At 62.4% G+C, this 90,293-nt stretch carries 87 protein-coding genes and 1 tRNA gene; 61 read left to right on the forward strand and 27 right to left on the reverse strand.

What is annotated here, in order from left to right; genetic code table 11:
- Positions 1-922, reverse strand: a 922-nt coding sequence (locus tag ACOJSJ_RS01490; RefSeq protein ID WP_420143215.1) for a P1 family peptidase, incomplete at its 3' end; no start/stop codon positions are given.
- A gap of 95 nt (positions 923-1,017) precedes the next feature.
- Here ACOJSJ_RS01490 and thiE point away from each other — a divergent pair.
- The 26 genes from thiE (at position 1,018) to ACOJSJ_RS01620 (ending at position 23,939) form a co-directional block, all read left to right on the forward strand.
- On the forward strand, positions 1,018-1,740 hold the full coding sequence (gene thiE / locus ACOJSJ_RS01495; RefSeq protein ID WP_420143216.1) for a thiamine phosphate synthase: 723 nt from the start codon (positions 1,018-1,020) through the stop codon (positions 1,738-1,740).
- An 82-nt stretch (positions 1,741-1,822) separates the two neighbouring features.
- Positions 1,823-2,890, forward strand: a complete 1,068-nt coding sequence (locus ACOJSJ_RS01500) for a L,D-transpeptidase family protein (protein WP_420143291.1) — start codon at positions 1,823-1,825, stop codon at positions 2,888-2,890.
- On the forward strand, positions 2,887-3,456 hold the full coding sequence (locus tag ACOJSJ_RS01505) for a M23 family metallopeptidase (RefSeq protein WP_420143217.1): 570 nt from the start codon (positions 2,887-2,889) through the stop codon (positions 3,454-3,456). Before ACOJSJ_RS01500 ends, ACOJSJ_RS01505 begins: the two co-directional genes overlap by 4 nt.
- Before the next feature lie 216 nt (positions 3,457-3,672).
- Positions 3,673-4,236, forward strand: a complete 564-nt coding sequence (gene efp, locus ACOJSJ_RS01510) for an elongation factor P (RefSeq protein WP_420143218.1) — start codon at positions 3,673-3,675, stop codon at positions 4,234-4,236.
- Entirely contained in the window at positions 4,236-4,616 is a 381-nt protein-coding gene (locus ACOJSJ_RS01515; RefSeq protein WP_420143219.1) for a hypothetical protein, read from the forward strand. The genes efp and ACOJSJ_RS01515 overlap by 1 nt, the downstream gene beginning before the upstream one ends.
- Positions 4,617-4,655: 39 nt before the next feature.
- The gene (locus tag ACOJSJ_RS01520) at positions 4,656-5,471 is read left to right on the forward strand and encodes an inositol monophosphatase family protein (protein ID WP_420143220.1); all 816 of its coding nucleotides are present in this window, start codon (positions 4,656-4,658) and stop codon (positions 5,469-5,471) included.
- 132 nt (positions 5,472-5,603) lie between these two features.
- Positions 5,604-5,978, forward strand: a complete 375-nt coding sequence (locus tag ACOJSJ_RS01525; protein WP_420143221.1) for an NADH-quinone oxidoreductase subunit A — start codon at positions 5,604-5,606, stop codon at positions 5,976-5,978.
- Positions 5,969-6,523: a NuoB/complex I 20 kDa subunit family protein gene (locus ACOJSJ_RS01530; RefSeq protein WP_420143222.1), complete on the forward strand. Its 555-nt coding sequence runs from the start codon at positions 5,969-5,971 to the stop codon at positions 6,521-6,523. Before ACOJSJ_RS01525 ends, ACOJSJ_RS01530 begins: the two co-directional genes overlap by 10 nt.
- A gap of 1 nt (position 6,524) precedes the next feature.
- Positions 6,525-7,310, forward strand: coding sequence for an NADH-quinone oxidoreductase subunit C (locus ACOJSJ_RS01535; protein ID WP_420143223.1), 786 nt, complete (start codon positions 6,525-6,527; stop codon positions 7,308-7,310).
- On the forward strand, positions 7,310-8,545 hold the full coding sequence (locus ACOJSJ_RS01540; protein ID WP_420143224.1) for an NADH-quinone oxidoreductase subunit D: 1,236 nt from the start codon (positions 7,310-7,312) through the stop codon (positions 8,543-8,545). The genes ACOJSJ_RS01535 and ACOJSJ_RS01540 overlap by 1 nt, the downstream gene beginning before the upstream one ends.
- Positions 8,545-9,213 carry a complex I 24 kDa subunit family protein gene (locus tag ACOJSJ_RS01545; protein ID WP_420143225.1) on the forward strand — a complete coding sequence of 223 codons (669 nt, stop codon included), beginning with the start codon at positions 8,545-8,547 and terminating at the stop codon, positions 9,211-9,213. The genes ACOJSJ_RS01540 and ACOJSJ_RS01545 overlap by 1 nt, the downstream gene beginning before the upstream one ends.
- The gene (gene nuoF / locus ACOJSJ_RS01550; RefSeq protein ID WP_420143226.1) at positions 9,210-10,544 is read left to right on the forward strand and encodes an NADH-quinone oxidoreductase subunit NuoF; all 1,335 of its coding nucleotides are present in this window, start codon (positions 9,210-9,212) and stop codon (positions 10,542-10,544) included. Before ACOJSJ_RS01545 ends, nuoF begins: the two co-directional genes overlap by 4 nt.
- 2 nt (positions 10,545-10,546) lie before the next feature.
- Positions 10,547-12,553, forward strand: coding sequence for an NADH-quinone oxidoreductase subunit NuoG (gene nuoG / locus ACOJSJ_RS01555; RefSeq protein ID WP_420143227.1), 2,007 nt, complete (start codon positions 10,547-10,549; stop codon positions 12,551-12,553).
- Positions 12,550-13,590 carry an NADH-quinone oxidoreductase subunit NuoH gene (gene nuoH / locus ACOJSJ_RS01560; protein WP_420143228.1) on the forward strand — a complete coding sequence of 347 codons (1,041 nt, stop codon included), beginning with the start codon at positions 12,550-12,552 and terminating at the stop codon, positions 13,588-13,590. The genes nuoG and nuoH overlap by 4 nt, the downstream gene beginning before the upstream one ends.
- Before the next feature lies 1 nt (position 13,591).
- Positions 13,592-14,077, forward strand: coding sequence for an NADH-quinone oxidoreductase subunit NuoI (gene nuoI / locus ACOJSJ_RS01565; protein WP_056689625.1), 486 nt, complete (start codon positions 13,592-13,594; stop codon positions 14,075-14,077).
- Positions 14,078-14,106: 29 nt separating this feature from the next.
- A complete protein-coding gene (locus ACOJSJ_RS01570; protein ID WP_420143229.1) occupies positions 14,107-14,718 on the forward strand; it encodes an NADH-quinone oxidoreductase subunit J in 612 nt (203 codons plus the stop codon).
- A complete protein-coding gene (gene nuoK, locus ACOJSJ_RS01575) occupies positions 14,715-15,020 on the forward strand; it encodes an NADH-quinone oxidoreductase subunit NuoK (RefSeq protein WP_037463269.1) in 306 nt (101 codons plus the stop codon). The genes ACOJSJ_RS01570 and nuoK overlap by 4 nt, the downstream gene beginning before the upstream one ends.
- Before the next feature lie 10 nt (positions 15,021-15,030).
- Positions 15,031-17,106: an NADH-quinone oxidoreductase subunit L gene (gene nuoL, locus ACOJSJ_RS01580; protein ID WP_420143230.1), complete on the forward strand. Its 2,076-nt coding sequence runs from the start codon at positions 15,031-15,033 to the stop codon at positions 17,104-17,106.
- Positions 17,106-18,653: an NADH-quinone oxidoreductase subunit M gene (locus tag ACOJSJ_RS01585; RefSeq protein ID WP_420143231.1), complete on the forward strand. Its 1,548-nt coding sequence runs from the start codon at positions 17,106-17,108 to the stop codon at positions 18,651-18,653. The genes nuoL and ACOJSJ_RS01585 overlap by 1 nt, the downstream gene beginning before the upstream one ends.
- Positions 18,653-20,089 carry an NADH-quinone oxidoreductase subunit NuoN gene (gene nuoN, locus ACOJSJ_RS01590; protein ID WP_420143232.1) on the forward strand — a complete coding sequence of 479 codons (1,437 nt, stop codon included), beginning with the start codon at positions 18,653-18,655 and terminating at the stop codon, positions 20,087-20,089. The genes ACOJSJ_RS01585 and nuoN overlap by 1 nt, the downstream gene beginning before the upstream one ends.
- Positions 20,086-20,793, forward strand: coding sequence for a biotin--[acetyl-CoA-carboxylase] ligase (locus ACOJSJ_RS01595; protein WP_420143292.1), 708 nt, complete (start codon positions 20,086-20,088; stop codon positions 20,791-20,793). Before nuoN ends, ACOJSJ_RS01595 begins: the two co-directional genes overlap by 4 nt.
- 10 nt (positions 20,794-20,803) lie before the next feature.
- Positions 20,804-21,583 (forward strand): type III pantothenate kinase, encoded by a 780-nt coding sequence (locus ACOJSJ_RS01600; protein WP_420143233.1) that lies wholly within the window; start codon positions 20,804-20,806, stop codon positions 21,581-21,583.
- Positions 21,583-23,220 (forward strand): ribonuclease J, encoded by a 1,638-nt coding sequence (locus tag ACOJSJ_RS01605; protein WP_420143234.1) that lies wholly within the window; start codon positions 21,583-21,585, stop codon positions 23,218-23,220. Before ACOJSJ_RS01600 ends, ACOJSJ_RS01605 begins: the two co-directional genes overlap by 1 nt.
- Positions 23,221-23,229: 9 nt before the next feature.
- The gene (locus ACOJSJ_RS01610; protein WP_420143235.1) at positions 23,230-23,499 is read left to right on the forward strand and encodes a DUF1467 family protein; all 270 of its coding nucleotides are present in this window, start codon (positions 23,230-23,232) and stop codon (positions 23,497-23,499) included.
- Between the two features lie 90 nt (positions 23,500-23,589).
- Positions 23,590-23,793, forward strand: a complete 204-nt coding sequence (locus tag ACOJSJ_RS01615) for a hypothetical protein (protein WP_420143236.1) — start codon at positions 23,590-23,592, stop codon at positions 23,791-23,793.
- Entirely contained in the window at positions 23,793-23,939 is a 147-nt protein-coding gene (locus ACOJSJ_RS01620; RefSeq protein ID WP_420143293.1) for a hypothetical protein, read from the forward strand. Before ACOJSJ_RS01615 ends, ACOJSJ_RS01620 begins: the two co-directional genes overlap by 1 nt.
- Positions 23,940-23,952: 13 nt before the next feature.
- On the opposite strand, the gene ACOJSJ_RS01625 is transcribed toward ACOJSJ_RS01620, so the two are convergent.
- Positions 23,953-26,625 (reverse strand): hypothetical protein, encoded by a 2,673-nt coding sequence (locus ACOJSJ_RS01625; protein ID WP_420143237.1) that lies wholly within the window; start codon positions 26,623-26,625, stop codon positions 23,953-23,955.
- A 79-nt stretch (positions 26,626-26,704) separates the two neighbouring features.
- Here ACOJSJ_RS01625 and ACOJSJ_RS01630 point away from each other — a divergent pair, with 79 nt between their 5' ends.
- From ACOJSJ_RS01630 to ACOJSJ_RS01645, 4 genes are all read left to right on the forward strand, one after another.
- Entirely contained in the window at positions 26,705-27,007 is a 303-nt protein-coding gene (locus ACOJSJ_RS01630; RefSeq protein WP_420143238.1) for an Hpt domain-containing protein, read from the forward strand.
- An 88-nt stretch (positions 27,008-27,095) separates the two neighbouring features.
- A complete protein-coding gene (locus ACOJSJ_RS01635; protein ID WP_420143239.1) occupies positions 27,096-28,262 on the forward strand; it encodes a hypothetical protein in 1,167 nt (388 codons plus the stop codon).
- A 48-nt stretch (positions 28,263-28,310) separates the two neighbouring features.
- The gene (locus tag ACOJSJ_RS01640) at positions 28,311-29,405 is read left to right on the forward strand and encodes a hypothetical protein (RefSeq protein WP_420143240.1); all 1,095 of its coding nucleotides are present in this window, start codon (positions 28,311-28,313) and stop codon (positions 29,403-29,405) included.
- Positions 29,402-30,781: a sensor histidine kinase gene (locus ACOJSJ_RS01645; protein ID WP_420143241.1), complete on the forward strand. Its 1,380-nt coding sequence runs from the start codon at positions 29,402-29,404 to the stop codon at positions 30,779-30,781. Before ACOJSJ_RS01640 ends, ACOJSJ_RS01645 begins: the two co-directional genes overlap by 4 nt.
- Positions 30,782-30,835: 54 nt before the next feature.
- Here ACOJSJ_RS01645 and gltA read toward each other — a convergent pair whose 3' ends face one another.
- Both gltA and gltX read right to left on the reverse strand, forming a co-directional pair.
- Positions 30,836-32,122 carry a citrate synthase gene (gene gltA / locus ACOJSJ_RS01650; RefSeq protein WP_420143242.1) on the reverse strand — a complete coding sequence of 429 codons (1,287 nt, stop codon included), beginning with the start codon at positions 32,120-32,122 and terminating at the stop codon, positions 30,836-30,838.
- Positions 32,123-32,142: 20 nt separating this feature from the next.
- A complete protein-coding gene (gltX, locus tag ACOJSJ_RS01655) occupies positions 32,143-33,579 on the reverse strand; it encodes a glutamate--tRNA ligase (protein ID WP_420143243.1) in 1,437 nt (478 codons plus the stop codon).
- A 69-nt stretch (positions 33,580-33,648) separates the two neighbouring features.
- On the opposite strand from gltX, the gene ACOJSJ_RS01660 reads away from it, so the two are divergent.
- Positions 33,649-35,820 (forward strand): ComEC/Rec2 family competence protein, encoded by a 2,172-nt coding sequence (locus ACOJSJ_RS01660; RefSeq protein WP_420143244.1) that lies wholly within the window; start codon positions 33,649-33,651, stop codon positions 35,818-35,820.
- Here the strand turns inward: ACOJSJ_RS01660 and lexA are convergent.
- From lexA to murI, 8 genes are all read right to left on the reverse strand, one after another.
- A complete protein-coding gene (gene lexA, locus ACOJSJ_RS01665) occupies positions 35,781-36,461 on the reverse strand; it encodes a transcriptional repressor LexA (RefSeq protein ID WP_420143245.1) in 681 nt (226 codons plus the stop codon). The genes ACOJSJ_RS01660 and lexA overlap by 40 nt on opposite strands.
- Positions 36,462-36,526: 65 nt before the next feature.
- Positions 36,527-37,705: a gephyrin-like molybdotransferase Glp gene (gene glp, locus ACOJSJ_RS01670; RefSeq protein WP_420143246.1), complete on the reverse strand. Its 1,179-nt coding sequence runs from the start codon at positions 37,703-37,705 to the stop codon at positions 36,527-36,529.
- The gene (gene moaC, locus ACOJSJ_RS01675) at positions 37,702-38,175 is read right to left on the reverse strand and encodes a cyclic pyranopterin monophosphate synthase MoaC (RefSeq protein WP_420143247.1); all 474 of its coding nucleotides are present in this window, start codon (positions 38,173-38,175) and stop codon (positions 37,702-37,704) included. The genes glp and moaC overlap by 4 nt, the downstream gene beginning before the upstream one ends.
- Positions 38,172-38,963 (reverse strand): indole-3-glycerol phosphate synthase TrpC, encoded by a 792-nt coding sequence (gene trpC, locus ACOJSJ_RS01680; RefSeq protein ID WP_420143248.1) that lies wholly within the window; start codon positions 38,961-38,963, stop codon positions 38,172-38,174. The genes moaC and trpC overlap by 4 nt, the downstream gene beginning before the upstream one ends.
- Positions 38,960-39,952, reverse strand: coding sequence for an anthranilate phosphoribosyltransferase (gene trpD, locus ACOJSJ_RS01685; RefSeq protein WP_420143249.1), 993 nt, complete (start codon positions 39,950-39,952; stop codon positions 38,960-38,962). Before trpD ends, trpC begins: the two co-directional genes overlap by 4 nt.
- 157 nt (positions 39,953-40,109) lie before the next feature.
- Positions 40,110-40,700: an anthranilate synthase component II gene (locus tag ACOJSJ_RS01690; RefSeq protein WP_420143250.1), complete on the reverse strand. Its 591-nt coding sequence runs from the start codon at positions 40,698-40,700 to the stop codon at positions 40,110-40,112.
- 133 nt (positions 40,701-40,833) lie between these two features.
- The gene (hemA, locus tag ACOJSJ_RS01695; RefSeq protein WP_420143294.1) at positions 40,834-42,060 is read right to left on the reverse strand and encodes a 5-aminolevulinate synthase; all 1,227 of its coding nucleotides are present in this window, start codon (positions 42,058-42,060) and stop codon (positions 40,834-40,836) included.
- Positions 42,061-42,247: 187 nt separating this feature from the next.
- On the reverse strand, positions 42,248-43,051 hold the full coding sequence (gene murI / locus ACOJSJ_RS01700) for a glutamate racemase (RefSeq protein ID WP_420143251.1): 804 nt from the start codon (positions 43,049-43,051) through the stop codon (positions 42,248-42,250).
- 97 nt (positions 43,052-43,148) lie between these two features.
- On the opposite strand from murI, the gene ACOJSJ_RS01705 reads away from it, so the two are divergent.
- The 5 genes from ACOJSJ_RS01705 (at position 43,149) to topA (ending at position 48,845) form a co-directional block, all read left to right on the forward strand.
- The gene (locus ACOJSJ_RS01705) at positions 43,149-43,691 is read left to right on the forward strand and encodes a sugar O-acetyltransferase (RefSeq protein ID WP_420143252.1); all 543 of its coding nucleotides are present in this window, start codon (positions 43,149-43,151) and stop codon (positions 43,689-43,691) included.
- 112 nt (positions 43,692-43,803) lie between these two features.
- Entirely contained in the window at positions 43,804-44,376 is a 573-nt protein-coding gene (plsY, locus tag ACOJSJ_RS01710) for a glycerol-3-phosphate 1-O-acyltransferase PlsY (RefSeq protein ID WP_420143253.1), read from the forward strand.
- Entirely contained in the window at positions 44,373-45,455 is a 1,083-nt protein-coding gene (gene dprA, locus ACOJSJ_RS01715) for a DNA-processing protein DprA (RefSeq protein WP_420143254.1), read from the forward strand. Before plsY ends, dprA begins: the two co-directional genes overlap by 4 nt.
- 47 nt (positions 45,456-45,502) lie before the next feature.
- Positions 45,503-46,126: a glycerophosphoryl diester phosphodiesterase membrane domain-containing protein gene (locus ACOJSJ_RS01720; protein ID WP_420143255.1), complete on the forward strand. Its 624-nt coding sequence runs from the start codon at positions 45,503-45,505 to the stop codon at positions 46,124-46,126.
- Between the two features lie 100 nt (positions 46,127-46,226).
- On the forward strand, positions 46,227-48,845 hold the full coding sequence (gene topA, locus ACOJSJ_RS01725) for a type I DNA topoisomerase (protein WP_420143256.1): 2,619 nt from the start codon (positions 46,227-46,229) through the stop codon (positions 48,843-48,845).
- Between the two features lie 9 nt (positions 48,846-48,854).
- On the opposite strand, the gene ACOJSJ_RS01730 is transcribed toward topA, so the two are convergent.
- The 5 genes from ACOJSJ_RS01730 to lepB form a co-directional block, all read right to left on the reverse strand.
- Entirely contained in the window at positions 48,855-49,571 is a 717-nt protein-coding gene (locus ACOJSJ_RS01730; RefSeq protein WP_420143257.1) for a GGDEF domain-containing protein, read from the reverse strand.
- A gap of 48 nt (positions 49,572-49,619) precedes the next feature.
- Positions 49,620-50,516 (reverse strand): GTPase Era, encoded by an 897-nt coding sequence (era, locus tag ACOJSJ_RS01735; protein WP_420143258.1) that lies wholly within the window; start codon positions 50,514-50,516, stop codon positions 49,620-49,622.
- Positions 50,517-50,528: 12 nt separating this feature from the next.
- Entirely contained in the window at positions 50,529-50,852 is a 324-nt protein-coding gene (locus tag ACOJSJ_RS01740) for a GIY-YIG nuclease family protein (RefSeq protein WP_420143259.1), read from the reverse strand.
- Positions 50,853-50,914: 62 nt separating this feature from the next.
- On the reverse strand, positions 50,915-51,640 hold the full coding sequence (gene rnc, locus ACOJSJ_RS01745; protein WP_420143260.1) for a ribonuclease III: 726 nt from the start codon (positions 51,638-51,640) through the stop codon (positions 50,915-50,917).
- Positions 51,595-52,419: a signal peptidase I gene (gene lepB / locus ACOJSJ_RS01750; RefSeq protein WP_420143261.1), complete on the reverse strand. Its 825-nt coding sequence runs from the start codon at positions 52,417-52,419 to the stop codon at positions 51,595-51,597. Before lepB ends, rnc begins: the two co-directional genes overlap by 46 nt.
- A 176-nt stretch (positions 52,420-52,595) precedes the next feature.
- On the opposite strand from lepB, the gene pgi reads away from it, so the two are divergent.
- Complete coding sequence (pgi, locus tag ACOJSJ_RS01755) at positions 52,596-54,113, forward strand: glucose-6-phosphate isomerase (RefSeq protein ID WP_420143262.1); 1,518 nt, start codon at positions 52,596-52,598, stop codon at positions 54,111-54,113.
- A 209-nt stretch (positions 54,114-54,322) separates the two neighbouring features.
- Positions 54,323-55,669, forward strand: coding sequence for a glutathione-disulfide reductase (gene gor / locus ACOJSJ_RS01760; protein ID WP_420143263.1), 1,347 nt, complete (start codon positions 54,323-54,325; stop codon positions 55,667-55,669).
- Between the two features lie 88 nt (positions 55,670-55,757).
- Here gor and ACOJSJ_RS01765 read toward each other — a convergent pair whose 3' ends face one another.
- On the reverse strand, positions 55,758-56,468 hold the full coding sequence (locus tag ACOJSJ_RS01765; RefSeq protein WP_420143264.1) for a 2OG-Fe dioxygenase family protein: 711 nt from the start codon (positions 56,466-56,468) through the stop codon (positions 55,758-55,760).
- Between the two features lie 151 nt (positions 56,469-56,619).
- Positions 56,620-57,399: an SDR family NAD(P)-dependent oxidoreductase gene (locus tag ACOJSJ_RS01770; protein ID WP_420143265.1), complete on the reverse strand. Its 780-nt coding sequence runs from the start codon at positions 57,397-57,399 to the stop codon at positions 56,620-56,622.
- Between the two features lie 102 nt (positions 57,400-57,501).
- Here ACOJSJ_RS01770 and ACOJSJ_RS01775 point away from each other — a divergent pair, with 102 nt between their 5' ends.
- Together ACOJSJ_RS01775 and ACOJSJ_RS01780 are read left to right on the forward strand one after the other, a co-directional pair.
- The gene (locus tag ACOJSJ_RS01775) at positions 57,502-58,398 is read left to right on the forward strand and encodes a LysR family transcriptional regulator (protein ID WP_420143266.1); all 897 of its coding nucleotides are present in this window, start codon (positions 57,502-57,504) and stop codon (positions 58,396-58,398) included.
- Positions 58,399-58,486: 88 nt separating this feature from the next.
- Positions 58,487-58,636: a hypothetical protein gene (locus ACOJSJ_RS01780; RefSeq protein ID WP_420143267.1), complete on the forward strand. Its 150-nt coding sequence runs from the start codon at positions 58,487-58,489 to the stop codon at positions 58,634-58,636.
- Here the strand turns inward: ACOJSJ_RS01780 and ACOJSJ_RS01785 are convergent.
- A complete protein-coding gene (locus ACOJSJ_RS01785) occupies positions 58,621-60,036 on the reverse strand; it encodes a helix-turn-helix domain-containing protein (protein WP_420143268.1) in 1,416 nt (471 codons plus the stop codon). The genes ACOJSJ_RS01780 and ACOJSJ_RS01785 overlap by 16 nt on opposite strands.
- A gap of 209 nt (positions 60,037-60,245) precedes the next feature.
- On the opposite strand from ACOJSJ_RS01785, the gene bioB reads away from it, so the two are divergent.
- The 3 genes from bioB to ACOJSJ_RS01800 all read left to right on the forward strand — a co-directional run bounded on the left by bioB (position 60,246) and on the right by ACOJSJ_RS01800 (position 62,661).
- Positions 60,246-61,259, forward strand: coding sequence for a biotin synthase BioB (gene bioB, locus ACOJSJ_RS01790; protein ID WP_420143295.1), 1,014 nt, complete (start codon positions 60,246-60,248; stop codon positions 61,257-61,259).
- Between the two features lie 121 nt (positions 61,260-61,380).
- On the forward strand, positions 61,381-62,121 hold the full coding sequence (locus ACOJSJ_RS01795) for a class I SAM-dependent methyltransferase (RefSeq protein WP_420143269.1): 741 nt from the start codon (positions 61,381-61,383) through the stop codon (positions 62,119-62,121).
- Positions 62,122-62,289: 168 nt separating this feature from the next.
- Positions 62,290-62,661: a tRNA-binding protein gene (locus ACOJSJ_RS01800; protein ID WP_420143270.1), complete on the forward strand. Its 372-nt coding sequence runs from the start codon at positions 62,290-62,292 to the stop codon at positions 62,659-62,661.
- A 115-nt stretch (positions 62,662-62,776) separates the two neighbouring features.
- Here ACOJSJ_RS01800 and ACOJSJ_RS01805 read toward each other — a convergent pair whose 3' ends face one another.
- Together ACOJSJ_RS01805 and ACOJSJ_RS01810 are read right to left on the reverse strand one after the other, a co-directional pair.
- Entirely contained in the window at positions 62,777-63,949 is a 1,173-nt protein-coding gene (locus ACOJSJ_RS01805; protein ID WP_420143271.1) for an acetyl-CoA C-acetyltransferase, read from the reverse strand.
- A 46-nt stretch (positions 63,950-63,995) separates the two neighbouring features.
- Entirely contained in the window at positions 63,996-65,084 is a 1,089-nt protein-coding gene (locus ACOJSJ_RS01810; RefSeq protein WP_420143272.1) for an alpha/beta hydrolase, read from the reverse strand.
- Here ACOJSJ_RS01810 and phaR point away from each other — a divergent pair.
- The 3 genes from phaR to proS all read left to right on the forward strand — a co-directional run bounded on the left by phaR (position 65,083) and on the right by proS (position 67,711).
- Positions 65,083-65,661, forward strand: a complete 579-nt coding sequence (phaR, locus tag ACOJSJ_RS01815; RefSeq protein ID WP_420143273.1) for a polyhydroxyalkanoate synthesis repressor PhaR — start codon at positions 65,083-65,085, stop codon at positions 65,659-65,661. The genes ACOJSJ_RS01810 and phaR overlap by 2 nt on opposite strands.
- A 4-nt stretch (positions 65,662-65,665) precedes the next feature.
- Positions 65,666-66,010 carry a hypothetical protein gene (locus tag ACOJSJ_RS01820; protein WP_420143274.1) on the forward strand — a complete coding sequence of 115 codons (345 nt, stop codon included), beginning with the start codon at positions 65,666-65,668 and terminating at the stop codon, positions 66,008-66,010.
- 174 nt (positions 66,011-66,184) lie between these two features.
- The gene (gene proS / locus ACOJSJ_RS01825; protein WP_420143296.1) at positions 66,185-67,711 is read left to right on the forward strand and encodes a proline--tRNA ligase; all 1,527 of its coding nucleotides are present in this window, start codon (positions 66,185-66,187) and stop codon (positions 67,709-67,711) included.
- A 144-nt stretch (positions 67,712-67,855) separates the two neighbouring features.
- On the opposite strand, the gene hslU is transcribed toward proS, so the two are convergent.
- Together hslU and hslV are read right to left on the reverse strand one after the other, a co-directional pair.
- Entirely contained in the window at positions 67,856-69,157 is a 1,302-nt protein-coding gene (gene hslU, locus ACOJSJ_RS01830; protein ID WP_420143275.1) for an ATP-dependent protease ATPase subunit HslU, read from the reverse strand.
- Positions 69,158-69,174: 17 nt separating this feature from the next.
- Positions 69,175-69,741, reverse strand: coding sequence for an ATP-dependent protease subunit HslV (gene hslV, locus ACOJSJ_RS01835; protein ID WP_093084260.1), 567 nt, complete (start codon positions 69,739-69,741; stop codon positions 69,175-69,177).
- 177 nt (positions 69,742-69,918) lie between these two features.
- Here hslV and ACOJSJ_RS01840 point away from each other — a divergent pair, with 177 nt between their 5' ends.
- Positions 69,919-70,107 (forward strand): hypothetical protein, encoded by a 189-nt coding sequence (locus tag ACOJSJ_RS01840; protein ID WP_420143276.1) that lies wholly within the window; start codon positions 69,919-69,921, stop codon positions 70,105-70,107.
- A gap of 6 nt (positions 70,108-70,113) precedes the next feature.
- Here the strand turns inward: ACOJSJ_RS01840 and ACOJSJ_RS01845 are convergent, their stop codons facing one another.
- A complete protein-coding gene (locus ACOJSJ_RS01845; RefSeq protein WP_420143277.1) occupies positions 70,114-70,242 on the reverse strand; it encodes an entericidin A/B family lipoprotein in 129 nt (42 codons plus the stop codon).
- A 136-nt stretch (positions 70,243-70,378) separates the two neighbouring features.
- Here ACOJSJ_RS01845 and ACOJSJ_RS01850 point away from each other — a divergent pair.
- From ACOJSJ_RS01850 to ACOJSJ_RS01880, 7 genes are all read left to right on the forward strand, one after another.
- Positions 70,379-70,453, forward strand: a tRNA-Val gene (locus ACOJSJ_RS01850).
- A gap of 117 nt (positions 70,454-70,570) precedes the next feature.
- A complete protein-coding gene (locus ACOJSJ_RS01855) occupies positions 70,571-72,808 on the forward strand; it encodes an alpha/beta fold hydrolase (RefSeq protein ID WP_420143278.1) in 2,238 nt (745 codons plus the stop codon).
- A gap of 112 nt (positions 72,809-72,920) precedes the next feature.
- A complete protein-coding gene (locus ACOJSJ_RS01860) occupies positions 72,921-73,946 on the forward strand; it encodes an aspartate-semialdehyde dehydrogenase (RefSeq protein ID WP_420143279.1) in 1,026 nt (341 codons plus the stop codon).
- Between the two features lie 9 nt (positions 73,947-73,955).
- Positions 73,956-74,594, forward strand: a complete 639-nt coding sequence (locus ACOJSJ_RS01865) for a DUF2238 domain-containing protein (protein WP_420143280.1) — start codon at positions 73,956-73,958, stop codon at positions 74,592-74,594.
- Between the two features lie 43 nt (positions 74,595-74,637).
- Entirely contained in the window at positions 74,638-75,411 is a 774-nt protein-coding gene (locus ACOJSJ_RS01870) for an alpha/beta fold hydrolase (protein ID WP_420143281.1), read from the forward strand.
- 52 nt (positions 75,412-75,463) lie between these two features.
- On the forward strand, positions 75,464-77,284 hold the full coding sequence (locus ACOJSJ_RS01875) for a M2 family metallopeptidase (RefSeq protein ID WP_420143282.1): 1,821 nt from the start codon (positions 75,464-75,466) through the stop codon (positions 77,282-77,284).
- 82 nt (positions 77,285-77,366) lie between these two features.
- Positions 77,367-78,464: a diguanylate cyclase gene (locus ACOJSJ_RS01880; RefSeq protein WP_420143283.1), complete on the forward strand. Its 1,098-nt coding sequence runs from the start codon at positions 77,367-77,369 to the stop codon at positions 78,462-78,464.
- Between the two features lie 43 nt (positions 78,465-78,507).
- Here the strand turns inward: ACOJSJ_RS01880 and ACOJSJ_RS01885 are convergent, their stop codons facing one another.
- Together ACOJSJ_RS01885 and ACOJSJ_RS01890 are read right to left on the reverse strand one after the other, a co-directional pair.
- Complete coding sequence (locus tag ACOJSJ_RS01885) at positions 78,508-79,962, reverse strand: AMP nucleosidase (protein WP_420143284.1); 1,455 nt, start codon at positions 79,960-79,962, stop codon at positions 78,508-78,510.
- Between the two features lie 84 nt (positions 79,963-80,046).
- Positions 80,047-80,529 carry a peroxiredoxin gene (locus ACOJSJ_RS01890; protein ID WP_420143285.1) on the reverse strand — a complete coding sequence of 161 codons (483 nt, stop codon included), beginning with the start codon at positions 80,527-80,529 and terminating at the stop codon, positions 80,047-80,049.
- Positions 80,530-80,678: 149 nt separating this feature from the next.
- On the opposite strand from ACOJSJ_RS01890, the gene ACOJSJ_RS01895 reads away from it, so the two are divergent.
- From ACOJSJ_RS01895 to addB, 7 genes are all read left to right on the forward strand, one after another.
- Positions 80,679-81,254, forward strand: a complete 576-nt coding sequence (locus tag ACOJSJ_RS01895) for a YqgE/AlgH family protein (RefSeq protein WP_420143286.1) — start codon at positions 80,679-80,681, stop codon at positions 81,252-81,254.
- A gap of 129 nt (positions 81,255-81,383) precedes the next feature.
- The gene (ahcY, locus tag ACOJSJ_RS01900) at positions 81,384-82,808 is read left to right on the forward strand and encodes an adenosylhomocysteinase (RefSeq protein WP_420143287.1); all 1,425 of its coding nucleotides are present in this window, start codon (positions 81,384-81,386) and stop codon (positions 82,806-82,808) included.
- 152 nt (positions 82,809-82,960) lie between these two features.
- Positions 82,961-85,309, forward strand: coding sequence for a PAS-domain containing protein (locus ACOJSJ_RS01905; RefSeq protein WP_420143288.1), 2,349 nt, complete (start codon positions 82,961-82,963; stop codon positions 85,307-85,309).
- Positions 85,310-85,316: 7 nt separating this feature from the next.
- The gene (tsaE, locus tag ACOJSJ_RS01910) at positions 85,317-85,760 is read left to right on the forward strand and encodes a tRNA (adenosine(37)-N6)-threonylcarbamoyltransferase complex ATPase subunit type 1 TsaE (RefSeq protein WP_420143297.1); all 444 of its coding nucleotides are present in this window, start codon (positions 85,317-85,319) and stop codon (positions 85,758-85,760) included.
- Complete coding sequence (locus ACOJSJ_RS01915; RefSeq protein WP_420143289.1) at positions 85,757-86,743, forward strand: aminoglycoside phosphotransferase family protein; 987 nt, start codon at positions 85,757-85,759, stop codon at positions 86,741-86,743. Before tsaE ends, ACOJSJ_RS01915 begins: the two co-directional genes overlap by 4 nt.
- Positions 86,740-87,450, forward strand: coding sequence for a nucleotidyltransferase family protein (locus ACOJSJ_RS01920; protein ID WP_420143290.1), 711 nt, complete (start codon positions 86,740-86,742; stop codon positions 87,448-87,450). Before ACOJSJ_RS01915 ends, ACOJSJ_RS01920 begins: the two co-directional genes overlap by 4 nt.
- An 8-nt stretch (positions 87,451-87,458) precedes the next feature.
- On the forward strand, positions 87,459-90,293 hold a 2,835-nt coding region (gene addB, locus ACOJSJ_RS01925), incomplete at its 3' end, for a double-strand break repair protein AddB (RefSeq protein ID WP_420143298.1).

The following is a 90,293-nucleotide window of genomic DNA, read 5'->3' on the forward strand; positions in this document are numbered from 1 at the left end:
GCCGCACCGCCATGCTGGTGGAAAAGGCGATCGCATAATCGCCCGATCCGTTGGAGAAGCTGGACCCCGTGCGCGCGATCCCGCCAAAGGCGCGCTCTGCCACCCGGCGCAGGTTGCGGTCGGACAAAGGCGCATCGGTCGCAATCACGATGACGACGGAACCGTCCGCCTTCTTTTCCTCCACCTGTTGGCGATAGTCATATTGGCCCAGCTTCACACCCACCGGCACGCCCGCAATGGTCAGCACGCCGCCATAATTGGCCTGCACCAGCACGCCGACGGTCCACCCGCCCAGTGATGCCGGCAGTCTGCGCGACGATGTACCGATCCCGGCCTTGTAGCCAAAGGCGATGGTTCCGGCGCCCGCCCCGACTACGCCTTCCTCCACCGCGCCGCCCTTTGCGCCCTCGATCGCGCGGCGCGCATCGGCCGTGGTGACATGGCGCCCGCGAATATCGTTCAGCGTGCCGTCGTTGGTTTCCCCGACGACGGCGTTCACCGACCGGACCTCTTCATTGCCGGGCTTTTCCAGCGTCCATTCGACGCTGGCGGCGGCGGCTTCGGCGACGTTCAGCGTATTGGTCAGCAGGATCGGCGTCTCCACCTCTCCCAGTTCGGCGACCTGTGTCGATCCCATGAACTTTCCGAACGCATTATAGGCGACGAAGCCCGCAGGCACCTTGTCCTGAAACAGGTTGCCGCCATGGGGCAGGATGGCGGTGACGCCGGTGTTGACGTCATGACTGCTCGGCAGCGTGACCTGTCCCACCATCACGCCCGCCACGTCGGTAATCGCGTTGAGCGCGCCGGGCTGAAGAATCCCGACTTTCACGCCCACCTCCCGCGCGCGCGGCCGTGCCTCCTCCTTCGCCATCAGCGGCGCGCCTGAAACCAGCAATAATGCGGCGATGGAATAACGCATGATGGATATTTTCCCTGACAGATGATGCCGCCCTATCAGCGCGACAGGGGCATCGCCACACTTGGCGTGCGCGACGGAGCGGCTATAAGGCGCGCATGACCGACTTTACCGAAGAAGAGCTGGCGCTCGACCCGCATTTCGCCGATCAGTTCGAGGCTGGCTTTCGACCCGCCTGCCAGCTTTACCTCATTTCTCCCCCGACCATCGACGATGATTTCGTGGACAGGCTGGCGCAGGCCCTCGACGGTGGCGACGTCGCCGCCTTCCAGCTTCGTCTGAAGGGGCTGGACGACGACGCGATTGCCGCCGCCGCCGCGCCCCTGCAGAAACTCTGCGCGGAACGGGAAGTCGCGTTCATCATCAATGACAGCGTGGCGCTGGCGCAGCGGATCGGCGCCGACGGCGTCCATCTGGGGCAGGATGACGGCGATGCCAAGGACGCGCGCAAGATTTTGGGGCCAAAGGTTCAGATCGGCGTCACCTGTCACGACAGCCGCCATCTGGCGATGGAAGCGGGGGAGGCCGGGGCCGACTATGTTGCGTTCGGGGCCTTTTTCCCGACCACGACCAAGGAAACCATGTACCGCGCGGAGCCATCGATCCTGGGCTGGTGGACGACATTGTTCGAACTGCCCTGCGTTGCGATCGGCGGCGTCACGGCGGACAATGCCGGTCCGCTGGTCGCGGCGGGCGCCGATTTTCTCGCCGTCAGCGGGGCCGTATGGAACCATCCCGACGGGCCGCAGGCCGGCGTTGCCGCCTTCGCCGATGTGCTGGCCAGCAAGGCGCCACCGCCGCGAAAGGGCGAAGCGGAATAGGAGCGCAGCCTTCCTGCGTCTCGTGCGTTGTCTCTCCATCTGATTGGAGAGGAATGTGGTGCGAAATCATCTGCTTGTGGCCATGCTTTTGTGCAGCGCCTGCAATGTCAACGTGACCGGCGCGAATGAAAGCCAGCCGGCTGCCAATGCTACCCGTCCCGCCGATGATGCGGCGGCGCAGGCGGCGGCCAGAAATGCGGCCTATGATTTTGAAATCGTGCCAGAACGCAATGCGCAACAGCCCAATCGCGTACTGATGGCGCAGGTGGCGCTCGACAGGCGCGGCTTTTCGCCCGGCGTGCTCGATGGCAAGGACGGCATGAGTTACAAGGCCGCGCTGCGTGGCTTTCAGGAGGCGCATAATCTGCCTGTAACCGGCGCGTTCGACCAGAAAACCGGCATCGCATTGCTGGAGGGGGAGGCGCGACCGACCACATGGCTGGTCAAAATCCCGCAGGATTTCGCGCGCGGTCCTTTTTTCGACGTTCCAAAGGGCCTGAATGAACAGGCCAGCCTGCCCGCGCTCACCTATCGCAACCTGCTGGAAAAGTTGGCGGAACGGTTTCATACGACGCCTGAAGTGCTGGTCGCGCTGAACCCGCCGGGCACCAGGGCGGCTGCGGGCGCGACCATTCGCGTGCCCGCCATCGACAGCCAGCCCGTCGCGCGGATCGACGGGGACGAACGGAGCTGGGGCGAAACGCTGGCCAGTCTGGGCGTGGCGAAGGATCAGCCGCAGGCCGACCATATCGTGGTCGACAAATCCGAAGGCTTGCTGAAGGTCTATGATGCGGACAACCGCATGATCGCGCAGTTTCCGGTGACTACGGGATCGCAGCATGATCCGCTGCCACTGGGCGAATGGACGATCCGGGGCATCAGCCGCAATCCCGACTTCCACTATAATCCCGACCTTTTCTGGGACGCGTCGTCCAAAGACCAGAAAGCGGTGCTGAAGCCCGGTCCCAATGGCCCGGTCGGCGTCGTATGGATCGACCTGTCAAAGGATCATTACGGCATCCACGGCACGCCGGAGCCGCAGACCATCGGCCGCACCGAAAGCCATGGCTGCATCCGCCTGACCAACTGGGACGCCGCCCGTCTGGCGCAGATGGTGAAGAGCGGGGTCAAGGCGAAGTTTCAGGCATGAATGCGCGGCGCTGGGGCGGGGCCGTGCTGGCGATCCTGTCCTGCGTCGCATTCGCCCATTATTGCGTCCGGATCGTGCCTGCCGACACGCCATCATCGCCGCCGATGCATGGGGCGGAGCGGCCCGTGGATGACGGTTTCCTGCTGATCCCGGTGGAAGGCATAGCTGGCAGCGCCCTGACCGACAGTTTCGCGCAGGCGCGGGCATCGGGCGCACGGCCCCATGACGCCATCGACATCATGGCGGCGCGGGGCAGGGCGGTGCTGGCCGCCGCCGATGGCCGCGTCGAAAAACTGTTCTGGAGCGCGGATGGCGGCCGGACGATCTATCAGCGCTCATCTGACGGGCGATGGATCTATTATTATGCCCATCTTGATGGCTATGCGCCCGGCCTGCATGAAGGTCAGTCGGTCCGCCGTGGCCAAAGGATCGGGATCGTCGGCAGCACCGGTAATGCCGACCCGGCCGCGCCGCATCTCCACTTCGCCGTGCATGGGATGCAGCCGGGCGAACCCTGGCATGGCGGCCGTGCGATCAATCCCTATCCTTTGCTGATCGGGCGCTGAGCTGTCCTACGTCGCGTCGACGGGATAAAATGGCGGGGTCACTTTCCAGATATGTCCCAAACGGGTAATGCAATTTCACGTTTAGCGGGAAAAGTGCGAAGTTAAGGGCAGGCGGTCCCTCTTGCCCTTCGCTCCGTCCCACTGTAAAGGCGCGCCCAGCCTCCACGATAGAGGCCGGCTCTTTTCCACATTCAGACATATAGGCAGGCTCTTCCCATGAAGATCAGCGGCGTCGAGATTCGTCCCGGCAACAACATCGAATATGACGGCGGCCTGTGGCGCGCCGTGAAGATCCAGCACACCCAGCCCGGCAAGGGCGGCGCCTATATGCAGGTGGAACTGAAAAACCTGATCGACGGTCGCAAGAACAACGTGCGTTTCCGCTCGGCCGAAACCGTCGAACGCATCCGCCTCGACACCAAGGATTTCCAGTATCTCTACGCCGAAGGCGACATGCTGGTGTTCATGGACACCGAAACCTACGAACAGATCAATCTGGCGCAGGATCTGATCGGCGACGCAGCGGCCTTCCTTCAGGATGGCATGATGGTCGTCCTCGAAATGTATGAAGAACGCCCGATCAGCGTCCAGCTACCCGAAACCATCGAAGCCACCGTCGTCGAAGCCGACGCCGTGGTAAAGGGCCAGACGGCTTCGGCCAGCTACAAGCCCGCCATCCTCGACAATGGCGTGCGCGTCATGGTCCCCCCGCACATCGTCACCGGCACGCGCATCGTGGTCGACGTGTACGAACGCGAATATGTGAAGCGGGCCGACTGATGCGGTCCGGGCGCATATCGGCACTGGCCGCCATCTTCACGATCGGCGTCCTGCCGGTTGCGCTCCCCGCTGCCGGACTGGCGCAGGCGACTGCGCCGTCCAGGGCGCAGCTTGACAATGCGGCTCATGTGCTGCGCGTCGTCATGACGGCGATGCAATCGAACGAAGTCGAACAGCCGGTCAAGAATGCGCTGTTCGACTGCGTCTATTCCAATTCGATCGGCAAGATCAGCGAGGCGACCGAAAAGGTCATCGCCGCCAATCCCGGCAAGGTCGATCGCAAGGACGCGTCGCAGATGCTGGCGGTGATAGCCGGTACATGCGGCTATCGCCCGCCTGCCGGCGCGGCGCCTGCGAAAAAGCCCGCCCCATCGAGATAACCCAACAGGCCGCTTTCCCAACAGCGGCGGAGACAGAATATGGTATCGCACTCCGGCCTCCTCACCATCATGGAACGCGCCGCGCGCAAGGCCGGGGCAAAGCTCCGCCGCGACTTCGGCGAAGTCGAACATCTTCAGGTCAGCCGCAAGGGGCCTGCGGACTTCGTGTCCAAGGCCGACCAGCAGGCTGAAAAGACGCTGGTCGAAGAATTGCAGAAGGCGCGCCCCGACTGGGGTTTTCTGCTGGAAGAAGGCGGCGTGATCGAAGGTGATCCGAACAAGCCCCGCTGGATCATCGATCCGCTGGATGGCACCACCAACTTCCTGCACGGCATTCCGCACTTCGCCATTTCGATCGCGGTCGAAGAGCCGCTCTATGGCGGCAACAAGCGTGAAATCACAACTGGCCTCATCTATCAGCCGGTGACCGACGAAAGCTATTGGGCGGAAAAGAGCCGTGGCGCCTGGCGTCATGACCAGCGCCTGCGCGTCTCCGCGCGCCGCGATCTGGCCGATTGCGTGATCGCGACCGGCATTCCGTTCATGGGACATGGCAATATGGCCGAATGGACCCGCATATTTGGTGCGGTTGCCCCGTCGGTTGCAGGCATCCGCCGTTTCGGCGCTGCCTCGCTCGATCTCGCCCATGTCGCGTCGGGCCGCTATGACGGTTATTGGGAAAGCGGATTGCAGCCCTGGGACGTTGCCGCGGGTCTGTTGCTGGTCCGTGAAGCGGGTGGTTTCGTCAGCGATTATCGCGGCGGCGATCAGGTCATGGATCGCAAGGAAGTGATCGCTGGAAACGACGCGATCCATTCCAAATTGCACAAGCTTGTTGCTGGCGCATTGCGCTAAAATCCCAAGAGGCCAAGCGGTTCAAGCGCTTGGCCTTTTTGCGATTCATTCTCACCGCGTTGGCCCCTTGCTTCGCATATGCAGCAGGCCTAAAGCGCCCCCCAAGATACAATTTTCGCCCAGGGGATTCCATTGGTCGATCTCGCCCAATATCTGCCGATCCTGATTTTTCTCGGGATTGCCTTGCTGCTTTCCGGCACTTTCGTCTTCCTGCCCATGCTGGTGGGCCGCCTGACCGGTTCGCATAAGCCCGACCCGGCCAAGCTCTCTGAATATGAATGCGGTTTCCCGGCATTTGAAGAGCCGCGCAGCCAGTTCGACGTGCGTTTCTATCTGGTCGCCATTCTCTTCATCATTTTCGATCTTGAAGCGGCGTTCCTGTTCCCCTGGGCTGTTAGCCTCGACCAGATCGGCTGGGCCGGCTGGGCAACGATGATGATCTTTATAGCGGAGCTGGTGCTCGGCCTCGTCTATGCGTGGAAGAAGGGAGCACTCGATTGGGAGTAGAACTGACCAGCCCCATGCCCGGCACGATGCCGCCCGTGGGGACGCAGCCCGACCAGGCCTTCTTTGACTCGCTGAACAGCGAAGTGAATGACAAGGGCTTCCTGATCACCTCGACCGAGGAACTGTTCCAGTGGGCGCGCACCGGATCGCTCTGGTGGATGACCTTTGGTCTGGCCTGCTGCGCGGTGGAAATGATCCACGTCAACATGCCGCGCTATGACATGGAACGTTTCGGCGCCGCGCCGCGCGCTTCCCCGCGTCAGTCGGACGTGATGATCGTTGCGGGCACGCTGTGCAACAAGATGGCTCCTGCGCTCCGCAAGGTCTACGACCAGATGTCCAACCCGAAATATGTGATTTCGATGGGCAGCTGCGCCAATGGCGGTGGTTACTACCACTACAGCTATTCGGTCGTTCGTGGCTGCGACCGCATCGTGCCGGTCGACATCTACGTCCCCGGTTGTCCGCCCACCGCAGAAGCGCTGCTCTATGGCATCATGCAGCTTCAGCGGAAGATCCGCCGTATCGGGACGATTGAGCGTTAATATGGCCCATTCCGCACCCAGGATCGCAAATCCGGAAGGCATTGCCGAAGAAATCGGCGCGCTGCTCGGCTCCATGCTGATCGAAACCATCGACCATGCCGATGAACTGACCTTCATCGTCGTGCGTGAGGATCTGGCGGATGCCATGGTCGCGCTGCGCGATAGGGCGCATTATCAGCAGCTGATGGAAATTGCAGGCGTCGACTATCCGGACCGTCCGTATCGTTTCGAAGTCGCCTATCATCTGCTCAGCGTCACGCGGAACCACCGCGTTCGCGTGAAGGTGTCGACCGACGAAGATACGCCGGTGCCGACCGTCACGCATCTCTGGCCGGTCGCTGGCTGGCTGGAACGTGAAGTGTTCGACATGTATGGCGTCGTGTTCGACGGCAATACCGACCTGCGCCGCATCCTGACCGACTATGGGTTCAAGGGGCATCCGCAGCGCAAGGACTTCCCGCTGACCGGCTATGTCGAACTGCGCTATTCCGAAGAAGACAAGCGCGTCGTCTATGAACCGGTAAAGCTGGCTCAGGACTTCCGCAGCTTCGACTTCATGTCTCCATGGGAAGGCGCGCAATATGTGCTGCCGGGCGATGAGAAGGCGCCTGCGCCTGCTGCGCCCGCCGCCGCTCCCACGCCCAAAGCCACGGAAAGCAAGGCTGACACCGGTGCTGGCGATGCCGCCAACAAGAAGGCTGAGGAAAAGTCGGGCGATGCCCCGGTGAAGCCCGCTGCCGCCACCGATGAAGGCAAGGGGGCTGCCAAGCCCGAAGGTAAGGCCTGATGTCCGACTATCTGGAAAAGCTGGACCATGTCACCGATGCGGCCGACCCGGCCTATGGCGACACGGAAATCCAGAATTACACGATCAACTTTGGCCCTCAGCATCCCGCGGCCCATGGCGTTTTGCGTCTGGTCATGGAACTGGAAGGCGAAATCGTCGAACGTTGCGACCCGCATGTCGGGCTGCTGCATCGCGGCACTGAAAAGCTGATCGAGCACAAGACCTATTTGCAGGCTCTGCCCTATTTCGACCGGCTGGACTATTGTTCGCCGCTCGGCATGGAGCATAGCTATGTTCTGGCGGTCGAAAAGCTGCTCAATCTGGAAGTGCCCTTGCGTGCGCAGTATCTGCGCGTTTTCTTCGCGGAACTGACCCGCATCTGCAATCACATGCTGAACTTGGGTTCGCATGTGATGGACGTCGGCGCGATGACGCCGAACCTGTGGCTGTTCGAAATCCGCGAAGACTGCCTCAACTTCTTCGAACGCGCATCCGGCGCCCGCATGCATTCGGCCTATTTCCGGCCGGGCGGTGTGCATCAGGACGTGCCTCTCAAGTTGCTGACGGATATCGCCGACTGGCTCGACACCCGCCTGCCGCGCCTGTTCGAAGACGCGATGAGCCTGGTGGTCGACAACCGCATCTTCAAGCAGCGGAACGTTGACATCGCCATTGTCTCCAAGGAAGATGCGCTGAAATGGGGCTTTTCCGGTCCCATGCTGCGTGGGTCCGGCATCGCCTGGGACATTCGCAAGGCGCAGCCTTACGACGTCTATGATCGCATGGACTTCGAAATTCCGGTCGGAACCGCCTATGACTGCTACGACCGGTTCATGGTCCGCGTTGAGGAAGTCCGTCAGTCCGCGCGCATCATGAAGCAGTGCCTGAACGAAATGCCTGAAGGGCCGATTGCCAGCTTCGACCGCAAGGTTTCGCCGCCCAAGCGCGGTGAGATGAAGCGGTCGATGGAAGCGCTGATCCACCACTTCAAGCTCTATACAGAGGGCTTCCACGTGCCCGCGGGCGAAGTCTATGTGGCGACCGAAAGCCCGAAGGGCGAATTTGGCGTTTATCTGGTCAGCGACGGCAGCAACAAGCCCTATCGCTGCAAGATCCGCCCGACCGCTTTCTCTCACCTGCAAGCCATGGACTTCATGATGAAGGGCCACATGCTTGCGGATACCACCGCTGTACTGGGCGCGATGGACATCGTGTTCGGAGAATGTGACCGATAATGGCTGACGCAGTTCATATCCCCGATGAGGCCGAAACCCGTGCGCGCTGGGGCGCGTTCGAGTGGACCGCCGAAAATGCCGAACAGGCCAAGAAGGTCATCGCGCGCTACCCCGCCGGTCGCCAGCAGTCGGCGGTGATGCCGCTGCTCGATCTGGCCCAGCGTCAGGTCGGTGCGGAAACGCAGACCAATGGCTGGTTGCCCGTGCCGGTGATGGAATATATCGGGCGTCAGCTCGATATGCCGTATATGCGCGTCTATGAAGTCGCAACCTTCTACACCATGTACAATCTGGCGCCGGTCGGCCGTTATCATGTGCAGGTGTGCGGCACGACGCCGTGCATGCTGCGCGGTTCGGACGATGTCTTCGCCGCGTGCAAGAACAAGGGTCTGGTCAAGGGCGGGACGACCCCCGACGGCCTGTTCACCCTGACCGAAGTCGAATGCCTTGGCGCCTGCGCCAACGCGCCGATGGTTCAGATCAACGACGATAATTTCGAAGATCTGACCTACGACAGCACCATCGCCATTCTGGAAACGCTGGCCGCTGGCGGCCAGCCCAAGATCGGCCCGCAGATCGACCGTCAGACGAGCGCACCCGAAGGTGGTCCGACCACGCTGAAGGACATGGTCACGGAAAATCACGACTATCGGGGGGATTGGGCATGACCGACGCACCCGCACCGGCTGCCTTCGTTGGCCCGCTGGCCGACAAGGACCGCATCTTCACCAACGTCCACGGCTTCCAGGATTGGGGCATCGACGCCGCCATGAAGCGCGGCGATTGGGACAATACCAAGAAGCTGATGGAGTTGGGGCAGGACGCCATCATCGACATCATCAAGGCGTCGAACCTGCGCGGCCGTGGCGGCGCCGGCTTCCCGACCGGCATGAAGTGGAGCTTCATGCCCAAGGAAAGCAAAGATGGCCGTCCCAGCTTCCTGGTCATCAACGCCGATGAATCCGAACCGGGTTCGTGCAAGGACCGCGAGATCATCCGCCACGATCCGCACAAGCTGATCGAAGGCGCGCTGATCGCCGGTTTCGCAATGCGCGCGCGCGCTGCCTATATCTACATCCGTGGCGAATTCATCTACGAAGCGAAGGTGCTCTTCGCCGCTGTCGAGCAGGCCTATGAAAAGGGCTTCATCGGCAAAAATGCCTGCGGTTCGGGCTATGACTTCGACGTCTTCGTCCATCGTGGCGCTGGCGCGTACATCTGCGGCGAAGAAACCGCGCAGATCGAAAGCATCGAAGGCAAGAAGGGCCAGCCCCGCCTGAAGCCGCCTTTCCCGGCGGGCGCAGGCCTTTATGGCTGCCCGACCACCGTGAACAATGTGGAATCGATCGCGGTTAGTCCGACGATCCTGCGGCGCGGCGCGGCATGGTTCAACGGCTTTGGTCGTGAGAACAACCGCGGCACCAAGCTGTTCCAGATCAGCGGCCATGTGAACAAGCCCTGCGTGGTCGAAGAAAGCATGTCGATCCCGTTCCGCGAACTGATCGACCGCCATTGCGGCGGCATTCGGGGCGGCTGGGACAAGCTGCTTGCGGTTATTCCGGGCGGTTCGTCGGTGCCTCTGGTTCCTGCCAAGGAAATCATGGACGCACCGATGGATTTCGACGGCCTGCGTGCGCTCGGCTCCGGCCTTGGCACTGCCGCCGTCATCGTCATGGACAAGTCGACCGACATCGTCCGGGCTATCTCGCGTCTCTCCTACTTCTACAAGCACGAGAGCTGCGGCCAGTGCACGCCGTGCCGCGAAGGTACGGGCTGGATGTGGCGTGTCATGGAGCGCCTGCGCACCGGCGACGCCGACCAGAGCGAAATCGACATGCTGTTCAATGTGACCAAGCAGGTTGAAGGCCATACCATCTGCGCGCTTGGCGACGCGGCGGCATGGCCGATCCAGGGGCTGATCCGGCACTTCCGTCCGGAAATCGAGCGCCGGATCAACGAGAACAAGGGTAGTGCCCCCGTCATGGAGGCAGCGGAGTAACCATGCCGAAGGTCAAAGTAGACGGCGTAGAACTGGAAGTCCCGGCCGGGGCGACCGTTCTCCAGGCTTGCGAGCAGGCGGGGAAGGAAATCCCCCGTTTCTGCTATCATGAGCGCCTTTCCATTGCGGGCAATTGCCGGATGTGCCTGGTCGAGGTGAAACCCGGACCACCCAAGCCGCAGGCATCGTGCGCGCTTCCGGCGACCGAGGGTCAGGAAATTCGCACCGACAGCGAAATGGTCAAGAAGGCCCGTGAAGGGGTGATGGAGTTCCTGCTCATCAATCACCCGCTCGACTGCCCGATCTGCGATCAGGGTGGCGAGTGCGACCTTCAGGATCAGTCGGTCGCCTATGGCCGTGGTTCGTCGCGCTATGACGAAAACAAGCGCGCCGTGACCGAGAAGAATATGGGGCCGATCGTCAAGACGGTCATGACCCGCTGCATCCAGTGCACCCGCTGCGTGCGCTTTGCTGAGGAAGTCGCGGGCGTGCCGGAAATCGGCGCCATCTATCGCGGCGAGAACATGCAGATCACCACCTACCTCGAACATGCTGCCAAGAGCGAACTGTCGGGCAATGTGGTCGATCTCTGCCCGGTCGGTGCGCTAACATCGAAGCCTTACGCCTTCGAAGCGCGTCCGTGGGAACTGAAGAAGACCCATGCGATCGACGTGATGGACGCGGTCGGCACCAATATCCGCCTCGACAGCCGTGGTCGTCAGGTGCTGCGCGCCGTGCCGCGCATCAATGACGACGTGAATGAAGAGTGGGCGTCAGACAAGACCCGGCACAACGTCGACGGTCTGGTCCGCAAACGCCTCGACAAGCCGTTCGTCCGGAAGGATGGCAAGCTGGTTCCGGCAACCTGGGCGGAAGCCTTTGCCGCTGTAGCTTCTGTTCAGCATGGCGGCAGCGTCGCGGCGATCGCGGGCGATCTGCTCGACTGCGAAACCATGTTCGCGGGTAAGGCGCTGGTCGAAAAGCTGGGCGGTTCCCTGCTCGAAGGCCGTCAGACCGGCCTGTCCTATGATGTGTCGAGCCTGTCGTCGGTGGTATTCAATACGCGGCTCGCCGACCTCGAAACCGCAGACGTCATCCTGTTAGTTGGCACCAACCTGCGCTGGGAAGCGCCGCTGGTTAACACCCGCATCCGCAAGGCGATCAAGAAGGGTGCGAAAGTTTTCGGCCTCGGTCCGGAAATCGATCTGACCTACAAGGTCGAATGGCTGGGCAATGACGCATCGCTGCTCGCCAATCTGCCGGAAGCCGTGCTCGGAGCCTTCAAGGGCGCTGCCCGCCCGGCGATGATCGTCGGCGGCGGCGTGCTGGCCAAGGATGGCGCGCATGGCGATACGCTGGCGCTGGTCGAAACGCTGGGCCTCGTGAAAGAAGGCTGGAACGGCTATAACGTCCTGCACTTCGCGGCGGCCCGCATGGGTGGCCTGATGCTGGGCTACGCGACCAAGGGTGGCGTGAAGGCGGTGGCGGAAGCCGCGCCGAAGCTGCTGCTGTCGCTGGGCGCGGACGAGGTCGACTATTCGCTCTTCCCGACCAGCTTCAAGGTGTATGTCGGCCATCATGGCGACAAGGGCGCGCATGCGGCGGACGTGATCCTGCCGGGCGCAAGCTATGCTGAAAAGGCCGGCACTTACGTCAATCTGGAAGGTCGCGTGCAGTTCGGTGAAAAGGCCGTGTTCGCGCCGGGCGACGCCCGCGAAGACTGGTCGATCCTGCGTGCCCTGTCGGAAGCGCTGGGCGCCAAGCTGCCTTTCGACAGCTTTGAACAGCTCCGCGCCGAAATGGCAAAGGCGGTTCCGGCGCTGGGTGTCGAAGGTATCGCCAACTATGGCTGGTCGATCCCTTCGTTGCCGACCGGCGCGACCGGCGAATTCAGTTCGCCGATCAAGGATTTCTACCTCACCAACGCCATCTGCCGTGCCAGCCCGACGATGCAGCAATGCTCGGCCGAGCTGATCCATGGCGTTGAGTATGCGGAGGCCGCAGAGTGACCGCTTTCTTCCAAGGCCTTGGCCTGCCTTTCGAAGGCGCCTGGCTGCTTTCTACTGTCGTCGGGATTTTGGTGATCTGTCTGCCGGTCATGCTGGCCGTTGCAATGATCATCTATGCCGACCGCAAGATCTGGGCCGCCATGGCGCTGCGCCGTGGTCCCAACGTCGTCGGTCCTTTCGGTCTGCTCCAGTCCTTTGCGGACGGTTTGAAGGTCTTTCTTCAGGAAACGATCGTTCCGTCGGCATCCAACAAAGCGCTGTTCCTGATCGCACCGATCATCACCTTCACCGTCGCGCTGATGGCCTGGGCCGTCGTGCCGTTTCAGGTGGGCGTGGTGCTGGCCAACATCAATGTCGGCCTGCTCTACATCCTCGCGATCAGCTCGCTGGGCGTATATGGCGTGGTGCTGTCGGGCTGGGCGTCCAACTCCAAATATCCCTTCTACTCGGCGATCCGCGCTTCGGCGCAGATGATCAGCTATGAAGTCTCGATCGGCTTCATCCTGATCACCGTCGTCCTGTGGGCGGGCAGCTTCAACCTGACGCAGATAGTGGAAAGCCAGAAAGCCTATTATGGCTTCCTGAACGGCAACGGCTTCAACCCGCTGCTCTTCCCGATGGCGATCATGTTCCTGATTTCGGCCATGGCGGAAACGGCGCGTGCGCCGTTCGACCTGACCGAAGCGGAAAGCGAACTCGTCGCGGGTTATCAGACCGAATATTCGTCCATGGCCTTCGCGCTGTTCTGGCTGGGCGAATATGCGAACGTCATCCTGATGTGCGCGCTGAACGCGATCCTATTCTGGGGTGGCTATCTGCCGCCGGTGGACTGGGCGCCGCTCTATTATGTGCCGGGCATCCTGTGGCTGTTCGCCAAGATCCTGTTCTTCTTCTTCGTCTTCTCCTGGGTGAAGGCGACGGTGCCTCGCTACCGTTATGACCAGCTGATGCGGTTGGGCTGGAAAATCTTCCTGCCGACCTCGCTTCTGTTCGTCTTCCTGGTTTCGGGCTTCCTCATGCTGACAAGGTATTCGTGACATGAGCCTTGGCTATTACGTCAAAAGCTTCACCCTCTGGGAATTTGTGAAGGCGCACTGGCTGACCCTGAAGTATTTCTTCAAGCCAAAAGCGACGATCAACTACCCGTACGAAAAGAACCCGATTTCGCCGCGTTTCCGTGGTGAACATGCGCTGCGCCGCTACCCCAATGGGGAAGAGCGCTGCATCGCGTGCAAGCTGTGCGAGGCCATTTGCCCGGCGCAGGCGATCACCATCGAGGCGCAGCCGCGCGACGACGGCAGCCGCCGCACGACGCGCTACGACATTGACATGACCAAGTGCATCTATTGCGGCTTCTGTCAGGAAGCCTGCCCGGTGGATGCGGTCGTGGAAGGCCCGAACTTCGAGTTCGCGACCGAAACCCGAGAGGAGCTGATCTACGACAAGGCCAAGCTCCTGGAAAATGGTGACAAGTGGGAGCGGGCTATCGCCGCGAACCTTGCCGCCGATGCGCCCTATCGTTAAGCCGCCGGCGTCAAGGGGAATATGATCCTGTGATCCACGTTATCGCCTTTTACCTGTTCGCCATCATGGTGGTGTGCAGCGGCGCGCTCACGATATTGTCGCGCAACCCGGTCCATTCGGTCCTCTGGCTGATTTTGGCCTTCTTCAACGCGTCGGGTCTGATGATCCTGATCGGCGCCGAATTCATCGCGATGCTGCTTGTCATCGTCTATGTCGGCGCCGTCGCGGTGCTGTTCCTGTTCGTCGTCATGATGCTGGACATCGATTTCGCCGAACTGCGCGCCGGCTTCGTCAGCTATCTGCCCTTCGGCCTCTTGCTGGCGCTGGTGCTGCTGGCGGAGATCATTCTCGGCATCGGCCTCTGGACCGCTGGTCCCATCGAACTGGCGCAGCGCGCCGCTCCGGTAAACCCGGGAGTTTCGAACATTCAGGCGATCGGCGGGCTGCTTTACACCCGCTACATCTTCCTGTTCGAAGCGGCGGGCGTCGTCCTGTTGGTCGCCATGATCGGCGCGATCGTCCTGACGCACCGTGCTCGTGGCGGGGTGAAGGGCCAGAATATCGCCAAGCAGAACCGTCGCCGTCCGCAGGATGCGACGCGTAACATCAATCAGCCCGTGGGGCAGGGGGTGGAGCTGTGATCGGCCTTCAACATTATCTGGTGGTCAGCGCCATCCTGTTCGTGATGGGTGTGCTGGGCATCTTCATCAATCGCAAGAATGTCATCATCATCCTGATGGCGATCGAACTGATCCTCCTCAGCGTGAACATCAACCTCGTCGCATTCAGCGCCTTTCTGGGCGATCTGGTAGGGCAGGTCTTTTCGATGTTCGTGCTGACCGTCGCGGCGGGTGAAGCGGCCATCGGCCTTGCCATCCTTGTCATTTATTTCCGTGGTCGCGGCACCATCGCCGTCGACGATGTCAACCGGATGAAGGGCTGAGACTGTACCCATGATCCAGTTCGTAGTTCTTCTTCCGCTGCTGGCTGCTGCCATCGCCGGTCTTGGTAACAAGGCCCTCGGCAAGCTGCCCGCAAAAATCGTCACCACCGGTGTGCTGTTCATCGCATGCGCCATCAGCTGGTCGATCTTCATTCCCTTCCTTCTCGGCCATGCCGAAGCGTCGGTGACGCCGCTCTTCACATGGATCGAAAGCGGCAGCTTCGATGCCCAGTGGGCGCTGCGCGTCGACACGATGACGGCGGTCATGCTGGTTGTCATCACCAGCGTGTCGAGCCTCGTCCACCTTTACAGCTGGGGCTATATGTCGGAGGAGCCGGATCAGCCGCGCTTCTTCGCCTATCTGTCGCTTTTCACCTTCGCGATGCTGATGCTCGTGACGGCGAACAATCTGCTTCAGATGTTCTTCGGCTGGGAAGGCGTGGGTCTGGCTTCCTACCTGCTCATCGGCTTCTGGTTCCGTAAGCCGTCTGCCAACGCGGCCGCGATCAAGGCGTTCGTCGTCAATCGCGTCGGCGACCTTGGTTTCATGATGGGTATTTTCGGCACCTATCTGGTGTTCAACACCATTTCGATCCCGGAAATCCTGGAAGCCGCGCCTGCCATGGCCGGTTCGACCATCGGTTTCCTTGGCTACCGTTTCGACACCATGACCGTGCTGTGCCTGCTGCTGTTCGTCGGCGCGATGGGCAAGTCGGCGCAGCTTGGCCTGCACACCTGGTTGCCGGACGCGATGGAAGGCCCGACGCCTGTGTCGGCGCTGATCCACGCGGCCACCATGGTCACCGCCGGTGTATTCATGGTCTGTCGCCTGTCGCCGATGTTCGAAACGTCGGAAACGGCGCTCACCGTAGTTACCTATGTTGGCGCGGCCACTTGCCTGTTCGCCGCCACGGTGGGCACGGTGCAGACCGACATCAAGCGCGTTATCGCTTATTCGACCTGTTCGCAGCTGGGCTATATGTTCTTTGCCGCCGGTTGCGGCGCTTATGGCGCGGCTATGTTCCACCTGTTCACCCACGCCTTCTTCAAGGCTCTGCTGTTTCTGGGCGCGGGTTCGGTCATCCATGCGATGCACCATGAACAGGACATGCGTTACTATGGTGGCCTGCGTAAGAGCATCCCCATCACCTTCTGGACGATGACACTCGGCACGCTGGCCATCACGGGCGTGGGCCTGCCGCTGGTCGGCATCGGTTTCGCGGGCTTCTATTCGAAGGATGGCATTCTTGAAGCGGCCTTCGCTTCGGGCGGTGCGGGTGTCGGCGCCTATTATGTCGGTGTGTTCGCCGCGCTGCTGACCAGCTTCTACAGCTGGCGCCTGGTGTTCCTCACCTTCTTCGGTAAGCCGCGCTGGACCCAGTCGGAGCATATTCAGCACGCGCTGCACGATGCCCATGGCCATGACGATCACGCCCACGGGCACGACGATCATACTGCCCATGCCCATCATGACGCCCATGGCCATGACGATCATCATGCCCATGATCATGGCGACGGTACAGGTGGTTATCATCCGCATGAAAGCCCGTTGGTCATGCTGCTGCCCCTGCTGGTGCTCAGTCTTGGCGCGGTGTTCGCTGGCTTCGTCGTCCACGACCAGTTCATCGGTCCGGAAGGTGGCGTGGAATTCTGGAAGGGCGCGCTCTTCTTCGACAGCCACCTGATGCATGCCGCGCATGAAGTGCCGACATGGGTCAAGTTCGGCCCGTTCACCGTGATGCTGACCGGCCTCGTGATCGCCTGGCTGGCCTACATCAAGAATACCGACTGGCCGCAGCGCTTCGTGGCGACCTTCGGTGCGCTGTACCAGTTCCTGCTGATCAAGTGGTATTTCGACGATTTGTACAACTTCCTGTTCGTCAAGCCCGCCTTCGCCATCGGCCGCTTCTTCTGGAAGTTCGGTGACGTTGGCTTCATCGACCGCTTCGGCCCCAACGGGCTGGCTGCTCTGGTCGTGCAGGGCAACAAGATCACCCGTCGGCTTCAGTCCGGCTACCTCTACACCTATGCGCTGGTGATGCTGATTGGCCTCGCCGCGGCTGCAACCTGGGCGATGACACGATAATGGACGGCTTCCCCATCCTTTCCCTGATGATGGCAGTACCGATGGCCGGGGCCATCGCCTGCCTCTTCGCGGGCGCCAGCGGCGCGCGCTGGATCGCGCTGATCGCCACTCTGGTGGATCTGGTGCTGGGCATCGCGCTCTGGATGAATTTCGATCAGGGCGGGCTGCAATGGCAGTTCCAGGAATATTATCCGATCTTCGGGCGCTTCGCCTGGGCATTGGGTATCGACGGCATCGCCCTGATGCTCATCGCGCTGACCGTTTTCCTGATGCCGATCTGTATTGGTGCCAGCTGGGAAGCCATTCAGAAGCGCGTGCCGGAATATATGGCGGCGTTCCTGTTCATGGAGGTGCTGATGATCGGCGTCTTCGCGGCGCAGGATCTCTACCTCTTCTACATCATGTTCGAAGCGGGCCTGATCCCCATGTATCTGGTGATCGGCATCTGGGGCGGCGCTGACCGGATTTACGCTTCGTACAAATTCTTCCTCTACACGCTGCTCGGCTCGGTCCTGATGCTGATCGCGATGATGTGGATGGTGCATGAGGCCGGTTCGACCGAAATCCCGGTCCTGATGGCCTATAATTTCGATCCGCATATCCAGATCTGGTTGTGGCTTGCCTTCTTCGCCAGCTTCGCGGTGAAGATGCCAATGTGGCCGGTGCACACCTGGTTGCCCGACGCTCACGTTCAGGCGCCGACCGCTGGTTCGGTCATTCTGGCAGGCGTTTTGCTGAAAATGGGTGGTTACGGCTTCATCCGTTTCTCGCTTCCCATGTTCCCCGAAGCGTCGTCGCAGCTGGCGCCGCTGGTTTGGGGCCTGTCGATGGTCGCGGTGGTCTATACCAGCCTCGTTGCCCTCGTTCAGTCGGACATGAAAAAGCTGATCGCCTATTCGTCCGTCGCTCACATGGCGATCGTGACCATCGGCCTGTTCGCCTTTAATCAGGCGGGTATCGAGGGTTCGATGATGGTCATGCTGGGCCATGGTCTGGTGTCGGGCGCGCTGTTCCTGTGCGTCGGTGTGATCTACGACCGGCTGCATACCCGCGAAATTACCCGCTATGGCGGTCTCAGCATCAACATGCCCAAATATGCGGTGCTGTTCCTGCTGTTCACCATGGCTTCGGTGGGGCTGCCGGGAACGTCCAATTTCGTCGGTGAATTCCTGTCGCTGATGGGCATTTATCAGGTATCGACCTGGGCAGCGCTGATCTGCACCACGGGCATCATCCTGGGTGCGGCCTATATGCTCTACCTCTATCGCCGCATCTGCTACGGCGATCAGGTGAACGCGGACGCCGCTGCCATGCCCGACCTGTCGGTTCGTGAACTCGCCCTGCTGGCTCCGCTGGCGGCCGCCACCTTGTGGATGGGCGTCTATCCGGAAAGCTTCCTGGCACCCATGCGGTCCGACATCCGTGCGCTTGAAGCGCGCCTCGCCCCTGCGGCCCCCGCGGGAGACTCCAACATTAAGATGGGCGCGTCCAAGCCGAAGAGCGAAGGCCACCATGAAGAAGCACCGGCGCACGGGGAGGCGCACTGATGATTGAAACCGCTTCCCTTCTGGCGGTCGTGCCGGAACTCATCCTGACGGTGGGTGGGCTGGCACTGATGCTGGTCGCTGCCTTTGGCGGCGACGGTTCGGCCCGCGTCGTCAACTGGCTTTCGGTGATCGTGCTGGCGATTGCTGGCCTGTCGCTGTCCTGTTCGCTCGCGCACGGTCCGGACGCTTTCGATGGCCTGTATCGCGCCGATGCCTTCTCGGCCTTCGCCAAGGCGCTCATCTACGGTGCGGCGGCAGCGGCGATCCTGCTGGCCCCACGCTTCTTTTCGGTCGGCGGCAATCCGCGTCCCGAATATCCGGTGCTGATCCTGTTCGCCGCCATCGGCATGGGCATGATGGTATCGGCGGGCGACATGCTGACGCTCTATGTTGGCCTCGAAATGAACAGCCTTGCCTCCTACGTGCTGGCAAGCTTCATGCGACAGGATGTGCGCTCCTCCGAAGCGGGCCTGAAATATTTCGTGCTCGGTTCGCTGGCCAGCGGCATCCTGCTCTATGGCATTTCGCTGCTTTACGGCTTCACCGGCAGCATGGCGTTCGACGGCATTGCCGTGGCGCTGGGCGACGGCGTGTCGAAGGGTGAGCTGTTCGGTCTGGTCTTCGTGCTGGCAGGGCTTGCGTTCAAGATCAGCGCCGTGCCGTTCCACATGTGGACGCCCGACGTTTATGAAGGCGCGCCGACCCCGGTGACGACCTTCTTTGCCAGCGCCCCCAAGGTTGCGGCCATTGGCCTCACCGTCCGCGTTGCGATCGAAGCGCTGGGCCCGGCGGGTATGGACTGGCAGCAGGTGGTCATCTTCGTCGCGCTTGCCTCGATCCTGTTCGGTGCCGTTGCCGCTATCGGTCAGAGCAACATCAAGCGTCTGATGGCCTATTCGTCGATCAACAATGTCGGCTTCGCGCTGATCGGTCTGGCTGCGGGTACGCCCGCCGGTGCCGCCGCGACGATGAGCTATATGGCGATTTACGTCGTCATGACAATCGGCGGCTTTGCCTGCATCCTGCAGCTGCGTGATGCCGACGGCAAGCCGGTCGAAGCGATCGCCAGCCTCGCCGGCCTGTCGCAGTCGCGCAAGGGTCTGGCGGCCGCGCTTGCCATCTTCATGTTCTCGATGGCCGGCATTCCGCCGCTGTTCGGCTTCTGGGCGAAGTTCCTGGTATTCGATGCCGCGGTTGCTTCCGGCCTGACGGCGCTGGCGGCTTTCGGTATTGCCATGTCGGTGATCGGCGCCTTCTATTATCTCAAGATCATCAAGACGATGTATTTCGACGAACCGGTAGTGACTTATGAAGCGAAGGGCGGTCCGGTCGAAAACATCATCCTGACGGCCAGCGCCGTAGTGATCGTTCTGGGCTATCTGCTCAATCCGACGCTGGATCAGGCGAGCGCAGCCGCAGCGGCGTCGCTCTTCTGACGCTCCTTCGTTCCGTAGAGGAAACGGGTTCGACCAATGCCGACATGTTGGCATTGGTCGAACAGGGCGTAGCGGAAGGCACATGGCTCCGTGCCGAACGGCAGAACGGGGGCAGGGGCCGGATGGGTCGTGTCTGGGACAGTCCGGTTGGCAATCTCTACTGCTCAACGCTGGTTCGGTTTCAGCCGGGTGATCCTGCGGGCCATACGCTCGCGCTGGTAGCGGCTAACGCTGTTCATGCGTTGATTGCACCGCTCTGTTCCGGTCAGGCCCGGATCAAATGGCCGAACGACATATTGGTGGACGGGGCCAAGATCGCAGGCATCCTGCTGGAACGCGCTGGCGATGCCATCGTCATCGGCATTGGCGTCAATGCGACCCATCATCCCATCGGCCTTGATCGCCCGGTCACCAGTTTGCTCGCGCAGGGAGCGGTCAATCCGGAGGCGTCCGCGCTGTATGAGCGACTGGCGCAGATATTTGGGCATTGGCTATCCGTCTGGCGGGGGGAGGGCCTCGCGCCGGTTCGTACTCATTGGCTGCTGAATGCACATCCGACCGGTGCTGCCATGCGCGTTTTGCTGCCCGATGGCGAGGAAGTGCGAGGAACGTTCGATACACTGGATCAACAAGGCATGCTGATCCTGCGCTTGGAGAATGGTGACAGCCGTGCCATTCACGCGGGCGACATCATATTGGGTTGAGGAACGGGTCATGCTTCTCGCGATCGACGCGGGTAACACCAATGTCGTCTTTGCGCTGCTGGAAGGGCGCGAAATCAAAGCCCGTTGGCGTATAGCCACGGACCCGCGGCGGACGGCTGACGAATATGTCGTATGGCTCAACCAGTTGCTACAACTGGAAGGTTATAGGCTGAAGAATGTTGAGGCGGTCATTATCGCCACGGTGGTGCCGCGCGCGCTGCATAATCTTCAGGTTCTCGCCGAAAAATATTTCAGCACAACAGCGCTGGTCGCCGGTCAGGCGCCGGTCGAATGGGGCATCGAACTGCATGTTGCAGAACCCGCGTCTGTCGGGGCAGATCGGGTTGTAAACGCTATTGCGGCCCACCATCTTTATGACGGCGATTTGATTATCATTGATTTCGGTACGGCCACGACATTCGATGTAGTGGATTATCGCGGCACCTATAAGGGCGGGATCATCGCACCTGGGATCAACCTTTCGCTGGACGCGCTGGTCGCGGCGGCGGCAAAGCTGCCGAAAATTGCGATAGCGCCGCCGGAAAGCCGATCTGTCATCGGTCGAACGACCGTAGATGCAATGCAGATTGGCGTCTTCTGGGGCTATGTGGCGATGATGGAAGGGCTGGTGGCGCGCATGCGATCGGAAATTGGGCGTCCGACCAAAGTGATTTCGACGGGCGGTCTAGCCGTTCTTTTCAACGACAATAGCGATATTTTCGATGCGATCGCGCCGGACCTCACCATCTTGGGGCTGGCGCTGCTGCACGAACGGAGTTTGAGAATATAATGACACCCAAGGATGAACTGATCTTCCTGGCTCTTGGCGGATCGGGCGAGATCGGCATGAACGTCAACCTATATGGTTGCCAGGGAAAATGGGTGATGGTCGATCTGGGTCTGACCTTTGCCGATCCCAACTATCCTGGCGTCGAACTGGTTTTGCCGGACCTGAGCTTCATCGAGGAGCGTCGTGACGATCTGCTGGGGATCGTGCTGACGCATGGCCATGAGGATCATATCGGTGCGATACCCTATTTGGCTGCGGATCTTGGCGTGCCGCTCTACGCAACGCCGTTTACCGCAGGCCTGATCCGGTTGAAACTGGAGGAGGAAGGGCTGACGCAGGACGTTAAGCTGCATGTGATCGAGAATGAAGGCAGCTTCAATCTGGGGCCGTTCGGCTTTCGATATGTTCCCCTGGCCCATTCCATTCCGGAAGGTAATGCGGTGCTGATCGATACGCCCCATGGACGCATCTTTCACACCGGCGACTGGAAGCTGGATGATCAGCCATTGCTGGGACAGCCTTCAACCCCCGCGGAACTGACGGCGATCGGGGATGAAGGCGTATTGGCGCTGGTGTGCGATAGCACCAATGTCTTCAACGACAAGGCCAGCGGCTCGGAAGGCGATGTTCGCGAAGGCCTGATGCAGGCCATCGCAGGCGCGAAGGGGCGAGTGCTGGTCACAACCTTTGCATCCAATGCCGCGCGGGTCCAGACATTGGGCGAAGTGGCGGCGGCGACCGGGCGCAAGCTTTGCGTGGCGGGACGTTCGCTCGACCGGATTATCGGTACGGCCAAGGCTGCGGGTTATCTGAAGGACTTTCCGCCCACCGTCGATTGGGACGATGTGATGGATATGCCGCGCGATGAGGTGATGATCATCGCGACCGGGGGGCAGGGGGAAGCGCGGGCTGCATTGTCCCGTATCGCGTTCGACAGCCATCCTATCAGATTGTCGGAGGGCGACACCGTCGTCTTTTCCTCCAAGCAAATTCCGGGCAATGAAATCGCCATCGGCCGCATTCAGAACGCGCTGGCCGCGAAGAATATCCTGATGATCACCGACCGTCAGGCTGAAGTCCATGTATCTGGTCACCCCGGTCGGCCCGAACTGGAAGCCATGTATCGCTGGATCCGTCCGGACATTCTGCTGCCGGTGCATGGTGAACGACGCCATATGGCTGAACAGGCACGCCTTGGTATAGCGAGCGGCATTCGACACGCGCCGGTACAATCGAACGGCGACATGTTGCGTCTGGCGCCCGGCGCGCCGCAAATCATTGGACAACAGGATACCGGGCGGCTCGTGCTGGACGGTGACGTTATCCTGCCCGCTGATGGCGCGACCATGAACGAACGGCGCAAGCTGGGTCTGCATGGCCAGATCAGCGTTGCGGTCGCCATTGATCGTAAGGGGAAACTGATAGGCGATCCTGCGCTTCGCACGCAGGGCGTACCAGTGGAAGAAGACAAGGCGGCGTTTCTGGCTGAAGCAGCGGATGAGGCTGCCGCGGCGATTGCCAAGGGATCGCTGGAGGAAGAGGCATTGCGTGAACGGCTTCGGCTGGCGGTGCGTCGTACAGCGACCCGTTGGACAGGCAAGAAGCCGATAGTGGACGTATTGATCGTTCGCGCTTAATCTTACTCTATGAACTGGTACGCGATATTCGCCATCTATTTTCTGATGTGGGTGATCAGCGCCTTCATCATGCTTCCATTCGGTATACGCACCCCGGATGAAACCGGGGAAGCTTTGCTGAAAGGGCAGGCGGATAGCGCGCCCAGCAATTTCCGTCCAATGGTCGTGGTTTTGCGGGCGACGATATTGGCGACGCTCTTTTTCGGGCTTTATTATGCCAATTATGTGCAGGGCTGGCTGACGCTGGATATGTTGCCGGGATACCGGGTAGGGCGATGAGCCATGTCATAAGGCCTGTCGTTCCAGCTGATTTGGGACATCGGGACGATTGGCTTCAAATGCGCTTTGCCCTTATGCCTGACTGAGTATATGGCCGAAATTGCCGACATTTTGAATGAAGGCGCGGCCATGGCAGCATTTATGGCACTGGATGGTCATGGTGCGGCTATCGGGTGTGTGGAGGCAACCCTTCGTCAGGATGATGTCAACGGTTGCGATACCGGGCCGGTCCTGTTGATTGAGGGCATTATGTCTGCCCCGACGTCCGCCGCACGGGTATCGCGAGACGCCTAATTGAGAAAGCGTCGTCATGGAGCCGTATGCAGGGATGCGCGGAAATGGCTCCCGATGCTCGACTCGATAATCAGGATAGTCACGCATTCCAAAAAGCTGCGGGTTTACGGAAACAGAGTGCGTCGTCTATTTCCGTAAATCGATAGCCTGTATCGTGGCCTATTGACGCAGGCGTTCGATGGCCTGCGCCAGGGCTACATAAAGTTTGCCCATGTCTGACGAAAGGATGGCCACGCCCAGTGCATTGCCATCTCGCGCCGACAATATAATCCGCAACATCGCTTCGAAATCATGGATATAGCGGTTCACATGATCGCGGAATTCCGCGTCATTATCATAATGTAACGCTATTTCACGAGATTCGCCGGTGTCGAGCAGTTTGACGGCACGGCGCGTGAAAACACCTCTGTCGCCCTTCAAATAGGCGGACCATGCCGAATCGGTGACATCATTCGACAGCAATTTGGCAACGTCGATCGCCGTGCTGTTAAGGGATTCGATCAGCAAAGCTGAACGTCGGGCGAAATGATCGCGATCCCGCGTTTCCGACGCTCGTTCCGCTTCCTCAATGCGCTGTTCGACGTTAGCGCTGGCGTCAGCGATGGTCAGCAATTGGCGCGTCAGCCGTTCCGAAGCCTGATGCGCGGCCTTCACCGCTTCTTCAGCCGCCCTGCCAACTTGTTCGATCTGCGCAGTTACCTTGTCTCCGACGACGGCCTGCATGGCTTCATCGCTGGCTTGGGCCAGCTGTTGTGCCGCTTCAGGAATGGCGCGACCCAAAGCCTGGCGGGCCCGTTCAGCCGCCTGATCCGCCGTGTCCTTGACCCTGAGCAGGGCGGTAACCAGCAACGGCCCGGCCCCTTCCGTAATGCGGGTCGCATCCTGATGTGCCGCGTCCAATGTGATTCGCAGGCGTTCCACCAGTTCGCGATTGGCCTCTAGCCCGCCTTGCGTACTTTCCAGCCACTCCGTCAGACGACTGCCCTGACCGCGCAGCATCTCTTCGGCTTCTTCCGTGCGACCGACCAGAGCCTCGGAAATAGCTTCCAGACGCTCCATTTCCGGCGTCGTGCTGCCAAGGAGCGCGCGGCTTTGCTGCAATCTGGCATCGAACCGTTCGAGGGCTGCCGGATAGGTTTCGTCCAGTTCGCGCACGCTGGAATCCAGCGCGACAAGCAGCGTTTCCGCGCATCCGATCAGCTTTTCCGCAGTCATGCCGCCGTCAGCAAGCGCTCTGTCAATCCGCTGGGTTTCGTCTGTCATGCGGGTCAGGGCGGCCGTTAACCGTTCGCCCCGCGCCAGAGCATTATCTTCCAGAGCGGCGAACCGACCCTCGGTCGACGCGATCGTATCGTGCAGGCTGCTATACAGGCTGGTCATCAGGCTGCGCTGACCTTCGATCATGTCGTTGATCTGATGAAGGCGGCCTTCGACATCGCCGATCGTGTCGCTCAGCCCATGAACGGTCTCGTCACCGATGATATTCAGGCTGTCTCTCGACCGTGCGATCAGCGCATCGAGCATGGCCGCCTGACTGCTCAGGCCGCCCTCGGTGATAGCCAGGGTTTCCTGCGCATGTTGCAGAGCATTGTCCAGGCGGCGGCGGAGATCGGTTTCCATCGCCTCCATGTCGCGTTCCAGAAGGGACAGGGCGTCCTCGCTCGCCTGCCCCATACCTTTTTCTGCTGCCGCGACCAGCGTTTCGAGTGCCTGCGCCCGCCGCGAAAGCGCATCGTCGGTCATGGACAGTATCTGCTGCATTCTGGATTGCGCGTCATGCAGACGCGCATCGAGATTGCTGCTGGCCGCGTCCAGATCCTGCGTCAGCGCCTGTCGCACCAGCCCGCTGGTGTTCGCCACGCTTGCCTGCGCCGTTTCGACAAGGGCCGTCAACGCGGCGGCATGATCCTCCATGTCCTGACGGCTGCGATCCATCGCCTGACGGGCGTCCTGCGCCGTGGCGTCGATCCGGCCTGCCGCAATATCGGCCATGCCGGTTACTTCCTGGGCGGCGGATCGGGTGGCTTCCTGCAATTGCGTCAACTGGCTGGACAGGCTTTTCGTTGCGGACATGGTCCGGGCACGGGCATCATCGGATAGCTCAGCCAGTGCATGGAGCCGCGCTTCCAGCGTATCGATACGTTCAGCCAGCGCATGGCCGTTATCCATCATCTGGGCCGTCATGCGGCTGGTACGATCTTCCAGATCGGGGATGGAACCGATCAGAGCGTCCATTCTGGCGACCAATGCAATGGCGGATCGTTCCGCCGCTTCCGCACGGTCGGACGTGGCCTGAGCACGACCGGCAATCAGTTCGGCGGATGCCTCCATATTGCTGCTGGCGGCGGCGCCGTAACTGTCGAGCAGTTCGGCCTGATCCTGCATCGCCTGTCGCGCCGTTTCCAACTGACGGCCGATGCGGCCAAGGCGCAATTCCAGCAGATCGGCTTCAGTCCGCAACGCACGCGCCGTGTCGAGATAGCGACGCGATTCGCTGCGGCTGTTCCGAACCAGCAACAGATAGCAGACGCCAAGAAGGGTAAGAGGCACTACCAATGTGACGAGAGCATTGGCCCAGGCGGCCGGACCAGTATCAAGCGTGCCTGAGGTGATTATGGCCCAGCCGGCACAGCCCAGCCAGGCGAGCGCCAGCACCGCCCTCGCCCAACGCATACGCGTTATCAATGTCGTATCAGGGCCATCATGTTGCGGGTTGTCGTCAATATCTAGAACGGCCTGTTTCAAAAGCAAAATATCGTCCGTCTGCGACTCGTTGCCGGTCGCGGTTTGTTCGTCTCGCCAGAACTCGACGATGGTGCTGCCCCCTGTCATGCCCCTATCCTATCATCTTTTCCCGATACGCAAATGCCCCGTTACCAAAACTTAACGCAAGCCAGATAGCGTCCGTCCCATGTCCTATGATCCTGGCGCCCTTAATGCCGCATTGGCCGCCGCTGTCGGCGATGATAGCGCGCTTATCGCCGAACTGCGCATCGCATTTCTGGAAAGTGCCGCGCGGCAGATCGATTTGCTTGGTCGCGCGCGCTGCGACGCCAATTGGGAGCTGGCGGCGTGGCGACTGAAAGGATTGGCCGCCAGTTTTGGGCTGAATTCGCTCATGATACTGGCGGATGAAGCGGCCGCAGCGGCGCCCGGCGATCCCCGCATATTGCGACGTCTGAAGGCTGCATTGGCGCTTTTGGATCAGGCCTGACATATTGCAGGCAAAAGCGCGACTTGCGCTAAGTCCGCTGCCTTGCAAAAAGGTCGTGGCACAAGGATCGGGTCTGTAAGCAACATCTATGAGTTTCGCCGCAATTTTAGGCGCTAGCCGCGCGTCTGGCGATTCGCCCGCAGGTTTGCGGGCCAGCCTGTATTTCGCCGGACAAAGTCTGATCGAATATCAGGCGCGTCAGGCAGCTCAGGCAGGCGCGGACCGCATCATGATATTGGTGAGCGTCATTACGCCTGCATTATCGCAGGCCGTCGACCGATTGAGCGCGGACGGCATTGCCGTGGCGCTGATTCGCGACATGGTTTCGATGGTACGGGACGCGCCACGGGATAGCGATGTCCTTCTGGTTGCCGACGGCGCCATTTTGGCTCAGGCGCATTTCGATGAAATCGGTCAGGCGAACGGCAATGTGATGCTGGTCACCGACGACAGCCGCGCCAGTGCGCCTTTCGAACGTATCGACGCTGGGCAGCGTTGGGCGGGGCTTGCCCGGATCAGTCCGGACCTGTTGTTCGGCACGCTGGACATGATTGGCGACTGGGATCTGGCGCTGACTTTGGTCCGCACTGCCGTACAGAAGGGCGCGCGACGGATCACCGTGCCGCACGACGATCTGCTGGAAGGGCGGGTCGCGCTGGTCGAAAGTCAGGCGCATGCCGATCTGGTGGCGCGGGCGGTTACTGCGGCCGGCGCCGGGCAAGGGCATTCGCGCGGCGGCATTGAACATTATCTGCTGGCACCGCTGGCGCGAATCGTCAGCCCGTCGCTCATGCGCATGCAGGTGCCCGCGCTTCAGGTGCGGATCGCGGCCATTGCACTGGGAGCGGTGGCCATGGTCCCTATCGAATTGCTTTGGCCACTGACCGGCTTTTGCTTGCTGATCGCGGCACTGTTTCTGTCGGAAATAAGCGATCGTCTGGCAAATCTGGCTTTGCGGCCGCCGCCGACGGGATGGCTGGCTCTGGGCGCTCCGATCATGGCTCTGGTGGGAATGGTTCTGGCGGGCGGTACCACGCTGGCTGCCGATCTGGCATTGATGCTTGGCATCATCATGCTTGCCGATCGCTGGAGGCGTACCGGCAATGCGCGACCGTGGATGATTTTTACGCCCGGCACGGCATTGCTTCTGCTGATCCTGTCTGGCCTGGGCGGGATGATGACGGGTGGTTTCCGGGTCGCGATGCTGCTGTCGATAGCGTCCGTCGCGACGATCCTGTTGAAGAAAGCCGAATAAAGGCATTTTTTCGCCGCAGGGTTTAGTGCATTTTAAGGACGTCTGCCTATGCTGTCCGGCATGAGCGTTTATTCGTCCACATCCGGCATGGCGAGCGACCGGCCCATGGCGCGCATTGTGGCCGGTTTGTCCGCCGTTTCGGTCAGTCATGCAATTGATCTGGCATTCTTCTTTCCGGAAGAAGGAGATGCCCGTCCGGATATGTTGATAGCCGAAACGCGCCGTCATTTGGGGGGCTGCATCACCGCTATAGAAATGGCGCTGAGGCTATCGCTCGACCATGCGCCGGATGTCGTTGCCGCGCTGGATGGCTGGCCAGCGCCGCTTGCATGGCCGATCGTTCGCGCACAGCCTACTCTGATCAGCCCGGAATTGCTCAATCACATGCGCATGCGTGCAGGCGTGACTGCCATGCTACGGCAGGTTGGACATGCGGATGTCGAACAACTGGGTGAAGGGGAGCAGGGCGTAGTTCCTTCCGTTAACGATCCGCAATTGGGCGACCTTATGTCCAGCCTGATGCTTGCGGAAGCACGGTGGACGACGCCAGGTGCAGAGGATGCACCGATGAAGGCGGATCTGCCAGCAGAGCATTTTGCAGAACTGACGTGGACGGTGGCAGCCTGCCTTGCACAGGTGGCGAGCCGGACGCTGGGGCATGGCGTAGGCTTGCTCTTGCCAGCGTTCGACAGGTCGGGTTGGAAACTGCTGGGCGATCATGATGAGGAGATATGCCCGATTTCTCAGGCAGACCTGCTCGTTCGGAAAATGGATGAACGGGCGGATCATCCCGAACTTTTGGGACTTCTGCTCGAACAGCGGCGCTTCCTTCTTTTTGCGGCGGTCGTGGCGCGCCGGTTGCGCATGGAAAGCAGGCAGATCGTCGGACTGCTGGTGATGGGAACGGTTGAGCAGCTTGCCAGCCTGTGCCGGACTTTGGGTGGTTCGGACGCAGATTATCGATTGCTGCTGTTGGCGTTGCGGCCCGTCCGACCGGCTTTGTCCGACGCCATGATCGTGGCTGAGGCCGATCGTTATCGGGATATGGACGACGCGCAGGCGCAAAACAGGATCGCTGCGCTGAGGACATCGGCGGCGCTGCGAGCCAAAGTCGATCATCTGCATGAGGTGTCGGGGACATGATCGCGCCATCCAACCCGGCGATCATTCGGGCGACCCTTGCTCTGGATGGCCGTCTGCTCAACGCGGATGCGCCGTTGCTTGGGTTGCAGCGGGAGGCGGGAGCCGATCTGGGCGACCTGTTGGCGGTGCCCCAACTCGTCTCTATCGCCCGGCTGTCAGCACGCCTTAGGATATTGGTGTCCAGATCGGTCGTCGCCGCAGCACAGCGCGGCGACATCGATATGTGGGTGCGGGCGAAACCGGAAGATGACGGCGTTGGCCTGACGATCGTGGACTGGCGCGAACGGCTGGCTGTGTCGGCGCCGGTCGACGATGGCAGGCGTGATGCCGACATCGCTGCGCTGACCGATGGCTGGACATGGCAGATCGATACGCAATTGCGCTTTCAGATGGTAATGGAAGGACGCGGGCAGGAAGGGCAGTTGCCTGATCCTCCGCCAGTTTCAGGAGCACGTTTTTCCAGCTATTTTCAGCTTCAGGCGGACAGCGATGGCGACATGGCCATGTTGCGCGGCTTTGCGCAGCGGCAGGCATTTCGCGATCAGCATGCCGTCATGGCCTCAAATGCAGGCAGCCGGTTTCGCTTGTCGGCTTTTCCGATTTTCGATCATGGCGGGCAACTGACCGCCTATCGCGGTACGGCGCTTCGGCTGGAATCCGCTGTAGAAGCACCGACGGCGGAGGAACCGTCGCTTGCCCTGTACCCCATCGAATTTGGGCGGAGGCTCGATCGGTCCCTGCGTCGGCCGCTTGGCCGCATCATTGCCAATGCCGATACGATCAGCGCGCAACTGGAAGGACCGTTGCGACCTGACTATGCCGGTTATGCCAATGACATTGCGGCGGCCGGGCGACATTTGATGGCACTGGTCGATGATCTGGCCGATTTGCAGGCGATCGACCGGCCGGACTTTTCCGTTGCGACGGAAGAGATCGACTTGGCGGATTTGGGACGTCGGGCTGCCGGACTTCTGAACGTCAAGGCGCTGGACCGGCGAATAACGATCATCGCCCCGGCGCAGGAGGCTACCCTGCCCGCGATAGGTGAGTTCCGCCGCGTTCTTCAGATATTGGTCAACCTGATCGGCAATGCGGTCCGTTATTCGCCTGAAGGCACCGAAGTGCGTGTGGCGACCGAATGGGAAAGCGGGCAAGCGCGCATCGCCGTGATCGATCAGGGACCAGGCGTAGCGCAGGCGGACCGGGAGCGTATTTTCGAGAAGTTCGAAAGGCTAGGGCGTGACGACGCGGCGGGAAGCGGCCTGGGCCTCTATATTTCCCGCCGTCTGGCGCGTGCCATGGGCGGAGACATACGGATTGGGGGGGCTTCGGGAGAAGGCGCGCGCTTCATATTGTCGCTGCCGGTAGGCAGTTGAGAATAAAAAACGGCGCCGAAACCGGCGCCGCTCTTTCATGACATTTTGTGCCGATCAGCGTCTGTCGACCGCGACATAATCGCGTTGCGCCGGGCCGGTGTACAGCTGGCGTGGACGGCCAATCTTCTGCGCTGGGTCCGAAATCATTTCGTTCCACTGGGCAACCCAGCCGACGGTGCGGGCAAGGGCGAACAGCACCGTGAACATTTCGGTCGGGAAGCCGATGGCGGACAGAATGACGCCCGAATAGAAGTCCACGTTCGGGTAGAGCTTCTTTTCGATGAAATAAGGATCGTTGAGCGCGATCTGTTCCAGTTCCTTGGCGACGTCGAAAACCGGATCGTTGACGCCCAGCTTTTCCAGAACGTCCTTCGCAGTCTTCTGCATGACCGTCGCGCGCGGATCGTAATTTTTGTAGACGCGGTGACCAAAGCCCATCAGGCGGAACGGATCGTCCTTGTTCTTGGCGCGGGCGATATATTCCGGAATACGATCAACGGTGCCGATTTCGCGCAGCATGTTGAGCGCAGCTTCGTTCGCGCCGCCATGGGCAGGGCCCCACAGGCAGGTAATGCCAGCAGCGATACAAGCGAAGGGATTTGCACCCGACGAACCGGCCAGACGAACGGTCGAGGTCGATGCATTCTGTTCATGGTCGGCATGGAGGATGAAAATCTTGTCCATGGCGTCCACGACGACCGGATCCGGCTCATATTCTTCCGCCGGGACCGAGAAGGTCATGCGCAGGAAGTTGGCGGTATAGCTGAGGTCGTTCCGCGGATAGACGAAGGGCTGACCCACCGAATATTTATAGGCCATGGCCGCTATCGTCGGCATCTTGGCGATCAGTCGGTGGCTGGCGATGCGGCGCTGTTCCGGATCGTTGATGTCGGTCGAGTCATGGTAGAAAGCCGACAGGGCGCCGACGACGCCGACCATGATCGCCATGGGATGCGCGTCACGACGGAAGCCGCGGAAGAACGCGGTCAGCTGTTCGTGGATCATCGTGTGGCGGGTGATGGTGTTGGTGAAGTCCGACAGCTCCTTGGCCGAAGGCAGTTCGCCGTTCAGCAGCAGGTAGCAGACTTCCATGAAGCTCGACTGTTCGGCGAGCTGGCCGATCGGATAGCCGCGGTGCAGGAGGACGCCTTCGTCGCCGTCGATATAGGTCAGGCCGGATTCACAGCTGGCGGTCGAGGTAAAGCCCGGATCGTAGGTGAACATGCCGGTATTGGCGTAGAGCTTGCGTACGTCGATGACCTGAGGGCCGACGGTGCCACCCATAATGGCATAGTCTTTCGCGTCGCCTCCGACAGTCAAACTGGCTTTATTATCCGACATATTGTTCTCCTTGTATGCCATCAACCGATCGATGCGTGCCCCACATCGTTCAGCCGTTTCAAGCTCTCCTCTTTCCCCAAAAGGAAGAGGACATCGAAAATTCCCGGTGAGACCGTGCGGCCAGTGAGCGCAGCGCGGAGCGGCTGTGCCACCTTGCCCAGTCCCAGACCGGCATCCTCTGCTACATGACGTATCGCGTCTTCGATCGCCTCCACCGTCCAGGACTGCACGGGCTGGAGAGCGTCGGCTGCCTTTCGGAGCAGCGCGCGCGCTGAGTGATCCAGCAAAGCTAACGCCTTCTCGTCAAAATCGAGAGGGCGATTTTTGAACAGAAATTCTGCGCCTTCCGCAATTTCATCAAGGTTCTTGGCGCGTGGTTTCAGGGAAGCCATCGCCTGTGTTAGAACCGAAATATTGGTATCTGACATGACAACATCAAGCCGTTTTTCAACCCGCGGCGCAACCAGCGCAGCAAGGCGAACATCGTCCGCTTCGCGCATGTAATGGCCATTCAGATTTTCCAGCTTCTTGATGTCGAAACGCGATGGCGAACGGCCTACTCCAGCGATGTCGAACAGTTCGATGGCCCGTTCGATCGGGATGATTTCTTCGTCGCCATGGCCCCAGCCAAGCCGCAGGAGGTAATTCAGGACCGCTTCGGGAAGCATGCCCATATCGTCACGATAGGCATCGACGCCCAGTGCACCATGACGCTTCGACAGCTTTGCGCCGTCAGAGCCGTGGATCAGGGGGATGTGGGCGTAGACCGGCTCTGCCCAGCCTTCCTCGATCTCAGCCATCGCACGAATGATGCTGAGCTGGCGGAAGGCGTTGTTGAGGTGATCGTCGCCGCGAATAACGTGGGTCACGCCCATGTCGCGATCATCCACGACCACCGCCAGCATATAGGTGGGCGTGCCGTCGGACCGAAGCAGGATCATATCGTCCAGTTCAGCATTCTGCACGACCACACGGCCCTGCACCGCATCTTCGATCACGGTTTCACCGTCACGCGGCGCCTTTATGCGGATGACGAAGGGGGCGCCTTCGGGGGCTTCTTCTGGCGAACGGTCCCGCCAACGGCCATCATAGCGCATCGGTTGTTTGGCGGCGCGCTGCTGTTCGCGCAGTTCAGCCAGTTCTTCCGGTGTCGCATAGCAGCGATAGGCATAGCCTGCGGCCAGCAATTTGTCTGCAATTTCGGCATGGCGCGGGGTGCGTTCGAACTGGAACACCGCCGGTTCGTCCCCGCCAAGGCCCAGCCATTCCAGGCCATCGAATATCGCGTCGACCGCTTCCTTGGTGGAGCGGGCGCGATCCGTATCCTCGACACGCAGAAGGAACTTGCCGCCATGGTGGCGCGCGAACAACCAGTTGAACAGCGCCGTCCGGGCGCCGCCAATGTGCAGGAAGCCCGTGGGGGACGGGGCGAAACGGGTCACCACCTGCTTATTCATTCCCGTTGCACTCGCCGTCATATTCCTCGACATTCGCCTAGCTGAACCATGGATGCGACGCCCCCTAGCATGGCTTTTGAGCCACGACAAACCTCCCTTGGTCCGAGATTGACGGCTTTGGCACAACTGTTGTGCGAAGACGGGGAAAAGCGGCTTGAGCGCGAACGCGAACAGATCGGCCTGTGGGCGCCGATCGGGCTGGGATCGGGCATTGCTGCGTGGTTTGTGCTGCCCAATGCGATGAGCTGGCTGGCCTTTTGCTGCGTGATGCTGGCGACCGCCTGTCTCGGCGCGATGCTGCCATCAGGCGGGCGAGTGCGACGGATCGTTTTGGCGGGCGCAATTCTGGGTTGCGCGGGATGCCTGCTGGTCTGGGGGAAGTCGGCTCTGGTCGGGAATGCACCGCTGCATAGGCCGATTTTCGTGACGATGACCGGCGATGTGGTTGGCGTTCGCCCGGTGCCAGCACAAACCATGGTGCGCGTGACGATCAGGCCGACCGAACCGTCCGGCCTGCCGTCAGTGGTGCGCGTCAATATTGCCGAAGAAGATATGGTCGCCGGACTGGGCGAGGGTGCGCGTATCCGGTTTCGGGTGCGATTAATGCCGCCTGCGCCGCCCAGCGTGCCGGGCGGATATGATTTTGCCGCGCGTGCCTATTTTCAGGGGATTGGCGCAACGGGCAAGGCATTGCGACCAATTGCGATCGTAGTGCCATCGACGCAGGCGCCAGCTTTGCGGGCGCGGTTGTTCGCGCATATTCTGGACCGGATCGATGGCCCGGCGAAGGGGATTGCGGCGGCGCTGGCAACCGGCGATCAGGGAGCCATCGCGGAGGAGGACGCCGAAGCGATGCGCCGCAGCGGGCTGGCGCATCTGCTGTCCATCAGCGGATTGCATGTGACTGCGCTGATCGGCGCGGTGATTTTTCTGCTCATGCGGCTGATGGCGCTCAGCCAGCGGGCGGCTTTGGGTATGCCATTGATGCTGATTGCGGCGGCAGGCGGCGCGATTGCCGGTATCGGTTACACCTTGTTGACGGGGGCGGAAGTGCCGACGGTGCGATCCTGCGTGGCGGCGTTGCTGGTCCTGGGCGGGCTGGCCATGGGACGGGACGCGATCACATTGCGGCTGGTGGCGAGCGGGGCGCTGATCGTCCTGGCCATATGGCCCGAGGCGCTGGTGGGGCCGAGTTTCCAGATGAGCTTTGCCGCCGTCACGGCATTGGTTGCGTTGGCGGAACATGACAGGTTTCGGAGCTTCGCGGCGGCAAGGGACGAAATCTGGTTCAACAAGGCCGGGCGTAGCATGTTAGTCATGCTGGCCACCGGGGTTGCGGTGGAGCTGGTGTTGATGCCCATCGCGCTGTTCCATTTTCACAAGGCGGGGTTGCTGGGCGCCTTCGCCAATCTGATCGCCATTCCGCTTACGACCTTCGTGGTCATGCCACTGGAGGCGTTGGCGCTGATATTGGATGCCGTGGGACTGGGCGCACCATTTTGGTGGATGACGAAGCAGGCGCTGAATCTGTTGCTGTTGCTAGCCCATGGCGTTGCCGCCAGCCCGATGGCGAGCATGCTGGCACCGGCCATGGGGACTGTAATTTTCGGCATGAGCATGGCGGGGCTGCTATGGTGCATGCTGTGGCGAACCGGCTGGCGGTGGCTGGGGTTGGCACCATTTGCGGCAGGGATTGCCATCACCTTTCTGACCAGTCCGCCGGACATATTGGTGACGGGCGATGGCCGTCATGTGGCGGTGCGGTCAGGCAGCGGCATGGCGATCCTGCGTGATCGCGCGGGCGATTATGTTCGCGATACGCTGTCGGAAAATGCAGGCTATGACGGCGCCCTGACGGCAATCGCAGATCTGCCGAACGCGCGCTGTTCGACGGATTTGTGCGCCGTTCGAATGCCGGACGACCATGGCCGCAACTGGCGATTGCTCTTCACGCGGAACGACATGCTGATCGCGCGGGCCGATTTCATACGGGATTGCGCATCGGCGGACATCGTGATCAGCGATCGCCGCCTGCCGCGATGGTGCCATCCACGCTGGCTGAAGATCGACCGATCGCTACTGATCCGGACCGGCGGAGTGTCCATCATCCTGAAAACGGGGGAAGTTCACACCGTTCATCAGCCGGGCGATGCACATCCATGGATAGCCCGGCCCGTGCGGGCGAACGCCCGCCCGTACCGTCAATTATATCGGCGCAGCAAGCCCGCCAATTTGCCCTGAATGCGAACCTGCCGCGGATCGTAGATCTGGGGTTCATAGGCGCTGTTCGCGGGGTCGAGGCGAACCCGGCTGCCTTCGCGACGGAAATATTTGAGCGTGGCTTCGGCATCATCGATGAGGGCGACGACAATCTGTCCTTCACGCGCGATGTCCGTCCGCTGGATCAGCGCGAAATCGCCGTCGAGAATGCCCGCCTCCATCATCGAATCGCCCGATACTTCCAGCGCATAATGATCGCCGGCACCAAGAAGCGCGGCCGGGACGGACAACATATTATGCCCTTCCATCGCTTCGATCGGAACACCGGCGGCGATGCGGCCGTGAAGCGGAATTTCGATCACGTCATTGGCAGCGATCGGCAACGCGGGCGCGGGCTGCGTAGCCTTTGGCTTGGTCGCTGCAACCGGCGCCGGAACCCGATGCATCGCATCCGGCAGTTTCAACACCTCAAGCGCGCGGGCGCGATTGGGCAGGCGGCGGATGAATCCGCGTTCCTCCAGAGCGTTGATCAGGCGATGAATACCCGATTTGGACCGCAGGTCGAGCGCGTCCTTCATTTCCTCGAAAGAGGGGGACACGCCGCCTTCTTCCAATCGATTCTGAATGAAGCTCAGCAATTCCTGCTGCTTGGGCGTCAACATCGCGCGATCCTCCGTGGAACGTATGAGGAACGCATAGGAAACAGATGAAGATTAGTCAAGCGCCTTCAAAAGGGCAGGATGGTCGCGCGCATCCCCGCCTCGATGGCGGGCGACCCGGCGGGACGCAGGATGAGACAATCGGCGATTGCCATCGCGGCGGTGGCGGCGCTGTCCTGCGAGGTGACGGACACGACGCCGTCCGCGCCGCGAAAGGCGCGCAGATAATCGTCGCGTTCTCCGGTTGCGGGCAGCGGCCCGGCGAGCGTTGCCTCCATCGAGGCTGGGAGCGGGTTGCTGGCGCCGCTCATATGCCGGACGAGCGGCAGGAGGAAGAGGAAAGCGGTGACGAATGCGGAAACGGGATTGCCTGGCAACCCCAGAAAGACGGCATTGCCAACGCGCCCCGCCATCAGCGGCTTGCCGGGGCGCATCCGGATTTTCCAGAAATCGAGCGTGCCGCCTGCTCTGGCAAAAGCGGGGCGTACAAGGTCATGATCACCGACGGACGCGCCGCCGGTCGAAACGATGATGTCGGCATCGCGCGCGCGATCAAATGCCGTCACCATGGCGTCAAGATCGTCCGGCACGATTCCCAGATCCAGAACATCGCACGGTAGCGCACCGAGCATGGCCGCCAGCATCGGCGCATTGGACGAGGGAAGAAAGCCGGGCGGCGTGGACATGCCAGCTGGCACCAGTTCATTGCCGGTGGAGAGCAGGGCAACGCAGGGACGGCGCCTGACGGTTAAAGTCCCATGGCCTGCCAGCACGGCCAGCGCAATCTGGGCCGGGCCGAGGCGAACCCCTGCGGGCATGAGCGTGGCCCCATCGGCGAAGTCTGAGGCGCGCGACCGGACGTGCCGACCAGCCAATAGGGGATCGGCGTTCGCGGTCAGGCGGTCACCATCGCGAATGGCATTTTCCTGGATCAGGATGGCGTCCGCGCCGGGCGGCAGAGGCGCGCCGGTGAAGATGCGGCATGCCTGTCCGGCGGCAAGCAGAGGCTGCTGCGCGGTGCCCGCTGCGCTTTCGCCTATGACCTGCCACGGGCCGGGAAATTCGGCAGCGCGCAGGGCATAGCCATCCATCGCCGACAGATCGGACCATGGCTGATCACGCAGGGCGAGCAGATCCTGCGCCAGCCAGCGGCCGACAGCCCGATCGATGGGAACGGTTTTCGGCGGCAGAAGCGCGGCCAGCGCTAACAGGCGGGCCTGTGCTTCTGCGACCGGGAGCAGGCTCATGACGCGCGGTGCCAGTCGCCGGACTTGCCGCCGCTTTTCGATTCCAGCCGGATTGCGCCGATCACCATGGCCTTATCCAGTGCCTTTGCCATGTCGTAGATGGTGAGCAGCGCGGTGGATGCTGCCGTGAGCGCTTCCATTTCGACACCGGTCTGCCCGGCGGTGCGGGCGGTGGCGGTGACGGTGACGCCATGGTCGTCCAGCGCGAAATCGACGGTCACGGCGCTGAGCGGAATGGGGTGGCAGAGCGGTATCAGGTCGGCGGTGCGCTTTGCAGCCATGATGCCCGCGACGCGGGCAACCGCCAGAACATCGCCCTTCTTGACGAGGCCATCGGCAATGGCGCTGGCAGCGTCGGCGCTCATGTCGATGCGGCCGGAGGCGATGGCCTGCCGCGCGGTGATCGCCTTGGCCGACACATCGACCATGCGGGCCGCGCCGTCTTTGTCCAGATGGGTGAGGCGCGTCATGCGCCGGTGAGCAGATTGCGGGTCGCCGTTTCCACGTCGGCCTGACGCATCAGGGTTTCGCCGACAAGAAAGCAGCGCACGCCATGATCGGCCATGGCGGTGAGGTCTGCGTGGCCGGTCAGGCCGCTTTCGGCGACGAAGGTGCAGCCTTTGGGCGCCTTGCCCACCAGTTCATAGGTGCGGGCGAAATCGACGCTGAAGTCGCGCAGGTCGCGATTGTTGACGCCGATGAGGCGCGACCGGAGATTGAGCGCGCGCTCCAGTTCCGCTTCGTCATGCACTTCGACCAGGGCATCCATGCCAAGGCCGAGCGCGGCATCCTCGATTTCCTGCATCTGTCCGTCGTCCAGTGCGGCGACGATGATGAGGATGGCATCGGCACCCAGCGACCGGCTTTCGAGCACCTGCCACGGGTCGACCAGAAAATCCTTGCGCAGGACCGGCAGGGCGCAGGCGGAACGGGCGGCCATCAGATAATCGTCATGGCCCTGAAAATAGGGTTCGTCGGTCAGCACCGACAGACAGGCCGCGCCGCCAGCGGCATAGGCCTGCGCATGGGCGGGCGGATCGAAATCGGCGCGGATCAGTCCCTTGGACGGGCTGGCTTTCTTGACCTCCGCGATCAGGCCGAAACCGGAGCGGGCGGCGTCGTCCAGCGCCTTGCGAAAGCCGCGTGGCAGCGTCTGTTCGCTGGCGCGGGCGTGGAGCGCGGCGATGCTGGTTTCAGCCTTGCGCCGGATGACGTCTTTGCGCTTGAAGTCGCAGATTTCGATCAGCTTGTTGGTCATTGATAGGCAATCCAGCAATTCAGAAGGGCGTTGGCAAGGCCCCGGTCGATGGTTTCGGCGGCTTCCTCCACACCTTCGCGCAGGTCCGGCACATGATCTGCGACGACCAGCGCGGCGGCGGCATTGAGGAGAACCGCGTCGCGATAGGGACCGGGTTCGCCCTGTAGCAGGGCGCGCAGGGCCGCCGCATTATGCGCGGCGTCTCCGCCACGGATGGCGGTGACCGGATGGGTCGAAAGGCCAAGTTCGGCGGCGGTCAGGCGATGCATGGCGACGAGGGCGTTGCCCTTCACTTCCGCCATGTCGTTGCCGCCCGCCAGCGAGAGTTCGTCAAGCCCCTCGTCGCCGGAGATGATCATGGCGCGGTCGACGCCAAGGTCGGCGAGCGCTTCGGCATAGATGGGAACATAGGCCGGACGCGCGATGCCGACCAGCTGGCGGCGGACATTGGCGGGATTGGCGAGCGGTCCCATCAGGTTGAAGATGGTGCGCTCGCCGATCGACCGGCGGATCGGGCCGAGGCGCCTGAGGGCGGGATGATAGTTCTGGGCAAAGAGGAAGCAGATGCCGAGGTCGGCCAGGGTCGCTTCGGCCGTAGCGGCCGCGCGGTCGAGGTTCAGCCCCAGGGCTTCGAGCGTGTCGGCGGCTCCCGCCTTGGACGAAGCGGCGCGGTTGCCATGTTTGGCGACGGGCACGCCAGCGGCGGCGACGACGAGCGAGACGGCCGTGGAGACATTGAGCGTATGGTGGCCATCGCCCCCGGTGCCGCAGACGTCGATGGCGCCTTGCGGTGCGACGACGCTGATCATGCGGGCGCGCATGGCGCGGGCGGCGGCGGCGATTTCCACCGCCGTTTCGCCACGACGGGCCATGGTGACGAGGAAGTCGGCGATCTGCGCGTCAGTCAGGTCGCCGTCGAACAGCAGGTCAAAAGCCGCGGCGGCGGCATCCGCCGACAGTGGCGAGGAAGGGTCGAGCAGGCTGGTCATCGGCTCTGCCTTAGTCGGCGGGGGGGCGGTGAGTCGAGGGGGCCCAGTGCCTTAACTTCGCACTTTTCCCGCTTATTCTGAAACAACATGTCCCGATGCGGAAACTTATGCCAAGTTTCCTTCGGATTATAGAATAATCGCCGATAATAGGACAGGATCAGGCGGCTTCGCGTTCCCGCACCGGCAATCCTGCGATGCGCAGGAAGTTCGCCAGCATGTCATGCCCATGTTCCGTGGCGATGCTTTCCGGGTGGAACTGCACCGAATGGATCGGCAGCGTGGCGTGGCGGAAACCCATGACGGAGCCGTCCGCGCTGGTGGCGTTGACGACCAGCGTGTCGGGAATATCCTCCACGATCAGCGAATGATAGCGGGTGGCGGTAAAGGGCGAAGGCAGGCCTTCGAACAGGCCGGTGCCGTCATGGGTGACGAGAGAGGTCTTGCCATGCATCAGGCCGCCGCGCACCACCTTGCCACCGAAATGCTGCCCGATCGACTGATGGCCAAGGCATACGCCCAGTAACGGCGCGCCAGCATCGGCACAGGCGGCGACCAGATCCAGACTGACGCCTGCTTCATTGGGGGTGCAGGGACCGGGCGACAGCAAAAATGCCTTGGCGCCGGTGGACAGGGCCTGCCCCGCAGAAATGGCGTCGTTGCGCACGACTTCTACCTGTGCGCCCAGTTCCATCAGATAATGGACGAGGTTCCAGGTGAAGCTGTCATAATTGTCGATGACGAGGATCATGGCACGACGCCTTAGAGCGATTTCAAGTCAGATGGAACATCCGACGGCGCGGAAATCACGATCAACTGAAAAATGCGGCGCGGGATAAACCCCGGCGGCAGGACGGGGAGCGGCCCTTTACGCCGCCAACCCGTCAGGCCGCCCGACGCTGCGTCTTTTCCAGTTCCAGACGATCCCAGATTTCCGCCAGCGCGGACACGAGATCGCGCATCATGTCTTCGCTGTGCGCCGGGCCGGGGGTGAAGCGCAGCCGTTCCGTGCCGCGCGGCACCGTGGGGTAATTGATCGGCTGAACATAGGCGCCATATTCGGCGAGCAGGATGTCGCTGATCCGCTTGGCCTTCACCGGATCGCCGACCATCAGCGGCACGATGTGGGTCACCGAATCCATCACCGGCAGACCGGCGTCGCGCATCAGTTGCTTGAGCTTTGCGGCCGATGCCTGTTGCCCTTCGCGTTCGGCGCTGGAGGATTTGAGGTGGCGGACGCTGGCCAGCACACCCGCGACCAGAACCGGAGACAGCGAAGTGGTGAAGATGAAGCCGGGCGCATAGCTGCGGATCACATCGACGATCATCTGATCGGCGGCGATATAGCCGCCCATGACGCCGAACGCCTTGCCCAGCGTGCCTTCGATGATGGTCAGGCGATGGGCGACATCGTCGCGTTCAGAAATGCCGCCGCCGCGCGCGCCATACATGCCCACGGCATGGACTTCGTCCAGATAGGTGAGCGCATTATATTCATCGGCAAGGTCGCAGATTTCGGCGATCGGCGCAACGTCGCCGTCCATCGAATAGACGCTTTCGAAGGCGATCAGCTTGGGCGCTTCGGGATCTTCGGCAGCGAGCAGTTCGCGCAGATGTTGAACGTCATTATGACGGAAGACGCGCTTTTCGCAGCCCGAATTGCGGATGCCCGCGATCATCGATGCATGATTGAGCTCGTCGGAAAAGATGATGCAGCCGGGCAGGATCTTTGCCAGCGTGGAGAGCGTCGCTTCGTTCGAGACATAGCCCGACGTGAAGAGCAGGGCTGCTTCCTTGCCATGCAGATCGGCCAGTTCACCTTCCAGATCGACATGATAATGGGTGTTGCCGCCGATATTGCGGGTGCCGCCGGAGCCGGCGCCGACATCGTGCAGCGCCTCTTCCATCGCGGCGACGACCTTGGGATGCTGGCCCATGGCGAGATAGTCGTTGGAGCACCACACGGTAATCGGCTTCGGCCCGTTATGGCCGTGGAAACAGCGGGCGTTGGGAAAGGCACCCTTGTTGCGCAGGATGTCGATGAACACGCGATAGCGGCCTTCGCTGTGGAGCCGGTCAATCGCCTGCGAAAAGATATGCTTGTAATTCACTCGCTTCTTCCCGTTTCCTTCGCGCGCCTTTTTCTTACAACGCTGCGACATCCTCTTGCCCTGAATGCCGCATGTAACCGCGCAAGATCCCCATTACCAGCGATAACCGCTCGCAACCTTAGGGAGAAATACCTATCAGACTAATCGGATCGGTTGGCCATAGGACAAATGGCCTACCCCTCTTTCGTCAAAGATTTTCGATCCGGTGAAGCCCATAGCGGGCAAGCGCGGGGCGGAGCGCTTCGACCTTGTCATCCACGCGCGTAAAGACGGCCGTGCCGGGCGACGGGGCGTCGGGCCATGGCTGCCCATCCGTCAGAAAGCGGATGCGTCGGGCGATGCCTTCGCCGCCATGGACGAAGCCCATGGTATGGGGCGCAGCGGCGGCCAGTTCCTCCTCCACCAGTGGAAAATGGGTGCAGGCCAGCACCACCATGTCCATCCTGTCCCCACCCGGTTGATCGAGCAGCCCCGCCAGTGCGCCGCGGGCGATATTGGGATCGAGCGTTTCGCCGCGCAGCTTGGCTTCGGCGAGCTGGACGAGGGCGGCGGAGCCGTGGCGCAGGACGGTGCAGTCCGCACCATGTTCGGCGGCGAGCCGGTCCACATAGGGTTGACGGACGGTGGCGTCGGTGCCGAGCACGCCGAAGACGCGGTTTTTGGAAAGGATCGCGGCAGGCTTGATCGCGGGAACGGTGCCGACGACCGGAATATCGAGCGCGGCGCGGACATGCTGGAGCGCGATGGTCGACGCCGTGTTGCAGGCGATCACGGCAAGGCGCGGGCGATAGCGTTCGACAAGGCGACCGAGCAAGGCGGGCACGCGGGCGGCGATTTCGGCCTCGCTCTTCGTGCCATAGGGGAAACCCGCACTGTCGGCGGCATAGACGATCGGCGCGGTCGGCAACGCCGCGCGCGCGGGGGCGAGGATGGACAGTCCCCCCACACCGGAATCGAAGAAAAGGATGGGAGCATCAGTGGCGACCGTCATGACCGTTCATGTCGCGGCATGGCGATGGTGTCAACCGGGCGGTCTTGCCAGACATGGTTGCGACTGCCAATCCGCCTGCCATTCCATGGAGATGATGGTGACCGAACGCAGCATGAAGCAGAAGATGATCGCGGGCGAACCCTATCATGCCAATGATCCCGAAATCATCGCGGATCAGCTGGCCGCTGCGGAGTGGATGCAGCGGTTCAATGCCACCCTGCCGCCGGAACGGGAGGCCTTGCTGAAGGAGCGGCTGGGCGCGCTGGGCGAGGGATCGACCATCCGGCCGCCCTTTCATTGCGATTATGGGTTCAACATCTTTCTGGGCGCGGGCGTGTTCCTGAATTTCAACTGTACCATATTGGATGTGGTGGAAGTGACGATCGGTGACGGGACACAGATCGGCACGGGCGTGCAGATATTGACCGCCGATCATCCGCGCGATCCGGCCGAGCGCGCCAGCGGGATCGAATGGGGACGGCCGATCCGCATCGGGCGCAATGTATGGATCGGCGGCGGGGCGATCATCCTGCCGGGCGTCACCATCGGCGACGATGCGCTGATCGGCGCGGGCAGCGTGGTGACGCGCGACGTTTCGGCAGGCGCAACCGTGGTCGGCAATCCGGCGCGACTACGCTGAAAGACGTACCGACCCCCATTGCCCAACGCGCCTGTCACGCTATGGTCGCGCGCAAATCTTACTGGCGAATGGCATGACACCTCCCTGGCTTCTTCCCGCTTTCATACTGGTTATGGGCTATCTGCTCGGCTCCATCCCCTTTGGCCTGTTGCTGACCCGCTTCACCGGCGCAGGCGACCTGCGCCAGATCGGGTCGGGCAATATCGGCGCGACCAATGTGCTGCGCACCGGGCGCAAGGGGCTGGCGGCGGCGACGCTGCTGCTCGATCTGCTCAAGGGCGCGGCGGCGGTGCTGATCGGCGCGGCGTTGATCGACGGCGGCGGGCCGATGGCGGGGGCGATGGCATTTATCGGCCATTGCTATCCCGTCTGGCTGCGCTTTGCAGGCGGCAAGGGCGTGGCGACGATGATGGGCGTGGTGACGGCGATGTTCTGGCCCGCCGGGATCGTGTTTGCGCTCGTCTGGCTGGGCGCGCTTTACGGCACGCGCTGGTCTTCGGTCGGGGGCATGTCGGCGGCGGTGAGCGCGCCGATCGCGATGGGCGCATTCGGGCGGATCGATCTGGTGCCGGTCAGCCTTGCATTGGCTTTGATCGTGCTGTGGCGACACCGCGCCAATATCGCCCGGCTGATGAAGGGGGAGGAACCAAAAGTCGGCAAATCCAAGGACAGCGCCGCCGAATGAGCGAGCGGGAGCGGTTCGACAGGCTGCGGCTGATCCGCTCCCCCCGGATCGGTCCGGTCAGCTACAGGCAATTGATCGCCCGGTTCGGGACGGCGGGTGAGGCATTGCGCGCCATTCCCGATCTGGCGGCGCGTGGCGGGGGCAAGGCCAGCGTGGCGGAGGCGGGCGCAGTCGAGCGGGAAATCGCCGCGAGCCGGGCGCTGGGCGCGCGCTACCTGTTGATGGGCGATGCCGATTATCCCGCCCTGCTGAACGAGATGGATGGCGCGCCACCCGCGCTGATCGTGCGGGGCGATGTGACGCTGGCAACGCGGCCCTGCGTCGCGATGGTGGGCGCGCGCAACGCATCGGCGGCGGCATGCCGCTTTGCGCGCAATCTGGCGCAGGATCTGGGGCAGCGGGGCGCGGTCGTCGTGTCGGGGCTGGCGCGCGGGATCGATACGGAGGCGCATCGCGGATCGATCGACAGCGGGACCCTCGGCGTGATCGCCCGCGGCATCGACATCAGCTTTCCGCCCGAAAATGCGGCGTTGCAGGAACAGGTGGCGAGCGACGGCCTGCTGGTGACGGAGCATCCGCCCGGCGTGCAGCCGCTGGCACGGCATTTCCCGGCGCGCAACCGGATCATCGCGGGACTGGCGCTGGGCACCGTGGTGGTGGAGGCCGCGCCCAAATCCGGATCGCTGATCACCGCGCGGCTGGCGGGGGAGGCGGGGCGTGAGGTGATGGCCGTGCCCGGATCGCCGCTCGACCCACGGGCGCAGGGTTGCAACGCGTTGATTCGCGAAGGCGCGATCCTTGTCCAGAATGGCGCGGACGTCATGGAGGCGATCGGCGGTTTCGATCCGCGCATGGTGCGGCAGGGCAGTTTCGAGTTTCTGGGCGCGCCCGTGTCGAGCGATGTTGCGGAAGGGGAACGGGCGGCCGTGATCGCGTTGCTGGGACCGGCGCCGGTGCCGGTGGATGAGCTGATCCGGCAATCGGGCCTGTCGCCCGCAGTGGTGCAGACGATATTGCTGGAACTGGAGCTGGCGGGCAGAACCGACCGCCATTCAGGGGGAAAGGTGTCGATGATATGAGCGATGCGATACAGAGAATTGACATAGGGCGGATATTTTCGCAGGCCATGACCGACATCGGGCAAGGCGCCGTGCGATATGGCGGATTTGCCGTAGGCGTGGGCCTGCTGGGTGGGCTGTTCGACACCTATGCGCCGCGTGCGGGCAATATGGCGAGCAATATCGCGCTGTTCTTCGTGTCCGTGCTGACGGTATATTACAGCTTGCAGGCGCATCTGTCCGATGCGGAGATCAAGCCGCGATTTGGCGCCGCGTTCGGATTTAACCTGCTGACCGGTCTGGGCGTCGTGGTGGGGCTGCTATTCCTGATCGTGCCGGGCGTGATGCTGTTCACGCGCTGGGCGGTGGGGCTGCCTGCGCTGTTGCGCGAAAATCTGGGCGTTTCGGAAGCGATGGAGCGGAGCGGGACACTGACGGCGGGCAATCGCTGGCGGATATTGGGGCTGGGCCTGTTGATCTGGGGCCCGTTCCTGATCGTGATGGTCGCAGTGGGCGGCCTGTCCGCCGCCTTTGCCGGAGAAGACAGTCTGGACGGGCTGATCTTCAACATCGTCGTCAACCTGGCGGCGGGCGGCGCAACCATCCTGAGTTCGATCTGCTGGACCCAGGCCTATCTGACATTGTCGCAGGCGGACGAAAGCGGACGATCGCTCGAACAAATTTTTGCCTGATATGGAGCGGTTAGGACTGGCGCGCAGGAAGGCTTGACGCGATAGCGACAAGGTAGCCAGACTCGCGCGTACGTGTGGGGCAACAAAATCCGGGGCCATAATGCAGCTTGTCATCGTAGAATCGCCCGCCAAGGCGAAGACCATCGAGAAATATCTGGGCGGCGATTTTCACGTCCTTGCCAGCTATGGCCATATTCGCGACCTGCCCGCAAAGGACGGGTCGGTCGATCCCGACGATGGTTTTGCCATGCAGTGGGAAAATTATGGCGACAAAGGCAAGCAGTTGAAGGCCATCGCCGATCAGGCGAAGAAGGCCGACCGATTAATCCTGGCCACCGACCCTGATCGCGAAGGGGAAGCGATCAGCTGGCATGTGCAGGAAGTGCTGCGCGCCAAGAAGGTGCTGCCGCAGAAGGTCGACCGGGTGACATTCAACGCCATCACCAAGGCGGCGGTGACCGAAGCGATGGCGCAGCCGCGCGCGCTGGACGAGGATCTGATCGACGCATATCGGGCGCGCCGGGCGCTCGATTATCTGGTGGGCTTCACTTTGTCGCCGGTGCTGTGGCGCAAGCTGCCCGGCGCGAAATCGGCCGGGCGCGTGCAGTCGGTCGCCCTGCGGCTGGTGGTGGAGCGCGAGCGCGAGATCGAGAGTTTCGTACCGCAGGAATATTGGTCCGTCGCGGCCGATATGGAGCAGAGCGGGCAGGGCTTTACCGCGCGCCTCGTCCGGTGGAAGGGCGAGAAGATCGAGCGGCTGACCATCGGCAAGGAAGGCGATGCCATGGCCGCCAAGGCCGATGTGGAGGCCGGGCGCTTCTCCGTCGAGAAGGTCGAGACGAAGCCGGTCAGCCGCAATCCTCCCGCGCCGTTCACCACATCGACCTTGCAGCAGGAAGCGGCGCGCAAGCTCGGCTTTTCGGCCAGCCATACGATGCGGATCGCGCAGCAGCTGTATGAGGATGGCGCGATCACCTATATGCGTACCGACGGCGTGCAGATGGACGGCAGCGCCATTTCCGCCGCGCGCAAGGCGATTGCGGAGCACTATGACGGCGGTTACCTGCCCGAAAAGCCGCGTCAGTATCAGACCAAGGCGAAGAATGCGCAGGAAGCGCATGAAGCCATTCGTCCGACCGAATTTAACCGTGACAAGGTGGGCAGCGGCGATCATGCGCGCCTCTATGACCTGATCTTCAAGCGCGCGCTGGCGAGCCAGATGGCGTCGGCGCGGCTGGAGCGAACGACGATCGATCTGGTCGAACAGACCGGCCAGCACGCGCTGCGCGCCACCGGTCAGGTGGTGATCTTCCCCGGCTTCCTTGCCCTGTACGAGGAAGGTCGTGACGATTCGGATGATGACGACAGCAAGCTGCTGCCGCGCATGAGCGAGGGCGATGCCCCCGCCAAGAAGAAGGTCAGCGCCGAGCAGCATTTCACGCAGCCGCCGCCGCGCTATTCCGAGGCATCGCTGGTCAAGCGTCTGGAAGAATTGGGGATCGGGCGGCCTTCCACCTACGCCTCGACGCTTCAGGTGCTCAAGGACCGCGACTATGTGCGGGTGGAAAAGAACCGCTTTTTTGCCGAAGAAAGCGGGCGGCTGGTGACAGCGTTCCTCGAACGCTTCTTCGAACGTTATGTCTCCTATGACTTCACCGCCGGGCTGGAAGACGAGCTGGACGACATCAGCGGTGGCCGGGCCCAGTGGCAGGCGGTGCTGGAGGCGTTCTGGCGCGATTTCAAGCCTAAGACCGCCGAGGTGATGGAACAGAAACCGTCGGATATCACAGCGGAACTGGACAAGTTTCTGGAGCCGATGCTGTTCCCGCCCAAGGCGGACGGGAGCAACCCGCGCGCCTGCCCGCTATGCGCCGATGGACAGTTGTCGCTGCGTGGCGGACGGTTCGGGGCCTTCATTGCCTGCTCCAACTATCCCGAATGCAAATATACCCGCAAATTCGGCCAGCCGGGCGGCAGTGAAGGCGGCGACAGCGGACCCGAAATACTCGGTCAGCATCCCGAAACCGGGCAGGACATTGTGAAGAAGTCCGGCCGCTTTGGTCCCTATATCGAAATGGGCGAAGGAAAGGAGGCCAAGCGCGGTTCCATTCCCAAGGATCTGCCGGGCGGCGAAATGACGCTGGACTGGGCGGTCAAGCTGCTGAGCCTGCCGCGCGAAGTGGGGCTGCATCCGGAAACCGGCCTGCCGATCATGGCCAATATCGGGCGTTTCGGTCCCTATCTGTTGCATGACGGCAAATATGGGCGGCTGGCCAACACGGCCGAGATTTTCGAGGTCGGCATGAATATGGCCGTCGCCAAGCTGGCCGATGCGGCCAATCGCGGCGGGCGGTCCAGCGGCGGGCGAGAGCCGTTGAAGATACTGGGCGCGCATCCGCGTACCGAGGCTGAAATCAAGCTGATGGAAGGGCGTTATGGCGCCTATGTCACCGATGGCACGACCAATGCGACGCTGCCCAAGACGGTGGACAAGGACCAACTGACGCTGGAGGAAGCGGCGCAGCTGATCGACGCGCGCGCCGCCTCTGCACCGGCGAAAAAGGGCAAGAAGGCGCCAGCCAAGAAGAAGGCCGCGCCCAAGAAGGACGCCGCGGCAAAGAAGGAAACGGCCGAGAAAAAGCCAGCTGCGAAGAAAGCGCCTGCCAAGAAGGCGCCGGCCAAGAAAGCTGCGACCAAGGCGGCTGGGGCGGCCGAATAAACCGGGTCGTCAGGCGGCGCGTCGCACCTGGTTGCGGCCGCCCGTCTTGGCGGCATACATGGCGATGTCGGCGCGGTGCAGGCTGGCTTCGACCGGCTGTGCGGGGTCGCTGATGCTGAGGCCGATGCTGGCTGTGACGCGGACGATGCGGCCCGATGGCGCGGTGACGCGCAGCGACTGGATCGATGTGCGGACATGTTCGGCCCGGCGGGTGGCCTGATCGGCGTCGCAGGCGAGCAGGCAGGCGGCAAATTCCTCACCCCCCATGCGGCCATAGAGATCGTCGGGGCGGAGCGCTTCGCTGATGGCGATGCCGACGGCGCGCAACACCGCGTCGCCCGCCAGATGGCCATGATCGTCGTTGAAGCGTTTGAAATGATCGATGTCGATCAGCAGATACCAGTTGCCCGGTTGCGCATGGACCTGTTCCGCGCGGTCGAAAAAGGCATTGCGGTTGAGTAGCCCGGTCAACCCGTCATAATTGGCGAGGCGGGCAAGATCGGCCACCCGCCCCTCCAGCTCCAGGCGCAAGCGCTTATTTTCCTCGCTCTGCCGAACGAGCAGGATGCAGACCGGGGTGGAAATGCTGCTGGAACAGACGATACCGACGATGAAATAGCGCACCGGAATGAACAGGCCGGGGATGGCGGACATGGCCGCCATGATGATGATCGTCCCCAATACCGATATGCCGACGCACAGGGCTATTTTCCGTTTCGGTCCCATGGAACGGGGCCGTAACGGGATAAGGTAAATTATATCCTTAGCGTCGGTTCATTCCACCCAGTCGAGACCGATGTCGCGATAGATGCCGCGATCATCCTCCCAGTCTTCCTTCACCTTGACGTGCAGGTAGAGATGGACCTTTACCCCCAGAAGATTGGCGAGTTCGGCGCGGGCCTTGGACCCGATTTCCTTAAGCCGCTGCCCCCCCTTGCCCAGCACGATGGCGCGCTGTGTCGGGCGACCGACCAGGATCTGCTGGTGAATTTCCACCGACCCGTCATCCCGTTCCTTATATTGTTCCGTATCCACAGCGGCGGCATAGGGGAGTTCGGCATGCAGCTGATGATAAAGCTGTTCGCGGGTGATTTCGGCGGCCAGCATCCGGTCGGTGGCGTCCGACACCTGATCTTCGGGGAAATGCCATGGCCCCTGCGGCATGGCGTTGGCGAAGGCGGTCTTGAGTTCGGGCAGGCCATCGCCGGTCGCGGCGGACACGAAATAGATTTCGTCGAAACCCAGCTGATCGTTCAGCTTTTCCGTATGGACCAGCAGCCGTTCCTTGGTGGCGATGTCGACCTTGTTGATGATCAGCCACTTGCGTTCGCTGCGATGCTTGAGCGCTTCGACGATGGGTTCCAGCTTGGGACCAAGCCCCGCCTTGCCATCGATGACCATTGCGATCAGGTCCGCACCCTGCGCACCGCTCCATGCGGCCTGCACCATGGCGCGGTCCAGTCGTCGCTTGGGCGCGAAGACGCCGGGCGTGTCGACCAGCACCAGTTGCGCGTCGCCTTCGATCGCGACGCCCATCACGCGGGTGCGGGTGGTCTGCGCCTTGGGACTGGTGATCGCCACCTTCTGCCCCACAAGAGCGTTGACCAGCGTCGATTTGCCCGCATTGGGCGCGCCGACGACCGCAATGACGCCGCAGCGCTGGTTATTCATGTTTGTTGTCAATTAACACTCCGTTCGCCCTGAGCCTGTCGAAGGGCTTAAATTTTCTTTGCCTGATCGGGCCGATGTCGAGATCAGCGTCCAATCTTCGCGGATGAGGGCCAGCTTTTTGGCACGGCTCCACCCCTTGATCTGCCGTTCGGCTTCAAGTGCTTCTATACGTGTGTCGAACGATTGCGACCAGACCAGTTTTACCGGCAGGCGCGTTTGCGTGTAACCAGCAATCCATCCCTGATCATGATGCCCAATCCGATGTTCGAGATTGTCGGTATGCCCTACATAAAAGCTGCGGTTTGCGCAGTGAAGCATGTAGGTCCAGAAGGGCATGGGCAAATTAAAGAGGAAGAAAAGCCCTTCGACAAGCTCAGAGCGAACGGAGGGTGGGCATTTTACCCCGCCAGTTTATCCAGCAGCGCCTTGGCCGCTGCGGTTTCGGCTTCCTGTTTCGATCCGCCGGTCGCGCTGGCTTCGCCTGCGCCCTTGATCGAAACGGTCACTGTAAAGCGCAGGGCGTGTTGCGGGCCGGAACGGTCGGTCATGACATATTCGGGCGGTTTGCGTTTGTTGGCGGCGGCCCATTCCTGAAGATAGGATTTGGGATGACGGGGCGCGCTGGTCTGCGTATCCACCCGGTCGCCCCACAGGCGGCGGACGAGGGCGCGGGCTTCATCCAGTCCACCTTCCAGAGAGAGCGCGCCGATCAGCGCTTCCATCACGTCACCCAGCACATTGTCGCTGTTGGTGGCGCCATCGTCGCGGGCCTGTTTGCCAAGGATCAGGTGCGTGGGCACGCCCGCGGCGCGCGCGACTTCGGCGCAGGTTTCGCCCGACACCAGCGCGTTGAAGCGGCGGGACAGCTTACCTTCCGGTTCATCGGTAAAACGGTCGAACAGCCATTCGCCGATCAGCAGGCCAAGGATGCGGTCGCCCAGAAACTCCAGCCGTTCATAATTGACCGCCTTGGCGCTGCCATGGGTCAGCGCCTGTTCGAACGCGGCCGGGTTTTTCGGCGCGCGCCCGATCAGTTGCTTCAGCCAGCCAGCGGTATCGGGCCTATGCGAATTCAAATTCAAAAGCCTTCCCCGATGCGGCTCCAGCGCGCGGCGGTGAACCATGTCCATGGGAGCAGCCAGTTGGCGCTGCCGTCGGTCGAAAAGACGGAGATCATCGCCTTGCCCACCAGATTTTCTTCGGGGACGAGGCCGATGCCGCCGCCTTCGACCGCGGGGAAGCGGCTGTCGGCGGAGCGATCGCGATTGTCGCCCATCATGAAAAGATGCCCCTGCGGCACCAGCACCGTGTCGCGATCATCCGCCGCGCCGTCGGGCAGCAGGTCGAGGACATTGTAGCTTTTGCCGCCAGGCAGGGTTTCGCGATATTGCGGGTAGCGGCACTGTTTGCCGCCGCCGGGCGCGGCCTGTTCAAAATCCGGTCGGTAGCAGGGGGACGGCGCGCCTTCGCGGGTGGACGCGTCGATCATGTTCTGCGTCACCGGAATGACGAGGTCGGCGACCTTCTGCTTGGGAATCGCCTGACCATTCAGATAGACGGTGCCGCCGCGCACGGCGATCATGTCGCCGGGCAGGCCGATGACGCGCTTGATATAATCATTCTTCTGGTTCGGCGGCGCCTTGAACACCACCACGTCGCCGCGTTCCGGCGTGGACGCAAGGATGCGTCCGGGGATCAGCGGGATCGAGAAGGGCAGCGAATAGCGCGAATAGCCATAGGGCCATTTGGCGACCAGCAGATAATCGCCGATCAGCAGGCGCGGCTGCATCGATTCCGACGGGATGTTGAAAGGCGATATGATGAAGCTGCGCAGGATGAAGACGAACAGGCCCAGCTTGGCGAGGAACCAGAGAAAGTCCCGCGTTTCCGATTTGGCAGTCATGGAGTGTCGTCTGGTCCCTGATGAAAGTGCCGACAGAGCGGCCGTGCGGCTTGTGGAGCCTGATGCGATGCGCGTCAAGCAGTGCTTCTCAATGCAAAAGCCTGCAAATTTGGCTAAGCATAGGCAGAATCGACCGGTGCAGCGTCGATGTCGACCAACGTCATAGAGGATATTGCATGACCAGCCCTGCACAGCCGCGTTCTTTGGCGTCCATCGCCGCGCTTCCGCAAGCAGACCTGAAGTCCGTATTCACCACCGATCCCGATCGTCTGTCGAAGCTGGTTCTGAAGCAGGGGCCGATCCGGTTCGACTGGTCCAAGACGCATCTGACCGACGATGTGATGGCCGGGTTCCTGTCGCTGGCGAAGGATCAGGATTTTGCCGGATGGCGCGACGCGCTGTTCATGGGGCAGGCGGTCAACAACAGCGAAGGCCGCGCCGCCGAACATCCCGCCGAACGGGGCGAAGGCAATGCCGACAGCGTCGCCCATGCCAAGATGCTGCACCAGCGGATGCGCGGCCTGATCGACGCGATCGAGGCGGGCGCTCTGGGTGAAGTGCGCCACGTGCTGCATATCGGCATCGGCGGGTCGGCGCTTGGCCCCAAGCTGATCGTCGATGCGCTGGACGGCGACGGCGTGCGCTATGATGTCGCAATCGTGTCCAATGTGGACGGCACCGCGCTGGAACGGGCGATCGAAGGGTTCGACCCGCACACCACGCTGATCGCCATCGCGTCGAAGACTTTCACCACCAGCGAAACCATGCTGAACGCGGCGAGCGCGATCAACTGGATGGTCGAAGCCGGCGTGGACGATCCCTATGGCAAGGTCATCGCGCTGACCGCGGCGCCCGAAAAGGCGATGGAATGGGGCGTCGATGAAACCCGCATCCTGCCCTTCGCCGAATCGGTGGGGGGGCGGTATTCGCTCTGGTCTTCCATCGGCTTTCCCGCCGCCATGGCGCTGGGCTGGGACGCGTTCGAAAGCCTGCTGGAAGGGGCGGCGGCGATGGACCGCCATTTCCGCCTGTCCGCGCCCGAACAGAATGCGCCGCTGATTGCGGCATTCGTGGACCAATATTACACCCGTGTCATGGGGTGCCAGACCCGCGCCCTTTTCGCCTATGACGAGCGGCTGGCGTTGTTGCCATCCTATCTCCAACAGCTGGAGATGGAGAGCAACGGCAAGAGCGTGACCCGCGACAATGAGCCGGTCGATGGGCCGACCGCGCCGATCACCTGGGGCGGGGTCGGCACCGATGCACAGCATGCCGTGTTCCAGCTGCTGCATCAGGGGACGATCATCACGCCGGTCGAGTTCATCGCGTCGATCGAACCGGGCCATGTGCTGGACCCGGCGCATCACCGCGCGTTGCTGGTCAACTGCTTTGCGCAGGGCGCAGCGTTGATGCGGGGCAAGGACAATGCCGACGATCCGGCGCGCGCCTATCCCGGCAACCGGCCGTCCACGACGATCCTGCTGGACGATGTGACGCCCGAAGCGCTGGGCGCGCTGATCGCCTTTTACGAGCATCGCACCTTTGCCAACGCCGTGCTGATGGGGATCAATCCCTTCGACCAGTTCGGCGTCGAGCTGGGCAAGGAAATCGCCAAGTCGATCGAGGCGAACGGGCCGACCGGTTTCGATCCTTCGACCATGGCGCTGATCGATCTGGCACTGGCCGGGGAATAAGTCTGTAATCTGTTCGGTTCGAGTAGCGGCTTCGACTGCGTCGAGATGGCGTGTCGAGAATGGCTCTCGACAAGCTCGAACCGAACGGACGGGGCCGGGGAAGCAATGGAAGACGATTCCCATTTGTAACTTTTCGCCCCAGTCGCCATATCCGCCACCAAGTTTGATGGCACGTCGCCCAGCATGCGATGCGCTGAGCGGAGAACAGCATGACCGGATATGATTTCGACCTTTTCGTCATCGGCGCGGGATCGGGCGGCGTGCGTGCTTCCCGGATCGCGTCGGCCCATGGCGCGAAGGTCGCGGTGGCCGAGGAATTTCGCGTCGGCGGCACCTGCGTCATTCGCGGATGCGTACCCAAGAAGCTGCTGATCTATGGCGCGCATTTTGCCGAAGATCTGAAGGACGCCCGCCGCTTTGGGTGGAATGTGCCCGATTGCGGATTCGAATGGACGACGCTGCGCGACAATGTGCTGGCCGAAGTCGACCGGCTTGAGGGGCTGTACGGCAATACGCTGAGCAGCAACAAGGTGGAGGTGATCCGCGAGCGGGCGACCATCACCGGCCCGCATGGCATAAAGCTGGCGAGCGGGCGGGACGTGACGGCCAAGGTCATTCTGGTCGCGACCGGCGCATGGCCCGTCATTCCCGAAATCGAGGGGGCGGAACATGGCATCACGTCGAACGAGGTGTTCCATCTGGACGAATGTCCCAAGCGCATCGTCATCGTCGCCGGCGGCTATATCGCCAACGAATTTGCGGGGATTTTCCATCAGTTCGGCAGCCATGTGACGATGGTCAACCGGGGCGGCGACCTGCTGCGCGGATATGACGAGCAGATCCGCGACCGGCTGCTTCAGATCAGCATGACCAAGGGCATTCATTTCCGCTTCAATGCGAAGATGAAGCGGATCGAAAAAAATGACGATGGCACGCTGTGCGTCCATTTCGCCGATGGCGATCCGGTCGCGGCCGACGTCGTGCTGTTCGCGACCGGGCGCAGGCCGATGACCGACGGGCTGGGCCTGGAAGCGGCCGGGGTCCAATTGACCGATAAGGGCGCGATCAAGGTCGACGATTACAGCCAGACCAGCTGTCAGAGCATCTATGCCGTGGGCGATGTCACCGACCGGCTGCAACTGACGCCGGTGGCCATTCGCGAAGGGCATGCCTTTGCCGACACGGTGTTCGGGAACAACCCCCGCAAGGTCGATTATGATTGTGTGCCGGCGGCCGTGTTCAGCCATCCGCCGCTGGCAGGCGTGGGCCTGACCGAGGCGCAGGCGAAGAATAAATACGGGACGGTGAAGGTCTATACGTCCGATTTCCGGCCGATGAAGAATGTGCTGGCCGGGCGGGACGAGCGGGCGCTTTACAAGATGATCGTGGATGAAACCACCGACAAGGTGGTGGGGCTGCACATGATCGGCCCGGATGCGCCGGAGATATTGCAGGCGGCCGCCGTCGCGGTGAAGGCGGGGCTGACCAAGCAGGATTTCGACGATACCGTCGCGCTGCACCCCAGCATGGCCGAGGAACTGGTGCTGCTGAAATAAGCGAAGGTCCGTTCGTTTCGAGTGGTGTCGAGGAACCGCGAGCGCTGCGCTGGTCAGTTCCCGTCGAGATCGAACCGAACGGAATGATTCATCGCGCGGTGAAGGTCACCACCAGCGCGTCGCGCCAGGCGGGCTGGGCGGGATCGACCGGATGGATGGCCGTGACGCCGTGCATGATGCGGTGATCATCGATCAACATGGTGTCGCCCGGATCGGTCAGGGTAAATTCGCCCAGCGGCGAGCCGTCCGGCGCGCCGATGCGGGTAATGCCTTCGCGGACGTTGCGCCGTTCGATCAGCATCACCAGCACATGGTCCACGCCGTCGCGGTGCATTCCTTCGGGCGTGGGACGACCGCTTTCCTCGGGCTTTGCCTCGATCCGGAACTGGTGCATTTCGATATGCCAGTTGCCGCGCCCGGCCGGATCGAAATGGGTGGCGCAAAAGGCGAAGATGGATTGCAGCGCGGGATTGGCCACGGTGGCGTCGGCCACAGGATCGAACCAGCGCTGAACATCACCGTTCAGGGGATTATAGTCGCGGCTCTGATAATGGGGCTGATGCGGCTTGCGGGTAAGCGCTCCCCCTTCCAGCGCGAAGGCGGCATGACGGCGGCGGCGATAGCGCCCGCCATCGGCCATGTAGAGATCGGGACCAAGATCGTTCCAGCTGGCGGCGAAATCGTCCCAGTCCGTGGGGGCGATGGCCAGCCGGTCGCATATCGCCCGTCCCGGCAGGCGGGCATAGCCGTCCTGCAGCAGGGTTTCGTCGATCGAGGAAAGGCTGTCCGTGTCGCTCATCTTCATGTCCATAATGCGGGCTGAAGACGAGCGACAGGGCCAGTTTCCACAAGGCGGATCGTCAAACGCCCCTTCGTTCCGCGCCTGTTCGTAACGGAGGCTGAGCGGCGCCATTACGAACAGGTGCGGAACGAAGGGAGGCGGTGCCGGATCACGCGATGGTGGGGACCATGCCGCCTTCGACCCGGAGCGCGGCGCCATTGGTGGCGGCGGCCAGCGGGCTGGAAAGATAGGCGACCATCGCGCCGACCTCATCCGCTTCGATCAGCCGCTTGATGAGCGAAAGGGGGCGGAGTTTGGTGAAAAATTCGGCTTCGCGTTCGGCTTCGGGCGCGTCTTTGTTGTCCACCACCGATCGGATGAAATCCACGATCCCTTCAGAGCGGGTGGGACCGGGCAGGACCGCATTGACGGTGACCCCGGTGCCGCGCGTATGTTCGGCAAGGCCACGGGAAATGGACAGCTGCGCCGATTTGGTCATGCCGTAATGGATCATTTCAGCAGGCGGCAGAAGGCCGCTTTCGCTGGCGATGAAGATGATGCGGCCCCAGTCCTGATCCAGCATTTTCGGGAAATAGTGGCGGGAAAGGCGCGCGCCGCTGACAACGTTTACTTCGAACAGATGGTGCCAGTCCGCGTCGCTGATGTCGGCAAAATCCTTGGCTTCGTAGATGCCCAGATTGTTGACGAGGATGTCGGTCGCAGGGACGGCGGCGATCAGGGCGGCGGCCCCTTCTGCGGTAGCGGGATCGGCCAGGACGGCGTTGACTGGCAGGCCGATTTCAGCGGAGGCGGCATCCAGTTTCGCCTGGGAGCGGCCGGTGATGGTGACGGCGACGCCTTCCTGCGCGAGCCGTTTAGCGATGGCGAGGCCGATGCCGGCGGTCGATCCGGTGACGATGGCGGACTTGCCGTTGAGTTTCAGATCCATGTGTTTGCCCTTTCAAATGAGACAGCGAGATGGACAGATAGATAGAAACTTGCCTATTCATGATTAGATGGAAACAAAGCATTTCAGAAGTGATTTGAAATCATGGATAACAGATTTGGCGACGTCGAAAATTTCCTGATGGTGGCGCATGAGGGCAGCTTTGCCGCGGCCGCCAAGGCGCTGCGCCTGACGCCATCTGCGGTCAGCCGGTCGATCGCGCGGCTGGAACACAGGCTGGGCGTGGCGCTGGTGCGGCGGACGACGCGGTCGCTGGCGCTGACGCGGGAAGGACAGGTCTATCGCGACCGGATGATCGCGATACTGGGCGATATGTTCGATGTCGAAGCGAGCCTGAGCGACAGGGGACAGGGACCGCGCGGCATGTTGCGCATCAATGCCTCGCCGTCCTTCGGGCATGAATGCCTGATCCCGATACTGGCGCGGTTTGGAGAGGCATATCCGGCGGTGACGGTCGACCTGACGCTGACCGACGCGATCGTCGATCTGGTGGAGGAGCGGGCGGACATCGCCATCCGCATCGGGCCGTTGCGGGACACAAGTTTGCGGGCCAAGAAGCTGGGGCATAGCCGCATGGTCCTGGTCGCCAGTCCCGATTATCTGGCGCGGCGGGGCGTGCCGAAAGTGCCGGAGGATCTGGACGGGCATGACTGCCTGCGCTTCAGTTTCCGGCGATCGATCGACAGTTGGCCGTTCCGGGTGAAGGGCAGAGTGGTGCAACGGCCGGTGACGGGGCGTTTCTTCGGCAATTCGGGCGAAGTGGTGCGGCAGATGGCGGTCGCGGGCGCGGGGATTGCACGGCACGGGCATTTCCATGTCGCACGGGATTTGCGCGAAGGGCGGCTGGTGGAAGTGCTGGCCGATCATAATCCGGGCGATGGCGAGGATATTCACGCGCTCTACGCCCCGGAAGATCGGGCGGCGGCGCGGGTGCGGGCATTTCTGGACTTTCTGGACGAGGCGATGGTGATCGCGGGATGAGGGGCGCATATCCCCCATGATGCACGGCCCAGGCGGCGGCGTTGATTTTCAGCCGATATGCGACAGCATGACCGGCGGAAAGGAGACGATGATGACGACGAAAGACAAGAAGGTCGGCGGCGCGGTCGGTATTTTCCTGGCCTTTACCGCGATCATGGCCGCGACGATCGGTTATCGGTTCGGCGCCGACATAGCGCAGCGGGACAACCGGCAGGCGGCGTCTCAGCCAATCCAGTAAGGCACGATCTGGCGATTGTCGGGATCGACATGGATGGGACGGTCTGCGGGCGGAAAGGCGCGCTGATCACAGCTTTGGCGTGGGCACAGGCGACAGGTGATGCCGATGGGGGTCGCGGCGCCCTCTTCATGCAGATGCAGGCCATCGGCATAGACGAAGTTGGCCGCGTGCGCGATTTCGCAGCCCAGCACGACCGCGAAACGGCGCGGGGTGCGCTTGTAACTGCCCGATGGTTTTACCAGCCCCTTTGCCATCGACACATAGCGGACGCCGTCCGGCGTTTCGCCCAGCTGGACGTTGATGCGGTCGGGCACCGCGACGGCTTCATGCACATTCCATAGCGGGCAGGCGCCGCCGAAACGCGCGAATTGCAGGCGGGTGGCGCTGTGGCGCTTCGTGATGTTGCCCGCCATGTCGACGCGGCAGAAGAAGAAGGGAATACCGCGCAGGCCGGGGCGCTGAAGCGTCGAGAGGCGATGACAGGCCTGTTCGAAACTGACGCCGAAGGTGCGGGCGAGCCGGTCTATATCGTGGCGCATCGTGCGGGCGGCTTCGCGGAAGGCGGCATAGGGCATGAGCAGCGCGCCCGCGGCATAATTGCCAAGGCCGATGGCGAGCAGGCGGTCCGCGCCCGGCACCGGCAGGGCGGCCCGGCGCACCACATCAGCGATCACAGCCTGCCCTTCCAGCATCATCAATTGATGGGCGAGCATGAATTTGCGGCTTTCGACCGGCAGGGCGGCGTTGATGAACAATTGGCGGACGGCGGCGCGATAGGCGCGCAGCGCGCTGTCGGGCGTTTCGGCGATCAGGGTTTCGATGCCGTGGCGACGGGCAAGCGCCTCCACCAGCATGCCTTCGTCCAGCGCCTGTCCCTTGGTGAAGCTTTCCGCCATGTCTTCGGCCAGACAGTCGAGGTTATGGACGTAATTGCCGCTTTCGTGGAACCAGTCGCGTGCAGCCTCCCACGGCAGGCGCGCCTGCACTTCATGATCGTTGGCGATCGCCTCCTCTATCATGTTGATGCGTTCGTTGGCGCGCATATGCGCGTTGTAAAGATCGACGTAGCGGGCCGCGAATTCGGGGAATTGCAGGTGCAGTTTTTCGATGCGTTCCGGTTCCATCGGCACGCCGGGCAGCTCGGGATGGGCGAGCGCATAGGTGAAGGCGCCCAGCAGCTGTTCCTCCTCCCGACTGTCGAAACTGGCCCAGTCGGTGGGAAAGGCGCTGGCGAGCGCCGCCTTGACCTTTGCGGTGAGAGGGCGATCGTCATTTTCCATCTGGGACAGATAGGATACGGATATGCCCAGCGCCTGCGCCATCGTCGCCTGATCCATCCGATGGTCCAGGCGCAGCTGGCGCAGGCGTGGGCCTGCAAAGATACGGTTGCCGCGTGCCATGGCGACGACCCTAATTTGCGGAATAGCGATTTGCAAATTTACATATCTGCCGGGCGAGCTATCGTTCCATCGCAGGATGACGACTATCTTCGTGACGTCAGGGACCGGCGCATTTATGAGCCGGGTTCGAACGCCGTGAAACGCGCCGGCGATACGCCGCGCCCGAACGACCATAACATGCCCCCGTCGGGGCCAGAGAAAGCTGCGTGATGACGACCCCCTCCACCCTGACTGCCCGCAACGACTGGACGCGCGAGGAGATCGCCGCGCTGTTCGACATGCCGTTTGGCGACCTGATGTTCGAGGCGCAGTCGATCCATCGCGCCAATTTCCCGCGCAATGAGGTACAGCTGTCCACCCTCCTGTCGATCAAGACCGGCGGTTGCCCGGAAGATTGCGGCTATTGCAATCAGTCGGCATCGGCGGAAAGCGGGCTGAAGGCCGAAAAGCTGATGAGCGTGCAGGCCGTGATGCAGGCTGCGGCGCAGGCGAAGGATGCGGGATCGTCGCGTTTCTGCATGGGCGCGGCATGGCGCAACCCCAAGGATCGCGACATGCCCGCGATCGTCGAAATGGTGAAGGGCGTGCGCCAGATGGGCATGGAAACATGCATGACGCTGGGGATGTTGAGCGAGGGGCAGGCCGACATGCTGGCCGAGGCGGGGCTGGATTATTACAACCATAATATCGACACGTCGCCCGAACATTATGAGAAGGTCATCACGACGCGGACGTTTGACGACCGGCTGGTGACGCTGGAAAATGTCCGCAATTCGGGCATCAATGTATGCAGTGGCGGGATCGTCGGCATGGGCGAAACGCGGGAGGACCGGGTCGGTTTTATCCATGCCCGGGCGGTGCTGCCGATGCATACGCAGAGCGTGCCGATCAATGCGCTGGTGCCGGTCAAGGGCACCGTGCTGGGCAATATGCTGGCCGACACCCCGCTCGCCAAGATCGATGAGATCGAGTTCGTGCGCACGGTGGCGGTCGCGCGGATCGTGATGCCGCAAAGCATGGTGCGCCTGAGCGCAGGGCGCGAGAGCATGTCCGACAGTTGTCAGGCGCTGTGCTTCATGGCGGGCGCGAACAGCATCTTCACCGGCGACAAGCTGCTGACCACCGCCAATGCGGGCGACAATGCGGATGCGGCGCTGTTCGCCAAGCTGGGCGTCGTGCCGATGCAGGCGGAAGTGAAGGTCGAGCTGGAAGCGGCGGAGTAAAATGCGCTTCCGCTTTGATCGGCGCATCATGACGATGCGCCGGTTACTGGCATAGCTGCCTTATTGCGAATTTATCGCAATAGCCTTGCCTTTTCTCTTTCCCGCTGCATCATGGCGGGACGTGAAAGGCGAGGTGGCGATGATGACGCAGGTTTCAGAACGATCCGCACAAACGGCAATGGCGCGCATGGATGCCGCCGGTTGGGCCGGTTCCAACGGCGACGTCTGGGCACTGGAATGGCGGCGGACGGATCGCAGCTTCGCCGACCTGTCACGGCATCTGGACCGGGCGATCCGCGACGCCATGGAGGATGGCGCCGTGGCGGTGGCCGATGTGGGGTGCGGCGCGGGCGGGACGTCGCTGGCCGCTGCAGGCGCCAATGCGCGGGCGCAGGTGACGGGGATCGATATTTCCCCGGCGCTGGTGGCGGTCGCACGGGCGCGCGGCGCGGCGGTTCCCAACTGCGCATTCGTCGCGGCACCGGTTGAGGATGCGATCGATGACAGCGGGCCGTTCGACCTGATCATGTCGCGCCATGGCGTGATGTTCTTCGATGATCCTGTGGCGACCTTTGCCCGATTGCGATCGGCGACGCGGCCGGGTGGGCGGCTGATCTTTTCCTGTTTCCGTTCGGCTGCGCTGAACCTGTGGGCGAAGGAACTGATGGCGGCGGTGGGAGAAGCGCCGCCGCCCGGTGATGGCTATCGGCCCGGCCCCTTCGCCTTTGCCGAGGAAGATTTCGTGCGGCGCATGCTGGCGGATGCGGGATGGCGCGATCTCGGGGCGCTACCGGTCGATTTCGCCTATCGCGCGGGAAGCGGCGAGGACGCGATCGCCGACGCGGTCACCTTTTCAGCATGATTGGACCGGCTGCGCGCGCATTGAGGGCTGCCGGTCCGGATGAGCGCGGGGCGATCGTGGACCGGGTGGCGGATGTCTGCCGTGCCAGATTGCAGGACGGCCATGTGGACTTTCCCGCCGCTGCATGGATATGGTCGGCACGACATCCGGACTGAAAGGGCCGACCCCATGCACCTGACCCATGATCCGGCCGCGCCTGCGGCCGACACCATCGCCTTTGACGATTTTCTGAAGGTGGACATTCGGGTCGGCACGATCCTGTCCGCCGAACCCTATCCCGAAGCACGCAAGCCCGCCTACAAGCTGCTGATCGATTTCGGTGCCGGCATCGGGCGCAAGCAGTCGAGCGCGCAGATCACCGAAAATCATGCGCTGGACGAACTGCCGGGGCGGCAGGTTGCGGCGGTCGTGAATTTTCCGCCGCGCCAGATCGGCAAATTCATGTCGCAAGTGCTGACGCTGGGCTTTGCGGACGATGCAGGTGCGGTGATGCTGTTCGCACCGGATCGGCCGGTGCCGAACGGATCGCGGCTTTTCTGAAAGCGCGGATGCCGGAGCATCCCGTACGGATGACGGCGTGCAAAGCGCGTTCAAGGAAAAGGGGCCGCCGATCCTGTGACCGGCGACCCCTTTCATTCACATCATCAACGCGCGATCAGCGTTCGATGCACATGGCGACGCCCATGCCGCCGCCGATGCACAGGGTGGCAAGGCCCTTCTTCGCGTCGCGCTTGGCCATTTCGTAGAGCAGCGTCGTCAGCACGCGCGCGCCCGATGCGCCGATGGGGTGGCCGATGGCGATGGCGCCGCCGTTTACATTCACCTTTTCAGGGTCGAAGCCCAGTTCCTTGCCGACCGACAGAGCCTGTGCCGCGAAGGCTTCATTGGCTTCGATCAGGTCGAGATCGGCGACCGACCAGCCCGCCTTTGCCAGAGCCTTGCGGCTGGCCGGAGCAGGGCCGATGCCCATGATCGATGGGTCGACGCCGCAGGTCGCAAAACCGGCGATGCGGCCAAGAATGGTCGCGCCGCGCTTTGCCGCCTGATCGGCGGTCATGAGGACCAGAGCGGCCGCGCCGTCATTGAGGCCGCTGGCATTGCCCGCCGTGACGGTGCCGTCCTTCTTGAAAGCGGGGCGCAGGCCCTGCATCGCTTCGATGGTTGCGCCGTCGCGGATATATTCGTCGGTGTCGACGATGGTGTCGCCCTTGCGACCCTTTACCGTGACGGCGGCGATTTCATCCTTGAACCGGCCCGAAGCGCGGGCAGCCGATGCCTTGTTCTGGCTGGCGACGGCGAAGGCGTCCTGCTCTTCGCGCGTGATCTGGTATTTTTCGGCCAGATTTTCGGCGGTGATGCCCATGTGATAATTGTTGAAGGCGTCGGTCAGGCCGTCCTGGATCATTGTGTCGATCAGGCTGACATTGCCCATTTTCGACCCGGCGCGCAGGAATTGCGCATGGGGGGACAGCGACATATTTTCCTGACCGCCCGCAACCATGATCGCCGCGTCGCCATTGGCGATCGCCTGCGCGGCAAGGGCGACGGCGCGCAGGCCCGAACCGCACACCTGATTGATGGCAAAGGCGGTGCGATCGACCGGGATGCCCGCGGCGACGGCGGCCTGACGGGCGGGGTTCTGACCAAGACCGGCGGTCAGGACATGGCCCAATATGACTTCATCCACTTCATCCGCCGCAACGCCGGCCTGTTCGAGGGCGGCGATGATCGCGGTCTGGCCCAGTACATGTGCGTGGGTATTTGCATAGGCACCCAGAAAGCTGCCGACGGGGGTGCGCTTTGCGGCGGTAATCACGATGTCTGACAAAGGCCTATCCTCAGTTCCAGTGGTTGTTTTCGCAGGCGCAATACCATCAACCGCCATGGCTGGAAAGCCAAAGCGAGAGCGGTTCCCAAAGCATTTCGCGGGCGCGGCCGCCCACCACCATGCCCACATGGCCAAGGGAGAAGCGTCGTTCTTCCCGCAGATGCGGTCCGGCGGCGGCAGGCACGATGCGGTCGCTGGTCGATACGATCGACAGGGTGGGGCAGGTCAGGGACGATGGATCGACGAGCGTGTCGCCGATGCGCCACTCACCATTGCCGGTCATGTTCGCCGCATAGAGGCGATCGAACAGGTCGCGGCCCGCGGCGAAGGTGAGCGGCGCGCCGCCATTGGCCCAATCTTCCACAGACAGAAAAGCCCGTTCAGCGTCCGATCCCGGATCGACATCGGCGAAGGCCGCATATTTGACGATGGTGCGCGCCGGGTCCATGGCCCAGAAGCCCGACTGCAATATTTCCATCGGGACATAGCCGGTCCTTTCGCACATTGGGGCAGCGCCGCGCCACAGGCCGGCGATCAGATCCAGATCGGGCGTGGGAAAGGCATCGAAATGCCATGGCGCGGCGATGGTGGCGACGGCGGGAAAATCCCGCAATGCTGCGGCCCCCAGCGCCAGCGTGCCGCCAAGGCAATAGCCCACCAGTATCGGCGGGCGGGGCAGGGCGGACAGCATGGGGAGCAGCCGCCGGGTGATATGACCGTCAAGGCCGAGCATGGCGTCAGCGGGACCGGGCGTACCCCAGTCGACCAGATAGGCGTCATGCCCTGCTGCAGCCATGTGGCGCAGCAAGGATCGGCTTTCCGACAGGTCCAGCACCTGTGGCGGATTGATCAGTGAGGGGATGAAAATGACAGGAAATCCGTCATTTGCCGCGCCATATCCAAGCAGGCGCGCCGGTCCCGCGCTGGCGATGCAGCGCGGTTGCGGCGGCGCGGGCGGGCGGATCGCCTCCTGATATTTGCGCAGGCCCGCGAAAGCGCGACGGCGCAGATCAGGATCGCTTTGCGTTTCGCGCCATAAAATATTGAGAAAAAGGGGTAAAGGCCGCGGCCCATGTTGCGGTGCGGCATGCCCTTGTGCTAATGCGATATGTGCAGGTGTGGGAGAGGAATCCATGGCCAAATCTAAGACCGTCAGTGAATCGGAACCGGTCATCATCAAGAAGTACGCCAACAGGCGGCTCTATAATACCGAAACTTCGAGCTATATCACGCTGGACCTGCTGTCGCAGATGACGCGCGAGGGCAGGGAGTTCGTGGTGGTGGACGCCAAGACCGGCGAGGACATCACCCATAATGTCCTGACCCAGATCATCATGGAAGAAGAACAGCGCGGCAAGAATATGCTGCCCGTCAACTTCCTGCGCCAGCTGATCGCCATGTACGGCGATTCCATGCAGTCGATGGTGCCGCAATATCTGGAAGCGTCGATGGACGCATTCCGCAAGAACCAGCAGCAGTTTCAGGAAGCGATGAAGGGCGCGTTCGGCGGCGGGCCGCTGGCCGAAATCGCCAAGCGCAACATGCAGATGTTCGAGGCGGCCGCGAGCGCATTCGGCAATGGCGTGCCGGGCATGCCGGGTACGCCCTCTTCGCCCGCTGCCGCTGCATCGGAAGGCAGCAAGGATGAAGAGATCAACGACCTGAAGGCGCAGCTGGCTGCGCTGAATGCGAAGATCGACAAGCTGACCTGAAACAATGGCGAAGGCGGATCGGCTGGAGCGGCTCGACGCCCGGCGTGAAGAGGTGGAGGCGGAATATCGCGCGGCGCTGATCGACGCGTTGCGGGTGACCGCCGCCGGGCGCTGGGGACTGTTCGATCATCAGAAAGACAAGGCGGCGCGGGCGAAAGCCGCGCCGGTGATTGCCGCACTGGAGGAACTGGCGGGCAAGATCGACGCCATGCGCGATACGCTGGGCATTGAGCCATTTGCGCTGCATGCCGAGTTCATGGCGGCGCGTGGCCCCGCCGCCGCCGATGCCGTGGGTGAACCCAGGCAGGCGAAGGCGTGGCTGGAGCGGCTGGGCGCGGATGTGGTCTGACCGAACGTGGGCCTGACCGAACTTGGGTTGACCTTGGCGGCCTGAACGATCCTGCGCTGACCGATCGCGGGCTGCTTTACGATACAGGGGAGTTTCTGGGGGTCGACAGGGATGGCGCGTCTGGCCTATGGCGCGCGTCATATTTTCTCCGTTTCCCAGAAGGTCGATACCCAAGTGAAGCACGCCCTTAACGTCACCCGCGAACAGGATTTCGCCGCCTGGTATCAGGCCGTCATCACCGAAGCCGATATGGCCGAGGAAAGCGGCGTGCGCGGGTGCATGGTCATCCGCCCATGGGGCTATGGCATATGGGAACGCATCCAGACGTTGCTGGACGCGCGGATCAAGCAGACGGGGCATGAAAACTGCTATTTCCCGCTGTTCATCCCGCTCAGCTATTTCGAGAAGGAAGCCGAGCATGTCGACGGCTTTGCCAAGGAAATGGCGGTCGTCACCCATCATCGCCTGATCCAGAAGGACGGCAAGATGGTGCCGGACCCCGACGCGAAGCTGGAAGAACCGCTGGTCGTGCGGCCGACGTCGGAAACCGTGATCGGCGCGGCGTTCAGCCGTTGGGTGCAGAGCTGGCGCGACCTGCCGGTGCTGATCAACCAGTGGGCCAATGTCGTGCGCTGGGAAATGCGCACGCGCATGTTCCTGCGCACCAGCGAGTTCCTGTGGCAGGAAGGGCATACCGCGCATTCCACCGTCGACGAGGCGATGGAAGAAACGATGAAGATGCTGGAAGTCTATCGCAGCTTTGCCGAGGAATGCGTCGGGCTGCCCGTGGTGGCGGGCGAGAAGCCGGAGAATGAACGCTTCCCCGGCGCGGTCGCGACCTATTCTATCGAAGCGATGATGCAGGATGGCAAGGCGTTGCAGGCGGGCACGTCGCACTTCCTGGGCACGACGTTCAGCCAGGCGCAGAATATCAAGTTCCAGAATGCCGAAGGGCAACAGGAACTGGTGCAGACGACCAGTTGGGGCATGTCCACCCGCATGATCGGCGGCCTGATCATGGTGCATGGCGATGACGACGGACTGCGCGTGCCGCCGCGTGTCGCGCCCTATCAGGTGGTCGTGGTGCCGATGCTGCGCGATACCGAAGAAGACGCCGCAATCGTCGATTATTGCACCGATCTGGTGAACCAGTTGAACGGTCTGGACGCGTTTCGCGAACCGGTCCGCGCGTTGCTGGACAAGCGCCCTGCCAAGGCGGCCAACAAGCGCTGGGGCTGGGTGAAGAAGGGCGCGCCGGTCGTGATCGAGGTTGGCGGACGCGACGTCGCGGGCGGCAACGTGTCGGTCATCCGCCGCGACCGCCTGTATCGCGCAGATGGCAAGCTCGACAGCCAGATCGTCGCCAAGGGTGACTTTGTGAGTGGCGCGGTGGCGATGCTGGAGGATGTGCAGGCTTCGCTGTTCGCCGACGCGAAGGCGCGTCTGGATGGCAATATCGACCGGTCGATCACCGATCTGGATGCGTTGAAGGCCTATTTCAAAGCCAGCAAGAATCCCGGCTGGGCATTGGTTCAGTGGGCCAAGCCGACGGGTGCGGAACTGGAAAAGGTCGTTCAGTGGCTGAAGGGCGAAAAGCTGACGCTGCGCAACGTGCCGACCGATGCGGATGCGGCGGACGGTGCGTGCATCTTTACCGGCGGCGCGGCTGTCGAGCGCGTGCTGGTGGGGCGGAGCTACTGAGATTAAAGGCCCCCCTTCCATGAACGGGAGGGGGCGAGACTGAATGAGCCGAAAGCGAATTTAGTCGCAGCGGGGTGGGCAGTTGCAACGCTGCGCAGGCCCACCCCCTAATCCCCTCCCGTTTATGGGAGGGGGAGCTGAAATTTACAGCACATATTTGCTGAGGTCGGTGTCGTGGGCGACGGCCGACAGCTGCCTGTCGACATAGGCCTGATCGATCACCAGCGTTTCGCCGCGGCGATCCTCCGCTTCGAAGCTGACATCCTCCAGCAGCTTTTCCATCACCGTCTGAAGGCGGCGTGCGCCGATATTTTCGACTTCGCTGTTCACGTCCGCCGCGATCTTTGCGACGGCGCGGATGCCTTCGGGCGTCAGGTCGATCGTGACTTCTTCCGTTGCGAGCAGCGCGCGATATTGGGCGACGAGGCTGGCCTTCGTGTCGGAAAGGATGGCGACGAAATCTTCCTCCGTCAGGGCCTTCAACTCCACGCGAATCGGCAGGCGACCCTGTAGTTCGGGCAGCAGGTCGCTGGGCTTTGCCACATGACAGGCGCCGGATGCGATGAAGAGGATATGGTCGGTTTTGAGCGGGCCATATTTGGTCGACACGGTGGTGCCTTCGATCAGCGGCAGCAGGTCGCGCTGTACGCCCTCGCGGCTGACGGAGCCGCCGCGCACGTCGCTGACCGCGATCTTGTCGATTTCGTCGAGGAAGACGATGCCATTCTGTTCCGCGCTGGTGATGGCGACGCGGGCGACGTCGTCCTGATCCAGCCGCTTGTCCTGTTCTTCCTCGACCAGCTTGTCCCAGGCTTCGGCAACGCGCATCTTGCGGCGCTTCTTCTGTTGCTGGCCGAACGCCTTGGACATCATATCGGACAGGTTGATCATGCCCATCTGGCCGCCCATGCCGGGGATTTCCATCGGCATGGAGGGGCTGTCGGCGACCTCCACCTCAACCTCCACATCGTTCATCTGATCATTTTCGATCTTCTGGCGGAAGGACAGGCGCGTGGCTTCGCTGGCTTCCTTGCCGGTCAGCGCGTCGAGCAGGCGGGCCATGGCGGCTTCGGACGCGGCTTCGCGCACGGCTTCGCGGCGGCGATCCTTTTCAAGGCGGACGGCTTCTTCCACCAGATCGCGGACGATCTGTTCGACGTCGCGGCCGACATAGCCGACTTCGGTGAACTTTGTGGCTTCGACCTTGACGAAGGGGGCGTCGGCCAGCTTGGCGAGGCGACGGCTGATCTCAGTTTTGCCGCAGCCCGTCGGCCCGATCATCAGGATATTCTTGGGCGTAACCTCATCCCGCAGATCGGCGGGCAGGTGCTGGCGGCGCCAGCGGTTACGCAGCGCAACCGCAACGGCGCGCTTGGCGTCATGCTGGCCGATGATGTGCGCGTCCAGCGCGGCGACGATGGCTTTGGGGGTCAGGTTGTCGTTCATGATCTTTTCTTGAATTCTCAGTTGGCGCTGTCGAGCGTTTCGATGGTCAGCTGGTCATTGGTGTAGACGCAGATGTCGGCGGCGACGCCCATCGCCTTGCGAGCGAGGGTTTCGGCGTCTTCCTCATATTCCACCAGTGCGCGGGCGGCGGCCAGCGCATAGTTGCCGCCTGAGCCGATGGCGGCGACGCCGCCAAGAGGTTCGAGCACGTCGCCATTGCCGGTCAGGATCAGGGTCACATCCTTGTCCGCGACGATCATCATCGCTTCCAGGTTGCGCAGATATTTGTCGGTCCGCCAGTCCTTGGCCAGTTCGACGGCCGCGCGCATCAGCTGGCCATTATGGCGCTCCAGCTTCGCCTCCAGCCGTTCGAACAGGGTGAAGGCGTCGGCGGTGGCGCCTGCGAAACCGCCGATGACGGAGCCGTCATGTAGGCGGCGGACTTTACGGGCATTGGGCTTCATCACCGTCTGACCCATGGAAACCTGACCATCGCCGGCGACGACGACCTTTCCATTCTTGCGGACGGACATGATGGTGGTGCCATGCCATACCGGCATGGAAGAGCTGCGTTGGTCGTTCATGGGGCGGCATATGGGACGCCGTGCCGCGTGGTGCAAGTCGCGGGCGGCGACCGGCCAGAGCGTTTCATTTCGGCGACAATATTGTTTCAATCCGGTGCGAAAGCAGGGAACGGTCAATTGACATTGTGCATTGCACCATCAATGATCCATTATCCATTTTCGAAGGTGAGGACGCACATGTCTCTCAAGGCCAGGGCCCAGGAAAAGGTCGAGCGGGCGGGTATTTCCAACTACTCGTTCGATCAGGATGTGCTGGTTATGTGCGGGGTGCGTTACACCATCGAAAGCTGCGAATGCGGCGAACCGGGTTGCGACGGTGTGCAATTGCGCAAGAAGGCGACCGTGGTCGGCCGCATCCTCCAGTAAAACGGATCAGCGCATGGCGTCTTTGCCAGCGCGGCCGACCGATTCGATGTCGCGGCCAACGCCCTGAACGGTATTGCAGGCCGCCAGCGTGGTGAGCAGCAGGCCGGTCATCAGGAAAACGGAAATTCGACGCATGGATAAAGTCACTCCGGAGTTTGCCACGCTTTTATAAGCAGTGTCGGACCGCAAGCGAAAGCATTTTGCATCAAATCCATAACAGCATGTTGACAGGGTGCGCCGCGGGTGCCAAAGGCCGCCTCCTCCTTACAGGGGGCGCGTAGCTCAGCGGTAGAGCACACCCTTCACACGGGTGGGGTCACAGGTTCAATCCCTGTCGCGCCCACCATCCTCCCAAGGCGAGGATGGCAGGACAGTTTATTTCCCGGCATTGATCTTTTCTTATTCGTCGCGCTAAGCCGTGCGACGTTATGCGGCGTTTCTGCGCCGACCGGAAAGGATCATCATGCTTCCCTATCTGAAATGTGGCGCGGCCGTCGGCGCGTTGCTGCTGCTTCCCGTCACGATTGCCGATGCGCAGGAAAAGCTGACGCTGGAGCGTGTGTTCGCCAGCCCCGATCTCGCCGGGCCGCAGCCGCGTGCGTTGAAGCTGTCGCCGGACGGATCGCTGGTGACGCTGTTGAAGCCCCGTGCGGACGAGAAGGAGCGGCTGGACCTGTGGGCGGTCGATACGCGGACCGGCGCGGAACGAATGCTGGTGGATTCGAAGAAGACCGGCAGCGGAGCGGAGCTGTCCGAAGCGGAAAAGATGCAGCGGGAGCGGGACCGCAGCGTTGCGGGCAGCACCGGCATCACCGGCTATGACTGGTCGCCCGATGGGAAAAGCATATTGGTGCCGGTCGATGGCGACCTGTATCTAGCGGCGCTGGACGGGAAGGTGCAGCGGCTGACCGATACGCCGGATGGGGAACTGAACGGTGTGGTCAGCCCCAAGGGCGGCTTCGTGTCGTTCGTGCGGGGCGGCAATCTGTTTACGCAGCCGATCGGCGGGCAGGAACGGCAATTGACGCAGGGCGCCAGCGATACGCTGAGCTGGGGCATGGCCGAATTTGTCGCGCAGGAGGAGATGGACCGGCGCACGGGTTACTGGTGGTCGCCCGACGACGCACGGATTGCGGTGGCGCGGGTGGATGAAAGCCCGGTGGGGATCGTGACCCGGACCGCCATCGGCGGCGAAGGAACCAAGGTCTATCAGCAGCGCTATCCCGCGGCGGGGACGCCCAACGCCATAGTCGACCTGTTCGTCATGAAGCCGGATGGCAGCGGTCAGGTGCAGGTCGATCTGGGCGCGGAGAAGGACGTCTACCTCGCCCGCGTAAACTGGTCGAAGGATGGTCGGACGCTTTATGTGCAGCGTGAAAGCCGGGATCAGAAGCGGCTCGATCTGCTGGCGGTCGATCCCGCGACGGGCAAGGCGAAGGTCGTTCTGACGGAGACGGCGAAAAGCTGGATCAACCTGTCGAGCAATTTCCATGCGTTGAAGGACGGCAGTTTCCTGTGGTGGTCGGAAAAGACCGGCCATGGGCATCTGTATCGCATCAGGGACGGCAAATGGACGGCGCTGACCGGTGGTGATTGGGAAGTGCGCGATGTGGTGGGCGTGGATGAAGCCAGGGGGCTGGTCTACTTCACCGGCAATCGCGAAACGCCGCTGGAGCAGCAGCTTTATGTGACGTCGCTGGCCAAGGCCGGGCAGGCGCGCGCGCTGACGCAGAAGGGCTATTGGAACGATGCGGTGATGGACAGCGCGGCGAGCCGGATCGTCGTGTCGCGGCAGAATGTCGATCAGCCCAAGCAGCTCTATCTGGCGGACAGCAGCGGCAAGCAGTTGCAATGGCTGTCGGAAAATGCGCTGACGGGCAATCATCCCTACGCGCCCTATGTCGCCAGCCATGTGAAGACGACGTTCGGCACGGTGAAGGCGGCGGACGGATCGACGCTCTATACCAAGATCATGACACCGGTGATGGAGCCGGGGAAACGATACCCCGTGTTCATGATCCATTATGGCGGGCCGGGCGGCGGGCGTCAGGTGACCAACACATGGTCGGGCGCGCTGAACCAGTATCTGGTCGATCGCGGCTGGATCGTCTTCGCCATCGACAATCGCGGCACGCCCGATCGCGGCAAGGCGTTCGAGGATCAGCTCTATCGCGCCATGGGCACGGTGGAGGTCGATGACCAGTTGAAGGGCGTGGAATGGCTGAAGGCGCAGCCCTTTGTCGATCCCAAACGGATCGCGACCTATGGCTGGTCCTATGGCGGATATATGTCGCTGAAGCTGCTGGAAAAGGCACCGGGTGTGTTCGCCGCCGCCGTATCGGGCGCGCCGGTGACGAAGTGGGAACTGTACGACACCCATTATACCGAACGCTATCTGGGCAAGCCGCAAGATAAGCCCAGCGCTTACCCGGCGTCCGGCGCGGTGGATGAGGCGGTGAAGATCAGCGATCCGATGCTACTGATCCACGGTATGTCGGACGACAATGTGGTGTTCGAAAATGCCACCGCGCTGATGGCGAAGATGCAGGGCGCGGCGGTGCCGTTCCAGATGATGGCCTATCCGGGGCAGACGCATCGTGTCGGCGGGCCGGGCATCAGCGTCCATCTGTGGACCACGATCGAAAAGTTTCTGGCGGAGCAGGCGGGCGGGCCTGCACCGGACAACGCACGATCGAAATAAAATTACGCTAATGGAGGGCTTTGCAGCAGCAAAGCCCTTCTTTCTGGACAAATGCGGCCACATCGCTATGGCGCGCAGTCCGCAATTATGCGTTGAAGTGGAGACTTTAGTCATGGGTTACAAGGTCGTCGTCGTTGGTGCCACTGGTAATGTGGGCCGCGAAATGCTGACCATTCTTGCCGAGCGCGAGTTCCCGATTGACGAGATCGCGGCGGTTGCATCGCCCCGGTCCACCGGCACCGACATTGATTTCGGTGAAACGGGTAAGATCCTCAAATGCAAAAATATTGAACATTTCGATTTCACCGGGTGGGACATCGCCCTGTTCGCGGCGGGCAGCGGCCCGACGGCGGAATATGCGCCCAAGGCGGCGGCGGCCGGCTGCATCGTGATCGATAACAGCTCGCTTTATCGCATGGACCCCGACGTGCCGCTGATCGTGCCGGAAGTGAACCCGGACGCGATCGATGGATATGTAAAGAAGAACATCATCGCGAACCCGAACTGTTCGACCGCGCAGATGGTTGTTGCGCTGAAGCCGCTGCATGACGCCGCGAAGATCAAGCGCGTGGTCGTATCGACATATCAGTCGGTGTCCGGCGCGGGCAAGGCGGGCATGGACGAACTGTTCGAACAGTCGCGCAACATCTTCGTCGGCGATCCGGCGGAGCCGAAGAAGTTCACCAAGCAGATCGCCTTCAACGTGATCCCGCATATCGACGTGTTCCTGGACGATGGTTCGACCAAGGAAGAATGGAAGATGGTCGCGGAAACCAAGAAGATCCTCGACCCCAAGGTGAAGGTCACGGCGACCTGCGTGCGCGTGCCGGTGTTCGTCGGCCATTCGGAATCGATCAACATCGAGTTCGAAAACGAGCTGTCGGCGGAAGAAGCGCAGAATATCCTGCGTGAAGCGCCGGGCATCATGCTGGTCGATAAGCGCGAAGATGGCGGATATATCACGCCGATCGAATGCGTGGGCGATTTCGCGACCTTCATCAGCCGCGTGCGTGAGGATTCGACCATCGAAAACGGCCTCAATTTGTGGTGCGTCAGCGATAACCTGCGTAAAGGTGCCGCGCTGAACGCGGTACAGATCGCTGAACTGCTGGGCCGTCGCCACCTCAAAAAGGGCTAAGGCCCGCTCATGATCTCCGGCGCTGTCGCGATGTGGAAGGTTCTTTCACACGCGCAGCGCCGGATGATCCTTGCGCTGCTGGCCGCCGTCGGCCTTGCCAATGTCGCGCAACCCTTTCCCGATCTCGCGCCGCTCCAGCATGGGCCGACGATTGTGCTCATATGTTCCGCGCCGTGGATGTTGCGACGCTGGCCGCTTTCCAATGCTGCTGTAGGCTGTATCTGGCTGTTCCTGCTGCTCCATACGTTCGGCGCGCGGTGGATCTACAGCTATGTGCCCTATGACGACTGGGCGCAGGCCGTCATCGGCCATGACATTTCCCGCCTCTTGGGCATGACCCGCAACGGTTATGACCGGCTGGTGCATTTTTCCTTCGGCGCGTTGCTGACCTTGCCGGTTGCAGAGAGTGCGCGGCGCTATGGCGGACTGTCATGGGGGTGGAGCTTGAGTTTCGCCTTTGCGGCCATCGGCCTTGGCAGCGCGATCTATGAAATCTTCGAATGGTTGCTGAGTGTCATCGCGGCGGGCGAGACGGCGGACTATTATAACGGCCAGCAGGGTGACGTGTGGGACGCGCAGAAGGATATGGCCGTTGCGCAGGCTGGCGCGACGATTGCCGTCATCGCACTCTTGCGCCGCCGGGGATGACACCATATCGGCAGGGCCATTCGCCCCATAAGGACTTGCCCCGATGACCGACCTTCCTATCGAACGCCATGACATTGAAGGACGGGACGGGCTGCCCATCGCGGTGCATGTGGTGGGTGCCAAGACGGACGATAGCCGCGATCTCGTCCTGATCCATGGCTATTTCTCCAACGCCTGGACCAACTGGATTCGTTATGGCCATGCGGCGAAGCTGGTGGAGGCGGGATTTCGCCTGATCCTGCCCGACCTGCGCGGTCATGGCGAAAGCGGCAAGCCGCATGACGCCGCCGCCTATCCGCCCGACGCGCTGACCGACGACAATCTGGCGCTGGTCGAACAGATGGGGCTGACCGACTATGATCTGGGCGGCTATTCGCTGGGTGCGCGGACGACGGTGCGGATGCTGGCGCGCGGAGCGGCGCCGCGCCGGGTGATATTGGCGGGCATGGGGCTGCGTGGCCTGACCAAGACGCTGGACAAGGGCGGCTATTACAAGCGGGTGCTGACCAACCTTGGCACGTTCGAACGCGGGACGTCGGAATGGATGACCGAAGCATTCCTGAAGACCACCAAGGGCGATCCGGTGGCCATGCTGCATATCCTCAATACCTTCGTCGATACGGATGAGGCGGTGATCGCCGGTTTCCAGCAGCCGACCGAGGTGATTTGCGGCGCGGACGATCAGGACAACGGCATTGCGCAGGAACTGGTCGATGCATTGCCCAACGGTCGTTATGTCGAGATACCGGGCAATCATATGAACGCCGTCACCCGCAAGGAACTGGGGCAGGCGATGGTCGATTTCCTGACGGCTTGACTGTATCGCTGCACCAAGTCACCTATGGCCCATAAGCCAATAGGGGACTTCCATGAAAATCGCTATTTCGCTGGCCGCGCTGGCGGCCGCCATTACGGTTTCGCCGGTTATGGCGCAGCAGGCACCCGCCGCTGCGCCGACCGCGGCGCAGGCCGAAGCTTTTCTGACCAAGGCGGAAAAAAGCCTGTTCGACCAGTCGATCGTCAGCGGTCGCGCGGCATGGATCAATTCGACCTATATCACCGATGATACCGACGCGATCGCATCCTATTTCGGCGCGATCGACACGAAGCAGCGGGTCGATTTCGCACTGGAAGCGGCGAAGTTCGCAACCGCGCCGGGTCTTTCGGAAGAGACGAAGCGGCGGCTGACGCTGCTGCGCACCGCGCTGACGCTGCCTGCGCCCACGACGCCGGGGGCTGCGGAGGAACTGAACGATCTGGCGACGCGGCTCCAGTCCACCTATGGCAAGGGCAAAGGGACGCTGAAAGGGCAGCCGATCAACGGCAGCGACATCGAAGAGCAGATGGGGATCAACCGCAACCCCGATGAACTCAAGGAAATGTGGACCAGCTGGCACGACAATGTCGGCGCGCCGATGCGGGCGGATTACAGCAAGCTGGTCGGCATCGCCAATGCAGGGTCCAAGGAACTGGGCTTTGCCGATACGGGGGCGATGTGGCGGTCCAAATATGACATGCCCGCCGACGATTTCGCGAAGCTGACCGACAAGATCTGGGCAGAGGTGAAGCCGCTTTACGACGACCTGCATTGCTATACCCGCACCAAGCTGAACGAGAAATATGGCGATGGGGTGCAGGCGAAGACCGGGCCGATCCGCGCCGACCTGCTGGGCAATATGTGGGCGCAGGAATGGGGCAATATCTATGATGTCGTGGCGCCGCAGGGCGCGGGCGATCTGGGTTTCGACACCACGGACCTGCTCAAGGCCAAGGGATATGACCCGGTCAAGATGGTGAAGGCGGGCGAGGGGTTCTACAGCTCGCTGGGCTTCACGCCGTTGCCGCAGACCTTCTGGGAACGGTCGCAGATCACAAAACCGCGCGACCGCGAAGTCATCTGCCACGCATCGGCATGGGATCTGGACAATAAGGACGACATCCGGATCAAGATGTGCACCAAGGTGAATGGCGACGATTTCGTCACCATCCATCACGAACTGGGCCATAATTATTATCAGCGCGCCTATCAGATCCAGAAGCCGCTCTATCTGGACGGCGCGAATGACGGTTTCCATGAAGCGATCGGCGATTTCATCGCCCTGTCGATCACGCCCGATTATCTGGTGAAGATCGGCCTACTGGACCAGTCCAAGGTGCCGGGCGCGGACAAGGATCTGGGCCTGCTGCTGCATCAGGCGATGGACAAGGTGGCGTTTCTGCCATTCGGCCTGCTGATCGACAAATGGCGCTGGGGCGTGTTCGACGGATCGATTCCGCAGGGTCAGTATGAAAAGGGCTGGGACGACCTGCGCCGTCAGTATCAGGGCATCGTGCCGCCCGTGTCCCGTGACGAGACGAAATTCGACGCGGGGGCCAAGTTCCACATCCCTGGCAATACGCCCTATACCCGCTATTTCCTGGCGCGCGTGTTGCAGTTCCAATTCTATGAAGCGGCATGCAAGCAGGCCGGATGGAAGGGGCCGCTCCACCGCTGTTCCTTCTATGGTAACAAGGCAGTAGGCGCCAAACTTGACGCGATGTTGAAAATGGGCGCGTCAAAGCCCTGGCCCGATGCGCTGCAGGCCTTCACCGGCAGCAGGAAAATGTCGGGCAAGGCACTGGTCAATTATTTCGCTCCATTGCAGAAGTGGTTGATTACGCAAAATAAAGGCAAGTCTTGCGGCTGGTAAGTCGGAGTAAATCTTGGTAAATGGCTGCCGTATGAACGCGGCAGCCATACTTTTATCCCTGTTGTTCGGAACGGCCACTGTCATGACCATCGCTCTGGCGCTGGCGTGGCAGCATTTCGGGCGGCAACGCCATGTCCTGACATGGACCGCATCCTATGCGGTGGGGATGTTGCAATGGATGGCCAATGCGGCCGGATTTTTCCTGAAAAGCCCCGGCTGGTTCATCGTGACCGGCGTGGGCCTGATCATCAGCGGGTCTTTGCTGGCCATCGGCGTTCGACAGCGGTCGGGAAAACCCCTGCGCCTGATCGCCTTCGTCATTCCTGCCGCCATCGTCACGCTGGCCATGGCGCTGGCGATCGGCCCGGTGGGCAGCCAGATCATGCAAGGCCTGATCATCCCGGCCTATGTCGGCGTGCTGCTGGCCGTCAGCGCGGTATCGCTGTGGGCGCGGGGACGGCGGTTCACCCCGCCGGAACTGGCGTTTTTCGTGGCCTTGCTGGCGTTCGTGCTGGTCCAGCTGTCGCTGGCGGGCGCGTCCTTCCTGATTCGGGGTCCGGAGATCGGCAAGGAAGTCTATCGCCTGATATTCAGCATCTTCATGCCGACCATCTATGTCGCGACGGCCGTGACCGCGGTTCTGGTGGTTGCAGGCGATCTGGCGCAACAGCTGCGCATGCAGATACGGCACGACCCGCTGACGCAGGTGCTCAATCGTCGTGGACTGGACGAAGCGGGTGAGGCGGCCATGGCCCTGTCGCGGCGGCACGGACGGTCGCTGGCACTGGTGGTGTGCGATCTGGACGGGTTCAAGGCGCTGAACGATGGGCACGGCCATCTGGCCGGGGATCAGGCGCTCAAGGGCTTTGCGAAATTGCTGACGAGCGCGGTGCGGCGCGGGGATGTGGTCGGGCGCATGGGCGGCGACGAATTCGGATTGCTGCTGATGGACAGCAGCGCCGAGGCCGCCGCCGACGTCATGGAACGGGTGCGGACGGAGGTCAGCCTGCTCAGCCTGCCGCGATACCCCGAAGCCGGTTTGCGCGCCAGTTTCGGCGTTGCGGAATTGCTGGAGAGCGACGGCAACTTGGAAGATATGATCGCACGGGCCGATGCGGCGCTCTACACCGCCAAGAAGGACGGCAAGGACCGCATCAGCATCTGGCAGGCCGCAGCCTGACAGGCCGACCGTCGGTCGTGATGCGCCGACGGCCGGTTCAGCCTTAACGGAACGGCGGTTCGTTGAACGCGCGCAATTTGCGACTGTGCAGTTTCGCGCCTTCTTCCCGCAAAAGTTCGCAAGTCATCAGGCCGACGCGCAGATGGCTGGCGATGGCTTCTTCATAGAAACGGTTCGCCTGCCCCGGCAGTTTGAGTTCGCCATGGATCGGTTTGTCCGACACGCAAAGAAGCGTGCCGTAGGGAACGCGGAAGCGATAGCCCTGCGCCGCGATGGTGGCCGATTCCATGTCGATCCCCACCGCGCGCGACAGGCTGAACCGCAGGGCGGAGCTGGAATAGCGCAATTCCCAGTTGCGGTCGTCGGTGGTGACGACGGTGCCGGTGCGCAGGCGGCGCTTGAAATCTTCCGGATCTCCCTGACCCAGTATCGCTTCGGCGGCCTGCGCCATGGCGACCTGAACCTCCGCAATGGCAGGCACCGGAATTTCCGGTGGCAGCATTTCGTCCAGCACATGATCGTCGCGCAGATACGCGTGCGCCAGCACATAGTCGCCGATCCGCTGGCTGGGACGCAGGCCGCCGCAATGGCCGATCATCAGCCATGCTTCCGGCCGCACGACGGCCAGATGGTCGCAGATCGTCTTGGCATTGGACGGTCCGACGCCGATATTGACCAGCGTGATGCCGCTGCGATCGGGCGCGATCAGGTGATAGGCGGGCATCTGGTGCCGCCGCCATGCGCTGTCGGCGATCATCTGCGCCGGGTCGGCGGTTTCGGGCGTGACGTAAACGCCGCCGGCGCCAGATAGCGCCGTATAGCGGCTGCCGTCCCGCTGCAATTCGGCGCAGGCCCAGGCAACAAATTCATCGACATAGCGGTGATAGTTGGTGAACAGGATATAGCGTTGCACATGTTCGGCAGGCGTGCCGGTATAATGTTTCAGCCGCGCGAGCGAAAAGTCGGTCCGCAGCCCGTCGAACAGCGCGAGCGGCCGATCGCCGTCCATGTCGGGCGTGAACAGGCCGTCCGCGATCTCGTCGCCGATCTCCGCCAGTTCGGTGGCGGGGAAATGGCGGGCGAGTTCGGTTGGCGGCGTGCCGTCCAGCGCGTTGATGTCCAGCCCGTCCAGCACATAGGGAAAGGGGATGGGCTGTTCGCTAAGACCCGTTTCGACCTCCACCCCATAATCGCGGACCAGAAGGTCGATCTGTTCGGCGAGGTAATCGGCGAACATCGCGGGGCGGGTGATGGTGGTGGTGTAGCGGCCCGGCTTCGACAGGCGGGCGAAGGAGCGGCCCGGCGGGGGCGCGTCGCTGTCACCGCGGTAGATGATCCGCAGTTCGGGATAGCAATAACGCCGGTCGGTCTTCGCCTCCCGCGGGGGTACGCTGCCATCGCGGGCGTAGCCGCGCATCGCTTCGCGCAAATTTTCGATGGATGTCTGATAAATCTGGTCGAGCTGTGCGACCGCCTTGCTGCCGATGCTTTGTGTCATCGCCCCCTGTTACCGCCTTTGCGTGACGGAAGGAAGACGTCGTGTGATGGTGGCGCAACGATGTCGCGCCACCATCAACAAAAGTCAGAGCTGTTCCAGCATGTGGTCGGCCGAGGAAACCTTGAAATCGCCCGGCGCTTCGACGTTCAGTTCGGCGATGACGCCGTCCTTGACGATCATCGAGAAACGCTGGCCACGGGTGCCGAGGCCGAACTTGCTGCCGTCCATGGTCAGGCCCACGGCCTGCGCGAAATCGCCATTGCCGTCGGCGAGCATCGTCACCTTGCCATCGGCGCCGGCCGATTTGCCCCACGCGCCCATGACGAAAGCGTCGTTGACGGCGGTGCAGGCGATTTCGTCGACGCCCTTGGCCTTGAGATCTTCGCTCTTGTCGATGAAGCCGGGCAGATGCTTGGCCGAGCAGGTCGGGGTGAAGGCGCCGGGGACCGAGAAGATCGCGACGGTCTTGCCAGCGAAATAATCGTCCGAAGCAACGGCTTCGGGGCCGTTTTCGGTCATTTTGGTGAAGGTGGTGCTGGGCAGGCGATCGCCCTTGGAAATGGTCATGACTTGTGCCTCCTTGGACTATGTCGGTGGCGGAGGTCGGGCCTTGCGGCGTCGCTGTCAAGGATTATGGCGCGGCCGAACCTGTTGCAGCGCCCGAAAGCTGCGACGTGCGTGCTTGGCAAGCATAAGCGGCCGCTTATATTCGAAGGATGAGCAAGGCACAGACGGCAGCAGCGCATTATTATGGCGGGCATTTTCTGCTCGCCCTTCCTGGCATGGCGGACGCGCGGTTCGACCATTCGGTGGTCGCGCTGTGCGTGCATGACGAAAATGGCGCGCTGGGCATCGCGGTGGGCGATGAGATGGAAGGGATCACGCTGCGCGAACTGCTGGAGAGTTTCGACATCGATGGCAGTCAGGTGCCGGATGTGCCGGTTCTGCGCGGCGGGCCGGTCGAACCGCGTCGGGGTTTCGTCCTTCATTCGCTGGATTGGGGCGGTCAGGACATGGTGCAGGTGGGCGACCGGTGGGGCCTGTCCGGATCGCTCGACATATTGCGGGCGATTGCGGAAGGCCGGGGGCCAAGCCGCTATCTGGTCGCGCTGGGCTATGCCGGTTGGGGCGCAGGGCAGCTGGAACAGGAAATGACAGGGGATAGCTGGTTTCTGGCCGATGGCGACCCGGACCTGTTGTTCGATGTGCCGACGCGCCGGAAATGGGCGGCCGCCTATGCCGCTTCGGGCGTGGACGCATCGCATCTGGTGTCGGGTGCGGGATCGGCCTGAGCCGTCATGTATCGGACATAAAGAAATCTTTATATAAGTTGCCATGGGCTTTGCTGGTTGGTAAGGCGCATCCCATCGCCCTTTCCCGGCATCGGTCGGGGACGGGCCCATCTTTAGCTGAACGGAGATATGATCGTGGCCACCGCACCCGCCACTCAGGCGCAGGATTATGTGATCGCGGACATCGGCCTTGCCGCCTTTGGTCGCAAGGAAATCGAGATCGCCGAAACTGAAATGCCCGGCCTGATGGCGCTGCGCGCCGAATTCGGGGCATCGCAGCCGCTGAAGGGCGCGCGCATCACCGGTTCGCTGCATATGACGATCCAGACCGCCGTGCTGATCGAAACGCTGACGGCGCTGGGCGCGCAGGTGCGCTGGGCGACCTGCAACATCTATTCGACGCAGGACCATGCCGCCGCCGCCATCGCCGCGTCGGGCGTGCCGGTTTTCGCCGTGAAGGGCGAAACGCTGCAGGAATATTGGGACTATGTCGAACGCATCTTCGACTGGCACAATGACGATTCGGGCGTCTGCAACCTGATCCTGGACGATGGCGGCGATGCCACCATGTTCGCGCTGTGGGGCGCGCGCGTCGAAGCGGGTGAAGAGCTGTTCACGCCGTCGAACGAAGAAGAGGAAATCTTCTGCGCCGTACTGAAGCGCGTTCTGGCCGAACGCCCCGGTTTCCTGACCAAGACCGTCCAGTCGATCAAGGGCGTGTCGGAAGAAACCACCACCGGCGTCCATCGCCTGTATGAACTTTCGAAGAAGGGCAAGCTGCCCTTCCCGGCGATCAACGTGAACGACAGCGTCACCAAGTCGAAGTTCGACAATCTGTATGGCTGCAAGGAATCGCTGGTCGACGCGATCCGTCGCGGCACCGACGTCATGCTGGCCGGCAAGGTTGCCTGCGTCGCGGGCTTTGGCGACGTCGGCAAGGGTTCGGCCGCTTCGCTGCGCAATGGCGGCGCCCGCGTTCTGGTGACCGAAATCGACCCCATCTGCGCGCTTCAGGCCGCGATGGAAGGTTATGAAGTCGTCACGATGGAAGAGGCCGCGCCGCGCGCCGACATCTTCGTTACCGCGACCGGCAACGAAGGCGTCCTGACCGTCGATCACATGCGCGCAATGAAGAATATGGCGATCGTGTCGAACATCGGCCATTTCGACAGTGAAATCGAAATTGCCGGTCTGTCGAACATGAAGTGGACCGAAATCAAGCCGCAGGTCGACGAAGTCGAATTCCCCGACGGCAAGAAGATCATCGTCCTTTCAAAGGGCCGTCTGGTCAACCTGGGCAACGCCACCGGCCACCCCAGCTTCGTGATGTCGGCCAGCTTCACCAACCAGACGCTGGCCCAGATCGAACTGTGGACCCGTAGCGAGCAGTATCAGAACGACGTTTACGTCCTGCCCAAGCATTTGGACGAAAAGGTCGCTGCGCTGCACCTCGAAAAGCTGGGCGTGAAGCTGACCACCCTGTCGCAAAAGCAGGCCGACTATATCGGCGTGCCGGTGGAAGGGCCGTTCAAGCCGGATCACTATCGCTATTAAGCAGCGATGATCGAAGGATCGAAGAAGGGGGAGGCGGCGACGCCTTCCCCTTTTTTATTGTCAGGCGCCTTCCCGATGCCACCGTTCTGGTTTAGGCCGGACCGGGTTATGAACAGGGACAGAAAGGTTCGGCGGGCCGGAGGGCGGATGTCATGACGACATTGTCCCCCTATGCCGCGATCATATTCGGCGTGGTTCTGGCCGGATGGCTGGGCGCGGCGCTATGGGCGCTGACGAGCGGCCAGCGCATGCGGCGCGAAGGTACGCAGGCACAGGGCAAACTCGATCGGCTCACAACCCTGCTGGCGTCAGCGCCCGCCGCACCGATCATCATTCATCCCGACGGACGGCTGGAAGCGGCCGATCGCCTTGCCAAATGGCTGGGCAAGGCGCGGGTGCCGACTTTCGCGTCCGAACTGACGGCGGCCGATGGCGGGCTGGAACCCGAAGATGCCGCCGCGCTGGCGCAGGAAATCGCGTCGGCGCAGCGCGCGGGCAAGAGTTTCGCGCTGCCGGTGCGCGGTCATGGATCGAACCGGCTGCTGTTGGTGCGCGGGGCGCCTGCCGGGCCGGGGATGGCCGAGAGCGGCGGCGTGATCCTGTGGATTTTCGACGCGACCGATAGTCAGGCGGAAATTCAGTCGCTGCGCGGACATGTGGAACAGCTGCGCGAGGCGCTGGAGGCGCTGGCGGGACTGGTGGAAGCGGCGCCATTCCCGATGTGGCACCGCACGCCCGACCTTCGCCTCAGCCTCGTCAACAGCGCCTATGTCCGGGCGGTGGACGCGCCGGGCGCGGCGGATGTGATCACCAACGGCACCGAACTGGTGGAGACGGTCGCAGGGCTGACGCCCGAAGCCGCGGCCGCCGATGCCATGGCCCGCGATGAGCCAATAGAGCGCATGGTGCCCGCGACGATCGATGGCGAGCGACGGACGATGCGCGTCGTCGATGTGCCGTTGGGCGCGGCGGGCGTTGCGGGCTATGCCGTCGACCAGCATGAACTGGAACAGGCGCGCACGGAGCATCGCCGACTGGAAATGGCCCAGCGCGATCTGCTGGACCGGTTGTCGGCAGGCGTTGCCCGCTTCGGGCCGGACCGGGCGCTGCGCTTCTGGAACCAGCCCTTCATCAGCCTTTTCGGCCTGCGTCAGGACGCGCTGACCGACGCGCCGCTGTTCGAACGGGTGCTGGACCAGATGCGTGATGCCCGCCGCCTGCCCGAACATCGGGATTTTCCCGCTTGGCGCGCTGAACGTCGGCAATGGTTCCTGTCGCCCATGCCGATGGAAGAAAACTGGCTGTTGCAGGACGGTACGCATCTGCGCGTCTATGCCCAGCCGTTGCCGGACGGCGGCCTGTTGCTGATATTCGAGGATCGGACCGAGCAGGTTCAGTTGTCGAGCGCGCGCGACACTTTGTTGCGGGTGCGGACGGCCACGTTCGACAATCTGTTCGAATCGATCGGTGTCTTTTCATCCGACGGGCGGCTGCAAATGTGGAACAGCCGTTTCCGGTCGATCTGGGGCGCGACGGAAGATCTGCTGGCGAGCCATCCGCGCATCGACGATCTGATGCGCGCGGTGCAGGCGCAGCTGGCGAAACCGCAGCAGGCCAATCTGGTGCGCGAACTGGTGCGCGCCGCCACGGTAGAGCGCAAGCAGCGGATGGGCCATGTCGGCTTTGCCGATGGCCGGATTTTCGAATTTGCCGCCATTCCGCTGCCCGATGGTAATGCGCTGTTCACCATGCTGGACGTGACGGACAGCAGGCGCGTGGAACAGGTGCTGCGCGACAGGAACGAGGCGCTGGAGCAGGCGGACAAGGTCAAGACCGCCTTCGTCACCAATATGAGTTACGAACTGCGCACGCCGCTGACCACCATATCGGGTTTCGCCGAAATGATGAGCGCGGGCTATGCGGGCGAACTGCCCGACGCGGCGAAGAGCTATGTCGACGGCATCCTGCAAAGCACCACGCGGCTGTCGATGCTGATCGACAATGTGTTGGACCTGACGCAGGGCGAGGTCGGTACGCTGCCGATCGAGCGGACGCGCACGGACCTGAACGCGGTAGCGATAGACAGCGCCCAGCGTATGGGACTGGATGCCAGCGCAAAGGGTATCGAGATTGAAATAGCGCTCAAGCCCAGCCTGGGCGCGGTGCAGGGCGATGGGCGCAGGATCGGGCAGGCAATCGACCATCTGCTGGAAAATGCCATCCGCTATTGCGGGCAGGGCGCCCGCATTCTTCTGCACGGAGACGGGACGGGGGAAAAGGCGCGAATCGTCGTGTCGGATAACGGCCCCGGCATCACGGCGTCGCAGCAGGCGGCGATTTTCGATCCTGCCGTCCGTGCCGGACAGGCGCGCAGCGGCGGACGGGCCGGCATCGGCCTGCCGCTCGCCCGGCAACTGGCGGAGGCGCATGGCGGGACATTGCAACTGGTGTCGGAAGCCGGACAGGGCACGATGGTCGTGATCGAGCTGCCGCGTGGCTGATCGCGACATGCTGCTGAATGGCGAGGACGCCATGCTCGATCTGGGGCGACGGATAGCGGGTCATGCCCGGATTGGCGACGTCATCGCTCTGGAAGGCGGACTGGGCGCCGGCAAGACGACGCTGGCGCGCGGCATGCTGGAGGCTCTGGGGCTGGAAGGCGAAGCGCCCAGTCCCAGCTTCGCGATCGTCCAGCCCTATGATGTGCCCGATGTCCGATTGCCGGTCGCGCATGTCGACCTGTATCGGCTGGACGATGCGGCCGAAGCGGAGGAACTGGCACTGGGCGATTATCTGATGGACAGCATGCTGATCATCGAATGGCCCGACAGGCTGGGCGATGCGCTGTGGCGCCATGCGCTGCGTTTGACCATCGACTTTGCCGGGGATGGCGCGCGACGCTTGACAGCGGACGTGCCGGACGCTTGGACGGAGCGATGGTCCCAGATATGATCCCGCCCGCCACCGCGCCCGCCTTCCTTGCCGACGCGGGGTGGGGCAATGCCGCCATAGTCCCGCTTGCCGGGGATGCATCCTTCCGTCGCTATTTCCGCGTCATCGATGGCGGACGACGCGCCGTATTGATGGACGCGCCGCCGCCGCATGAAGACCCGCGCCCCTTCATCGCCATTGCCGAACATCTGTTGCAGGACGGCTTTGCCGCGCCGCGCATATTGGCGCGCGATCTGGAACAGGGGCTGGTCCTGATCGAGGATTTTGGCGACCTGCGGATCAAGGAGCATCTGGAAGAAGAGCCTGCCGCAGAACTGGCCGTTTACGCCCGGGCGATCGACCTGCTGGCCGACCTGCACAGATTACCGCCCGGCGATGTGCCTCCGTACGACCGGGCGGTCTATCAGCGCGAAGCCGGATTGCTGACCGAATGGTATTGCCCGGCCGTCGGTCTGGATGTCGGCGCCGATGCCTATGTCGCGGCATGGGACGCCGTTTTGCCTCTGGTTGAACAGTCGGCCAGTCCGGTCGTGACCGTACTGCGCGATTATCATGCCGAAAATATCATGCTGATCGATGGCGATGCGTCCCATGGCCTGGGCCTGCTCGACTTTCAGGACGCGCTGGCCGGGCATCCGGCCTATGACCTCGTTTCCCTGCTTCAGGATGCGCGGCGCGATGTCCCGGTAGCGGTCGAAGCCGCAATGATCGCCCATTACAAGGCGGTGGCGTCGCCGCCCGCCGATTTCGATGCGGCCTATGCCGTGCTGGGCGCGCAACGTAATGCGAAGATCATCGGCATTTTCACGCGGCTGTGGAAACGCGATGGGAAGCCGCGTTACCTGTCGTTCCTGCCGCGCATGTGGACGTTGCTGGAACGGGATCTGGCGCATCCCGCGCTGGCGCCGGTCGCGCAATGGTTCGCCACCAATATCCCCGCAGACCAGCGCCATCAGGCCTTGCAGGAGTTCGTTCCCGAATGATCGATACCGCGATGCTGATGGCTGCGGGCCTTGGCAAACGGATGCGACCGTTGACCGCGACGCGGCCCAAGCCGCTGGTGAAGGTCGCGGGCAAGCCGTTGATGGACCATGCGCTCGACCGGCTGGAAGCGGGCGGCATAAGCAAGGTCGTGGTGAACGTCCATTATCTGGCGGACACGGTGGAAGCACATCTGAAGGCGCGCAAATGCCCGCAGGATTTCATCATTTCCGACGAGCGCGCCAAATTGCTGGAAACGGGCGGCGGCTTGATCAAGGCGAAGGCATTGCTGGGCGACCGGCCGTTTTTCTGCGCCAACAGCGACAATCTGTGGGGCGACGGGCCGCAGGAAACGCTGGGCCTGATGCAGCGTCTGTGGAACCCGGACAAGATGGATGCGCTGCTGCTGCTGGTGCCGCTGGCGCGGGCGACCTGCCACAAGGGGCCGGGCGATTTTCATATGGATGCGACCGGACGCCTTTCCCGGCGCAAAGCGGCGCATGTCGCACCCTTCGTCTTCACCGGGGTTCAGATCATGTCGCCGTCGCTGCTGGTCGATCCGCCGTCGGACGTGTTTTCCACCAACATCTTCTGGAACCGGGCGATAGAGGCGGGGCGGCTATATGGCGTATCGCATCAGGGGCTGTGGTTCGACGTCGGCACGCCGCAGGCCATTCCTGTCGTGGAATCGATGCTGGCCCATGGGTGACCTTGCCCGTGGGTAATGTGGCGCGCCCTGCGCTCTACACCATCCCGGCGCATCGCGCCTTTGCCGATGCGCTGGTCGCGGGATTGCTGGCCCAGCATCGCGGTGATCCCATGGCGCTGGCGCAGGGCATGGTGCTGCTGCCCAACAACCGCGCGATCCGCGCCGTCAGCGACGCCTTCGTGCGGCAGTCGGGCGGTGGGCTGCTGCTGCCGCGTCTGGTCGCCATCGGCGATCCCGACCTTGGCGAACAGGTCGGCGGCGCGCTGGACCCCCTGGGCGAAACGGACGCCGTGCCGCCCGCCATAACGCCGATGCGCCGGCAGATGATCCTTGCACGCATGGTTCAGGCGGCCAAGCCGGAGGTCGATGCGGGACAGGCGCTGTTACTGGGGCAGGCGCTGGGCGCGGTGCTGGACCAGATGCAGGTTGAGCGTGTGCCGCTCCATGCGCTGCGTGATCTGGAGCTTTCAGAAGAGCTGTCGAAACATTGGCAGAACTCCCTCCATATATTCGAAATTCTGATTGCGCGTTGGCCCGATGAGCTGGCGCGGATCGGGTGCATCGATCTGGCAGACCGGCGCAATCGGCTGTTCGATCGGCTGACGGCACGATGGCGCGCACAGCCGCCCGGCGGCTTTGTGGTGGCAGCGGGCATCGCGACGACCGCGCCGGCCGTGGCGGCCCTTCTTCGACAGATAGCCGAAATGCCCGATGGCATGGTGGTCTTCGCCAATCTGGACCAGAATATGGACGAAGAGGCATGGGATGCGATCGGTCCGTTCGATCCCGATCCCGTCACCGGTCGGCCGTCGATGGCGCATGAAAGCCACCCCCAATATGCGTTGAAGCAGTTGCTGGACGGCATGAGCGCGACGCGGGAGGATGTGGCCAACTGGCGCTGGGGCAGCGAACATGATGCGCGGGCGGTGCGCGGGCGCAATATCTCCAACGCGATGCTGCCCCCCCGCCTGACCAGCCGGTGGCGCGACCTGAAGACCGCCGACCGGTCGCTGGCCGGGGTGGAGGCGCTGGAGGTCGCGACGCCGGGTGAAGAGGCACAGGCCATCGCCATCGCGCTGCGCGAGGCGCTGGAAACGCCGGAACGCACCGCCGCCCTGGTGACGCCGGATCGGCAGCTGGCGACCCGCGTATCGGCGCATCTGCGCCGTTGGGGGATCGACGCGGACGACAGCGCCGGGACGGCCCTGTCCCGCCTGCCGCCCGGCACGTTGCTGATCGCCATGGCGGAAGTCGTCGCGGAACGATTTGCCCCCGTGCCCTTGCTCACCCTGCTGAAACATCCGCTCGTCATGCGCGGGCCGGAACGGCTTGGCTGGCTGGAAGGGGTGCGCGCGCTGGACCTGTTGTTGCGGGGGCCGCGTCCGCAGGCCGGATTGCAGGGCATCGACCTGTTGCTGAACCCGCGCGACGACGACCGGCAGAGGGGGCTGCGCGATCAGGTGCGCGCATGGTGGCCGCAGGCGCGGGCTTTGCTGGAGCCGCTGGAGACGGCATTTGCCAGCGCAACCGATCTGGGCGGGCAGCTTGCGGCGTTGCGGGAACAGGCATCCGCTTTGTCGGGCGATGCCGTGTGGTCCGGGCATCAGGGCCATGCCGCCGCCGATCTGTTCGCGGAAATGGAAGGCGCAGCGACCGAAGGCCCGCGTCAGGCCGATCCCCGCGCCCTGCCGGTGATGCTGGATCACATGCTGGGCGGCGTGTCGGTGCGACCGCCACAGGGCGGGCATCCGCGCATCGCGATACTGGGCCTGATCGAAGCGCAGCTGACGCAGGCGGATGTGATGATATTAGGCGGCCTGAACGAAGGGACATGGCCGGGCCTGCCATCGCCCGATCCATGGCTGGCGCCTCGCATCAGGCGGGAACTGGGCCTGCCGGGGCTGGAAATGCGCATCGGCCGCGCCGCGCATGATTTCGCCAGCGCCTTGGGCGCGCCGCATGTCCTGATCACCCGTGCGCGGCGCGGTAGCGGCGGTCCGGCCGTGGCGTCGCGTTTCTGGCTGCGGCTGAAGGCTATGGCGGGGCCGCAATGGAAAACGGCAGATCGCTATGCCGCGCTGGCCCGGTCGATGGACGCGCCCGCTGGACATCGTCCGGCCGATCGCCCCGCACCATCACCACCTGCGGCCGTGCGACCCCGCGTCATTCCGGTGACCGATGTCGATCGGTTGAAGGCCGATCCCTTTGCCTTCTACGCCCGCCGCGTGCTGAAACTGGCGCGGCTGGACCCGGTGGACGCCGACGCCGGACCGGCATGGCGCGGGACGGCGGTGCATGAGATATTGCAGCATTGGGCCGAAGCGGGGACGCTGGACCCCGCCGATCTGGAGCGGCGCGCGCGCGCCATGTTCGACCGGCCCGAAGTGCATCCTTTGTTGAAGGCATTGTGGCAACCGCGCCTGATCGAAGCCATCCGATGGATCGCGGCGGAAGTGGCGCAGGACAAGGCCGAAGGGCGCGTCATCCTGGCGGTCGAGCAGGAAGGGCATGCCAAAATTGCCGAGGTCGAGTTGATGGGCAAGGCTGACCGTATCGACCGGCTGACCGATGGCAAGCTGGGCATTATCGATTACAAGACCGGCAAGCCGCCCAGCGCCCGACAGGTCAGGGCGGGCTATGCCTTGCAACTGGGACTGCTGGGCCTGATTGCCGAACATGGCGGGTTCGAGGGACTGGCTGGCAAGGCGATCGCGGGCGATTTCGAATATTGGTCGCTGGCCAAGAAAGGCGATCAGTTCGGTTATCGCGAACGCCCGGTTGACCCGATGGGCAAGCGGGACAAGATCGTGACAGCGGACTTCACCGCCCATGCCTATGACCAG

The sequence above is a fragment of the Sphingobium sp. genome (assembly GCF_048594625.1).
Classification (GTDB): domain Bacteria; phylum Pseudomonadota; class Alphaproteobacteria; order Sphingomonadales; family Sphingomonadaceae; genus Sphingobium.

Bases quoted from the DNA above. Each gene is read 5' to 3' on its own strand.
- thiE (WP_420143216.1), top strand. From the start codon at position 1,018: ATGACCGACTTTACCGAAGAAGAGCTGGCGCTCGACCCGCATTTCGCC.
- ACOJSJ_RS01500 (WP_420143291.1), top strand. From the start codon at position 1,823: ATGCTTTTGTGCAGCGCCTGCAATGTCAACGTGACCGGCGCGAATGAA.
- ACOJSJ_RS01505 (WP_420143217.1), top strand. From the start codon at position 2,887: ATGAATGCGCGGCGCTGGGGCGGGGCCGTGCTGGCGATCCTGTCCTGC.
- efp (WP_420143218.1), top strand. From the start codon at position 3,673: ATGAAGATCAGCGGCGTCGAGATTCGTCCCGGCAACAACATCGAATAT.
- ACOJSJ_RS01515 (WP_420143219.1), top strand. From the start codon at position 4,236: ATGCGGTCCGGGCGCATATCGGCACTGGCCGCCATCTTCACGATCGGC.
- ACOJSJ_RS01520 (WP_420143220.1), top strand. From the start codon at position 4,656: ATGGTATCGCACTCCGGCCTCCTCACCATCATGGAACGCGCCGCGCGC.
- ACOJSJ_RS01535 (WP_420143223.1), top strand. From the start codon at position 6,525: ATGGCCCATTCCGCACCCAGGATCGCAAATCCGGAAGGCATTGCCGAA.
- ACOJSJ_RS01540 (WP_420143224.1), top strand. From the start codon at position 7,310: ATGTCCGACTATCTGGAAAAGCTGGACCATGTCACCGATGCGGCCGAC.
- ACOJSJ_RS01545 (WP_420143225.1), top strand. From the start codon at position 8,545: ATGGCTGACGCAGTTCATATCCCCGATGAGGCCGAAACCCGTGCGCGC.
- nuoF (WP_420143226.1), top strand. From the start codon at position 9,210: ATGACCGACGCACCCGCACCGGCTGCCTTCGTTGGCCCGCTGGCCGAC.
- nuoG (WP_420143227.1), top strand. From the start codon at position 10,547: ATGCCGAAGGTCAAAGTAGACGGCGTAGAACTGGAAGTCCCGGCCGGG.
- nuoI (WP_056689625.1), top strand. From the start codon at position 13,592: ATGAGCCTTGGCTATTACGTCAAAAGCTTCACCCTCTGGGAATTTGTG.
- nuoL (WP_420143230.1), top strand. From the start codon at position 15,031: ATGATCCAGTTCGTAGTTCTTCTTCCGCTGCTGGCTGCTGCCATCGCC.
- ACOJSJ_RS01585 (WP_420143231.1), top strand. From the start codon at position 17,106: ATGGACGGCTTCCCCATCCTTTCCCTGATGATGGCAGTACCGATGGCC.
- nuoN (WP_420143232.1), top strand. From the start codon at position 18,653: ATGATTGAAACCGCTTCCCTTCTGGCGGTCGTGCCGGAACTCATCCTG.
- ACOJSJ_RS01600 (WP_420143233.1), top strand. From the start codon at position 20,804: ATGCTTCTCGCGATCGACGCGGGTAACACCAATGTCGTCTTTGCGCTG.
- ACOJSJ_RS01605 (WP_420143234.1), top strand. From the start codon at position 21,583: ATGACACCCAAGGATGAACTGATCTTCCTGGCTCTTGGCGGATCGGGC.
- ACOJSJ_RS01610 (WP_420143235.1), top strand. From the start codon at position 23,230: ATGAACTGGTACGCGATATTCGCCATCTATTTTCTGATGTGGGTGATC.
- ACOJSJ_RS01615 (WP_420143236.1), top strand. From the start codon at position 23,590: ATGGCCGAAATTGCCGACATTTTGAATGAAGGCGCGGCCATGGCAGCA.
- ACOJSJ_RS01625 (WP_420143237.1), bottom strand. From the start codon at position 26,625: ATGACAGGGGGCAGCACCATCGTCGAGTTCTGGCGAGACGAACAAACC.
- ACOJSJ_RS01630 (WP_420143238.1), top strand. From the start codon at position 26,705: ATGTCCTATGATCCTGGCGCCCTTAATGCCGCATTGGCCGCCGCTGTC.
- ACOJSJ_RS01635 (WP_420143239.1), top strand. From the start codon at position 27,096: ATGAGTTTCGCCGCAATTTTAGGCGCTAGCCGCGCGTCTGGCGATTCG.
- ACOJSJ_RS01640 (WP_420143240.1), top strand. From the start codon at position 28,311: ATGCTGTCCGGCATGAGCGTTTATTCGTCCACATCCGGCATGGCGAGC.
- ACOJSJ_RS01645 (WP_420143241.1), top strand. From the start codon at position 29,402: ATGATCGCGCCATCCAACCCGGCGATCATTCGGGCGACCCTTGCTCTG.
- gltA (WP_420143242.1), bottom strand. From the start codon at position 32,122: ATGTCGGATAATAAAGCCAGTTTGACTGTCGGAGGCGACGCGAAAGAC.
- gltX (WP_420143243.1), bottom strand. From the start codon at position 33,579: ATGAATAAGCAGGTGGTGACCCGTTTCGCCCCGTCCCCCACGGGCTTC.
- ACOJSJ_RS01660 (WP_420143244.1), top strand. From the start codon at position 33,649: ATGGCTTTTGAGCCACGACAAACCTCCCTTGGTCCGAGATTGACGGCT.
- lexA (WP_420143245.1), bottom strand. From the start codon at position 36,461: ATGTTGACGCCCAAGCAGCAGGAATTGCTGAGCTTCATTCAGAATCGA.
- glp (WP_420143246.1), bottom strand. From the start codon at position 37,705: ATGAGCCTGCTCCCGGTCGCAGAAGCACAGGCCCGCCTGTTAGCGCTG.
- moaC (WP_420143247.1), bottom strand. From the start codon at position 38,175: ATGACGCGCCTCACCCATCTGGACAAAGACGGCGCGGCCCGCATGGTC.
- trpC (WP_420143248.1), bottom strand. From the start codon at position 38,963: ATGACCAACAAGCTGATCGAAATCTGCGACTTCAAGCGCAAAGACGTC.
- trpD (WP_420143249.1), bottom strand. From the start codon at position 39,952: ATGACCAGCCTGCTCGACCCTTCCTCGCCACTGTCGGCGGATGCCGCC.
- ACOJSJ_RS01690 (WP_420143250.1), bottom strand. From the start codon at position 40,700: ATGATCCTCGTCATCGACAATTATGACAGCTTCACCTGGAACCTCGTC.
- murI (WP_420143251.1), bottom strand. From the start codon at position 43,051: ATGACGGTCGCCACTGATGCTCCCATCCTTTTCTTCGATTCCGGTGTG.
- plsY (WP_420143253.1), top strand. From the start codon at position 43,804: ATGGGCTATCTGCTCGGCTCCATCCCCTTTGGCCTGTTGCTGACCCGC.
- dprA (WP_420143254.1), top strand. From the start codon at position 44,373: ATGAGCGAGCGGGAGCGGTTCGACAGGCTGCGGCTGATCCGCTCCCCC.
- ACOJSJ_RS01720 (WP_420143255.1), top strand. From the start codon at position 45,503: ATGACCGACATCGGGCAAGGCGCCGTGCGATATGGCGGATTTGCCGTA.
- topA (WP_420143256.1), top strand. From the start codon at position 46,227: ATGCAGCTTGTCATCGTAGAATCGCCCGCCAAGGCGAAGACCATCGAG.
- ACOJSJ_RS01730 (WP_420143257.1), bottom strand. From the start codon at position 49,571: ATGGGACCGAAACGGAAAATAGCCCTGTGCGTCGGCATATCGGTATTG.
- era (WP_420143258.1), bottom strand. From the start codon at position 50,516: ATGAATAACCAGCGCTGCGGCGTCATTGCGGTCGTCGGCGCGCCCAAT.
- ACOJSJ_RS01740 (WP_420143259.1), bottom strand. From the start codon at position 50,852: ATGCCCTTCTGGACCTACATGCTTCACTGCGCAAACCGCAGCTTTTAT.
- rnc (WP_420143260.1), bottom strand. From the start codon at position 51,640: ATGGTTCACCGCCGCGCGCTGGAGCCGCATCGGGGAAGGCTTTTGAAT.
- lepB (WP_420143261.1), bottom strand. From the start codon at position 52,419: ATGACTGCCAAATCGGAAACGCGGGACTTTCTCTGGTTCCTCGCCAAG.
- pgi (WP_420143262.1), top strand. From the start codon at position 52,596: ATGACCAGCCCTGCACAGCCGCGTTCTTTGGCGTCCATCGCCGCGCTT.
- gor (WP_420143263.1), top strand. From the start codon at position 54,323: ATGACCGGATATGATTTCGACCTTTTCGTCATCGGCGCGGGATCGGGC.
- ACOJSJ_RS01765 (WP_420143264.1), bottom strand. From the start codon at position 56,468: ATGAGCGACACGGACAGCCTTTCCTCGATCGACGAAACCCTGCTGCAG.
- ACOJSJ_RS01770 (WP_420143265.1), bottom strand. From the start codon at position 57,399: ATGGATCTGAAACTCAACGGCAAGTCCGCCATCGTCACCGGATCGACC.
- ACOJSJ_RS01775 (WP_420143266.1), top strand. From the start codon at position 57,502: ATGGATAACAGATTTGGCGACGTCGAAAATTTCCTGATGGTGGCGCAT.
- ACOJSJ_RS01780 (WP_420143267.1), top strand. From the start codon at position 58,487: ATGATGACGACGAAAGACAAGAAGGTCGGCGGCGCGGTCGGTATTTTC.
- ACOJSJ_RS01785 (WP_420143268.1), bottom strand. From the start codon at position 60,036: ATGGCACGCGGCAACCGTATCTTTGCAGGCCCACGCCTGCGCCAGCTG.
- bioB (WP_420143295.1), top strand. From the start codon at position 60,246: ATGACGACCCCCTCCACCCTGACTGCCCGCAACGACTGGACGCGCGAG.
- ACOJSJ_RS01800 (WP_420143270.1), top strand. From the start codon at position 62,290: ATGCACCTGACCCATGATCCGGCCGCGCCTGCGGCCGACACCATCGCC.
- phaR (WP_420143273.1), top strand. From the start codon at position 65,083: ATGGCCAAATCTAAGACCGTCAGTGAATCGGAACCGGTCATCATCAAG.
- ACOJSJ_RS01810 (WP_420143272.1), bottom strand. From the start codon at position 65,084: ATGGATTCCTCTCCCACACCTGCACATATCGCATTAGCACAAGGGCAT.
- ACOJSJ_RS01820 (WP_420143274.1), top strand. From the start codon at position 65,666: ATGGCGAAGGCGGATCGGCTGGAGCGGCTCGACGCCCGGCGTGAAGAG.
- hslU (WP_420143275.1), bottom strand. From the start codon at position 69,157: ATGAACGACAACCTGACCCCCAAAGCCATCGTCGCCGCGCTGGACGCG.
- hslV (WP_093084260.1), bottom strand. From the start codon at position 69,741: ATGAACGACCAACGCAGCTCTTCCATGCCGGTATGGCATGGCACCACC.
- ACOJSJ_RS01840 (WP_420143276.1), top strand. From the start codon at position 69,919: ATGTCTCTCAAGGCCAGGGCCCAGGAAAAGGTCGAGCGGGCGGGTATT.
- ACOJSJ_RS01845 (WP_420143277.1), bottom strand. From the start codon at position 70,242: ATGCGTCGAATTTCCGTTTTCCTGATGACCGGCCTGCTGCTCACCACG.
- ACOJSJ_RS01855 (WP_420143278.1), top strand. From the start codon at position 70,571: ATGCTTCCCTATCTGAAATGTGGCGCGGCCGTCGGCGCGTTGCTGCTG.
- ACOJSJ_RS01860 (WP_420143279.1), top strand. From the start codon at position 72,921: ATGGGTTACAAGGTCGTCGTCGTTGGTGCCACTGGTAATGTGGGCCGC.
- ACOJSJ_RS01865 (WP_420143280.1), top strand. From the start codon at position 73,956: ATGATCTCCGGCGCTGTCGCGATGTGGAAGGTTCTTTCACACGCGCAG.
- ACOJSJ_RS01870 (WP_420143281.1), top strand. From the start codon at position 74,638: ATGACCGACCTTCCTATCGAACGCCATGACATTGAAGGACGGGACGGG.
- ACOJSJ_RS01875 (WP_420143282.1), top strand. From the start codon at position 75,464: ATGAAAATCGCTATTTCGCTGGCCGCGCTGGCGGCCGCCATTACGGTT.
- ACOJSJ_RS01880 (WP_420143283.1), top strand. From the start codon at position 77,367: ATGACCATCGCTCTGGCGCTGGCGTGGCAGCATTTCGGGCGGCAACGC.
- ACOJSJ_RS01885 (WP_420143284.1), bottom strand. From the start codon at position 79,962: ATGACACAAAGCATCGGCAGCAAGGCGGTCGCACAGCTCGACCAGATT.
- ACOJSJ_RS01890 (WP_420143285.1), bottom strand. From the start codon at position 80,529: ATGACCATTTCCAAGGGCGATCGCCTGCCCAGCACCACCTTCACCAAA.
- ACOJSJ_RS01895 (WP_420143286.1), top strand. From the start codon at position 80,679: ATGAGCAAGGCACAGACGGCAGCAGCGCATTATTATGGCGGGCATTTT.
- ahcY (WP_420143287.1), top strand. From the start codon at position 81,384: ATGATCGTGGCCACCGCACCCGCCACTCAGGCGCAGGATTATGTGATC.
- ACOJSJ_RS01905 (WP_420143288.1), top strand. From the start codon at position 82,961: ATGACGACATTGTCCCCCTATGCCGCGATCATATTCGGCGTGGTTCTG.
- tsaE (WP_420143297.1), top strand. From the start codon at position 85,317: ATGCTGCTGAATGGCGAGGACGCCATGCTCGATCTGGGGCGACGGATA.
- ACOJSJ_RS01915 (WP_420143289.1), top strand. From the start codon at position 85,757: ATGATCCCGCCCGCCACCGCGCCCGCCTTCCTTGCCGACGCGGGGTGG.
- ACOJSJ_RS01920 (WP_420143290.1), top strand. From the start codon at position 86,740: ATGATCGATACCGCGATGCTGATGGCTGCGGGCCTTGGCAAACGGATG.